Genomic DNA, 115343 nt, shown 5'->3' with positions numbered 1-115343 from the left:
GGACGAAGGCGTAGGAGGGCATCGGTACCTCTCAGAAGTTGACCGGGAAACGGCGGGGTCGGGTACCGGTCGCCCGCGCATAGGCGTTGGCGACGGCGCCCGCAGCCGCGGGGACGCCGAGTTCACCGGCCCCTCCGGGGTCACGCCGGGAGGGCATGATGTGCGCTTCGAAGTGCAGCGGCGCGTGCCGCCCGCGGGCGTAATGGAAGTCGGAGAAGCTGCTCTCGCGGACCGCGCCACGGTCGATGTGGAGGCCGGCCCGCAGAACCGTGGAGATCCCGTCGATCGCGGTGCCCATGAGTTGAGCCTCAAGGCCGCGCGGGTTGACGGCCTTTCCGACGTCGGCTGCCATCACCACCTTGGTCACCCGGGGGTTCTTCGGATCGGTGGCGTCGATCTCGACCAGGCAGGCCACGCAGGAGCCGTACTCCTCGTGGACAGCCACGCCCTGGGCCTGGCCCGCCGGCATGGTCCGGCCCCAGTCTCCGGCGGTCGCGACCTTGTCGAGTACGGCCTTGACTGCCTTGTTCCGGAGGGTGGTGCGCCGGAACGCGACCGGGTCCTTGCCCAGGCTCTTGGCGACCTCGTCGACGACGATCTCCTCGGCCGTCCTCGTCGTCCCGGAATCCACCGACCGCCACGCGCCGAGGGGAATCGTTAGCCCGACCCCGCCCGACTCCTTCGAGACGCGTCCGAAGTTGTACAGTCCATCGTCGCTGGGGAGCGGGCCCGCCGCGGGAGTGCCCCCGGTGTGTGCGGCAGCGGCGGTGGAGGTGGTGGTGGTCACACCGCCCTGCGCGGCCGTGCCCTGCTGTGCCGAGGACTCGTTCACCGAGGCCATCGAGTGGGCGAAGGCCACCACCTTTCCCCGCGCGAGGCTCGCCCGGATCCTGTGGTGGCTGGCCGGGCGCATCCTGCCGTGCCGTATGTCGTCGCCCCGGCTCCACATCAGCTTCACCGGCACGCGTGCCTTTTGGGAGATCAGTGCGGCCTCGATCGCGGCATCGAAGTTCAACCGCCGTCCGAACGAACCCCCGCCGCGCACGACATGCACCCGGACTTTGGACTTCGGCAGTCCGATCGCCTCGGCGATGCTGTCCCGCGCGTCCATCGGCGTCTGTGTGGAAAACCAGAACTCCGCGCGGTGGGCGCGCACATCCGCCACCGCGGTCAGCACCTCCATCGGGGCGTGGCTGACGAAGGCGAACTCGAACTCGGCCTCTGTCTGCGCCGATCCGCGCGGTGGGGTGCCGAGCCGTGGCACAGCGGCCCGCAGTCGGGCCCGGATGGCGGCGTCCGACAGGGGCGCGAGCGGGCCCGGGGCCCATGTGATCCGCAGCGCGTCCCTGGCCTTGAAGGCGTGGTGGAAGGTGTCCGCCACCACCGCGACGCCTCCGGGGATCCTGACGACGGCGCGGACGCCCGGCAGGGCGCGGGCCGCCCTGTCGTCGACCGAGACGACCTTTCCCATGATCGTCGGCGGCCGGGCCACCACGGTCGGTTTCGCTCCGGCCGCCGAAAGGTCTCCGGCGTACGTCGCCTTGCCCGTGACGATGTCCCGCGCGTCGATCCGGGTCGTCGGCCGTCCGATCACGCGATGCCGGGACGGGGGCTTGGGCTTGCTCGACACGGCAGGCCGATGGATCCCGGCGGCGCTCGCGGTCAGTGATCCGTAGGTGGCCGTGCGCCCGTCCGGCGCGATGACCATCGTGTCCCGGGTGCGCAGGGTCCGGGCGGGGAGGTGCCACCGTCTGGCAGCCGCGGTCAGCAGCCTGGCGCGTGCGGTGGCGGCCAGTTGGCGGGCCGGACCGTACAGTGAGCTGACCGAACTCGAGCCGCCCGTGTACTGGTTGCCCTTGTCCCGGGCGTCGGCGAGCGGGATGTCGACGTCGACGAGCCGGGCGTCCAGCTCCTCGGCGATCATCATGGCGACCGCGGTCGTGATGCCCTGGCCGACCTCGACCCGGGGCAGCCGCACGATCACCTTGTTCGTCGCCGTGACCTGGAGGACCAGCATCTCGTCGTCGGCGCCCGTCACCACGACGCCGGACGGCTTGCGCGCGGGCTCCGGGGTACCCTCGGCGCCTTCCGCCGAGGACGTGTCGCAGCCGAGCGGTGCGGCGATCGTCAGGGTGGACGCCGCCAGCGAAGAGACGACGAACCGTCGGCGGGACAGCCGGCCGGTCTCACGGGACTGCCCGGACGCTGTCGGCTGTGGCACCCCGTCCTGGGGCGTGCCGGTGCCGGCGGCGGAAGACTCGAAACCGTCCAACAGACAACCCTCCCTGTGCGTCGCCCGCTCCTCGCATCGCGCGCCGGGCCGTTCACGTCGTGCGTACTCGGGTCCGTCCCACTGGTATGAGGTGTCTTGTTTCTTTTGGGTTGCCTGCCGAAGCGGAATTGCTGCCGCGGGAGTTGATGAGGCGGAACCCCGGCCGGATCCGGGCTCAGCGCACCAGCAGCACCTTCTTGCCACGCAGCCCCACGCTCTTGCGACCCTCCGGGAGAACAATTCGAGCCTGTGTGATGGGGTTCCCCTCGGACCACCGTCCGAAGACGACAGACGACAGACGCAAGGGACACGATCGGTGACATCAGGCTCAGTGACCCGCTACGACCGGAGCGGTGCGCAGCTGCTCGCCCTGCTGCTGGCCGGGGCCGCCCCTGGCGATGCCGGGCGGATACGCCGTCGGCTGGGCGAAGCGGAGCCCCGCTACCTCACCTGGGTGCCCCTCAGCGCGGAGGCCCGGGTGAAGGCGGCAGGCGACCCCGACGCGCGGGTACGGCGAGCCCTGGCACGGGCCAAGGGGCTCGCCGTCGACGACCTGGCCGTGCTGCTCGAGCGCCCCGACCCCGTCGTCGACCAATGCGTGTACGAGCATGCCGAGGCCCGCCCCTGGATGCGCCGTCTCATCCTCACCCCCGGGCGGCACCCCGAGCCGACCGCCCTCGCCCCGCTGCTGACCCGGATCCGCGCGACGACCCAGGAAGCGCCCGCGCTCCCCCACTTCGTGGGTGCGGCCGTGGTGAGCGACACTCCCGAGCTGGTCGAGCACGCGCTGGCCACCTGTGGCCGCGCGCTGACCACCGCCGAGCAACTGCGTGCCGTACTCGGGCTGTTCTCGCGACCCGACCGGCTGCGCGTGCTGCTCGACCCCGCGACCGGCCCGGCTCTCCTGCACCCCGCCGTTGCCGACATCGCACGCGGCGCGCTCGACAGCGACAGCGAGGGCAACGGCGACTCCGGCCGCGACCGGCTGCGCGCCGCGGTGGCCGCCGCCGAGGGGCCGGAGGGCATGGTGGCGGGGCTCCGCGCGGGCGAAGCCGAACCGGCCTGGCGCCGTAGCATCGACTGGGACGCCATCGTGACGGCTCATCGGTCCGCGCCGCTGCCGGAGCCCGCCGTCCGCGTCCTCGCGGCCCGCCCCGACTGTCCCGAGCAGCTGCTCACCGACCTGTACCGCACCCATCCCACGGTGGTCGCCGAGGTCGCACCCGCCTGCCCGGCCCTGCTGCGCGTCGCCGTCCGCACACCCGGCCACCCCGAACTCCTCCGGATCGCCGCCGGTCTGGGCCCGTCCGGCGACCGCGCAGACCTCAGCGCCCTCGTTCTCGACACCGTCACCCCCGCGCGCACAGCGGCTCGGGCTCTGCTCGAACTCGGCCCCACCGCACCCCTGCGCGTTCTTCTCCACCGACAGCTCGGCGGCGATCCGCGGCGCTGGGCCACCCTGCGCACCTCCCTGTCCCGGTACAAGGGCACCCTCGCCGACCTGTTGGCCGGTATCGCCGACGGCACGGTCCCCGAGCCCGCGGCCTCGGTCACGCCACCCGCGCTGACCAAGCCGTACCGGTTCCTGCTGTACGCCGCCGAGCCCGACGAGCTGCGCGAGCTGCTCCCGCATCTGCCCGACGAGCTGCTGCACGCCCTGCTCGGCAAGGGTTCGCTGCCGTCGCACGCCCTGCCCACCGCGCTCGCGGCGTCCGCACCCCGTGTGCGGGCCGCCATCGGCGGCAACGTCGCCCTCGGCGCGGGCGATCTGCGCCGACTGACCGAGCGCGACGAGCCGACGGTCAACGCCGCCGTGTACCGCAACCAGAAGGCCACCCTGTCCCTGCGCCGCGCGATCGCCTCCGGCGTCCCCCGCACCCCGGGCCGCACCGAGCCCGTCCCCCTCGACGCCGGGCTGCGCGCCGAACTCCTCGCCGCCAGGGAACAGTTCCGGCGCAGCCCGCTGATCACGAGCGGCGACCCCGAACTGGTCCTGCACTCCTGGGCGTGGTGGACGAGCGACAGCGCACGCCACTACTCCGTGGTCCGGGTGTGGGAACGCGGCGGCCCGGACGCCGTACGCCGACTCCTCGACCTGGGCCCCGCCGACCCGCCCCCGATCCTCGTCGAGGCGGCCGCCGCGCTGGAGCACCCCGACGGCCTGGACAGGTTCCGGGAAGGGCTGGAGCCCTACGAAGACCCCGAAGCGCTGCCCCGGGTCTTCGCCGACCCGCGCGGACGCAATGCCACCCGCCGGCTGATGCAGGAGATCGTGCACGAGCCCTATGTGTACGATTTCCCGCGCCTGATCGCCGCCCACCGCGAGCACACCTTCCAGCCCGAGCCCATCGTGGAGCTCCTCCGCCACGAGGACGTCGACGAGGCGATCCGCCAGGCACTCACCACACCCGCGAGCAACCTCGACTCCAAGCCGGTCGATCATCTGCGCGCCACGTCGTACGACGCCAACCTGCACCGCTGGTTCGTCGATGCCGTCGAGCGGGACCTGCTGGAACCCGAACGGCTCGTCGACACCGCCCAGCCGGCCGCGGCGGTCCTCACCCACCTCCACCACGACGCCGTCGGCACCCGGGCCCACCGGCACGCCGTCGACCTCGTACACAAGCATCTGGCCGGCCACTCGGAAGCGTGGGTCATCGCGCTCCACCTGGTCGGAACCTTCACCGGCTCACTCGCCGAACTGATCACCGCGGCGGCGCAGGTGGCCGGCCCCCGGCCCAACGCCGACGAACTCGCCCGCCTCGACGCGAACGCCCGGACCACCGGCCCCCCGGACCCGGCCGAGGCACCCGCACCCGCCGCGCCCGCGCTCACCCACGGCGAACAGCGGAAGCGGGAACGCATCCTGGACCGGGAAGCGGCACTCGCCTCCGCACATCTGCTCCGCACGCTCGTCGCGGGCGCACCACTGCCCACCGACCCCGATGTGCTCGATGTCCTCACCGCTACGCTCCCGGCCAGTTTCCCCGGACTCGTCCATCCCGCCTGGCTCGTGGAGGCGTGTGACCGGCACGCCTCGCCCGACACACGCCGACGCCTCGCCGAGCAGACGGCCGACCGGGCCAGGAAGGACGATCTGCTCGCCTGTCGGCAGGGGATCGTCGCACCCAGCGAGATGGTCGCCCGGACGCCCGCACGTGAGATGTCCCCGCTGCCGAACGGCTGGTTCACCCGTGGTGTGCCGGCCACTGTCGCCGTGCGTGCCGCGCGCCGACTGGTCGCCGACCGGCTCGGCACCGACCTCGAGCGGTGGCTGCGCGCGCTCGCCTCGATGGACAGCGACGGGGCCGAGCGGCCTTTCGCCGAGCTGCTCGAGCACGGCAGCGCGGACACCGTCCCCACGGTACTCACCCCGGCCGCCGCCGGACTCCTGCTCCATGCGGACACCGACGCTCTCGCTGCCGTACTGCCGCGGCTGGACGCGCGGGCCACGCTCACCCTCACCGAGCGCGCATGCACGACCAGCCATGTGCCCGACGCCCTCCTGGACCATCTGTTCGCCCACGACGACCACGCCGCGCTGCTCCTGCTGGCGCGCGGCTCCCGCCACCGGGACCTGCGTCTGCGGCTCCTGGCCGTGGACGACCCCACGATCAACGCGGCGCTGTACGGGGAGGTCCACAGCGGCGGCTCGACCGTCGAGATCCGCCGGATCATCCTCTCCCGCAGGCCCCAGGGCCGCACCGCCGAAGGGCCGGACGACCTCCTCCCGCTTGCCCCGGAGCTCCGCGAACGGCTGCTCGCACGGCACCATTTCGACAAGGGGTCGGCGAAGTACCTCCGTGTTCAGGTCGAAGCGGCCGACCCCGAACTCGTGGAGCACGCGCTCGCCTCATGGGGCAAGCGTCTTCCGCTGCCGGACCACCTTCTGGCAGCGCGCAACGCCCTTCGCCACGGCGGCCCCGACTGTCTTCGCTCGCTGATCGACCGGGGTCTGCTGAGCGCGGGCGCCGCCAAGGTCGCCACGAAGGCACTGTCCGCGCCCGCCCCGGACGCTGTTCTCACCGCTCGCCTCGACAAGGAGCTGAGCACCGATCGCCTCGTCGCCAAGCTCCGCACCTGTGGGGAGTACGAACACCAGGAAGTCCTGGACCTGCCCTACACCCGCGACTGGGACGTCCTGATCCGGGCCCACGAGCAGGAGCCGTTCCGCTCGCGGGTATGGGGCGACATCGCCCGGCTGCCGGACGCTCCGGACGAGCTCGCGCCGGCGGCGTTCGAGTACTGGTCCTGCTTCATCGACCGCACCCTGACCGACCGGGGCCCCAGCTGGGCCCGTGCGGCCATCGGGAACATCCCGAACCTGTCGATCGCGCGCAAGGAGTGGGCCCCCGTCCTCGACGCTCTTCTCGAACGGGGCCTGCTCTCCGGCAAGGAGATCGTCCACGGTGGTGCCATGGCCAACCGCATGCTCCACTACCTCGCGGAAGCCTCCGTCCGCCAGGAACTCCCCACCGCGCTCCGGGCCGCCGTCCAGGAGGCCACGAACGAACTGGCCGCCCTGGCCGGAAAGCTCCTGGGCACGGACGACGAAGCCTGGCAACGCCTCTTCGCCGCCCTGACGGGCAAGGACCCCCACTGGCCCATGCCCGACTCCCACACCACCGCAGCCGCCCTCCTCAACCACGCATCCCGCACGCCCCTCGTCCCATCGGAGTATCGGCAGGACAGTGCCTAGGGCCCGTTGCCTCCGCAGACGCCCGTCTCCCACGCCCATGCGGCGATCTCGACGCGGTTGCGTGCGGCCAGCTTCCGCTGGACGTTCGCCAGGTGCGTCTTGACGGTGGACAGCGTGACGTAGAGCTCCGCGGCCAGTTCCTCGTTGGTGCGGCCGCGGGCGACGAGACGGACGACGTCCAGTTCGCGCTGGGTCAGCGGCTCGGTCGGCCGGACCGGCCCGTTACCGGTGCCACCGCGCACCGCGGGTTCGGCCGCCGGCCGGTTGCGGTGCGGGGCCATATGCGAGAGCAGCCGGACGGTGATCGACGGTGAGATCAGGGAGCTGCCCGTGGCCGCGGCTCGTACGGCCTCCGTGAGCAGCGCGGGCGCTCCGTCCTTGAGGAGGAATCCGCAGGCGCCGTTGCGCAGCGCGGTGTAGACGTACTCGTCGAGATCGAAGGTGGTGGCGATCAGCACGTTCATCGGATCCGGCACACCGGGGCCCGCGAGCTGCCGGGTGACTTCGAGACCGTCCAGCTTCGGCATCCGGATGTCGACCAGGCAGACGTCGGGTCGCAGCCGCCATGCCTCCTCGAGGGCCGCCGCCCCGTCGGCGGTCTCCGCCACCACCTCGATGTCCGGCTGGGAGTCGAGGATCATACGGAAGGCGGCACGGAGCATGGCCTGGTCGTCGGCGATGAGGACCCGAATCGTCATGGACGACATGATTCCAGGGGGACGCCGGGCGGTCCGTGCGAGGTCAGGGTGTCAGTGGCAGGACCGCGTGGACACGCCATCCGCCGCCCGGCCGCTCCCCCGCGCTGATCCGCCCGCCGATCCCCTCGACTCGCTCGGCGAGACCGACGAGACCGTATCCCCCACCGGCCGCTCGGGCGTTCGCCGCCGCGTTCTCGCCCGTGGGCCCGCCCTGGTTCCGGTGGCGGCCGTCGTCGTTCACCGACACCTCCAGACGGTCCGGCACCTCGGGGTGCGGCGCGACCCGCACCTCGACCTGCGTCACCCCCTCCGCGTGCTTCCGCGCATTGGTCAGTGACTCCTGCACGACGCTGTAGACGGTGGTGGCGACCTCCGGTGGCACCGGGCGGTCGGTCAGGCACGCGTCGACGGTCAGCGTCGCGCGCGGCCCCGCGACCGAGAACTTCTCCGTGAGCGTGCGCAGGCCGCCCAGGTCGCCCGCGGGGCGGGTCGCCGCGGGAGTCGCGGGATCCCGCAGGACGGAGACCATGGCACGCATCGATCCCAGCGCCTGGGCCGCGGCCTGCTCGATCTGGGCCAGCATCCGGTCCCGGTCCTCGGGGCTCTGGACGTGTCCGGCGTCCGCCGTGAAGCGCGCGGCCTTGGCCTGGGCGACGATCGCCGTGACGTGGTGGGCGACGAAGTCGTGCAGCTCCCGTGCGTACTCCAGGCGTTGGGTCTGGGCCGCGGCCTCGAACTCCCGGGCCCGCAGGATGTCGCGCATGCGCAGCGCCAGTCCGAAGATGGCCGCGGAGGGTACGGCGAACACGACGAGAAGGCTGATGAACAGATAGAGGTGGTCGTCCCAGTACTCCAGACGCAGGGGGAGGACCACCGCCGCGCAGGAGGCCGCCGCGGAGAGCCCGATCGCCTTCAGGGGCCGGAGGCGCCGCGCCGCGCGGGTGACCACCAGCAGCAGCACGGCCAGCTCCACCATCCCGGGCGTGTTCTCGGGGCGCTGCCCGAGCTGGGTCTCCACGACGGTCAGCGTGAGGGACGCCGTCGCGGCGGCCGAGACGCACTGCCAGAACCAACGCTCCGGTGCGAAGAGGGCGAGCAGGGACAGCGCCCCGGTGACGACCGTCGCGGCCACCACGGCGGCGTACGGCGCGTTGCGGCCCTCGAGCACCACCAGGGTGAACAGCCCGGGAACGACGAGGCAGATGAAGGCTCGCTGGAGCGGGGAGCGGGCCAGGAACGCGGCAATCATGCAGGTCACGCTACGCCAGGCGGCTCCACATGCCCCTCGGCCGTTCGGCCGAGGGAGGTGGCTCGCCGTTCGGCTTTCCGGTGGATCCGCGGGAGCGCCGCGGCCCGGCAGCATCGGAACGGCCCGGTGAGGCGGCTGCGCAGACCGCGCCGTCCCGCCGCCCGAAACCCATGGATGCCTTCGCCGCCGCGAGGCCGGCCGTTCGACCGGTCGTGCCCTTTCGGCCGCGAACCGTCCCGAGAACGTCATGCAGGAGCGATGTGCAATGAGCCAGCGATCGGACGCCCCCGCGTCCTCCCCCAGGTTCGGTGAGGTGGTCGCCGCGGGCCACCACTTGACCAAGGTCTACGGCGAGGGCGAAACCGCGGTGACGGCGCTGGCCGGTGTGTCGGCCCAGTTCGTCTCCGGGGAGTTCACCGCGATCATGGGCCCTTCGGGGTCGGGCAAGTCGACGTTCATGCACTGCCTCGCCGGTCTCGACACGCCCACGTCCGGCAGTGCGTGGATCGGCGACACCGAGCTGGGCTCGCTCGACGAGGCCCGGCTCACCAAGCTGCGGCGTGAGCGCATCGGCTTCGTCTTCCAGTCGTTCAACCTCCTCCCCACACTCACGGCGCTGGAGAACATCACCCTCCCCTGCGACCTGGCCGGGATCGCGCCCGACCCGGAGTGGCTGCGGGAGCTCGTCAGCACCCTGGGCCTGGCCGACCGGCTCGGTCACCGACCGGACCAGCTCTCCGGCGGCCAGCAGCAGCGGGTGGCCTGCGCCCGGGCGCTCGCGTCGCGCCCCGCGATCGTCTTCGCCGACGAGCCCACCGGCAATCTCGACTCCCGGGCGGGCGCGCAGGTCCTGTCGTTCCTACAGATGTCCGCGCAGATACTCGGCCAGACGGTCGTGATGGTCACCCATGACCCCGTCGCGGCCGCCTACGCCGATCGCGCGCTCTTCCTGGCCGACGGCCGCCTCGTCCACGAGATGGCGAAGCCCAGCGCCGCCGGGGTGCTGGAGCAGATGAAGACGTTCGACGCCGGGCAGCAGGCCGTCCGATGAGGGGCGTCCCGCACTCGCCCCGCAGCCGCCCCTCGCCCCGGAGGTTCGCCATGCTCCGTACCGCCCTGCGCACCCTGCGCTCGCACCGCCTCCGGTTCGCGCTGCCCGCCCTCGCCGTCGTCCTCGGCGTCGCCTTCGTGACCGGATCCCTGATCTACGGCGACTCCGTCAGCGCCGCCCTGACCAAGGCCCGCGCCAACTCCCAGCCCGATGTGTCCGTCGCGGTGCGGCCCGCGGAGTCCACGCGGTACTCCACGTCGGACTCCCCCGACGCGGCACCCCGTCTGGACCAGGCGCTGCTGAAACGCCTGCGTGCGCTGCCCGGTGCCGCGGCGGCACGCGGGACGGTCGAGGGCCCTTCGTTCCTGGCGGGCTCGGACGACGGACTCGTCGGCGATCTGTACCGGTCCGCGGGCGTCAACTACGTCCCGGGCCCCGGGGGCAAGGACCCCCGCTACCCCCTCACCGCCGGACGCGGCCCGCGCGCCTCCGGGGAGATCGCCATCGACAAGGCGGCGGCCGAGCGTTCCGGAGCACGGGTCGGCGGCACGGTCCGGATCGTCGTGAACGGCACGGCGCGCGACGCCCGCGTCGTCGGCCTCTTCACCGCGGAGGACAGCCGCCTCGCCTCCGGCGGCACGCTCACCGCGTTCGACAACACCACCGCAATGCGGCAGTTCGCCCCGGCTCAGGGCGGCTACACGACGATCACGCTGACCGCCGCCGAGGGCACGTCGCAGGCCCAACTGGCCGAGCGGGCACGGGATGTGCTGCCGCGCGGGCTCGAAGCCGTCACCTCGGACCAGTTGCGGGGCGAGGCCACGGCCGCATCGGACGACAAGCTCACCACGGTGCTGCTCGGCTTCGCCGGTGTCGCCCTGTTCGTCTCCACCTTCCTCGTCGCCAACACCTTCACGATGCTGAGCGCCGCGCGCGCCCGTGAACACGCCCTGCTCCGCGCGGTCGGAGCCACCCGGCGGTATGTGATGCGCCAGGTGCTGACCGAAGCCGGGGTCGTCGGGGCGGTCGCGTCGGTCGTCGGCTACGCGGCGGGCATCGGCGTCGCGGCACTGCTGAGCAGCCTGTTCGGGGACACGGGCGGCGTCGTCGACGTCCCGTTGCGGATCCTTGAGCCCACGCCCGTGCTGGCCGCCCTCGGCGTCGGTGTCGCGGTCACCATGCTCGCGGCCTACGTCCCGGCCCGTCGTGCGGCGTCGGTCTCCCCCGTGGCGGCACTGCGGACGAGCCGTCCGCCCACCCCCGCGTCACTGCGCCGCCGTGGTGTCGTCGGCGTGACGGTCACCGGGCTCGGGCTTCTGCTGCTCTGGGCGGCCGCCGGGGACGAGAACATGCTCTACGTCGCCGTACCCGTCCTCCTCGTCGGCCTGATCGTCCTCACCCCGCTCATCGCCCTCGGCGTCACCGGCCTGCTCCGGACGCCCCTGAGGCGGCTGGCGGGGATCCGCGGCAAGCTCGCGGTGGAGAACGCGCGCCGCAACCCGCGGCGTACGGCGGCCACCGCGGCGACCCTCATGGTCGGCCTCGCCATGGTCACCGCCGTCACGGTGGTCGTGGCGTCGCTCAGCCGGGTGGACGAGGACGAGGCCGACCGGGCCATGGCCTCCGATCTGCGCATCACAGCCGTCGACTTCGGGGAGATCGGGACCGATGTCGCCGCCCGCGTCGCACGCCTCCCGGACGCCGCGGCCGTCACCGCCGTCGTCAACACCGACATCCGCATCTCCCGCGAGGACATGCTCTTCGCGGCGGCCGTCACCCCCGGCACGGTGGAACGCCTGGCCCCCATCACCCTTCGCGAGGGGTCGCTGAAGCGTCTCGACCACGGCATCGCCCTCGAAGAAGAGACCGCCGCGGCTCGCCACTTGAAGCTCGGCAGCCGCGTCACGGGCAACGTGGCCGGTACGGAGCAGAAGACCGCACTCCCGGTCGTGGCCATCTACGAGGGGAAGGACTTCGCGTCCGCGCTCGTCTCGCGCACCCAACTGCCCCGTACCGCCCACGGCGACCAGGCGCGCGTCAAGTCGGTCCTCGCCGACGCCGACCCCGGCCGTACGGCGGCGCTCCAGCGCGACATCCGGCGTACGCTCGACAATCCCGCTCTCCTGGTGCAGGACCGTGCCGAGGTGCGGAAGGCGGCGAGCAGCAACTCGGCCGAGTTCCTGAACATCATGTACGCCCTGCTCAGCATCACTGTCCTGATCGGCATCCTGGGTGTGGTCAACACGATGGGCATGGCCGTCTCCGAACGCGTCCGCGAGATCGGCCTGTTGCGCGCTCTCGGACTCGACCGCCGACGGCTCGCCTCCGTCCTGCGCATCGAGTCGGTGACCATCTCGCTGCTCGGGGCGGCCCTCGGCCTCGTCGCGGGCAGCGCGATCGGTGTGGCAGCCGTCCTCACCCAGCCCAGTGTGCCGCTGGTCGTCCCCTGGGGCCGGGCGGCCCTGTGCTTCGCCGCCACGGCCGCGATCGGCGTCCTCGCCTCGCTGTGGCCGGGGCGGCAGGCGATGGCGGTCCCGATGCTGAAGGCGGTGGGCACGGACACGGAATAGGGACATACCCAAAAGGGGCCGGGTACGGCGCGGGCACCGCGCGCCGTACCCGGCCCCTGTTCGCAGGTCTTGCGGTCCGGCCTCGGATCCCGACAACGCGGCGAGGCGCGGTGCCAGGCGTCGCGGGCCCGCGAAGATCGGCAGGACAGGGCCTAGGCGGCGAAGCCGCCGTCGATGGTGAGGTTCGCGCCGGTGACGAACGCGGACTCCGGGCCCGCCAGATAGGCGGTGAACGCCGCGATCTCGTCGGGGGCCGCGAACCGGTCCAGTGCCATCCACCCCCGCATGCTGTCCGCCATCGGGCCGTCCGCGGGGTTGGCCTCGGTGTCGGTGGGACCGGGCTGCACGTTGTTCACGGTGATACCGCGGGGACCCAACTCGCGTGCCAGACCGCGGGTCAGCCCCGCGACCGCCGCCTTGGTCATGGCGTAGACCGAGCCACCAGGGAAGGGCATCCGGTCGGCGTTCACACTGCCGATGGTGATGACGCGCCCGCCCGGGGGCAGATGGCGAAGCGCTGCCCTGATGGTAGTGAGCACGCCGCGTATGTTGACGTCGATCATCGTGTCAACGGTTTCCTGGGGCAGTTCGTCCACGGGCCCGAAGACGCCGCCTCCCGCGTTGTTGACGAGGATGTCCAGGCGGCCCAGGCCCTCGGCCGCCTCATCGACGGCGGCGGAAATGGCGGCGGGGTCGGCGCTGTCCGCACGGATGGCCTGTGCATGGCCACCTCGTCGGCGGATGCCGTCGGCCACTTCCTCGGCGGCGTCCTTGGAGCGGGCGTAGGTGAGCGCTACGGCGGCGCCGTCGGCCGCGAGACGTTCGGCGATGGCGGCGCCGATGCCCCGCGAACCTCCTGTCACCAGGACCCCCTTGTTCTTCAGCGGGGTTCGGCCGGTGGCTGGTGTGTACGGCATGTGTCTTCTCGGTCCTTTCAATCGAGGCTGTGACGTGGCAGGAGGAGCGCGGTGACGGTGCCCAGGGCGCAGAGCCCGAGCGTCCACCAGAAGGCGGAGCCGAAGGCGTCGTCGACCGTGGGGTGCGCGGAAAGCTGTTGCTGGAGCACCACCGCGAGGAGAGCGGTGCCCACAGAACCACCCAGCTGGATGGCGGCGATCATGATGCTGCTCGCCCGGCCGACGCTCTCCGGCGCGACGGCAGCGAATCCCGTCGCGAGTGCGGGCGCGAGGGTGACACCCAGCCCCACCCCTCGGATCAGCAAAGTGACGACCAGCAGCGGCAGGTCCTCGCGGGCGTCGCACCAGGTGTAGCTGACGGTGCCGAGGCCCGCGACGGCCATGCCGCTGAGCACGACCGCCCGGGGGCCGAAGCGTGCCGTCAGCCGTCCGACGACGGGCAGGACCAGCACGGTCCCGAGGCCCTGCGGGGCAAGGAGCAGCCCGGAGGTCCAGGCGTCGAACTCGCCCACCTGCTGGAAGAAGAGCGGCAGCAGGAACATCGCGCCGTAGACGGACGCGCCGAACAAGAACGCCGCCAGCACACACGCCGGGAACCGGCCGGCGGAGAACAGCCGAAGGTCGAGCAGCGGCACCTTGCGGGTGCGGAGCGCGTGCCCGGCATACCCGGCGAGCAGCAGGACACCGCAGGCCAGCGAGAGCGGGACAACGAGGTGCGCGGCTGTGGACCCCGTCCGGCCTGCCGCGCCCTCACCCGTGCTCGCCGCCTGGGACAGGCCGAGCATGAGCGCCGCCAGACCGCCGGGCAGCAGCACGAGCCCGGCCACATCAAGGCTCCGGTCGCGGGAGGAGGCACGCGGCGCGTCCCGGGGCAACAGCCGGTGTGCCAGCACCGCACAGAGCAGGCCCGCGGGAACGTTGCACCAGAACAGCCACCGCCAGTCGAACTGGTCAAGGAGTGCGCCTCCCACCACGGGACCGAAGACCGGGGCCATGGTGATAGGGATCTGAACCAGGCTCATGACCCGGGTGACCCGGCCGGGCCCCGCGGCCCGGGCGAGCATGGCAAGCATGATCGGCTCGAACATCGCGGCGCCGATCCCCTGCACCACACGTGCCGTGATCAGCACACCGACCGTCGGAGCGAGTCCGGCGGCAACGCACCCGACGAGGTAGACGGCGAGCGACGCCTGCCACAGACTCTTCTCACCGAATCTGTCCATGGCCCAGCCGGCGACCGGGATCGTGACGGCCAGGGCCAGCAGGTAGGCGGTGCTCACCCACTGCACGGTGGGCAGTCCCGCGGAGAACTCCTGGGCGAGTACGCCCATCCCCACGGACACCAGCGTGGTGCTCAGCAGTGCGAGGACCGCGCCGAGTGACAGCGTCGAGCCGAGGGCCAAGAGACTTGTCCTCGCGCCGTGGGCCGCACACTCCTCGGAGTCACCTTCGGCAGGCGGCCGGGCGAGGATTGCCTCTTCGCTCTTGCTCACGAGTGCGGACCCTTTCCGCCAGATGTCGACTGGAATAGACATCGAGTCTCACGGCAGTCGGCCCTGACGTCTGGCGGAATGCGGACAGCGCGTTTGCACCCGGAGGGCTCCCCATCGCTCCCGGCCCGGGAACGGCGAAGGCCGCTCCCGCTGTCTGCGGAAGCGGCCTCCAGCCGGTGAAAGCGTCTGCGTATCAGCTGGTGCCGAGCTGAGCGGTGATCTCCGAGGAGAAGGTGCTGACACGGGTGTAGAGGCCGGGGTAGCCCGGCTTGCCGCAGCCGACACCCCAGGAGGTGATCCCGGCGAGGACTCCGTCGACCACCAGCGGGGTACCGCTGTCGTAGTCGCAGGTGTCGACACCGCCCTTGGCGAAGTCACCCGCGCAGGTGTACTGGTCGGAGTCGTACGCGTCGCCGTAGGAACTGGCGCTCCCGCAGGAGGAGTCGGCGATCACCGGGGCGGTTGCGGTGCGCAGGACGCCGCCGTCGAGGGCACCGGAGGAGGTGGTGCCCCAGCCGAGGATCCGAGCCTTCCGGCCAGGTTGGTAGAGGTCGTCGGCGTCCGGGCGGGCGATGGGCAGGGTCGGGGCGTCGATCGGCGACTTGAGGGTGAGGACGGCGACGTCGTTGCGGTAGCCGGTCTCGCCCTTGTAGTCGAAGGTGGCGTAGTCGGGGTGGCGCCAGACGTCGGCGACGCCCACCTTGGTGCCGTCCGAGGACAACATCTTGTCGCGTCCGGAGACCACCTGAAGAAGTCCTGGGACCTTCTGGAAGGCGTCCACACAGTGCCCTGCGGTGAGGACCTTGGTCGGGGCGATCAGCGTGCCGCCGCAGAAGGCGAACGGGAGCGCCACAGGCTTGACCGCCACGGCCCAGGGGTAGTCCGCCGCCCGCGCCGGCTGCCCGCCCTGGACTGCCGCGGCGGGACCGGCGGCACTGAACAGCGCGGCGTACACCACAGCCGTGGCGGAGAGAGCCCTGACGGCCCGCTTTCTTATGGCGGTGATCCTCACGAGTGATTCTCCTTGCGTGCGCTGAAGTTCGTCGAGTCGCTCAGCCCTTCTGCTGGGGAAGGGCTGTGCCGAGTATCACGGCGTTGGCGGGGCGACACCGTCCGCGGCGCCGGTCAACCGCCCAACTCTGGGCGTTTGTACAGTTTCCGAGCCATCGCGCAACGCTGGATCAGATCACGCCGAGGCGAGGCAGGCTCGGTCAACTGCTGGCGTCAGTACCAGAGTTCGACGGGCGCGCGCAGGACGTCGTCCGGCGTATCGCCGTCGCCACCCGCTGCCGGCTGGTCGCGGACATCCGGCAGGTCACGGTGGAGGGCGTTGGAGCGGATCCTGCCGTCGTGGGTGGTCCTGCTCTCCCAGTCCACGTCGGCGATGCCCAGGACCGGTGTGGCGGGGTCGGCATCTGTCGGCGTGCTGACCAGGTTCGGCAGGCAGGCAAGCGCACGTATCGGGTCCATGCCGCGCAGGCCGTGCGGCGCCACGGCTACGGCCGGTGCGCCGCCGTCGGCCGGTGCACCGCTCCCCGCTTGCCGAGCGGACCCCGGTTCCGGCGCCATGCGCCCCCAGGCGATGAGGGTGGCGGGCAGCCCGTGGGAGCGCCGACAGCGGGTGAGCGTCTCGGCGCAGGCGGCGTACACGATGCTCTCCCACGAGGCCGCCCGCCCGCCGGTGAGGCTGTCGAAGCCGGTGAAGACCGTGAAGGCCGTCAACGGGATGTCCAGGGTGATGTCCTGGAGGTTGTGCAGCGCGGCGATGGCGTCGTCGAGACCGGTGAGTCCCCAGCCCCCCTGATCGGTGCACCACTCCGTGTGGACGACGGCGGTCAGTGAGGCGTCGCCGTCCAGCCCCGCGAGGACCTCGGCGAGCGCCTGCCGGTCGTACGGTGCGGCAGAACGGACCTCCACCGCCGCGCCCAGTGCGGCGAGTTCCGCGGCCAGCGCGTCCGCCGCGGCCGCCTCGTACGCGGGCGCGAGGAGCAGCAAGCGCCGTGCGCCACCGCGGGCGAGGGCGAGGGCGGCGAGTCGGCCGGCAGTGCCGGTGGCGCCCGTGATCAGGACGGTTCCGGTGGGAGAAACACCGTCCGTCGGCCGCTGGGCAGGCCACGGAACGCGGACCAGACGGCGACTGTAGCGGCCCGAAGCGCGGACCGCGATCTCGTCCTCGCCTCGCGGGTCCGCCAGGAAGCGGATCAGGTGGGTGGCCCAGTCTCCTGGTGCGGCGTCGGCTGCCGGTCCCGCGTCCTGCTCGACGGCCTGGTCGAACGCGGCGGGCAGGTCGATGAGCCCGCCCCAGGTGCCGGGCGCGTGTGCCGAGACCGTGCGGCCCAGGCCCCACATGTGCCCCTGAGTGACATCGTGTGCCCCTTCATCCGGCCCGATGGCCACGGCCCCGCGGGTCAGGCACCAGAGTGGCAGGCGTACACCGATGCCCTCCAGCGCCTCGACCAGCTGCGCGGTCAAGGCGAATCCCAACGAGATGGCGGGGTGTTCGGGGTGCGCGCCCCTGACGAACACGAGCGAGGACAGCACGCCGACAGGAGCGCCGGGGGGCTGCGCCGCCAGGGCCGACTTGATCAGCTCGGCCATACGGTCCGCCGTATCGTCGGCCCGCACCGGGACGCTCACGACGCTCAACCCGACGGTGGTCAGGGCTCGTTCGACGGCTGACCTTTCGGCGGGCTCTCCGTCAGCGGACCGGTACGGCTCCACCAGGAGCCAGGTCCCGCTGTGAGCGGCGGCCGCGGCGTGCAGACCGGTACGGGTCTCGGGCAGCCGTTTCCACTCGAAGCCGTAGGACCAGCCCCGCAGCTTGTCGCCGTGCCCCAGGGCGGCCCGGAAGTCCTGGTCGTCGACGATGGATCCGACCGGTACCGCCGCCCGGTCGGGCACCCCCGCGGCACCGGTGTTGTACAGCCAGTACCTTCGGTGCTGGAAGGCGTACGGCGGAAGCGGGACGCGCCGTGCGCCGGACCCGGCGAGCAGCGCCCTCCAGTCCACGCCCCGGCCGTGCGTCCATGCCTCGGCCAGGGCCCGCAGCGGCATGCGGCACTCGGGCCGTTCGCGGCGGAGCGTGGGCGTGAGCAGCAGCGGTTCCTCGGTGAGGCAGTCACGGGCCATGGAGGTGAGGACGGCGTCCGGACCGATCTCGACGAAGAGCCGCACGCCCTGCTCCTCCATGGTGCGTACGCCGTCGTCGAACCGCCCGGCCTCGGAGAGGTGCTGGATCCAGTAGTCGGGCGACATCAGGTCGGCGGGGGCGGAGAGGCGCCCGGTCACCTGCGACACGACGTTGATGACCGGCTCGGAGTACGTCACCTTGGCCGCAGCGGCGCGCAGTTCAGTGACCGCATGCTCCCTGTGCGGGGAGTGGACGGCAAGGCTGCCCCGCGGCGGCTTCGGCTCGGCCTGCATGCACCTGCCTCGCGCGGCGACCAGCGCGACGGCGTCATCGAGCCCGAAGACGCCCGCGGCATGGGCGGCGGCGAGTTCTCCGATGGAGTGCCCCATGACCACGTCGGGCCGGATCCCCATACGGTCCATGAGCCGGAAGAGGGCGATCTCCAGGGCGAACAGCGCACAGTGCGTATACAGCGCCTCGTCCAGGAGCCTGGCCTCGGCGGAGCCTGACGGCGCCATGACGACGTCGTGCAGCGGGTGTTCCAGATACGCGTCGAAGCGCCCGCACAGGTGGGTGAAGGTCTCCGCGAACAGCGGGAAGACCTCGCTCAGCCCACGCCCCATTCCCGGCCGTTGGCTGCCCTGCCCGGTGAACAGAAAGCCGAGCCGCCCACCGTCCGGGCCTCCGCTGACGACCGCGCCCGCACCGCTCTCACCGCGGGCCAGAGCGGCGAGGCCCCGTTCAAGGCTCTCCCGCCCCTCGGCGATGACGACCGCCCGGTGGTCGAAGGGGGTTCGCAGCGTCAGTGAGTGGGCGATATCGACGAGCTCGGGGGCCCGGCCCTCGCCGCCGGTGTCCCGCAGGTGGTCCAGGAGCTTGCGCGCCTGGGAGCGGAGGGCCGCCCGGCCGCGCCCGGAGAGCACCAAGGGCACGGCGGGCAACGTGACAGCCGTGGTGCCCTGTTCCCCCTCCCCCGCATGCACGCCGCCCTCCGCTGCGGCTTGCTCCTCCGGGGCTTGTTCGAGGATGACGTGGGCGTTGACGCCGCTGATACCGAAGGAGGAGACAGCTGAGCGGCGCGGCCGGTCCAGCTCCGGCCACGGCATGGCCTCCGTCAGCAGTGACACGGCGCCGGAGGACCAGTCCACATGCGGGCTGGGTTCATCGACGTGCAGCGTCCTGGGCAGCACACCGTGCCGCATCGCCTGCACCATCTTGATCACGCCCGCGACACCGGCCGCGGCCTGGGTGTGCCCGATGTTGGACGTCAACGAGCCCAGCCACAACGGCCGGGCCGGGTCCCGCTCCTGGCCGTATGTCGCCAGCAGCGCCTGCGCCTCGATCGGATCACCCTGCGTGGTACCCGTTCCATGGGCCTCCACCACATCCACGTCCGTGGCGGTCAGGCCCGCGCCCGCGAGAGCCTGCCGGATGACGCGTTCCTGCGCGGGACCGTTCGGGGCGGTGCGGCCGTTGCTCGCGCCGTCCTGGTCGACGGCCGAGCCGCGTACGACCGCCAGCACGGGATGGCCGTTGCGGCGAGCGTCGGAGAGCCGCTCCAGGACGAGTACACCAACGCCCTCGCCGCATCCGGTGCCGTCGGCCGCCGCGGCGAATGGTTTGCACCGTCCGTCGGCGGCCAGTCCGCGCTGTCGGCTGAACTCAACGAACACATCTGGCGTCGACAGCACCGTCACGCCCCCCGCCAGCGCCATCGCGCACTCCCGACCGCGCAGCGACCGCACCGCCAGATGCAGCGCCACCAGCGACGACGAGCACGCCGTGTCGATGGAGACGGCGGGGCCGCGCAGCCCGAACGCGTACGCGACCCGACCCGAGGCGGCACTCGCCGCGCTGCCGTCGCCCAGAAACGGCCCGTACTCCTCCGGTGGGCAGTGCGGTCGCGCCGCGTCGTCGCTGTGCCTGATCCCGGCGAAGACCCCGGTCTCGCTGCCACGCAGTTCCGCCGGGTCGAGGAACGCCTCCTCGAGGGCCTCCCAGGATGCCTCCAGCAGCAGCCGGTGCTGCGGGTCCATGGCAGTCGCCGCACGCGGGCTGATCCCGAAGAACGGGGCGTCGAACTGGTCCGCGTCATACAGGAAGCCGCCGTGCCGGGTGGAGAAGGTGCCGGCCCCTTCCGGGGCCTCGCTGTACAGCTGGTCCGGATCCCAGCCGCGGCCGTCCGGAAAATCACCGATCCCGTCCGCGCCGGAGCGCACCAGCCTCCACAGGTCGCCGGGGGTGCGCACCCCGCCGGGGTAACGGCAGCTCATGCCGATGATGGCGATGGACTCACGGTCGTCGACCTCGGCCTCGGCCAGGCGTCGGCGCGTCTTGTGCGGGTCAGCGCCCGCCGACATGAGGTGATCGGTGGGCTCCTCTTCGGTCGACATCCTGTTCTCTCTATCCGGCGGCCGAACGTCGCCCCAGCGTGCCGCAATGTGGTTGGTACGTCATTAGCGCTGGGTACACAGCGCGTTGGCAATGAATTCACTTGTGGCCGCGGCGTGGTGCACAACGCACCACCGCTAGCCACGTAGAGCGGAGGCGAAGATGCCAGGTAGTGCCGCCCAGCGTGGGCGGGCGGCGAATGCGGTCAGCCGTCGGCCGGTGGTGGCCGCGGTGCGGTTCGTGACGAACCACGGCGGGCGCGGTGAGAGGCTGAACTCGCCGGTCATGATCGAGCGTGGCAGTGGCCGGAAGGGCCCGTACACGACGGTGCGTTCCGGGCGGTGCAGCAGCAGCGCGTTGTGCACCACGCCGCGGCCGCTGCCGATGTTGTCCAGCGGGTGCCCCGGGAAGGCGCCCCATGTTGCGTGCGCGGTGAGGTAGCCGACGCCCGTCCAGGCGTTGACGCCGACGGTGCCGTAGCGCAGTTCGGCGATCGCGTTGGTGAGACTCGCGCCCGACCGCCGCCGGGTGGCGGTGTCGATGATGATGTTGGCGCCCAGCGTGCCGTGCAGCCGCTCGTTGGCAAAGGCCACCGCTGCGTCGAGGAAGCCCTGACCGGTGCCGGGCAGTTCGGCGACGCCGAGGACCGGTGCGAAGTACTCGGTGTGGAAGGCCGTCTCGCCGCTGTCGTGCGGGTCGAGGTCCCACAGCAGGGTGCGTTCGGCGGTGCCGCCGGTGGTCTCGAACCGCGGGTGCTGTTCGCGCGCGGTGGCGACGCGGGTGTCGCAGCCGGGATACCAGGCCGGTCGGCTGTGCGCGGCGGCGAGTGCCTCGCGGAGCGCGGTGCGGAACTGCTGCTTCTGGGGCCAGTCGCTGCTGATGACGACGATCTGCGAGGCGATGCAGTTGTGCCCGCCGTTGTGCAGTTTCTGGGTGGCGATGTGCTCGGCCTGGAATGCGATGTCCGCGCTCGACCAGCGGCCGGGCACGACGATGGTGGGTGCGACGCCGCCGAGTTCGCTGGTGACGGGCTTGTCGAGCCGCGGGGTGCCCGCGGCCACCGCCGCTGCGCCGGCGGGGCCGGTGCCCCAGACGATGGCGTCGTGGGTGGCCTGGCTGCCGGTGAGGTGTACGGCGTCGACGCCGGGGTGGGTGACCAGGTACTCGCCGACGTCGGCGCCGCCGGTGACGATGCGCACGTAGCCTCGCTCGATGTACGGGGCGAACACCGCGCGCAGCACCGGGGCCAGCGCGTCCGTGAGCGGATTGAGCTTGAGCAGCACCACCCTGTTGTGGGCGTAGAGCTGGTAGAGCACGTCCAGGGGCGCGATCGAGGTGATGTTGCCCGCGCCCATGACCACGGCGACGCCGTCGGTCTGCTCGGGTGTGCGCTGGCCGAGACCGGCGTGCCGGCGGGTGTCTGCTTCGCCGACCCCGGGCTCCATCCACACCTGGGCTGTGAACCCGCTGAGCAACAGGCGGTCGAAGGTGTGGTGGGGCAGCACGTCGACGGTGAGACGGCCGCCGGGTGCGGTGCCGGTCCGGAATCCGTCGAGCGGGTCACGGCCGTCGATGAGCCGGGTCAGCGTTTCGGCGAGCGCGGCGGTATAGCCGAGTACGGACCAGGGGCCGCTGATCCATTCCTCGCCCAGCAGCGGTGAATCCTGCGTGAGTTGCTTGATGCCGGCGGCGACGCGTACCCACTCCTGGGCGTGGGTGGCGGTGTTGGCATGCAGTCGGCGCAGCAGGTCCCGGCGGGTGGTCAGGGGTTCACGGGCCCAGGCACGTTCGCCGTCGCGTACGGCGGCGATGGTCCGGTCGAGCGGTGTGCTGAGGGCGGCGTCGAGGCTCATCAGTGGGCGTCCCTGTCGGTGTCGGTGGTGGTCACGGCTTCAGCGAGGGCGAGGTCGTGTTCGTAGTGGCGTGAGGCGCGCCAGAACATGAAGGCGGCCGCGGCGCAGAAGACGGGGATGACGGCAAGGGCGGACTTGAGGCCGTAGGCGTCGGAGAGGACGCCGAGGACCAGCGGGCCCACGGCGAACCCCAGCAGGTTCTGTACCAGGGCGGCCATGGACATCGCGGTGGCGCGCAGCGACGGGTGTACGACATCGACGGGGACCGAGCCGGTGACGCCGAACGTGGCGGTGATGGTGAACCCGGCGATGACGATGACGGCCAGCTGCGCGCTGCCCGGCGCCATCGCGGCGAACGCGGTCACCAGCAGGACGAGGCTGATCAGGCACAGGGACGCGGGCACCAGCAGGCGCAGGCGAGGGTCGCGTCGGGCGAACCTGTCGGCGGCGGCCGATGTGACGATCCCGCCGAGGAAGCCGGCCAGCACGAAGATGCCCGCTCTGGCGGCCGCCTGGTCGGTGGGCAGGCCGAGATAGCGGTGGAAGTAGCTGGGCAGCCACGCGTTCAGGGCCGACACGACCACGGTCTGGGTGGCGCCGCCGAGGTAGACCGCCACCGCGGTGCGGGGGCGCAGCAGCTCGCCCAGCAGGGCCCGCGGACCCGGCTTGGACGCGGTGCCGTGCCGGCGCGGCAACTCGACCGTGCGGTAGTCGCGTACCAGCAGGAACGCCAGGGCCAGCAGCAGACCGGGGACGCCGACGATGCCGAACGCCGCGCGCCAGCCCCAGTGCTCGGCGATGACACCGCCGAGCACGACGCCGAGTACCGACCCCAGTGAGGCGGCCGACAGGAAGGCGCCGAAGACGGTGGCGCGCAGCCGCTGCGGGAACATGCGGCTCAGCAGTGCGCCGGCGGCCGGGGCGTATCCGGCCTCGCCCAGGCCGACGGCGGTGCGGGCGGCGAGCAACTGCCCGTAGTTGCGGGTGAACGCGGCCCCGATGGTGGCCAGGCTCCAGACGCTGCCCATCAGCGCGATGCTCTTCACCCGGCTCCACCGATCGACCAGCAGCGCGAGGGGGAACGTGCCCAGCGCGACGGTCACCGCGACGGCGGAGACGAGGCTGCCCAACTGCGCGTCGCTCAGGCCCCATTCCCGCTCGAGGTGGGGGAACATCGACACGATCAGCTGCCGGTCGAGATAGTCGAAGGCCATGAGTGCGAAGGCCATCGCGAAGACGCCCCAGGCGTAGCGGCGGCTGACGGGCGGGGTGTCGGGGCTGTCGCCGTCCGGCCGCCCGGCAGGGGGCGGTGCGGCCGCGGTGGACGCTTCATGCATAGGAGGTCGTCTCCTGGATCGCAGTGCGGGGCAGGGCCGGCCGCGGTGGCAGGTTCTTGGCGGACGGGACGGGGAGGGGCCGCCTGCCGCTTCTCCCCGCGGCAGGCGACAGGCGAGAGGCGGCAGACGGCAGGGCCCCGACGGCCGCGGTCAGTCGGCGGCGGGCAGCAGCTCGGCAGGCGGCTGGACCTCGCGGCGCAGGATCTTGCCCGTGGAGGTCTTGGGCAGCTCGTCGACAATCCACACGTGGCGCGGGTACTTGTACGCCGCCGCCTGCGCCTTGACGTGCTCGCGCAGGTCGTCCGGGGCCGCGGTGGCGCCGTCCTTGAGCGCGACCGCGGCGCAGATCTCCTCGCCGAACTCCGGGTGCGGGATGCCGACGACCGCGGCCTCGCGTACGGCCGGGTGTTCGTACAGCAGCTCCTCGATCTCGCGCGGGTACACGTTGTACCCACCGCGGATGATCAGGTCCTTCTTGCGGTCGACGATGAAGAAGTAACCGTCGGCGTCGACGCGCGCGAGGTCACCGGAGCGGAACCAGCCGTCGGCGTCGATGGCCTCGGCGGTGGCGTCCGGGCGGCGCCAGTAGCCCTTCATGACGTTGTCGCCTCGGATGACGATCTCGCCGACGCCGTCGGTGACATCGCGCAGCGCCATCTCCACCCCGGCGATGGGCGTGCCGATCGACCCGGGCTTGCGCTCGCGGCCGGGGTGGTTGAACGAGGCCACCGGAGAGGTCTCCGACAGCCCGTAGCCCTCCAGGACGACGCAGCCGAACGCGGCCTCGAACCCGCGCAGCACCTCCACGGGCAGCGCGGCGCCACCCGAGGCGCACACCCGCAGGCTGCCGACGTCGAACGTGTCCCGCTCCGGATGCGTGAGCAGGGCGACGTACATCGTGGGCACGCCCTGGAAGACGGTGACCTGGTGCGCGGCGATGGTGCCGAGCACCGCGTCGGCGTCGAACCGGGGCACCATCGCCAGGCACGCGCCGGCGGCCACGGCCGCGTTCAGGCCGCAGGTCTGCCCGAATGAGTGGAACAGCGGCAGCGCCCCCAGCACGACCTCGCCTGCACGCAGGTGGAACAGGTCGATGCTGATCCGCGCGTTGTGGGTCAGGTTGGCGTGGGTGAGCTCGGCGCCCTTGGGGGTACCGGTGGTGCCGGAGGTGTAGAGGATGACGGCGGTGTCGGTGTCGGCGCGGTCGACGATCTCCTGAGGTGTGGTGTCGTCGAGCAGGTTCTCGAACTCGCCCGGGGTGACCAGCAGGCATGCGGCGTCGGCAGCCGCCGCGCCCGCGGTGGCGTCCTCGGCGAAGCCGTGCCACGCCAGCACGAGCCTGGCTTCGGAGTCCCCGAGGTAGAACGCGACCTCGCGGGACTTGAGCAGCACGTTCATCGGCACGACGACGGCGCCGGCGCGCAGGATGCCGTAGTAAGCGGCCGCGAACTGCAACACGTTGGGCAGCATCAGGCCGACCCGGTCGCCGGGCCGCACACCCCGATCCGTCAGCAGCCGCGCCACCCGCGCCGCGGCGTCGTCGAGCTGCGCGAAGGTGAGGACGGCGTCACCCAGGCGCAGCGCGGGCGCGTTCCCGTCGCGGGCGGCCGAGACCGCCAGGTTCCGGGCGAGGTTGGTCATGACGATCTTCTCTCTGTGGTGTCGGACGGGCTCAGCGGGTGCCGGTGACGAACCGCACCGGGTCGCGGGCCACCGGCCGGCCCGGCCCTGGCCGTCCGGCACGCTGCCGCGCGGGATTTCCTCAGATCGTTTCCGATGCGGTCGCGGCGGCGCCCGTCGCGGCGACCGTGCGCAGCTTGTAGGGGGCCGGGTCGAAACGGCGCAGGGCGCGGCGGTAATCCATGGTCGGGCCGGGCCAGTTCACGGTGGCCTGGCCGGTGGCGTCCTGGTAGAAGCTCTTGCAGCCGCCGACCGACCAGACCTTGCCGGACAGCCGTTCCGTATAGCCGGCGATGTAGTCGGCCTGCGCGTCGGCGCGGACCTCGACGCTGGTGATGCCGCGCGAGCGCATCAGGCGCAGGGCGTCCATGGTGTAGCCGACCTGGCATTCCTCCTGGAACACATGGGAGTTGTGTCCGGTGGCGCTGCCCGGACCGCCCAGGCGGAACAGGTTCGGGAAGTTGGTGACGGTGACGCCGAGGTAGGTGTGCGGGGAGCCGTTCCAGCACTCGGCCAGGGTGCGGCCGTCACGGCCGCGCAGCTGCTCGGCGACCGGCGGCTCCGTGACGTGGAACCCGGTACCGAAGATGATCACGTCGGCGGGGTGCTCGCGGCCGTCGGTGGTGACGATCGACCGGTCCCGCACCTCGGCCACGCCGTCGGCGATCTCGACGTTGGGTGCCACCAGGGCCGGATACCAGGTGTCGGAGATGAGGATGCGTTTGCAGCCGATCTCCCAGTCCGGGGTGAGCCGGCGGCGCAGCTCCGGGTCGGTGATCTGCCGGTGCATATGGTGCAGTGCGATCTTGGTGGCCACCCGGCGCGCCCGTGACGACGCCATGACGCGCCAGAGCAGCAGGTCGCGCAGCAGGTACTGGCGGCCGCGGACCAGGCGTTGCGTCCACGGCAGGTACCGGTAGAGGGCACGTTCGAAGCCGGTGGTGGTGCGGTCGCCGCGCGGGATGACCCAGGGGGCGGTGCGCTGCACCACCGTCATCCTGCCGACGGTCGGCTGGATGACGGGAACGAACTGGATCGCCGACGCTCCGGTGCCGATGACCACGACGTTGCGGCCGGTCAGGTCGATGTCGTCGCGCCAGCGGGCGGAGTGGAACACCTCGCCGGTGAACCCGGACAGGCCCGGCAGCTCCGGCGTGGACGGTTCGGCGATCGGCCCGCTGGCGTCGATGAGCACATCGGCGCTGAGCGGTCCGGCGCTGGTCTCGATGCGCCACCGCTGGGCGTCCTCGTCCCAAGCCGCCTTCAACAGTGCGGTGTTGAACCGGATGTGCGGCAGCAGCCCGTGGTCATGTGCGGTCCGGCGCAGATAGTCGTGGATCTCCGGCTGCTTGGAGAACGACTGTGTCCAGTCGGGGTTGGGCGCGAACGACAGCGAATACAGATGCGACGGGATGTCGCAGGCGCAGCCGGGATAGGTGTTGTCGCGCCACACCCCGCCGACCTCGGCCGCCCGCTCCAGGACGGTGAACTGCTCGCCCTGGCGCCGCAGCGCGTGCGCGGCGGCCAGCCCGCCGAACCCGGCACCGACGACCACAACCCGCAGGTGTTCGACCCGCTCTATCTCGGCCATGTATGCGAACTCCCTAGAAAGCTAACGCGAGTCGCGTTACAGTCGCACCCGTGTCAGCAGCCGTCAAGACTCCGAATCAAGAACCGCCCGAGCGTCGTGACCAGGACCGGCGCCGACGTCAGCCGGTGCAGGCGCGCAGCCGCGAGACCGTGGAGAAGATCCTGGATGCCGCGGCCGCCCTGATCGACGAAGGCGGCGTCGACGCGGTCACCACCAGGGCCGTCGCCCAGCGCGCCGGGATCACCGCGCCCTCGCTGTACCGGTTCTTCGCCGACCGGGAGCAGATCATCGACGAACTCGTCCGGCGCCACCTCGTCCGGCTCCAGGAGTTCGTCGCCGTGGCCGAGCAGGACTGGACCCCGTCGTCGCTGCACGACTTCGTCGAGCACGAACTCGACATCCACGTCCGCTACTTCCTGGCCCACCCCAACGCCGGCAAGCTGTGGCTCGGCGGACGGGTGTCGCCGACGGTGCGCGACGAAGTGCTACGCCAGCACCATCGCACCGCCGCCCGTATCCAGGCACTGGCCACCGCGGCCGGGCTCAGCGGCCCCGACACCGATCCGCTGGTCTTCCTGATGATGGTCGAACTGAGCGACCGGGTGATCGAATTCGCCTTCCGTGACGGCGACGAGCCCGACCCGCAGAGGGTCAGCCACGGCATCACGGCATTGACCGCCTATCTGACGGCCGCACTGCGGCCCTGACCCACCCCCCGCGACGGCGTCGGCAGCCCCGCACCGGGAGTCGGCGCCGTCGTCATCCCCGAGAGCAGGAGAACCGTGCCGGACCAGCTGCCACGCACCGTGCTGCCCCTACCCGACCGGCCCGACACCGGGTCGATCGCCTACGACGTGCACGACCCGGACCACCGCCAGACTTCGATCACGCCGCTGCGCCCGCCCGCGGGCGCGCCCAATGTGGTCATCGTGCTGCTCGACGACGTCGGCTTCGGCGCCAGCAGTGTCTTCGGCGGCCCCGTGGACACCCCCGTCGCGCAGCGGCTGGCCGACGGCGGCCTGCGCTACAACCGCTTCCACACCACCGCCCTGTGCTCACCGACCCGGCAGGCGCTGCTGACCGGCCGCAACCACCATTCGGTGGGCATGGGCGCGATCACCGAGCTGGCCACCGCGGCGCCCGGCTACCACACGGTGCGGCCCAACACCAAGGCAACGCTGGCCGAGACGCTGCGCCTCAACGGGTACGCCACCGCGCAGCTGGGCAAGTGCCACGAGGTCCCGGTGTGGGAGACCAGCCCGGCCGGGCCGTTCGACCGCTGGCCCACCGGCAGCGGCTTCGAGTACTTCTACGGCTTCATCGGCGGCGAGACCAGCCAGTACTACCCCACCCTGTACGAGGGCACCACCCCGGTGGAGCCCCCGGGCACCCCCGAGCAGGGCTACCACCTCACCGAGGACCTCGCCGACCGCGCGGTGGACTGGATCCGCCGCCAGCACGCCCTTCAGCCGGACCGGCCGTTCTTCATGTACTTCGCCCCGGGCGCCACCCATGCTCCGCACCATGCCCCCCGGGAGTGGGCCGACCAGTACGCCGGGCGCTTCGACGCCGGCTGGGACGCGCTGCGCGAGGAGGTCTTCGAGCGGCAGAAGGCGCTGGGCGTCATACCCGCCGACGCGGAGCTGACCGCCTTCAACCCCGAGGTGCCGCACTGGGACGACATGCCCGACGACCTCAAGCCCGTGCTGGCACGACAGATGGAGGTCTATGCCGGGTTCCTGGCCCACACCGACCACCACATCGGCCGGATCGTGCAGACCCTGGACGACCTGGAACAGCTCGACAACACGCTGATCTTCTACATCGTCGGCGACAACGGCGCCTCGGCCGAGGGCACCGCGCAGGGCAGCTTCAACGAGATGATCAACTTCAATGGGCTCGGCGCCGTGGAGACCGCCGAGTTCCTGCGCTCCACGGTCGACGACCTCGGCACCCCCAGTGCCTACAACCACTACGCCGTCGGCTGGGCGCACGCGCTGAGCACGCCGTACCAATGGACCAAGCAGGTCGCCTCCCACTGGGGCGGCACCCGCAACCCGGCCGTTGTGCACTGGCCCGCCCGGATCACCGCCGCCGGTGGCCTGCGCCAGCAGTTCGCCCACGTCATCGATGTCGCGCCGACCATCCTCGAAGCGGCCGGCCTGCCGGAGCCGGTGACCGTCCACGGCGTCACCCAGGCCCCGATCGAGGGCGTAAGCCTCGGCTACACCTTCGCCGACGCCGAAGCCCTGGACCGCCACCAGACCCAGTACTTCGAGATCACCGGCAACCGCGGCATCTACCACCACGGCTGGACGGCGGTCACCAAGCACCGCACGCCCTGGCAGCTGGTCGGCGCCCAAACCGTCGCCTTCGACGACGATGTGTGGGAGCTGTACGCCCCCGACGACTGGACCCAGTCCCGCGACCTGGCCGCCACCCAGCCGCAGATGCTGCACCGGCTCCAGCGGCTGTGGCTGATCGAGGCAACCCGACACGGAGTGCTGCCGCTGGACGACCGGGCCCTCGAACGCGCCGACGCCACCCTGGCCGGCCGCCCGCAGCTGATCAAGGGCAGCACCCAGGTGCTGTTCCCGGGTATGGGGCACCTCAACGAGAACTCGGTCATCAACATCAAGAACCGCAGTCACGCCGTCACCGCGCAGCTCGTCGTCCCCGACAAGGGCGCGGACGGCGTCATCGTCTCGCAGGGCGGCATGGCCGGCGGCTGGAGCCTGTACGCCCACGAGGGCCGACTGCGCTACTGCTACAACCTGGTCGGCCTGCAACGCTTCTACGTCGCCGGGGACACCGAACTGCCGCCCGGGGAGCACCAGGTGCGCATGGAGTTCGCCTACGACGGGCCGGGCCTGGCCAAGGGCGGCACCGTCACGCTGCACCTGGACGGGGCCGAGGTCGGCCGCGGCACCGTCCCGGCCACCCAGCCGGTGCTGTTCTCCGCCGACGAGGCGACCTGCGTCGGCCGCGAGACCGGCTCCCCGGTCACACCGGAGTACGCCGTACGCGACAACGACTTCACCGGGTCCATCCGCTGGGTGCAGATCGATGTCGATGCCGCCGCCGACAACCCCGAGCACCTGATCCCGATCGAGGAACGCTGGCGCATCGCCATGGCCCGGCAGTAAGCCCGGGACCGGGTACGCCGCCGGGCTCGCCCCGGCGGCGTACACGGAACCGCGCTAGCTCGACGTCGAGGGCGTCGCAGCTGCCGTCCGGACAACGCAACGGAAGCCGACGTGGCCGGTCGTCGTGTCGACCGGTTGGGCGAGCCTGGCCGCGGGCCGGTAACGGCGGCAGTAGCTCGGCGCGCACAGGTACGACCCGCCCTTGAGCACCCTGCGGGGTATGCGCGCGTGCGGTGGCAGCGCCGCATCGACCGACAACTCCCGGCTCCCGCCGGTCGGGTTGGCCCGCTCCGCCGCACCGGCGCAGCACGCCGGCGCGGGTGCGGGCTGATGAGCCGACCACCAGTCGGCGGTCCACTCCCACACGTTGCCGATCATGTCGTGCAACCCGAAGCCATTGGCTGGGAACGCACCGACCGGCGAGGTCAAGTACCAGCCATCGGCGCGGTCGTTGACGTGCGGGAAGTCACCCTGCCACACGTTGGCCATATGCCGCCCGCCCGGCGTCAGCTCCGTGCCCCAGGCGTACTCACCGCCGACGGCGCCACCGCGAGCGGCGTACTCCCACTCGGCCTCCGTGGGCAGCGCCTTGCCGGCCCAACGGGCATAGGCCTGGGCGTCGGCGTAGCCGACATGGACCACCGGATGCCCGCCCAGGTCGTCGATCGAGCTGCCGGGCCCCTGCGGGTGACGCCAGTCGGCGCCGGGAACGAGGGACCACCACTGGTAGGCATCACGCAGGTCCACCTGGTGCGCCGGCGGCGTGAACACCGCGGAGGCTGCCACCAGCAGCGATGCGTCGGCACCGGGGTAGTCGGCCGGATCGGGCACACGCTCGGCGAGGGTCACATAGCCGGTCTCCGCCACGAACGCGGCGAACTGCTCGTTGGTCACCGGATTCCGGTCGATGGAAAAACTGTCCACCGTCACCGGGTGGGCCGGCGCCTCCTCGGGATAGTGGTCATCGGACCCCATCGTGAACCGGCCGGCGGGCACCCGGACCATGTCCGCGGTCACCTCGGACGCGGCACTGCCGGTGATCATGTCGGTCATCGTCTTCCTCGCTGACATGCTGGTTCCCTCTGATTCTCGCCGACGTTACGGGACCGCGACCGGCGAAGTCCGGCCCGTCCGGCCTCGACATGGCTGTCCCAGAACCCTGTCCCGGAACCCGGGCAGGCCGCGGCCGGGCTCACCCAGCGCGCTTTCAGGAATCCTTGTCGCCTCGGTCTTGAGGGGACCGCTGGTCGAGAACTCCGACGAAGGCCGAGGCAACGAGGGCGACAGCGCGGTCCTCGTCGTGGGCCAGTTGGCGCAGGACCTCCCGCGCGGTGGTCCCCGACAGCTCGACCAGCGCCTGGGTCAGGCGTATCCGCATCGCCGAGTCCGCGGTGGGCGCGGCGAGTTCGTCGACCAGTGCGGTCATGATCCGTTCCGCGCACCCGGGGTCCTGGGACAGCGTTCCCAGGACCTCTGCCGCGTCGACGTCGTTGGCGCCCTCGACCACCATGCCGACGAGTGTCGGCACGGCCGCGGTCACGCCACGCCTGCCCAACGCCAGAGCGGCGTGTCCGCGCACCGTCGTGTCCGGGTCCCCGATCGCGTCCGCGAGCACCGCGGCCGCACCCGGGGCCTCGGACATCTCGGCGATCGCCAGCACCGCACGCCGTCGGATGTCGACGTCCTCCGAGTACGCGCCGGCGGCCAGCGCCGCCACGCCGTCGCCGCCCGATCGGGCGAGCGCCCAGCGCAGGGCGCCCGCGACGTTGGGGTCGGCTTCGGCCAAGACCGCCCCGGCCAGCAGCTCGGCGGGAACCGAGACGCCCTCCGGCCGGGCCAGGACGGCCTGCTGCCTGCGCGCGGCGCTGGTCGAGTTGAGCCCCTGCATGAGTTCGACGATGCGCAGGACGTCCTGCCAGTCGGTGGGCGCCGACGCGTCGATCGCGCGGAGCCGCTCGAGCAGCTCCTGTTCCCGCTCCAAGCGGTCTTCCGTCCATCGGACGAGGTCGCCGACCAGGGCGGACGGCGTGAAGGCCGGGTCCTCCAGCGCGCGCCCAACCTGCTTGAGCGAGAGCCCGAGGGACCGCAGGCTCTCCACGTGGAAGATCCTGCGGAGGTCCTCGGTGGAGTACTCGCGGTAGCCGCCGACGGTGCGACCGGTCGGTCGCACCAGCCCGAGGGCGTCGTAGTGCCGGAGCATCCGGGTGCTCACCCCCGAGTGACGGGCCACATCGCCGATCAACAATCCGCGGTCTCCGCAGCCTTCGTGGCCTTGGCAGCTCCTGGCGCAACCGCGGCGTCGGCAGCAGCGGCAGCGGCTCGTTCCGGGCCGAGTGTGACGACTCGCTTCGCCTCGTCGATGGCGGCGTCGAAACCGGTCTCCGGGTTCTGCCGGAGCAGCTCGGTGGCGCGGGCGTGGGTGGCCACCGCCAGGTCGGGGTTCGCCGCGGCCTTTTCCAAGGCGGGCGTGGTCACGTCACCGAGGTCGACAAGGGCCCGGCTCAGGCTCAGCCGCACATTGCGGTCGCCGCGGCCGAGCTGCATGACCAGTTCGTCGACCAGGTCCCTCTTCTCGTCCTCGGGCACGAGGACGACCGCGACGCGCCACGCGGTCCGCGCGACCTCGTCGTCGGCGTCGCGCAGCATGTCGCACGTGATCCAGGCCCACGCGCTCTTGTCGCCGACCTTGGAGAGCGTGTGCAACGCCTGGCTGCGGGCCTGAGCGCGCGCAGAGTCGAGTTCCTGGCGGATCCGGGGCAGGGTGATCTCCGGCGAGAGGCGGGTCAGCGCCCAGGACAGCATGTCTCGCACGAAGAAGTCCGGCTCGACCGCGCATCGCTCGACGAGCGTCTCCAGGAAGCCGGGGTCGGGGTTCGAGCCGACCGCCAGGGCCGCCTGAAGCCGGACCGACGAGTCCTCGGCCCCCAGGGCGTTGGCCACGCGGGTGTTCTGCGCGGTTCCGTTTGTCGCGTTGATCGGGACCACCTCCTGCACCCAGGGGACTCCTTATCACTGTGTCAAGGTCAAGCCCGTGTCCGGCGGATCAGAAGATCCTGTGCCGCTCGAACAGACATCGTTGCATTGCGCGAGCTCAGGCGGGCAGCTTCGTGTCGACAACGAAGCTGATCTCGATGACCTGGCCGGGGAAGGTCAGTTCAGTGACGCCCAAGACCGTGCTGGCCGGGCGGTGGTGGCCGAAATACGCCAGGTTGCCCTTCGCCGTCACCGCGGCGTTCTGCTGCAATTCCACTACGTACAGGGTCTGCGAGACCACCTGGTTCCGGGTGACTCCGTAGTGGTCCAGGACCTTGTCCATGTTGAGGTAAGTCTGCTGGAGCTGGGCGGCGAAGTCGTCCGCGTAGACGAACTCGCCCGCCTCGTCGAGCGAGAGCTGGCCGGAGACGTGGATCAGCTCGCCAGACTTGATCGCCTGCGAGTAGCCGAAGTCGCCCTCGGCCTGCACGTTGTGGTTGAAGACATCGATGGTGGCCATGGTGCTCGCCCTCCTGAGTTGCTCTCTTGTGGTTACTCAAAAACTGTAGGAGAGTGACAGCCGACCTGGAAGAACGCACTTTTCGGTGACTGAGGAACCTGATGGTGACCAAGCATCTGCTCAAGGGCCTGCCCGAGGACGCCGACCTGAGGCGTGCGGACTCTCTGGCGCGGGAGATCTTCTCGGACGTCGCCAACAAGTGGGCCCTACTGATCATCGAGGCGCTCGGCGAGCGCACCCTGCGCTTCAGCGAGCTTCGGAACGAGGTCGCGGGTGTCAGTCACAAGATGCTCACCCAGAACCTGCGCATGCTGGAGCGCAACGGCTTGGTCGACCGCAAGGTGCACCCCACCGTGCCGCCGCGGGTCGAGTACACCCTCACCGAGCCGGGCCGAGCCCTGCGCACCGCGGTCGACGCCATCTGCGGCTGGACCCACCAGTACCTCGGTCATATCGAGGACGCGCGCCGTCACTTCGACGCCTGACGGGCGCGCAGCACCACGCCTCCGCTGCCCTGCGCAGGCCGACCACTGCTGCTTTGCATGACGTACGGACGTACGGATAGCGTGATCAACTCCTTGATGCTCGCTCCAGAGCGTCAGACCTTGCCATCGACCTTTACGGGGATCACGCATGCGCATGCGCACATTGGCGGCGGCCGGTATCACCGGAGCCGCTCTGGTCACCACCCTGACCGGTGGAGTCGCCACAGCCGGAACTCCCAGCTCTGCGCAGAAAGCTGACATCAGCTCAGTGTCCGCTTCCTGCTACAAGCTGACTGCCAGGGAGACGGTCAACATCCGGGCGCACAGGAAGCTGAACGCCACCGTCAACGGCACGCTTCCCAAGGGCAGGTCGGGGTGCGGGGACGACGACACCGGAACCGGATTGGAAGGCCAGTCCTACCACCTCTGCGGCAAGTCGAGTAATTCCTGGGTCCACCTGACCTACGGGCGAGTCAGCGGCTGGGTACCCGCGTACTGCACCACGCAGTGGAACCCGCGGTAACACCTGACCCCCTTCACGTCCCAACACCTCGGTGCGCCACGAGCTTCCATCCGGCCCGTGGCGCACCGTCGTATCCGGCCCCACGGCCCGGCTGGACCAGCCCCTCTCGAACTGCCCGAGCGGGGACGCTCGTTCGCCGTGAACACCGCCATGATCGAGGCGCAGTCGGCGCGCACTGGCGTCCTTCTCCACAGGTCAGTGGGCCGCTGTCGGCAGAGTGAGCCTTCCGTCGTGGACTTCGGCGATCTGATCGACGGCGGTGAGGTGGGTGCGGTCGTGGGTGACCAGGACGGTGGCGGTGGCCTGCTGGTGGGTGAGCTGGGTGATCAGGTCGATGACAGCGGCGCCGCGTTCGTGGTCGAGGGCGCTGGTGGGTTCGTCGACCAGGAGGACGGTGGGGTCGTTCATCAGGGCGCGGGCGATGTTGATGCGCTGGCGCTGGCCGCCGGAGAGCTGGTGGGGACGGCGGCCGGTCTGGTCGGCCAGGCCGACCGCGGCGAGGAGTTCCATGGCCCGGTCTCGGGCGGTGCGGGGCCTGCGGCCGTCGATCTGGGCCATGACCTGGAGCTGTTCGGCGGCGGTGAGGGAGGGCAGCAGGTTGGGCTGCTGGAAGACGATGCCGATCTTGTGGCGGCGCAGCTCGGCCAGCTCGCCTTGGCTCAGGCCGGTGGTGGAGGTGCCGTCGATGGTGACGGTGCCGACGTCGGGCGTGATGAGGGTGGCGGCGACGGCCAGGAGACTGGACTTCCCGGAGCCGGAGGGACCGACCACGGCAGTCAGGCTGCCCTGGGGAACCTCCAGGTTGACGCTGTCGAGGGCGGTCAGGCGGGTGTCACCGTCGGGGTAGATGAGGGTGATGTCGTTCAGCTCGAGGCTCATCGGGCGCTCCCCAGGGCGGTCAGCGGGTCGACGGAGGTGATACGGCGGATGGACAGAGCGGCTCCGAGGGCACCGAGGGCGATCATCACCGCGGCCGGGATCAGGACGGTGCCGGGGGTGAGGACGAACGGCACGGCACTGCCGGCAACGAGGGCTCCCAGGCCGACGGCGATGCCGGTGCCGGTCAACGTGCCGCCGGCGAGCAGGACCACGGCCTGGCCGAGGGCGTCCTTGAGCAGGGTGGCAGTGGAGGCGCCCAGGGCCTTCAGGACGGCGACGTCGCCGCTGCGCTGGATGGTCCAGACGGTGAAGAAGGCGCCGATGACCAGGGCGGAGATGGCGAAAAGGAAGCCGCGCATCAGCTGTAGGGAGCCGTTCTCGGAGGTGTAGGAGCCGATCGCGGACAGCGAGTCGTCGGTGGAGACGGTCTTGGTACCGGCCTGCTGGTCGGTGGCCGCCACATCGGCCTTGGAGGTGGTGTTCAGGGCGATGACAGTGGCGGTCGGACCGTCACCGCCGCCGGTGGGCGGCGCGCTCTGCTGCCAGACATCGAGGCTGGTCCAGATGACCGGGGTGTGGCTGAAGTAGGCGTCGCCCCGCACCGCGGCCACCTTCAGCCGCTGCCCGGCCAGGGTGAGGGAGTCGCCCGCCTTCACCCCGAGGTCGTCGGCGGCCGCGCCGGACAGCACCACCGACTGGTCGTCGATCTTGCTGCTGGCCGGGGCGAGACGGGAGCCGGCCTGGACGCCGAAGGCGGAGACGGCGGTGCGGTTGTCCCCGGCGGTGGCACTGGTGGTGGTGATTCCCAGCGGTTCGGCGCTTTCGACGCCGGGGGCCTTGGACCACTGCTGCCACTGCTTCTGGGTGACGGTGGAGTTGGCATACGACAGATCCTGACCGCCGGCGGGATCCTGGAAGGCGATCTTGTCGGCGGGCAATCCCGTGATCGCCGAGATGTTCTGCCGGCCCAGTCCGGCCGTCAGCCCGGACAGCAGCCCGACCAGCAGGGTAATCAGCACGATGACGGTTCCCATCAGGGCGAAGCGCCCCTTGGCGAACGTCAGATCTCTCCAGGCGACGAACACAGCCTTGCCTGTCCTCTCCGGCGGTGGAAGCGGTATGCCTTCACCGTCGCCGCCGGCCCCCTGTGTGCGCGTCCGGCGCAGGACGGCACTTCACCGGCCGGAAGACAGCACGCGGGTTCCACCTTTCGATGGAGGCCCCGAGCACCATGCTTTCGTAGCCTGGGAGGCACTGTGAACGCCGCTGCCCCCACCCTGACCCCGACCACCCGGGCCCTGGCCTGGTGTCTGCACCTGCTCGTCATCGGCCTGCTGGCCCTGGCCGCCGGGCGGGCCGTGGCCGACGGCGCGCCGCATGCCGGGTTGAACGTCGCCTCCGGGGTGGCGTGCGCCGCGGTGTACGCGGCCGGGCCGCTCCTGCCCAGCGTCCGCCGTTCCCGGCGGGCCGCCGCGCTGTGGCTGGCCGCTGTGGGAGTCGTGTGGCTGGTGCTGCTGACCCTGTCCCCCGACGCCGTATGGATGGCGTTCCCGCTGTACTTCCTCCAGCTCCACCTGCTGCCGCGCCGCGCCGGGCTTATCGCCGTGGTTGCCACCGCGGCGGCGGCCATCACCGGCTTCGCCGCCCACCAACGCACCTTCAGCGCGGCCATGGCGATCGGCCCCGCGCTCGGCGCCGCCGTCGCCGTCGCGGTGGTGTGGGGGTACCAGGCCCTGTACCGCGAGAGTGAACAGCGCAGGCGCCTGATCGAGGAGCTCACCGCCACCCGCGCCGATCTGGCCGAGGTCCAGCACACTGCCGGGGTGCTGGCCGAACGCGAACGCCTGGCCCGCGAGATCCACGACACCCTCGCCCAGGGCCTGTCCAGCATCCAGCTGCTGCTGCGCGCCGCCGAACGCGCCCTGCCCGACCGGCCCGATGCCACCGCCCGCCACGTGGAGGCGGCCCGGCAGGCCGCGGTGGACAACCTCGCTGAAGCCCGCCGCTTCGTCGCCGCGCTCACCCCGCCCGCCCTGGAAGGCACCACCCTGGCCGACGCCTTGGCACGCCTGTGCACCACGACCAGCACCCGCCACCGGATCACCGCACGCTTCCACCTCACAGGCGACCCTGTCCCGCTGGCCACCGCGCACGAAGTCGCCCTGCTGCGCATCGCTCAGTCCGCCCTCGCCAACACCATCCGCCACGCCCACGCCGCTACCGCCGAGATCACCCTCAGCTACCTCGGCGACCACATCGCTCTCGACGTCGTCGACGACGGCACCGGCTTCGATCCCGGCCGACTGCCCGCCCCCGACCCGGAAATCGGCGGTTTCGGCCTGGCGGCCATGCACGCCCGCATGCACGCCCTCGGCGGCACCCTGACCATCGAATCCACCCCCGGCCACGGCACCGCCCTGGCCGCCCAACTCCCCCTTACCCCGCCCGCCGACACCGCGCCCGAGGCCCGCCCGTGACCGAAGACACCTACATCCGCCTCCTCCTGGCCGACGACCACCCCGTGGTCCGGGCCGGACTGCGCGCCGTGCTGGAAACCGAGCCCGGCCTCGTCGTCGTGGCCGAGGCCGCCACCGCCGAGCACGCCGTCGCCCGCGCCACCGAGGGCGACATCGACGTCGTACTCATGGACCTACAGTTCGGCAAGGGCATGGGTGGCGCCGAGGCCACCGCCCAGATCACCGCCCGACCGGGCGCCCCCCGCGTTGTGGTCATCACCACCTACGACTCCGATGCCGACACCCTGACCGCCATCGAAGCCGGCGCCACCGGCTACCTCCTCAAGGACGCCCCGCCCGAAGACCTGGCCGCCGCCGTACGCACCGCCGCAGCAGGCCGCACCACCCTGGCCCCCACGGTCGCCGAGAGGCTCATGAACCGGCTGCGCACGCCCGGCACCGCCCTGACGCGACGCGAGACCGAAGTCCTCGCCCTGGTCGCCGACGGCCTGTCCAACCAGGCCATCGGCCACCGCCTCCACCTCACCGAGGGCACCGTCAAATCCCACCTCGCGCGCATCTACACCAAGCTCGGCGTCGGCTCACGTACCGCCGCCGTCGCCACCGCCACCGACCTCGGCCTCATCCGCCGCTGACCCGGTCTCGGGCGATCCGGTCAGTCCCAGAGGGAGATCGCCAGGACCAGGGCGGCGACCGGGATCAGCAGCCACGGCTCGGCCAGGACCATGAGCCCGGTGAAGATCAGGGCGAGGTACGCCAGTGCCTTGGCGGCGCGCCGCCGGGCCTTGTTCTTCTTCGTGCCCTTGTTCTTCTTCGAGCCGTTGTCATGAGGCGCCGCGGCGCCGGGGGCAGCCTCCTGGATGCCGGTTTCGGTGTCGATCGCGGTCGCGGCCGCGGTCTCGGTTGCAGTTGCAGTTGCAGTTGCAGTTGCGGGGTTCATGTCGGTGTTCGTCATGGCACTCAGCTTCGTCGTGAGAGCACCGCCCTCGCGTCGGCGAAGCCCGCCTATCTAGGTGATGACCACCGACGCGTACGTAGTGCCGACGCGGTGAACGTTGGTCCATGAACACCGTTATGGATCGCACGGAGATCGTTTTGTGGGTACGGCATGCGAACGGCCGGTGGTCGGCCAGGACGGTCTGGGTGGTGGTGCTCGACGGGGAGGCGTATGTCCGCTCGGCTTTCGGACGGCGCAGTGCCTGGTACCGCCGGGTCCTGCGGCACGCGGACACGGAGGTGGAGATGGCCGGGGTCCGGCTGTCCGTCACCCTCCAGCCGGTGGACGACCCCGAGTTCGTCCAGTGCGTCTCCGGTGCCTACCGGGCCAAGTACGGGCTGAGTTGGCCCGGCCCCGTGGAGTCGATGAACGGGCCCGAGGCCGCGGCCGCCACCATGCGGCTAACGGATGTCGGGCAGGTCGCGCAGTTGCCTGCGTGAGGTGAGGCCGAGCTTGCGGAAGATGTTGCGCAGGTGCGCGTCGACCGTCCGCGGGCTGAGGAACAGCTTCGCCGCCACCTCCTTGGAGGTGGCGCCGCCGGCGACCAGGCGTGCGATGTGCACCTCCTGCATCGTCAACTGGTCCGATGCCTTTGACGTGCGGCTGCGGGCCTGCTCGCCCGTGGCGCGCAACTCGCCGGCGGCACGCTCGGCGAACGCCTCCACACCGAGGTCGGACAGCGACTCGTGCGCCGGTCGCAGCACGGACCGGGCGTCCCGCCGCCGACCCTGGCGGCGCAGCCACTCCCCGTACAGCAGATGCGCCCGAGCGCGGTAGACGACCAGTGCGCTGTCGTCGAGCAGGCTGATCGCCTCCTGGTAGGCGGACTCGTCCTCGGTCACCAGGGCCCGCGCATAGGCCTCGACGCCAAGACCCCACGCCTGCCGTCCCGCCTGGGTGCGCTCTTGGAGGGACGCGAGGGCCGCGGCGGCGATCTCGGTCTCGCCGCACCGCATGGCCGCCTCGACCAGCTCGGGCAGGGCGAGGCTCGCCGTGCCGACGGCGCCGTACTCGACCGCCTGCTTCGCCGCCTTCAGCGCGGCCGGGTAGTCGGCCAGGCCGTTGCTGAGTACGGCCGTCGCCCACTGCACGCTGAGGCTCATCCGGTGATCCACTGACGCCAACAGTTCGACGGCGTCCTTGCGCCGCCCACGCAGCGCGGCCAGGTGGAGGCGCGGGTAGACCAGCGGTGCCGCGCCGGTGGCGTCGGCGATCGCCTCCTCCTCGGAGATCAGCTCCATCGCGGCACCGAAGTCGCCCGTGAACCCGGACACGGCGGCCCGCATGGCCAGTCCGATGGGCAGCGCGTGGAAGGAGCCCGACTCGCGGCCCGCCGCGACGGCACGCGTGGCGATGCCGTACATGGCGTCGAAGTTCCACAGCTCGGTGGCCACCATGAAGCCCAGTGACGGCCGCCTGGCCCACACCTCGTCGTCGGCGTCGCCGACGACCGGCCTGAGGATCTCCCCCGCCGCCGCATGCCCGTCGGCGACCAGGCTGATCAGGCCGGTGAGCACCGCCGCCGCCGAGGAATCCGGCTCGCCCGACGGCGGCGCCTTCCTGACGGCCTCCACCACGTGGTCGAGGCCGCCGAGCAGAAGGCCCATCTCGATGGCGTCCAGATAGCACTCCCGTGACCAGGCGGGGTCGGTGGCCGCCAGCCGGGCGGCGGCACGCAGGAGGTATTCCGTGGGGCCTTCGTCCCCCCGGCGGCGGACGAACGACAGCCTGCCGCGGAGCAGGTCGGCCCTGGCAGCCTGGCTCGGATCGTCGGTCCGGACGGTGGTGAGCAGTTCGGCCGCCGTGTCGAACTCGCCCACCGAGAGCTTGGCCTGGACCGCGGCGAGGACCCGATCGGCGCGTAGGGCCGGGCCGATCGTGAGCGCGGCCGAGCGTTCGAGGAAGGCCGCCGCCGCCGCGACACCGCCACGTTCCGCGGCGCGGATGGCGGAGGCTTCGAGTTCGGCGGCGACCTGCTCGTCCGGACCGGCACTGGCCTGGGCGCGATGCCAGGCCCGCCGATCGGGGTCGGCGACCGGATCGGTCACGGCGGCCAGCGCCTCGTGCGCCCTGCGCCGCTCCTCCGGCGCCGCGGCGCGATAGGCGGCCGAGCGGGCGAGAGGGTGGCTGAACCGGATCCGGGTGCCGAAGTCGACCAGCGGGACGGACTCCGCGGCGGCGCTCGCGTCGATGCCCAGGAGTTCGGCCGCACGCCACAGCAGGCCGGGGTCGCCGATCGGATCGGCGGCGGCGACGGTCACCAACAGCCGGGCCGCCGACGGCAGAAGCTCCAGCCGGTACCGGAAGCTCTGCTCGATCACGCCGGGTACCGAGTCGGGCTGGGCGAATCCGCCCGCCATCCCGGCGAGTCCGGCAGTCCTGGGAAGCTCCACCAGCGCGAGAGGGTTGCCGCGCGCCTCGGCCAGGATGCGGTCGCGCACCCGCTCGTCCAACGGGGCGCGGATCACCGCGGCCAGCAACGCGCGGGCCTCCGATTCACCAAGGCCCTGAAGCGAATGGCCGGGCAGCTCGTCCAACTCGGGCAGGCGGCTCGGCTCGCGCACCGCGAACACGAGGGCGATCGACTCGGCCGAGATCCTGCGGGCCAGGAAGGCCAGCGCCTTGGCCGACGCCCGGTCCAGCCACTGTGCGTCGTCGACGACGCACAGGAGCGGGCGTTCCCGTACGGTCTCCACCAGCAGGCCCAGCGACGCGACGCCGACCAGGAACGGATCGGGTGTGCCGGTGTCGAGGCCGAAGGCGATCTCCAGCGCCTTGCGGTGCGGCGCGGCCAACGCCATCAGCCGGTCGGTGACGGGCGCGAGCAACTGGTGCAGCGCGGCGAACGGCAGCTCCGTCTCGAACTCCGCACCGGACGCCCGCATGACGAGGAATCCGGTCGCGGCCTGGTCCAGGTGACGCAGCAGCGCACTCTTGCCCATGCCCGCCTCACCGCGCAGGACCAGGGCGCCGCCCTGGCTCTCCCGTGCCGCTTGGAGCAGCGCGTCGAGCCGCCGTATCTCGTCCTGACGGCCGACCAGCACATCCGTGTATGTCTCGGGCATGTCCGAAAACCTATGCGTTCGTGCTCCGCAAGGGAATCCGGGAAAGACTTACCTAGGGGCCGTCCCGCAGGGAGTCGTATAGGTGATGACTACCGACGCGAGCGGCGGACCCCCGCTGCGAAGGTCGAGTCATGACCCGCACCGCACCGCAACAGTCCACCACCGGCTGGATATCGCTGGCAGTTCTGGCCACGGCCCAGTTCCTGGTCGTGCTGAGCACGTCGATCGTGAATGTCGCGCTGCCCCAGATCCGGGCCGGGCTCGATCTGTCGGACACGAGCCAGGCGTGGACGGTCAACGCCTACGTACTGGTCTTCGGCGCGCTGCTGCTGCCCGGCGGGCGGGCGGGCGACGTATACGGGCTCCGCCGCGTGTTCCTGCTCGGCATCGGACTGTTCGCCCTCTCCTCCCTGGGCGCGGCACTCGCGCCCACGGCGACTGTGCTGATCGTCTTCAGGGCGGTGCAGGGAATCGGCGCCGCGCTGCTGGCGCCCACGGCGCTGGCCCTCGTGCTGACGCTCTATCCCGACGGGAAGCGGCGTGGCACCGCGCTCGGCGTGTGGGGCGCGGTCTCCGGTGCCGGCGGCGCGGCGGGCGTGCTGCTGAGCGGGCTGCTCACCAGCCTGTACGGCTGGCGTGCGGTGTTCATCGTGATGGTGCCCCTCGCCCTGGCCGTCCTGGTGACCACCTGGCGGCTGATCGCGGCCGACCGGCCACGCGGCGGAAGCCTTGACGCGCCGGGCACGGTGACGGTGACGGCGGGGCTGGTCGCGCTCACCTACGGCCTGTCGGGCCCCTGGCCCCTCGCCGTGATCGGTCTGGCGCTGATCGGCCTGTTCGTGGTGCTCCAGCGCCGCGCCGCCGACCCGCTGCTGCCGGTGCGCATGAGCGTGGTGGCGGTGCCCAATGTGCTGATGGCTCTTCTGGGCGCGGTCTGGCTCGGCCTGTTCTACTTCCTGCCCCTCTACCAGCAGCGCACCCTCGGCTATTCGCCCTTGGAGGCCGGGCTGACCCAGCTTCCCCTCGCGCTCATGATCACCCTCTCGTCGTGGGGCACCGGCAAGGTCACCGGCCGCCATGTGCTCCCTGTGGGCCTGCTGGTCCTCGCGGCCGGACTGGCCTGGCTGTCGCGGACTCCGGCCGACGGCACCTTCCTTGTGGACCTGCTCGGTCCGACGCTCCTCATCGGCGCCGGGCTGGGGGTGGCCTTCGTCCGGCTCACCGCGATGTCCTCCACGGGCGTCCCCGCCTCCGACAACGGCCTGGCCGGCGGGCTGGTGAACGCCACCCGGCAGATCGGCGGAGCCATCGGCCTGTCCTTCCTGACCCTCCTCCCCTCCTTCGGCGCGGCCTTCCTTGCCTGCGCCGCCCTGACCCTGCTCATCTCCGCTCTCGCAACGCGAAAGGCATGACCATGTCCCTCGACAAGCCGTACATCAGCGGCCACTTCACCCCCGTCGCCGACGAAATCACCGGCCACGAGCTGAAGGTGCGCGGCACCCTCCCGCCCGACCTGAACGGCCGCTACTTCCGCAACGGTCACAACCCGAAGCCGGGCATCACCCCCACCCACTGGTTCCGCGGCGAGGGCATGATCCATGGCGTCCGCCTCTCAGGCGGCCGGGCCGAGTGGTACCGCAACCGCTGGGTGCGCACCCCCTTCCTGGACGGCGTGCCGTTCACCGGAACCGAGCTCGAGGTCAGCGCCGCCGCCACCAACATCATCTTCCACGGGGGCCGTTACCTCGCCCTACAGGAAGCAAACCTGCCCTGGGAGGTCAGCGCCGACCTCGACACGATCGGCGTCCACGACTTCGGCGGCAAACTCACCAGCGCGATGACCGCCCACCCCAAAGAGGACCCGGAGACCAACGAGCTGCACTTCTTCAGCTACAGCCCCTTCCCGCCGCACCTGACCTACTACGTGGCCGACGCCTCCGGCGACATCGTCACGTCGCAGGTCGTCGACGGCGCCGGCCCATCGCTCATGCACGACTTCGCCATCACCCGCGAGTATGTCGTCTTCATCGACTCGCCGGTGGTCTTCGACCACGCCGAGCAGTCCGGTATCCCCTACCGCTGGCACGACGACGTCCCGTTGCGTATCGGTGTGATGCCGCGCGCCGGGGGCAAGACCACTTGGTTCGAGGTGCCCGACCAGGCCGCGCTGCTGCACGTCGCCAACGCCTACACCGACGCGCAGGGCCGGATCGTCCTCGAAGCGCCCCGCTTCGACCGTTCCGCCTGGGAGAGCTCCTGGAAGTGGTGGGTCGGCGCTCCCGGCTACGGCACCAGCCCCGCCACCGGCTCGACCTTCTACCGGTGGATCATCGACCCGGCCACCGGCAAGGTCACCGCCGAATCCCTCAACGACCTGGTCACCGAGTTCCCGTCGATCAACGACGCGGTCACCGGTTCGGACTACCGCTACAGCTACGCCATCGCCTTCCCCGGCGCGGGCCTGTCGGGCTACCACACCGTCAAGTTGGACACACGTACCGGCCAGGAGAAGCTGCACGCGCACGGCGAGGGCCGGATGCCCGGTGAGGCTGTCTTCGCGCCCGCCGAGGGCGGGAGTGCCGAGGACGACGGCTACCTGCTCACCATCGTCAGCGACCTCAAGGCCGACGCCTCGGAGCTGCTCGTCCTGGACGCGAGCGACCTGAGCACCGTGGCCGCCGTCGAACTCCCCCGCAGGGTGCCCGCCGGCATCCACGGCCACTGGATCCCCGACTCCGAACTGCCCGCCTGACCCGCCAAAGCCGCCCGGTCCGCCGTCTCCCCCCACGGCGGCCCGGGCTTCCCCATCGCCCCCGGCACCACCTTCCACTGGGCGACCGCGGGCCTGTCCATCGACACCACCATCTACGCCGCCGCGCTGGACGACTCGCTCAGCATGACCACCCGACGGTCGACCAGAGCAACAGACGCGCCGATCCCAGCCACGCCGCACGTCTCAGTACCGTCGGCGGAATTCCCGCGGCGTCAATCCGTACGTTCTGCGGAAGAGCCGGCTGAAGTCGCCGCCGCAAGGGAAGCCGCAGCGCGCCGCGAGGGCGTAGATCGGGGTGTCGTTCAAGGCCGGGTCAGCGAGGTATCGGCGCACGCGTTCCAGGCGTCGACGGCGGATCCAGGCGGTGAGTGTCTCCTCCTCCTGCTGGAAGACGCGGTGCACATAGCTGAGGGAGATGTGGTGCGCTTCGGCGATGGATCGCGGTGTGAGCTCGGGATCATCCAGGTTTTCCTCGACGAAGGCCCGGATCCGCAAGCTCAGAGTCCGGTGGCGAGTCTCCGGCGGCAGGGAGGTTTCCCGGTCCAGGACATGGGCCAACAGAGATGACAGCAGGTCAACGATGATCGAACCCAGCCGGGGGCCGTCCGCGGGGCCGTATGGTCCCGCGTCCTTCGCCAACTGGCCCAGCAGCTGCGCCAGTAGGCTTCCGTAGCCTTCGTCTCCCGGCAATCGCCGGGTGAGCAGCAGGTCGGCCTTCTCCTTGCGCAAGGGCACCAGTTTCCTCGGCACCTCCAGGCCCACCCCGTGCATGCGGCTTGTGACGCAGTGGAACGGCTGCGAGGTATCCACCACATACATCTCACCGGGCCCGTGGACGGCCTCCCGGCCCGCCTGGGTGATGCCGACCGAACCGGTGATCGGGAAGGTGAGGTGGTAGTACTCCGGGTCGGAGTGCCGGATAAGGCGGGGCGTTCTCCGCCAGCTCATGGGCTCCACGATCGTCGGCCACACGCTGACGGGATCGAGTTCCAACACCCGTGTCTCCGCCTGGAATTGCTCCGCGCGTTCGCTGTCAAGGTCCATGGGGCACAGGGTTTTCGACATCAGATCCCGCCAGCAGTCCAACCTGTCAGCCGGGTCCACCTCGCCGGTCCGGAACACCGTCGCTCCCTGCACCAGCCCCTCCTCGCCATGCCCCGTTCCGGCTATTGTCGCCCAGAAGGCTGACACGGCCGCCTCTACGGTTCACAGCGGTTCGCCTCCCCGCCCGCCGGATGACCGGAACTCACCCCCAGCCATGGCGAATGGGTCGGCGCCGTACAGAGCCTAGGACGAGACGGCCGCGCAGACCGGCCCGTCGGCCGCGCGCGGCACCGGCACGGTCGGCTCGTCCGACGGCAGGAGTGTGGTGAACGGCGGCATCTCCTCGGCGGGGATGCGGAGTTCGAGGACGCCGGGAAGGTCCGGGTGCCGCTCGTGGTAGTCGGCGAGGTGGGCGCGCAGCTCCGCGGCCGTGCCCGCGCTGCCGACCCACAGCCGGTGGGACGGGCCCAGACCGCGGGCCACCTGGGCGATGTCCACCGGTGCGTACTGGACGCACTCGATCCGCGCCTCGAAGAACGTCTGCTGGCGGGTGGCGCACATGCCGTGCATGTTGTTGTTGAAGATGACGAAGAGCACCGGGAGCCGCAGATCGACGGCCGTGTGCAGTTCGAGCCCGTTCATCAGGAAGGCACCGTCACCGCACAGCACAGTGGTGCGGGTGCCGGACGGCGAGCCCAGCTGGGCGCCGACCGCGGCGGCCAGGCTGTAACCCATCCCGCCCATGCCGAGCGCGATCGTCGAGGTACTGCCGACCGGCACATGGGAGAAGTGGATCGCCGCCGACGCGCAGTTGCCGGCGTCGAGCACCACATGGCCGTCACGGGGGAGGTACGCCGTCAGCAGCGAGATCGCCTCGCTCTGCCGCAGATCGTCGCCGTCGGCGCCGTGCCCACTCGGCCGGGACGGGACCGGGGGCGCGAGCCGGGGCAGGAACCGGCGCAGCTCGTACGCGCCCGGCTCCGGCACCTCGAAGGGCTCGGCGTCCCACAGCCGCAGCAGATGCTCGAAGGTGACGCCGGCCTCACCCCGTACGACGATCCGCGGGGCAACGGCCCGGATGGCCTCCCCGGGGTCGGGGTTGACCACCGCCACCGCCGCGCCGTTCAACTCCGGCACCGGGCCGCGGGTCATCATGTTCAGCCCGGTGCCTACGGCGACCACCAGGTCCGCGTCGAGCACGGCGTCGACCACGGAGCTGTGGCCGGCCACACCGAGCACACCGAGGTAGCGCGGATCGTCATTGGGGAACTCGGCCCGCGCGGACATCGTGGTCGCCACGCGAAGCCCGGTGCGCCGGGCGAACCGCACCACGGCCGACGGGTTGTCGCTCCTGCGCACACCGTGCCCCAGCACGAGGACCGGCCGCTTCGCCTGGCGTATCTCGTCGAAGAGCGTGCGCGCCGCCTCGTGGTCGAACGTCGGGCGCTCCGCCACCGCCGCGAGCGTCGTGGGGAAGCCGTCGGGACGGTCCCCGACCTCCGCCTCGAACACGTCACGCGGTACCAGGACCGCCACCGGCCCGGCCCGCCCGCTGAGCGCGGTCCGTACGGCATCGAGCACATCGCGCCAGAAGGTCTCCGGTGGGCCCAGCTTGACGACCTTCTTGGTGATCGCGCCCAGCATCGCCTCCGCATCGACCGTCCGGCCGACGCCCGACGAGTCCTGGAAGGCGCCCCGGCCCTCCAGGGCGGTGGGCGGCTGGCCGATCAGGGCCAGCACAGGAACGGACTCGGCATACGACTCGGCGAGCCCGACGGCGAGGTTCATCATCGCCCCGCCCGACGTCGCACAGCAGACCCCGAGGGTGCGGTGCACCCTCGCCCGGGCATCGGCCATGAACGCCGCACCGTCTTCCCGGCGGGCCATCACCGACCGGAGACTCCCGTTTCCGAGCCGGTGGATCGCATCATGAAGATGTTCAATGTTCGCTCCGCTGACTCCGAACACATACTTCGTGTCCCAGTCGCGCAAGAGCATGACGAGCGCATCGGAAACGCGCATTGCTCTGATCCCCCGTATGTGCTTGCTGCGCCCGCTCAGTCCGCGGGCGTGATCTGGGTCCCGGCGCCGAAGCGGGTCTCAAGAATGGTCTTGAGATTCCGGGTCTCGATCTTGTGGATCGCATCGAATTGCGGCCAGATGTCGCCGACCCAGTAGCGGTCGGTCCTGGCCCGGCCCGCGCGGATGTACTCGGGGACATCCGTGACGGCGCGGTCGTAGTACGGGTGCTTGCAGTTGGTCCACAGGACCACCGTCCCGGGCCGGTTGAGCGTACGCGTGGCGTCGATGACGGTGAAGTAGTAGCGCATCCACAGTTCGTGGCCCTGGTCCCAGGCGCACGGGTAGTTGATGACACCATGCTCGGGGCCCTTGAGCGGGTCCGCGCGGACGAAGATCTCGGTGTTCGGCTGGATCGCCTCCCGACCGCGGTACAAACCGCCGCCGACATACGACAGATCACGGATGCTGAATGTCCACTCCTCAAGGGAGTGCACATTCGCGCAATACTCGAAGACCACGTCGTACGGCACCTCGATGTACTCGGCGAGCGAGCAGTACTGGCCGAATATCTCGTCGTGCGAGTAGCTCTCCTTCGTCATGTCGCGCATCAGCTTTTCGATGTCGCCGCTGCTGGTGTTCTCACAGCGCACCAGATCCAGAGCGGGCAGGTCCGCGCCGTCCAGTCGACGGTTGTGGGACGGTGCTGTCACGAGGTCGCTCTCCCGTTATTCGTCATTCGCCATTCATCATTCGCTATTCATTATTCGAGTCCGCGGATTACCGTTCCATCGCACGGTCATCGCACTCACCATGTCGCCCCCGTTGGAGAACGTGCCGAATGCGAGCAGATCGCCCTGCCGGACAAGGCCCTGGTCCAAGGCGTCCGCGAGGGTCACCGGAAGCGACCCGTGAAAGAGGTTGCCGTACTTGGCGAGAGTGTCGTGAGCACGCGGCCTGTCGATACCGCACCGTCGGCGCCACTCCGCGATGTACTCGTCATTGGGCTGGTGGGTGATGAGCAGCGATACGTCCTCGGCCGTCACCCCGGCCTGCTTCAGGGCATGTGCCACGGCCTCCGGCACCAGCGTCAGTGCGTTCTCCCGCAGCGACTCCAGCCGCTCACGGGTGAAATTGACCGTGATGGGACCGCAGCCTCGCTCCCAGTAGTTCCGGAACACGCCATCCACGAAATCGGGTTCAAAGCGGAGCAGCCCGTAGTGCGCGCCGTGCGAGCGCTCGTAGCCGGAGAGAATGGACGGGTCCCCGGGCGTCAGCAGGGTCGCCGTGGCTCCGTCGCCGAGCACCCGCGAGCGCGTGGAGCGCTGGAACTCGGGAAGCCGCGAGACGAAGTTGGTCACCGTCAGCACCACGATGTTCCGGTGCTGCCCGGACTCGATGAACGCCTGCGCCGTACGCAGTCCGGAAAGCCACGAACAGCAGCTCGTGTCGACCTGAAGAATCGTCGCCCCGTCCGCACCGACCCTGCCCTGGACGTCCGACCCGATACCTGGCCAGAACGTGTCATTGAACTGGCAGCTGTAGATGATGAGATCCAGCTCGCCCGCAGCCATTCCGGTCCGGTCGAGCAATTTCTGTACGGCGCGCACCCCGAGATCCGCCGAGGAGTACTCCGGCGAGGCGAAGCGACGCTCCGCAACCCCCCGGAAAAAGGCGTGCTCCGCCAATTCGTCGTCGTCGTGCGAGTGCTCGCCATTCGAGACCACTCGATCCGGCATAAAGCTGACGACATCGACTATCCGTGCGGACAGCGACATCTCACCCCCAGGTCAAGAAAGTGTGCTTTTGCTGATGGCTCCCCCGGCAGCCCGGCACCAGGGCCACCTGCCGGCTCGGCAGCGCCGGCGGCACCAGACAGACGGCGTCCGCGCCGGTCAGGGCGGACTGCCAGGTGAATCGTCCAGCCAGTCGAAAGAGGTCTCGGTCGAACGCCAAACGGGCCGGACGGTGTGCCCTCCGGCGCGGAGCTTGCTGACCACGCGGCGCCCGGTTTCGCCAGTCCCCCCGAGGACGGTCACGGTGTGGGTCATGGCTGGAATCCAACCGGACGCCGGGCCCGCGATGGCATGGCTGAGCGTCCACCGCGCATGTCCGTTCGTCCACGATGCGCACGTCAGTTCGTCTACGGTGAACCTGTGGATCTGCTCGCGGACTTACTCCGGCATTCCAGGGCGCGTGGTGCCGCCGTCGCACGGTCGATCGTTCACCCACCGTGGTCTGTCCGCTACGTGGACGCGGCGCCGGTGTCGATACAGGCCGTCGTACGCGGTAGCGCCTGGCTGCTCATGGACGGCGAGCAGCCGAGGCGACTGCACGCCGGCGATATCGCCATCGTCCGGGGTCCGCGGCCGCACACCCTCGCCGACGACCCCGCCACCCCGGCGCGCGTCGTCGTCCACGGTCCGAACCGGTACGCGCTGGTCGGCGAAGCCCCCGACAGGGCGGGCGACCGCCGGCGGATCTCGGCGGGCTACACCTACGGCGAGCGGCGCCACGGGGACAGCGAGGGGGACCACCGGGGGGATCGCGACGGGGATACGGCCCTCATCCGGGGCGCCTACCAATTCGCCGACGATGTCTCACCGTGGCTGCTGGAGTCGCTGCCTCCGGTCCTGGTGCTGTCCGGCGCGACCGGTGCCGAAGGGATCCTCGAACTCGTCGGCACCGAGGTCGACCGCCCCGAACCCGCCCAGTCCGTGGTCCTGGACCGGCTGCTCGACCTCCTGTTCATGGTCTCGCTGCGCACGTGGTCGGAGCGGCAGGACGACGACCCGCCGCGTTGGCGCCGGGCCATGGCCGACCCCGCCATCGGTCACGCGCTGCAACTGCTGCACCAGCACCCGGCCCGCCCCTGGACCGTCGGCAAACTGGCCGACACCGTCGGACTCTCCCGCTCCGGATTCGCCCGCCGCTTCCACGCCCTGGTCGGCCGGCCCCCGATCAGCTACCTGTCCCAGTTGCGCATCACCCTCGCCGCCGGCCTGCTGGCCGAGCCGGGCCAGACCCTGGACAGCATCGCCCGCACCGTCGGCTACGCGGACGCGTTCTCGCTCAGCAGCACCTTCAAGCGGGTGCGGGGGGTCAGCCCCAACGAGTACCGGGACGAGTTGGGCGGTATTCGGCGGGCTGTCGTGAAGGAGCCGCCCGCATGCGACCACACCCCCGAGAATATGGACGCATGGGAAGCGGGGCGATGAGTTCCTCGGCGTTGCGATGACGTTGGTCAGGCGGTACGCCGCAGGTTGCGCGTCTCGACCTCCCGGATCTTGTCGACCTTGCGGGTGGAGCCGCCGCCGGCGAAGTCGGAGACGAGCCAGTGGTCGAGGCAGACGAGGGCCGCCTCGATGCCCATGGTGCGGGCCCCGAAGCAGGCGATCTGGGCGTCGTTGGACTTGCGGGCCCGCTCGGCGCTGTAGCTGTCCGGGATCTGCGCGGCCCGGATGCCGGGCACCTTGTTCGCGGCGATGGCCATACCAATGCCGGTGCCGCAGATGAGGACGCCGCGGACGTGATCGCCGCGCGCGACGCTGTGCGCGACGCGCTCGGCGACGTCCGGGTAGTCCTCCTCGGCGGCGGCGCTCAGATCGGTGACGCGAAGGCCGCGCTCGGTGAGGTGGTGGATCATCGCGTCCTTCATGGCGAGGCCGGCATCGTCGCATCCGATGGCGATGCTGAGAGGCTGCCGCATGGTCGTCTCCTCGGATTCTGTGGGGTACTTCTCGGGGCGCTTCGGTGGTGCTGAGGTCGCGTCAGGAGGCGATCGTCGCCTTGGGCCGGCATCCTGCGACTTCGTCCAGGATCTTGCGCAGGTTGGCAGGGTCGTGCGCGAGCCGGCCGAGGAACAGGCCGTCGAGGCCGGTCCAGCCGCCGCCGTCGGTCAACTCGGTGAAGGTTCCGGGACCGGCCGTGCCGCCGTAGATGATCCGGCCCTGGACGTCGTATGCGCGCAAGGTCTCGCCCATGGCCTCGACGACGGCGCGGACATGCGGGGCGGGCGCCGGGGTGTCGGCGCCGATCGCCCAGACCGGTTCGTAGGCGATCACCACGTCGCTGCCCGGCTCTGCCCCGCGCAGCGCACTGTCCACCTGCACGAGGGTCTCCTCGACCGCACGGCCGAGGTCTTCGCCGTGCTGCTCGCCTACGCAGATGACGGGGGTGAGGCCGGCGCGGGTGGCAGCGCGGGCCTTGGCGGCGACCGTGGCGTTGTCCTCGCCGAAATGGAGGCGGCGTTCAGCGTGGCCGATCTCCGCGTAGTGGGCTCCGACCTCGACGAGCATCGATGCCGAGACCTCGCCGGTCCACGCGCCCTTTCCGGCCCAGTGCACGTCCTGGGCACCGAAGGTGATGCCGCTCCCGGCGAGCAGGGAGCGGGCTTCGGTCAGCGCGAGGAAGGACGGGAGGACGGCCACGTCGACCGGGCGGGGCAGGTCGGTCAGGTGGTCGGCCAGCGCGGCAACGTCGGCGAGCCAGCGCCGGGTCTCCGCCAGACCGAAGTAGAGCTTCAGGGAGACTCCGACGAAGGGCGTCCGGAGGGCCGGAGCAGGCCGCGGCTCCTCGTGCATCACATGCGCCATGACATTCTTCCAACAGGGTTTCTGTGAATTCCCCGGTGCAAGCCGTGAATCCTGGTGGATCGGGAACGTGTCCAGCGGTCGCCGCAGCCCGGGGGCGGTCGGGGTGTGGCCCCCGGGGCTGCGGGACCCCGTGACGGCTCGTGGGATTCCGCCGCACGGAGACAGGGCGGAGGCAGGGCCGGGGACGGTCAGATGCGAGCGCTGTCGGCGGGCCCGGGGACCTCGGCCTCCTCCGGGGGCGCCGGCACAGCCGGGGAGGACTCCTCCGGAAGCTTGAGGAAGAGGGTCAACAGGGCGGCGACCACGTACAGCCCGGCGAAAATGACGACCACGCCGCCCGGGCCGAGCGGGCCGAGGAAGACGCTGACGATGGCGGGGCCGATGAACGCGGCGCCGCCCGCACCCAGGTTGAGCAAGGCCATCGCGCCGCCCTTGTTCTCCGGGGCGAGCGAGGGTATGAGTGCGGAGATGGGGACGAACCCGGCCAGGGTGATGCCGTAGAGCATGCCGACGACGACCGCGACCCAGTAGTGGTCGCCGACGGCCACCGGCACGAAGTACAGCAGCAGGGTGGTCACGGCGCAGCCGAGGCCGCCGAAGACCGCGATCGTCTTCCGCCAGCCGATGGAGTCGCCGAGGGCGCCGAAGACGACGTTGAACATCACGTTGGTGCCGTAAATGATCGCAACCAGCGTCAGCCAGCCGCCCTCGCCGAAGCCGATCCGGTCGGCGAAGACCGTGGGCAGGAAGACCAGGAAGCCGAACTCCGGCGCGGTGTTGATGATCCTCACCACGCATCCCACGCCGACTTTGGGGTTCCGCCAGGCGATCGACAGGCTGGACAGCAGGCTCTGCACCGGCTTGACCTCCGGCGACGCCAGGCGTGCGTATCCGGTGCGCTCACTCACCCCGAGCAGGCAGAACGCGCCGCCGAGCAGGATGACAGCGAGGGCGATCCACAGGGTCCCGAAGTGGCCGAAGAACGGGTTGGTCCAACTGGCCAGGAGCGAGCCGAGGGTGGGCAGGCCGCCGGTGAAGGCCACGTAGAACCAGCCCACGGCGGTGCCGAGCCGGGCGAACGGGGCGGTCGCGGTGATCCAGACCAGGAAGCCGAAGGCGAACAGGGGGTACCCGAAGCCACGGAGCCCGTAGAAGACGAGCATGAGCCAATAGTTGCCCGGGGCCAGAGCCAGGGTCAGGAAGAGCACGTCGAAGACGGCCCAGATGGCCAGCCCGAGCTGCATCACGCGACGCGGGCTCCACAGCTGGGACAGCGCGCCGGACAGCCAGGAGGCGAGCATCACCGTCACGCCGTACGCGGTGATGACGTACGAGGCGCGGATCTCGGTGCCGGCGCCGTGATGCGCCATGTACGGCGCGATGAACCCCGACTCGACGCCGTCGCCGACCATGAACAGCAACAGTCCGATGTAGCCGAACACGAGGGGTCTGGGGATTCCCATGCGGTCGAGGAGTGACCGACGGGTGCCTTCAGGTGCCTGGATACGGGCCATGGCGGCCTCCAGTGGTGCGGTGAGCGGAGGGAACGTCAGCATCATGTTGGATGTGAAATCCACACGCAAGATGTGATTCACAGATTCCTCAGCCGGACCCATCCGTCGCCCGTGAATCGACCGACCCACACCCTTGCACGTACAAATACGCAGTTCAGGTGCGCCATGTGTCACTTTTCCGAGCCCGCGGAAGCCGACCCCGGCGTCGTCAAATTCGCAACAGGGGAGTGACAGGTTCCACATCCAGATGTTAAATCAAACAGGGACGACGCCTAGGAGTGAGACCCGATGATCAATTTGTCCACCGGCCCCACCCACTGCGCCTCCACCTTCCGTGAGGACTGGATCGAAGGCTTGGCCACCGCGTATGCGCGCACGGTGCGCAGGGTCCCCGGGGCCTTCGGGGTCGTCCGCCGGCACACTCCCCGCCCCGGCAAGGTGGCCGTGGTCATCGGCGGCGGCTCCGGGCACTACCCCGCCTTCGCCGGCCTGGTAGGACCAGGTCTGGCCGACGCGGCCGCGATCGGTGACGTGTTCGCCAGCCCGAGCGCCGAGCAGGTCTACCGCACCGCCCGAGCCGCCGACAGCGGCGCCGGGGTGCTGTTCAGCTACGGCAACTACGCAGGCGACGTCATGCACTTCGGCCTCGCCGCCCGCCGCCTGGCCGCCGAGGGCGTCGAGACGCGCACCGTCATCGTCACCGACGACGTGGCCAGCGGGCCCGCCCCGGTGGAGGGTGCGCGCGTCGACCCCTCCCGCGACCGCCGGGGGGTGGCCGGTGACTTCTTCGTGTTCAAGGTCGCGGGCGCGGCCGCCGAGCGGGGCGACGACCTCGAAGGCGTCACTCGCGCCGCGCGGCACGCCAACGCCATGACTCGCACCTTCGGCGCGGCCTTCGCCGGCTGCACCCTCCCCGGCGCGAGCGAGCCGCTGTTCACGGTCGACGAGGGCACGATGGAGCTCGGCATGGGCATCCACGGCGAGCCCGGCCTGCGGACGACGAAGCGTCTGAACGCCGTGGAGCTGGCCGACGAGCTGGTGGACAACCTGCTACCGGAACTCCCACAGACAGCGGACGGTCGTGTTGCCGTCCTGCTCAACGGCCTCGGCCGGACCAAGTACGAGGAGCTGTTCGCCTGTTACCGGCATGTGCACCGGCGGCTGCTGGACGCGGGGCTCCGGCCGCACCTACCGGAGGTCGGCGAGTTCGTCACCTCCTTCGACATGGCCGGCCTGTCCCTGTCCGTGATGGTCCTCGACGACGAACTGGCCGAGCTGTACGACGCCCCCTGTGACACCCCGGCCTTCCGCAGCCTGCCCGCCCCGAGCACCGATGCCGTCGCCCACGACGTCCGGCCGGCAATCGACGAGCACGCCGCTGAACAGCCTGACAGCGCCCGGCCCTCGGACGAGGACCTCCCGGTCACCGCCGCCCTCCAGGTCGCCTTGGAGCTGGTCACCGCCAACGAGGAAGAGCTCGGCAGGCTCGACGCCGTCGCCGGTGACGGCGACCACGGCATCGGCATCGTCCGCGGCCTGCGCGCTGCCGTCGCCACTGCCCGCTCCACCGAGCCCGGTCATGCGAAGCCGGGCAGTCCGTCCGCCGTGGGCAGCACCCTGCTGTCAGCCGGTCTGGCCCTCGCCGACTCCTCCGGCGGCGCCTCCGGAGCGCTCTACGGCGCCCTGTTGACGGAAAGCGGCGCCGGACTCATCAGGGCCGCCCGCACCGGACAGCAGCAGGTGACCCCGCTCCTGCTCGCCGACGCCGTCGACGGCGCCTTCGACGCGATCGTCGAGCTTGGCGGCGCCCGCGTCGGGGAGAAGACCCTGCTCGACGCCCTCGACCCGTTCCGCAAGGAGCTCCACCACCAGGCCGACACCGGCACCGACCTCGTCACCGCCTGGTCGGCCGCCGCCAGTGTCGCCACCCGGGCAGCCTCGGACACCGCCGGGCTCACCCCCGCCCGCGGCCGCGCCGCCCGGATGGGAGACCTCGGCTACGGCCACCCCGACGCCGGCGCCACTTCCCTCGCCCTCATCCTCACGGCGGTCGGCGAGTCGCTGACCGCCTGCCGATGACCACATTCCCCCGGCCCTCCCCCTTCCGAAAGGCAGGCACACGCCATGCGAGCCGTCGTCATCGAAGCCCCCGGCAAGCTGAACGTGACCACCCTTCCCTACCCGAACCCCGGCCCCGACGAGGTCGTCGTGCGCGTCGCCGCCGTGGGCCTGTGCGGCACGGATGTGCACATGCTGGCCGGTGAGTTCGGCCCGACCCGCTATCCGGTCGTACCCGGCCACGAGTTCTCCGGCGAGATCGTCGAGCTCGGCTCCAACGTCACCGGCCTGGCCACCGGCGAACTCGTCGGTGCCGACCCGGCCATCTACTGCGAGTCCTGCCACTACTGCGCCATGGGCCGCGGCAACCTCTGCGAGAACTGGCGCACCATCGGCATCACCGAGAACGGCGCCTGCGCCGAGTACGTCAAGGTCCCCGCCAAGAACCTCTACCGGCTGCCGGCCGGCCTGGAACCCCGGCACGGCACTCTGATCGAGCCGCTGTCGACCATCGTCCACGGCCTCGACATCGTCCGTCCCCGCCTCGGCGACAACTTCCTCATCTACGGAGCCGGCACCATGGGTCTGCTCTACCTGCAAACCGCCAAGCGGGCGGGCGCCGCGTCCGTGGAGGTCGTCGACCTCAACGAGGGCCGGCTCGCGGTCGCCGGCAAGCTTGGCGCGGACAACGTCGCCACCAGCGCCGACGACCTGCATCGGGCCCGGCGCGGCGGCTGGGAAGTGGTCGTGGACTGCACGGGTGCGGTCCACGCGATCGAGGACGGTCTGGGGCGTGTACGCCGCGGCGGCACCTTCCAGCAGTTCGGCTGCGCCCCCGATCAGGACAAGGCTTCCTTCTCCCCGTTCCGGATCTACAACGACGAGATCACCATCGTCGGCAGCATGGCCATCCTCCAGAGCTACGGGCGGGCCGTGGAACTACTGGGCCACGGCGTCATCGACTGCGACACCATGATCACGCACGGTTTCTCCCTGGACGAGTACGAGCAGGCCCTGGAGACCTTCCGCAAGGGCACAGGACGCAAGATCCAGATCCTGCCCGGCGGCGCCGGCTGAACCACCGTCCCGCCCGCCCTCGGCTGACCGGGCGGGCGGGACGACACGCCGCCGTAGACTCGGCATGTCGTCCCCGACCAGAGAAGGAAGACAAGGTGACGGACACCAGCGGAGCGCCGGACCGCCGGGGCGACGGCGACCGGGCACCGTCGAAGCTCAGCCCCAAGGGCCGCCGTGAGAAGATCGCGGACCAGGTGTTCCAGCAGGGCCAAGTCTCGATCGAGGACCTGGTACAGGAACTCGCGGTGAGTCAGATGACCGTCTACCGCGACCTGGACATCCTGGAGCGGCAGGGGTTCCTCCGCAAGGTCCGCGGCGGCGCCACGGCCGCGCCCAGCGCCCTGTTCGAGAGCAACCTGCGCTGGCGCAGCAGCACCATGCTCGAGGAGAAGCAGGCCATCTGCGAGGCGGCGCTGGAGGAGGTCGAACCCGGCCAGGCGATCATCGTCGACGACTCGAGCACCGTGCTGCCGTTCATCACCGAACTCCCCTCACGCGGCGCGTTCACCGTGATCAGCAACTCCCTCCAGGTCATCAACAAGCTCGCCGACGAGCCAGAGGTCCAGGTGATCGCCCTGGGCGGGGTCTACCAGGCATCCTTCAACGCCTTCGTCGGGATGTTCACCGCCGACATGGCCCGCTCCCTGCGGGCCGACGTCGCCTACATCTCCGTCTCCGCCGTCGACAGCGGCCACTGCTACCACCAGTCCCAGGAAGAGGCCCTCGTCAAGCGCGCCCTGCTCGCAGCGGCACGCCGCAAGGTCCTCCTCGTCGACCACACCAAGTTCGGCCGCCAAGCCCTCTACCAGCTCGGCCCACTCTCCGACTTCGACCTGGTCATCTCCGACCGCAAACTCCCCAAGGACGAACAGGACACCCTGCACGCAATGGGCGTACGGCTCCAGTTGGCCCCCAAGGAATCGTCGGAGTAAGCCCGCGGAAGGACTACGAGACATGGAAGAAGTCCGCCGGCGGCGCCCTGGACCCGCAGGCCGTGGCCGAGGCGGTCGCCTACGCCTACCGGCAGCCGCAGAACGTCACCATCCGTGAGATCGTCCTCGCCGCCACCGGCCAGGAAGCCTGACCGGCCACTCGCTCCAGCACGCCGAAGTCGGCGTCGGCCGCGAACAGTTCACGCGAAACGCCCGGCTGGGTTCCCCCGCCGGGCGTTTCGCGGATTCCCTCGGAATTCACTTTCTCCCGGGCCCGCCCAGGAGAAGCGGCAAGAGTCGGTGCCGAAGCAGACGGCTACCGCTTGTGCCGGTGGGCCTCCACGACCTCCTTGATGGTGCTCTCGGCACTGGAGCCGCGCTGCAACTTCTCCGCGAAGCCGGGGAACTGCCCGGCGATGGCACTGAACGCCCTCAACTCCACCGGCGCGACATTGACTTCGCACAGATCGCGCTCGACGGCCCGAACCACCCCCGCCACCACCTGGCCCGGGGAGACCATGCGCACACCGGTCGGCGGGGTCGCGCCCGTGACGGCCCACATACCCGCGTCGCTTACGGCGCTGGGCTGGACGAGAGAGACCCCCACCCCGGTACCGTGCAGGTCCTGGCGGAAGCCGAGCGCGAAGCCGCGCACCCCGAACTTGGCCGCGCAGTAGAGCGAGGAGCACTTGGTGGCCGCCTTCCCGGAGATCGAGCCGACGAAGACCATATGGCCCCGACCCGCCTGAACCATCCGGGGCGCGAGCGCGCGGGCCAGCAAGACGGGGGCGTGCAGGTTCACGGTCAGCGCACGGTCGATCTGCTCGGGCGTGTAGTCGAGGAGATCGCCGTTGGAGGGCAGAGCGGCGTTGGCGATCAGAATGTCCGTGTCGGGGCAGGCCTCGGCGAGATGGTGGACCTGGTCCGGGTCGGCGAGATCGGCGGCGACCACCCGAGCACCGAGCTCGTCGGCGAGCGCCTCCAGGGCGTCGGCACGGCGCCCGGAGAGGACCAGCTTGGCCCCCTTGGCAGCCAGGTCGCGGGCGATGGCCTGACCGATGCCCCCCGCGGCCCCGGTCAGGAGAACGGTCGATCCTTCGATGCGCATACGACGAGCCCCTCGCATTTGTTCGTTCGAACGAACAGTACGGAGGGCGGGACGACCATGTCAAACAGCAGAAGCCCCTTCGACAGGCTGAGCGCATGGCCGCCCGATACGGCGATGGTGTCGGCCTGCCCGTACGATCTGCGCCGGTCGGAGCGGCCCCCGACCCTTCCCCTTGCCAGGAGGGCGCCGCTGGCACAATGACTGACATGACCAAGCCCCCCGGAACCCGGCAGAGCATCATCGACGCCGTCCTGCGCACCATCAGTGAGGACGGCGTCGCCGCGGTCACCAACCGGCGGATCGCCAAGGAGGCCAAGGTCTCCCTCGGCTCGGTCACCTACCACTTCGCGACCCAGCACGAGATGCTGCGTGAGAGTCTGCTGCACTTCGTCGCAGAGGAGACCAAGCGCCTCACCGAGCTCGCCGCCCAGTGCCAGACCGACGGAATGGACACCGATCGGGCCGCCACCACAGTCGGCCAGATCGCCGGGGGGACGCCGTTCGACAGCAGGCACATCGCACCCTTCGAGCTCTATATCCAGGCCGGTCGCGACGAGCGGTTGCGCACCGCGGCCGCGCAGTCCTTCGCCGCATACGACCAGTTGGCCACCCGGATCCTCACCGGTCTCGGCGTACCCGACGCCGAGCGGCTGGCGAGCAGCGCCATCGCGCTGGTCTTCGGACTGCAACTGCGCAGCCTGGCCACCGGTCTGCCCGCCGAGGAACTCGTCGACGCCATCATGCTGCTGGCACGCGGGGCGCAGCACTCCTGACCCGCGCCTCGGTCTCGGCTCCGGGCACGCCAGCCCCCTGGACAACCGCCGTCGGTCGGGCGTCGTCGCCGCGACTGAGTGCGCCCCTCCCTGTGAGCGCGGCCCCTGGGCCGCCCACCGCTGAGCCGTGGGCGGCGAGACCGGAAAGCGTTCGGCTACCCAGTGCCGCCGCCGTCCGCACGGCGTCGAAAACACAGGACAGGGTCGAAGATCATTGGTGGCGCAGCCCTGAGGCGGGCCTTAGGCTGACGGCCCCGAGCGGCTGCCGTTCCGGGGTATCTCGACGTCAAGGCGGCCCATCACTTGCTTCGGCCCCTTCGGGGACGCGGTGTATCTGTCCGTCATCCCCGTCGCTCTGGTCATCTCCGTGGTGTCCCTGGCGCTCTTCCTGCTCCTCCAGGTCCGGCTGACCCCGATGGACGGCACGGAGCCGCTGATGGACACCTCGTTGTTCTCCATCAAGTCCTTCAGCACGGGCAACATCGCGACGCTGATCATCGCGTTGGCGGAGTTCGGCATGCTCGCTGTTCTACCCCTGTGGCTTCAGTACACCTTGGGGTACTCGGTGCTCCAGACCGGGCTGATCGTCTTCATCGTCGCGGTCGGTAGTTTCTTCGCGAGCGGTGCGAGTTTCGGCATGGCCGAGAAGGTCGGTCCTATCGGACTGGTCCGGATCGGCCTGGTCCTCGAAGCCCTCGGACTGTTGATGTTCGGCCTGTTGGCCAGCAGCGATTCCTCGTGGTGGATCATCGGAATCGCCCTGTTCCTGTACGGCATGGGGGTCGGTTTCGCCACCGCGCAGGTCACCAACCTCGTCTTGGCGGACGTCCCGCCACGGCACGCCGGCCAGGGATCCGGAATCCAGAGCGCCGCGCGTCAGCTCGGTTCCGCGCTCGGCATCGCGATGCTGACGTCGACGTTCTTCACGTCACTGGCCTCCGACATGTCGGATCGGCTGGTCCAGAAGGGAACGTCCGGACCCGAGGCGGACGAGCTGTCCTCGGCGGTCTCCGACAGCGCGGGCGCGATGATCTCCGGGCTGAGTGAAGACCCGCGGACGGCATCGGCCGCCGACGCTGCCCGTGATGCCATGTCCCACGCGATTCAGATCAACGGCTACACGTGCGCGGCGCTGCTGGGGCTCGGTATGTTGGCGACCTTCCTCATCCCCCGGCCCAAGGCGGATGCCCCGCCGTGGGGAGGGGAGCACGCTCCCCGCGGGGCGCCGGATGCCGACGTCAACGCCGAGGGCTCCCCCGCCTCTTGGGGACCAGACCGCGCTGATAACCGCTGACGTCGAACAGGTCCCAAGACTGGCGGACGAAGGGGATGTCGAGGAATCGAGCGGCGATCTCCGCTCCATGTCACCGTTTCCGGCACCCACAGGGTGGGCAGATCCACATCGCGTACTTCGGCCGGTACGGCGGCCGCGACACGATCGCCGAGTGGTGGGACCTCGCCGTGGTGGGCCTGTTCAGCCTCATCGTGTACTACGCCGCCGTCCACACCGCAATGACCAACGAGGACGTGGCCGCAGTCCTCGCTGCCGAGGACGTACCGCGGACTGATCAGGAACGCTCGATCGCCGAGTCCCCCGTCACAGAGGTTCCGGTCGCACCATCTGTCGCGGCTGGGACCTCATCCCACGACCTTCCCGAACCCCTATGACACGAGGAGCACCATGGCGAGCCAGTCCGAGGCGATCAGCACCGTCGACTACCACACCGGCGGCGAACCGTTCCGCATCGTTCCCCGTCCGCCTGTCGCCATCGAAGGGGCCACCGCCGCCGGACGCCGCATGTTCGCCATCAGCAACCCCGACGTGGACGACCTGCGCAAGCTGCTGTGCTGCGAACCCCGCGGACACGCCGACATGTACGGCGGGTTCATCACCCCGCCCGACGACGAGGGCGCCCACTTCGGCGTGCTGTTCTGGCACAAGGACGGCTTCTCGACCGCCTGCGGCCACGGCTCCATCGCGCTCGCCGTCTGGGCCGTGCAGACCGGCCGCGTCGCCCGCGACCCGTCCGGCAGCACCACGGTCGTCATCGACGTCCCCTCGGGACGGGTCACCCTGCGCGTACACACGGCCGGCGAACGGATCCGCGGCGTGGACTTCATCAATGTCCCCAGCTACCGGCTCGCCGAGCGCGTCACCGTCACCACCTCGCGCGGGGACGTCGTCGTCGACATCGGCTACGGCGGCGCCATCTACGCCCACCTGAAAGCAGCAAGTGTCGAACTGGCCGTCACACCCGAGCACTACTCCGACCTCATCGTGATCGGGCGCGAGGTCAAGTGGGCGCTGAACGAAACCGAGTACGCCCGTCACCCCGTCGACGACCGCCTCAGCGGCATCTACGGCACCATCCTCTACGACGACCTGGGCACCGACGAGAACGGCAACCCGCACCAGCGCAATGTCACCGTCTTCGCCGACGGCCAGGTCGACCGCTCCCCGTGCGGCTCCGGTACCTGCTCACGCGTTGCCGTGCTCGCGGCGGCCGGTCACCTCAAGCCGGGGCAGACCCTCGTCCACGACTCGATCGTCGGCACCCGCTTCCACGCGCGGATCATCGAGGAGTTGACGGCCGACGGCTTCCCGGCCGTCGTTCCAGAGGTGACGGGAACGGCGTACCGGACCGGCGAGCACCGCTTCGAGCTCGATCCGGTGGACGACCTCGGCACCGGGTTCGTCCTGCGCTGACCGTCCTGCCGGCCCGACCACGGCCCGATCGGGCATACGTGCGCGGCGTGCGATGGCATCCACGATCTCGATCTGCTCCTCGCCGGAATGGGCCAACTCTCCCTGATCCGCGAGCTTCTGGAGGCGCGGTGGCCGAGCACATGCTGCCGCTGTTCGGTGCCACAGGAGTCAGCGTCTGGGTCTTCGAGGCCGGTCGCATCTTCTTGGTGGCGTCCCTGGGCTTACCACAGGAGCTCGTGAACCGAGTGGAGGCCATCCCTGTCGAGGGAACGCCGCCGGGTTTTCCAGGCGCTCGTCGACGGCGTTCGCGGCGCCATGACCGACCGCTGGGGAGCCCGCTACACCCCCACGGGCAAATGCATCTGGACCGAGCAGGCGCTGCCGTCCGGCCCATAGCCGTACGGCCGGAGGGCCGGAAGGCGCGCCTGCGCCGGCCGAGAATGTCATCCGTGCACCCACACCGTCCCGCGCGCCACCGTTGCGCTCACCCCTCGCCGTTCGACCAGACCTGACGGGCGCCCACCCACGTGGCGCGCACCGGAACGGCCGCCAGGGCGTCGGGGGCGGTGGCGAACAGGTCCTGGCCGAGCACGGTGAAGTCAGCCAGGTATCCGGGAGCGATGCGGCCCTTGAGGTGGGACTCGCCGGTGGCGTGCCCGGAGCCGGCGGTGTAGACGGCCAGAGCCTCACGGACCGTCAGGGCCCGGTCGGCGCCGAGGACATCGCCCTCGCTGGTGCGTCGAGTCACCATCGTCTGGAGGGCGAGCAGCGGCTCAAGGGGGCCCGCCGGGTGGTCGGAGGAGCCCGCGACGACGACGCCGGCGTCCAGAAAGGAGCGGTGGTCACTGACCCGTGCGGCGCGCGCGTCACCGTAGTAGCGGCGCAGCGTGGAGCCGTGCCCGTGGACGTATGCGCCGAACGGCACCGGGGTGACCTCTGCGGCGCGGATCCGCTGGACCAGCTTCTCGTCGACGAGGGAGCAGTGCTCGATGCGGTGGTTGATCCGCTGCTCGGGGTGAGCGGCGCGGGCCGCCTCAATGGCGTCGAGGACCTGGGAGACGGCCAGGTCGCCGTTGGCGTGCACGCCCACGCGCAGGCCCGCCGCGTGCAGGGCGAGAACCGCGTCGGCGAGCTCGTTCTCGTCCAGGAGCTGGATTCCGTTGTCGGACCCGGTCTCGGCCGGGTAGGGGTCGCGGCACAGGCAGGTGCCCCCGGCCAGCGCGCCATCCATGATGATCTTGGCGCCGACGATGCGCAGCCACTCGTCGCCGAATCCGGCGTGCAGACCCGCGTGGCGCAGGGCGTCCGCGTAGCGATGCCACAGGAGGACGCCCACCCGCATCGTCAGGCGGCCGCGCTCGCGCATGTGCTGATAGGTGCGCAGTGCGGCCGGGGTGGTCACGGCGTCGCAGACGGAGGTGACGCCGGCCGCGTGGTAGGCGGTGAAAACGTCGGCCAGCGGTTCGAGCAGGACCTCGGGCGCTGCCTGCGGTAGCAGGGCGGGTTCGCCGGAAGCACGGTAGAGCTGGTCGAACCAGGTCCGCTCGTAGAGCCAGCCGTCCAGTCGGCCCGTACTGTCGCGGCCCAGGTCGCCGCCGGTCTGGGGGCCGCTGCCGTCGTGCAGACCAGTCAGCGTCAGGGCCGCGGAACCGGCGACCGCCATGTGAAACGAGAAGTGGATCACCAGGACCGGGTGGCGGGTGGTGATCGCGTCGAGCGCGGTGCGGTCGAGGCGGCCTTCGGGGTCGGTGGCGGGGTTGTAGCCCTGGGCGACGATCCATCGGCCCGGCTCGGTGGCGGCCACTCGCGCCGCGAGCCGCTCCCGGGGGGACCCGGCGCCCGCGCCGAGATCGAGGCGGAGAGCGGCATTGGCCACCTCCATGGGGTGGCAGTGCGCATCGTGGAAACCGGGCACCAGGTGGGCGTCGTCCAGATCGACGGTCTCGGCGCCCGGCAGCGCCGTGTACGCCTCGGCTGCCTCGCCGACTGCGGCGATCCGCTCGCCGACGGTGGCGAGGACCTGGGTGTCGGCCTCGCCGTCCAGGGTGGTGATGCGGCGGGCCCGGATGATGCGAACAGGCGTGGGCGAGGCGACGGGGCCGTGCTGCCTGTCGGTCGCGGCGGTCATACGTTCGGTCTCCTTCTTGTTCCTCGTTCCCGTGCGGCTGGACATGTCGGCGAGGACGGCGGCCGGACGGGAACGAGAGGGCGGTGCGGTGGTGTGGCGACGTCCGGCGGACGGTCGCTCGTGACGATGGTCTTCGGGAAGGGACTGCGAGGTCAGCGCGCGGGTGCCGGGACCGGCGCCGAGCCCTCCCGCCCCTCCTCGGCGGCACGGCTGCTCCACAGGCGCAAGACCGCCTCGGTCACCACTGCCACCAGGACGTTGGCCGCCAGGGAGATGAGACCGCTGCTGACCGGACCGTCGTAGAAGCCGCCGAAGGTCAGCCAGATGAGGACGGCCTCACCGGTGACAATGCCCGCCCCCGCCGACAGTGCGCGGAGCAACGGACGCCTGGTCAGGGCGGCGCCCGTCGCCGGGGCCATCTGGGCGAGGCCGCTGTAGGTGAGCAGGAGCAGGTTGGCGAGAGCATCAGGCCGGGCGATACCCAGGACGAGGGCGACCCCGACGCCGGCCACCACGGTGGTGTGGTTGACGATGAGCGCGCGACGGCGGTCCTGTACGTGCAGCACATTGCGGGCCACCATGGTCGACATGCCCAGCACGATGGCGGCGGCCGGGACCATGGCAGTGGCGGCCGCCGCGACGGCCACGACGCCCAGGAGCCATGCGGGCAGTGCCTCGGAGACCAGGGTGAGCAGGACTCCGTTGTTCCCGTTCACGGGAACCGAGAGCGTGGTGATCGCGACAAAGCCGACGATGATCGGGATGGCCTGGGTGGCGCCGTAGACGGGCATCCAGATGCTGTTCTTACGCAGCGCGCGCTCGGAGTCGGCGGCCATGACCGCGGGCCAGCCGTGCGGCATCGTCATGAACAGCACGCTGAACAGACTGGTGAGCATCGAGGTGAAGAACCAGACGGTGCCGTGCGGGCCACTGTGCGGGACGCTGAGCAACTCGCTGTGGTGGTCGCGCAGTTCACCGCCGAGGTTGCCGAGGCCCCCATGAAAGTGGGCGGGGACAGCGACGAGCAGGACGATCAGGACGACCAACATCAGCGCGTCCTTGAAGTACGCGGTCCTGGCGACACCGTGGATGCCGGACCACAACACGAAGGCGACGATGAGCACCGAGGCGAGGATCATCGCGGGGGTACCGACGTTGTCCTTGCCGGTGGCGAGTTCGACGACCAGGCCGAGTCCGGTGATCTGTAGTTGCAGATAGGGCAGCAGGAAGAGCACGCCGAAGACGGCGGTAACGGTGCCGAGCAGGGGGCTGCGGTAGCGGTCGGCGAAGAAGTCACCTTGCGTGACATGGCCGCGTTCGCGCCCGATGCGCCACACGATCGGACTGATGACGTACAGGCCGACATAGGCGATGGGCAGGTACGGCAGGGCGTAGACGACCGCGACACCGGAGCTGAAGGCGAGGCCCGCGAGGCCCAGGAACGTGAAGGTCGTGTAGATCTCCCCGGCCTGTAGGAACCAGGTGGTCAGGGCTCCGAAGTTACGGCCTCCGACGCTCCACTCCTCAAGATTGGCAGCGGGCTTGCGCCGGCCCATCAAGCCGAGCAGGCCGATGACGACTATGCCGACGAGGCAGACGACGAGGACGGTGCTCATCGGCGCTCCTCCTGGAGGTTTCGGGCGCCGGCAGCGAGCGCGGTGCGGCGCCGCTCGACGAAGGCGAGGGCAGGGGTCAGGGCGAGGACCCAGACGACGGACCAGACCAGCAGGGACGGCATGCCGAACCACAGGTGCGGTCCGTTGACGAAAGGCAGCCAGACAGCTGACAGCAGGGCCGCTACAGGCACGGCGGTCAGCAACCACGGAAGGAACATGGCGAACTCCGAGACATGTCGGGGTCGGCCGCGGCGGACGGCCGGCGGGCGTTGCCAAATCACACGAGGAGCTTGAAACTCCCTGAGTGCACCCCAGGGATTTCTGCATAATTCATTCAGGAGAGATGCCACAGTGACCGATTCCGCCACCGGCTTGCTGGACGAGCTGGATCTGTGCCTGGTCAACGCGCTCCAGGCCGCGCCCCGTGCGCCCTGGGCGCGGGTGGCAAGGGCCATCGAGGTCAGCCCGGTGACGGCGGCCCGGCGCTGGGAGCGGCTGCGTGCCCAGGGCCTGGTCTGGGTGACCGCGTACGGCGGAGCCTTCGTCAACCACCACCACTGTGTCGCCATCGTCGGCGTGGACTGCGAACCCGGCCGCATCCCAGAGATCTCGGCCGCGCTTGCCGAGCAACCGCAGATCGCCAGCATCGAGCACACAGCGGGCCACCACGACATGTCCCTCAACGTCATGGTGGACTCGCTGGCCGACCTCTCCCTGCTGCACACCGAGGTCCTCGGGAGACTGCCCGGGGTGCGTGCCACGCACAGCCGGATCGTCACCCGGTTCTTCACCGAGGGCTCCCGCTGGGACATTCGCGCCATCAGCCGCGAGCAGCGCGAGGCGGTCCGCTCCGGAGCACCCCTCGCCGTGGGTGACGTCGATCCCGCACCGGCCGAGGCCGACCGGGAACTGCTGCTCGCACTCGGCGCCGACGGGCGCGCCGGATACGGCGAATTGGCCCGGCGTACGGGAATGAGCGAGTCGACGGTGCGGCGCCGGGTGGCGTGGATGATGCGCACGGGGGCCGCACTGCCGCGCTGCGAGGTGGCCCACACCTATTCGCCGTATCCGGTGTTCGCCACCTTCCACGCGAACGTGCCCTCCGACGCGCTGGCCCGGGTCGGCCCCGCACTGGCCGCGCTGCCGGAGGTGCGGATGTGCGCGGCGACCACCTCGAACCACAACCTGGTGGTCAACAGCTGGGTGCGCTCCATTGCCGACGTGCTGCGCCTGGAGTCGTACATCGCCCAGCGCTTTCCGGAGATCGCGATGGCCGACCGCTCCCTCACGCTCGGCAATCCCAAACGCATGGGCTGGATCCTCGACGAGGCGGGGCGGGCGGTGCGGCACATACCCATCGACCTGTGGCGGCGGCCGGGGGCCGACTGAGCCACCAGCGTCGGCGCCTCGCACGCCAGGATCGTGGTGAGTGAACCGGGCCGCAGCCCGAAGGACCGGACCACGATGCGGCGCCTGAGACACCGCCGAGCCGGAGCGGTCACGGATCTCGTCTGCTTCCCGGGTTGTGCGTCGATAACTCCCGGGGCGGGTGGTGCCCAGCGCGGTGTACGGGCAGGAGGGGGCCCGCCACTGCCGACGAAGGAGTGGCGAGCCCCCTGACAAAGCAGACTCTCCGTCCGAAAAGACCCTCGCCTTTGCGGACTTCCCGCAAAGGGACGGGAAGCGGGAACTCTTCCCGCGGACTCCTGCCCGCCGCTTCAGCCGGTGATCGACTCCTCGCCGTTCTCCACATGCCCCATCAGCCGACGGTGGAAGGACGCGTCCTCGGCGACCGTGAGCGCGAGGTCGTACCAGCCGTGCGCGTCGGCGGCGGCATGCGCGACGGTGCGGCTGCTGTGGGCCTTCACCTTCACCGTGCGCGGCGCGGTGTCCGCGTACGCCTGCGGCTTGAGGGTGCAGGTCAGATCGTGGCGGCCGTTGTTGACGACGGTCAGATGGAGCTCCCGGCGCCCGGCGTCGATCCGCGTGCTGATCTTGACGGCCGCAGCCGCGCCCTGTCCCGTACCGGCGAATTCCCGCCGGAAGCCGTTCGGCCCGGTGACCGTGAAGCGGTACGTACCGTCCTTCACCGGCACATCCCACTCCGCCGTGCCGAGCACATCGCGGTGCTGCGGCGCGTCGAATTCCTTCGCGTACGGATAGAGGGCGAGATGCGCGGAGGCCTTCCCGGCATTGCGGACGGCCATCCGGAAGACCGAGGCGGCGGGGTCGAAGCCGCCGTCCGCGTCCGGCTGGTACGGCAGGGCCCTGGCCGGCCGGCTGCCGCGCTCCTGCTGCGGCAGCGCCTGCCGGACCGGCGGCTCCGGCGACCACCGCCCGCTGAACGCGGGGATCTCCCCCGGCTGCCGTACCGCCGGCTGCTTGCGCCCGCGGGAGAAGTCGAAGGCGGCGGTCAGATCGCCGCACACGGTCCGCCGCCAGGCGCTGATGTTCGTCTCCTTGATCCCCGTCCAGCGCTCCAGGAACCGGTTGACCGAGGTGTGGTCGAAGACCTGCGAGCAGGCGTAGCCGCCGACCGTCCACGGCGAGATGACGATCATCGGCACCCGTATGCCCAGACCGACCGGGCGCCCGTCCCAGAACTCCCCGTCCGTCCCGGCCGGCGGCACCGGCGGCGGCACATGGTCGAAGAAGCCGTCGTTCTCGTCGTACGTCAGGAAGAGCGCGGTGTGCCGCCAGACGTCCGGGTTCTTGCCGAGCGCGTCCAGCACCTTGTAGACGAGGGTGGCGCTCTCGACCGGCGAGGAATCGCCGGGGTGCTCGGAGTCCTTGGCGGACGGCACGATGTACGACACCTCGGGCAGCTTGCCGCTCGCCACATCGGCGGCGAAGGCGGTCGCGGTGGTGTCCGGCTCGCCCCGTCGCAGCGCCCGCTCGAACAGGCTCCGCTCGGCGCTGCTCAGCCCCTTGACGCCCTCGTCCAGCAGCCCTTGGAGCTGCTTCCGGCCGGCCTCGTCGGCGCCGGCCACCTTCCCGTAGAAGGCGGTCATGGTGTGCACCCCGTCCACCTTCACCAGGGCCTTCTTCGCGACCGCCTTGAAGGTCGCGAAGAACTCCAGGTTGTTGTCGGTGAAGTTGTCCCACTCCTGGTAGACCTGCCAGCTGCGACCGGCCTCCTCCAGCCGCTCGGCGTAGGTCGTCCAGGTGTAGCCGGTGTGGGTGTCCTCGTCGTACGCGTCGTTGCCCACGGCCCGCTCGCCGTTGGGCTCGAAGCCGGTCCAACCACTGACCAGGTGGTTGCGGTTGGGGCTGGTGGAAGAGTGGATCGAGGAGTGGTACGCGTCGCAGACGGTGAAGGTGTCCGCGAGCTCGTAGTGCAGCGGAATGTCCTTACGGTCGTAGTGCGCCATCGTGGCCGCGGTCTTGGCGGTGACCCAGTTGTTCATCCAGCCGCCGTTCCACGCCCTGGACCCGCCGTCCCAACCGTGGTCCAGCGCCCCGATGTACTGCAACTCCTTCTTCTGCGCGGCGGCCGCCTCGCGTACCGAGAACGGCAGCACGGTCCCGGCGCCCCCCGGCTGCTCGAAGACGCTCCCACCGCCGGGCAGCTCGACCGCATTGCGGTCGGCGTAACCGCGTACGCCACGCAGCATCCCGAAGTAGTGGTCGAAGGAGCGGTTCTCCTGCATCAGCACGACGACGTGCTTGATGTCCTTGAGCCCGCCCTGCCCTCGCGTCGGCCGCGCCGCGTCGTCGGCTATCGCCTGCTGCAACGACGGCGGCAGCAGCGAACCGGCCATCGCCACACCCGCCGCGGCTGCGCCAACTCCCAGGACATGTCTACGAGATACCTCCGGCGCCACGCCCAACCTCCCAGTCGTGAGTCAATTGGTTTGCAAGCACCCCATTGAGATGATGCGACGGGGACGGTAGCGAACTGACGTGACGGGCGAAAGGTATCGGGGTGACATCTTTGAGAACGATTGGCTCGCCCAAGCCCCCGATGCGTCTGAAGGCCCGGTGGCCGGGGCCGACCACGCCGTCCGGCTGTGGCGCACCAGCACCCGAGGCCGGAGCAACACGGACACCGCCCTCGTCGCATGGCACCTGACCACCCCCGCCACATCTCTTGCGTGGATCGGGCAGCGCATGCTCGCCGCAGCGGAACGGGGAGGCCGTATATCGCTCCTGGGCATCAACACCCACGCCGAATCGCACTCTTGGGGTGAGGAGGAGGGGCGGCGGATCCATGGCTGAGGGTCTTGCTCGATAGCCAGCCGCTCCACTCGGAGAGGGCGAGGACAATGTGCGGTGATTCCACGGTGCGTCGGATCGCCAGCAGGTCCTGCCGGAGAATCACCACCGGGTTGCCAGTAGCCGCTCGCGGCATGGGCTGTGGCACGCCGGTACCGGTGATGAAGCGTTGCACCACTGGGTACCCGCTGTCCCGGCAGTGGATGGATGCGGACAGCACCACGGCGCGGGGAGCCGCGCGCACCAGGTTGTCCACCACGAGCCCCCGGGCGGCGGGCGTGTTTCCCACCACGATGCCCAACAGGCCCTTGGGCACTTGGCTCCTATCAATTGAGGTGGGCGACGTGACGGGGCGAGGGTGCCGCCGTGCAGTACGTGCGGAAGAGTGCCGTCGTTCCGGCATGCCGACCCGTAGCCATGCGCCGACGGAGACTTGCCGTCAGTCGGTTGCGATGGGCCCAGGGACGGGATCCCGTACGAGCGGCTACGGACGGCCGCACGCAGTCGGTCCATAACCGGTTCGTTTGCGAGGTTTGGGCAGTTGGTGCAGGCGACAAGCGCGAATGGACGATTCGGGTCGCCCGGTGTTGCGCGATTCGTCAGTGCGCCCTTCAGACCGTACGGCCGGGATGGCGCCGCCGCCCTGGACAATGACCAAGGGCCGCGGCGCCGTCCACCAGGGCGGTCCAGACATCACCAGGACGATTTGGTGACCCCGGGGAGGAATCCGGCGTGCGCCTGCTCCCGTACGCGCACACGGGACATGCCGAACTTCCGCAGATGCCCGCGGGGCCGGCCGTCCACGCTGTCCCGGTTCCGCACCCGGGTCGCACTGGCGTCGCGCGGCTGGCGCCGCAACTCGGCCTGGGCAGCGGCCCGTTCGTCCTCGGTCGACGAAGGGCCGCGGATGATCTCCTTCAGCTCGGCACGCCGGGCTGCGTACCGCTCGACGATCACCTTGCGCTGCTCGTTCTTCGCGATCTTGCTCTGCTTCGCCATCAGACCTTCACCCCTCGTGCGCGGATACGTGCCACCGCGGCCTCGATGCCGATGGCATCAATCGTCTTGATCGCTTTGGCGCTGAGGGTGAGCCGGATGTGACGCCCCTCGCTCTCCAGCCAGTAGCGCTTGCGCTGGATGTTCGGGTCGAACCGACGGGACGTCCGGCGGTGCGAGTGGGAGATCGTCTTGCCGAAGCCCGGCTTGGCGCCGGTCAGCTGACAGTGGGCGGACATGTGTTGGCTACCTCTCGTCGGAGACGTTATCTGAAATGGAAACCATTCCCATATAGTAGCGCCCATGGCACGCAACGAACTACGCCCGATCATCAAGCTCCGCTCTACAGCGGGTACCGGCTACACCTACGTCACCCGCAAGAACCGCCGGAACGACCCCGACCGCCTGGTCCTGCGCAAGTACGACCCGGTCCTCGGCCGGCACGTCGAGTTCCGAGAAGAACGCTGACGCACAGGTCGAAATCCCCGATCTCACAGACAGGAACACCGCCATGAAGCCCGGGACCCACCCCGCGTACCACCCGGTCGTCTTCCGCGACAAGGCAGCCGACTTCGCCTTCCTCACCCGGTCCACCGCAACCAGCGACAAGACCATCGAGTGGGAGGACGGCAAGACCTACCCCGTCATCGACGTGGAGATCTCGTCGCAGAGCCACCCCTTCTACACAGGCACGGCGCGTGTCCTCGACACCGCCGGACGGGTCGAGCGCTTCGAGCGGCGTTACGCCCGTCGCGGGGCACGGTGATGGAGGAGAACCGCAAGCTCCCCGTCGTCATCGTCGGCGGGCTGCACTCCGACGCCCGTGAGGAGGTCGTACGTCGGCTGCTGCACACCGTTCGCGGCAGTGTCGCGCTGCACCACGACCTGTCCACCGCGGCGGCCGGAACCGTTCGTCGCACGGTGCGGGACGCCTCGGGCGAGCTGTCCTCCGGCCAGGCACCGCTCGTCAACGACTGCGCGTGCTGCGCCCTGCGCGAAGACCTTGTCCCTGAGCTTCAGCGGCTGGCAGGCAGCGGTCTGCACCGGCTGGCGGTGGTCGAACTCTGGGACTCCGTCGAACCCAAGGCGATGGCCGAGGTCATTGCATCGCATGGCGGCGAGACACTGACTCTCTCGAATGTGGTGACCGCGGTCGATCCCTCGCTGGTGCTGCCGTATCTCTCCAACGGGGACGATCTGGCGGAGGCGGGCCTCGCGGCGGCCGCTACCGATCAGCGGACCGTCGGGGACACCTGGGCGCGCCAGCTGGAGTACGCGCCCGTGCTCGTGCTCCTCGAGGGAGAAGAGGCGGACGACGAGGACCGTGCACTCCTCGCCCAGCTGCATCCGACCGCACGCCGTGTGCCCGCGGATTCCCGACAGCTGGCCGAGATCGCGTTCGCCGGATTCGACGTCGAGGCTGCTGCCGCAGCCCAGCACCCGGCCTGCGCGCTGCTACCGCAGGAAGCGGAGGAATCAGGAGTCACCACCCTCGTGTGGCACCGCCGACGCCCCTTCCACCCGGAACGGCTCTACCAGGCGCTGGAAGACCTGGCATGTGCCGCGGCCCGCAGCCGCGGCCGCTTCTGGCTCGCCGACCGCCCCGACACCCTGCTGTCCTGGGACGCCGCAGGCGGCGCACTCTGCGTGGAGAACGCCGGCCCGTGGCTCGCCTCCCTCCCGGACGCCGCCTGGGACATGGTTCCGGCGATGCGCCGAGCGGCCGCCGCCCTCGACTGGCATTCCGAACACGGCGACCGCTGCCAGCACTTGGTCTTCATCGCACCCGGCCTCGACCGCGAAGGCCTGGAGCGGCTGCTCGACTCCTGCCTGCTGACCGACGCCGAGTTCGCCAGTGGGCGCGAGGGATGGAAGCACCTTCCAGCCTCCTTCGACGCACTCCTCGACCCCGTCTCCTGAACCCCGACCTACCACAGCCCCTCACCCGCCTGCCCGACCGACCGACCGACCGAGACAAGGATTCCCATGGCGCGCCGCCCCGATCCCCGCAAGCCCGTCAAGTCCCGCCCCAACCCGCTGGACGCGGCGGGCATCACCTACATCGACTACAAGGACACCGACCTGCTGCGGAAGTTCATCTCGGACCGCGGCAAGATCCGCAGCCGCCGGGTTTCCCGGGTCACCGCCCAGCAGCAGCGCCAGCTGGCCCGCGCGATCAAGAACGCCCGGGAGATGGCACTCCTTCCGTACACCTCCAAGTAGTTCAAGGGCTGTGACGCCACCTCTTGGTGGCCCCGGGCCCTCTTGACCGTGTCCCTGACAGACGCGGTCAAGAGGGCCCGGCTCCGTGACGGACGGTGCGCTTTGCGCGGTGGGAGAACGCAGCGGTGATCATTTGATTGTGAGGCGCATGCGCTGTGCTGGGCCTCTTACCCTGCTGAGGTGTAGGGCTGGAGGGCCGCACGAACCGGGGTGGGGATCTCCTTCTTGCTGCGGGTCGCGGGATCGACGAACACGTGTCGCACCTCGCCTTCTGCGATGAGCCGTTCACCGACCTTGAACACCGGACGCACGATCATGCTCGTTTTTCCGAGATGGGTGATGGGCATCTCGATGTCGAGCAGCTCGTCGAAGCGTGCCCCCTGGCGGTAGAGAATCCGCGCTTCTGCCACGACCAGGTCGGCTCCGCCCTCGACCGTGGACGCGTAGTCCTCGATGACTTCGCGCCACAGCTCGGTCAGCGCGACGTCGTAGTAGAAGAGGTAGTGACCGTTGAACACCACACCTTGCTGGTCACACTCGCTGTAGCGCACTCGCAATCGGTGCGAGAAAAACTTGGCCATGGCGAGATCGTAGTTGGCTCCCACACGCATGACCGAGGCGGCGGGAGAGCACGCGGCACGACACATCACGATGCCGCCTTGTGGAGGTGAAGACGCCGGGGCGAGCCCAGGCAGAGCCGAAGAGTACTGCTCAAGCCCCACCTGCATCGATGATGTATCGGCACCCGCAGTGCTGCTAGCGTGCCGGGCATGTCAGAGGCCGATCACCCGCGCCGCGCACACAGCTTGCTCACCCTCCCCGCGGCGGATGCCTTGTGGCCCGAACTGCTCTCCAACAGCACCGTCCCGGCCGCTTCCGAAGCGTTCACCGGCTCTCCTGCCGACCCGCGGTCGGGGTACATACTGCTCGGCAGCCACCTGGTGCCCACAGTGCAGGACGCCGACAGCCGGTGGCACGTTCGTGAAGCCGACGTGCACCGGGCAGCGGCGGAACTGGGGTCGGTCAAGGTGAACAGGAACGTGCTGGTCCATGTCGGTCCTTGCCGAGTGCCCGGTGCGGGACAAGAAGATGCGCGGGCACTGCGGTGGCGTCAGCGCCTGGACCGTGAATGGACCCGCGTCCGCAACCACGATGCTCGTGACGGGTCGTGGCAGCAGGCCGGCAGCGACCATCTGCGGCACTTGGCGGGGATCGACTGGCGCCGATTCCTGGTGCTGCGGCCAAGGACACGGGCGGCGCACACGTGGTGGCTGCCCAGCGCGCTGGCCCGGGTGCTGGACGCGGCCGAGCGTGTCGAGACGCAGTGGTTGCTGGCCGCGCGAACCTGTAGCAGGTGCGGGACGAGGGCAGCCAGCCGGCCCGAGACGTGGAGCGTCGAGACCGAGAGCGGCCGGCAGACCATCTGCCCCGCCTGCACCACCACAACGCTGCGCCCGTACACCGGGGAGCTGGAAGGCCACCTCTACTCGGCGCTCCGCAAGAAACGCAGCTCACTCGCAGTGTCCGGGTGGAGGTGCGCCGTCTGCCAGGAAGCCCCCGCCAGTGCGATCGACCACTGCCACGAGCACCGCTACGTCCGCGCTCCCGTCTGCCATGCCTGCAACACCCGCGAACGGCCGAACTACCTTTACAGCAACGACGTCTACGTCACCAACCGCTACGCGTCCCTCTTCCACACTCACGCCGAGGACTGGCTGCGGCACTGGCATCGCTGCCCGGGCTGCCGCGCCCGCACCACGCTCCCGCTCCCGCACCTGGCCGCACTCACCGCCCTCCTGGTCGGCGCTCCACTGCGCCCGACCCACCGCGTCCCGCACAGCTCCCGCGGGCGCACACCCTGCGGTGAACTGCGTGCTTCCTGGGTGGGCAGTCACAACCAGCCCCGCTCCTGTGTGATCACCCTGAGTGTGGACTACTGCCCCAGCGGGGAGCACCGCACCCTGGCGCAAATCCCTTACCGAGCAGCTGTGGACCGGTTCCGCACCTGGCTGGCCGAGACGGCCCCCGAGGTGGCTGCGGCTGCCGGGCCAAGCCGCCACGACACCGTCCCCGCCCAGTTCCGGCCCGTCATCCCGGACACCAGCAGCGCGGGCCTGAGCCTGTTTTGAGCGGGGGTGGCCGCGGCTCCCTCTTCCTGTCGGGGGCCGATCGGACTGGCGCCTGCCGCGTGTGCCTCGGCCAGTGTCCACCGGACCACCATGTCCGGGTCCGGCAGCACACGATCACATCAACTTCAGGAAGTAGATGTCACCTGCCGTACCCTCCACGGTTGCCGCGGGGGCCTACCGTGCTCGCCACTTACCAAGCGAGGAGTCCAGGTGGGCAGAGCACATCACCCCGAGCACCATCACCATCACCACGCCGCAGACCGGCCGCGCGACCGGATGCCGTACGCCGACTCGACTGTTGCGGACGGCGACTTGCGCCCGGTGGACCTGCGCCGCCGCCACTTCCTGCGCCGACTGGGACTGGTGGGTGCCGCAGCCGCGGGCGGTGGTGTCTTCGGTGGCTCTCTGTCAGGTCCGGCGATGGCCGCGTCGCAGCAACCGCTGTCGGGTGTCGACCCCCGGCGGTATCAGTGGCTGGCCGGCGACCACCATGTCCACACCCAGTACAGCTATGACGCGATGCACACCGTCATGCAGCAGGTGGAGGCAGGTGCGGAGCACGGGCTCGACTGGATGGTCATCACCGATCACGGCCATGCCGCCCACGAGAAGTACGCGGTCGAGCAGACCTACGCCGATGTGCTCGCCGCCCGCGACAAGCACCGCGATCTGCTGCTGTGGCAGGGTCTGGAGTGGAACGTCCCTGGCGGCGAGCACGCCACCGTCTTCTTCGAGGCGTCCAAGGACGAGCTCACCGCCCTGCGCGCCTTCGAGCGGCTCTTCGACGGCAACATCAACGGCACCAACCCCTCGTCCGCCGCGCACGAGGCCCTCGCGCTGGACGGTCTGAGGTGGATGTCGGCCCAGATCGATCAGGGGGCCATCGACTCCGCGCTGATGATCGCCAACCACCCCACGCGCAACGGCCGTTACTCACCCCATGAGTTCCGCGCCTATCGTGACACGGCCCCGCACATCGCGGTGGGCATGGAGGGCGCTCCCGGCGCACAGAACGACGGCACGCCGGTGCCGGTGGGCGGCGGTGGGCACCGCGGCGGGTACGGCAACAGCCCCGGCACGGACTCCTGGCCAGGCTGGCCGATGGAGGCATACCGCACCTGGGGCGGCTTCGACTGGATGACCGCCAAGCTCGGCGGCATGTGGGACTCGATGCTCGCTGAAGGCAAGGGCTGGTGGATCACCACCAATTCCGATATCCACCGTGCCAACGGCTCCCCCCTGGACATTCCTCCGGTGCCCGGCGACTGGTACGCCACCCACGGCAGGTACCCCGACCCGGTGGACACCGGCACGCCGCAGATCCACGCGGACTTCTGGCCCGGCCAGTTCAGCCGGACCGTGGTCGGCACGGCAGACCGCAGCTTCCGCGGCGTCATGGACGGCATCCGCAGCGGCCGGGTGTGGGTGGGCATGGGCGGCCTGATCGATGGGCTGGACCTGCGGGTCAGCAGCGACGGCCACGACCACCCGGCGACCCTCGGCGGCCGGGTATCGGTGCGTCGCGGCGGCGACGTCAAGGTCCGCACCGCGATCCAACCGGCCACCCGGCCGGGGGGACGCGGCGGGATCCCCCGGCTCGCCCGGGTGGACCTCATACGCGGCGCGGTCACCGGTGCGGTGGCCGACCCCGACACGTACACGGCGCCCGACGTGTCCGTGGTGGAGTCCTTCGAGCCGGGCCGACACCAACGCGGTGACCGACTGGTCTTCACGCACACCTTCCGCAACGTGCGCAAGCCGTTCTACGTCCGGCTGCGCGGCACCGACGGCAAGCGCCACGTGAGCGGTGGCATCGAACCGCTGATGGACGTGAACGGTGACGCCGACCCCTGGAGCGACCTGTGGTTCTACGCCAACCCGGTCTTCGTGGACGTCCGGTGACACCCCCCGCGCACGGCCCGGTCCTCGGCATCGACGGCGGTCACCGCGATCGGACAGCACTGGAGCGGTTGGTGCTGGAGGCAATGGAGGACACCGGCTGCCCTCTGGCGGTCCTGCTGTGCACGCATCCGGTTCACATCGGCCAGGCACACCATGCCGCGTCGGTCGAGCTCCCGGCGACCACCGGACCGACCGCGCTCACCGCCCTGGCGGCCCGTCTGGTGGAACTGGGTGCCGCCGTGGCGGGCCCGGACGAGGGTCCGGCCCGCGGAGCGGAGGAGTACCGCCCCGGTGCGCTTGAGGCCCGCCGGGCACTGCTGGCCAGGCAGGCGGGCCGCGCCGTCCGGTTCCCCGGCCAGGATTCACTGCGCGGGCGGTTGACGATCGCACGGGCGCTGGCGACGGGTGCGGTGGACCGGGTCGATCCGCTGGGGACCGAGGTGGATCCCGACACTGTGGTGGACACCCGGGACTTCGTCCGCCCGGTCTTCCGTGACGGCGACCTGGTACTGGAGGTCACCCCGGCGGCCGGCGGTACGGTGATCCCGCTGGAACTGCGGGACCAGCACATCTGCGGGCACTGACCGGTACCCCGGGGCCCGCGACCGTCCGCGCGGGCCCCGGGAGCCTTGCCCTCGCCCGCCTCGCCCGCCGCCGCACGGGGCGAACGACTCGTCCGCCTTCCTGCCCGGCCCCTCGGCAGCCGAGTCGAGGTGCGAGCGGCTTCGCGGCTGACGGACACCGGATGCCGCGACCGGGGCGCTGTCTTGTGGTCGCTGTCAGTAGATGATCGACACGATTTGACAGGTGGCTTCGGCCAGGTTGCGGTCACCGTCGATGCCGGCTCGGGATAGCGCTGTCTCCGGCTGGATGCCGCGGGTGCACAGGCGCCAGGCGGTCTCCGCGTCCAGGTGAACGACCGCGGTGGGACGTTCGGCGTCTGGCTCGGCGAGCGACCAGCGATCCCCGGTGGCCGTCACGGTCCAGGTGCCCCCAGCCGGGCCGTCGATCCGGACCTGGATCTGGGTGCCGACCGGCACGTCGACGTCGCGCAGGGTGTGGGGCAGGGCTCGCATGAAGGTATCCAGGACAACGGACAGGAGGCGCGGATCGGGGTCGGTCCCCCGGCCGATGGCGTGGCGGATCTGCTGGCGGTGGGTCCAGAACTCGGTCAAGTCGCGAGCGCTGTCCAGCCACATCGGCGCCGGGTCGACACCGGCCCAGGACACCCCCAGCGACGGCGAGTTGGGGGCAGTGGCCTCGAAGAACCGGGCGACCTGTCCGCCGATCAGGTCGAGGGTGTCGGTGAGCGCGACCGGGCTCACCCGGCGGTAGGCGGCGACCCATTCCTGGTTGATGCGGTGGATGAACGCCTCCAGGGTCTCGCCCGGCGCGAAGGCGGGGCCTTCCTGGTGGCCGTCGCGGTCCCGGGCGAGGCGCCCGTAGAAGTCGCCCAGGACGTGGGCGGCCAGGTCACGTACGGTCCAGCCCGGCACCGCCTCCTTGGCCCAGTCGGCGGGGGCCAGGCTGCGCAGCGTGGCCATCAGCGCGGCCTGCTCAAGGGTGAACAGGGAGCGGGTGTCGATCGGGGCGCCGAGCCAGGAATGGGGCGGCACGTCGTTGGGCTGAGAGTTCACGGTTCCAGCCTGCCAACTGAATGTCGCGATGACTATCGAATACCCCATTCAGGACGATCGGCCCGCCGGACCACGATTCATCAGACACGCCATAGCCATAGCCACAGCCACAGCCACAGCCACAGCCACAGCCACAGCCACAGCCACAGCCACAAGACGGTCCCAGCCTCGGATCTTTCGTGAGCCAGTGGCCCGGCTCGCAACGTTGACCGGGCAATCGGTCGGCGGGCAGGGCGCTTTGCTGTGAGCGGGTGGCATGCCTGTGGGTCTCCGCTTAATATCACCTGCCATGACTACTGAAGCCGAGCCCCCGGCGGAGCCCGATGTCACGCTCACCAGCCCGGCCGAGTTGTTGGCGGGCTATCTGGATTTCTACCGTGACGCCGTGCTGCGCAAGCTGGACGGCCTGACCGACGAGGAGCTGCGGGGCAGCCGGCTGCCCTCCGGCTGGGCACCGCTGGAGCTGTTGAAGCATCTGGCCTATGTGGAGCTGCGCTGGCTGGAGTGGGGCTTCGCCGGTCAGCAGGTCGAACAGCCGTGGGGCGATATGGACACCCGTGGCGGCAGATGGTGTGTCGAGCCGGATGAGACCGTCGAGGATGTGACGGCGTTCTTCCGTGCCCAGTGCGAGCGGTCCCGCGCGATCCTCGCCGACACACGGCTGGAGGACCGGATGGCCACCCTAGGGGGCCGGGTCCCGCCCGAGGAAGAGCGGCCAACGCTGATCTGGGTGCTGTTCCATCTGCTCCAGGAGTACGCCCGGCATGTCGGGCACCTCGACATCGTCCGGGAGCTTGCCGACGGCGTCACCGGCGAGTAGCCGGGGGGGTCCCACCGGCTATCGATGGGGCAGCTTCGTCAGTACTAACTGATCCCGAAGTAGCGGCAGGACATCGCGACGTTCCCGGTGACCTCTTCGACATGGCGTATCACCGCCCACGCCGCCTGACCACCAGCGACGAGTTTCCGAACAGCGCACGATTTACCGCAGGCCCAGGACGTTCCACCAGTCACCCACGATCACAGCGGCCTGGGCGATACCGCAGGCCGCATCGGCGTTGTACATGCCCATGACTCCCTAGTAGGTTCCGTTTCGGAACTCACTTGGTGGGCAGCCGACTTCGGGCGGACGCTCATGCTCGTGCACGACGAACGCAAAGCAAACGAGGGGAACAACAACAGTGGACACCGACCCGACAGCGACCCGTGAGCACGGCCCGGAACCGGCCCGCTCCGCAAGGGGCAGTGACACCGCTGCGCCCACCCGGGACCAGGTGATCGGGTATGTCGCCGACCATCTCATCGCCCGGCACCCAGGGCATCCGCTACGGGTCGCGGTTGACGGCATCACCGGCGCCGGAAAAACCACACTCGCCCGCGCCATCGCCGCCGCGGTCGAGCGGCGTGGCCGCCCGGCGATCCACCTGTCCATGGACGGCTTCCACCACCCACGCGCGCACCGGCACCGGCAAGGCCGCGACTCCGCACTCGGGTACTACCAGGACGCCTACGACTTCCCCAGCTTCGCCCGGACGGTCCTTGTCCCGCTCGGACCGGGTGGCACTCGCCGCTACCAGCGCCGCATCATCGACCTGGCCGACGACCAGCCGGTCGACGAGCCCCCGGCCACCGCCCCGGCCGACGCGGTGCTGGTCGTGGACGGCAGCTTCCTGCAACGCCCCGAATTGGCCGACCTGTGGGACGAGGTGGTGTTCACCGATACCAGCTTCCCTGTGGCCCGCCGGCGCGGCACCCACCGCGACATCGGCTTGTTCGGCGGCCTGGACCAGGCTGAGCACGCCTTCGACACCCGCTACCACGCCGCCTGCCGGCACTATCTGGCCGAGATCGACCCCGCCGCACACGCCACGATCGTGGTCGGCAACGACGTTCTGGAGCATCCCATGCTCCGCCGGATGGGACGGCCGTGATGGTGGCCAAGCTGTTCGCGACGGCCTGCCCACCCCTCTGACCGTGGCCCCTGGGTCGGCCACGGCGGTGGTGACCAATCGAACGCTGGTCGCCGACCGAGCCGACGGCCTGTGCACCGCAGTTGGCATCACCAGCGGTCGGCTGGTCTGGGGCACGTTTACCGTCTGCGGCCTGGCCGCGATCCTCGCCGACTCCACCACCGCCTGCCTCGTCGTGAGGGTTCTCGGCGCCGCGAACCTGCCGCGGCTCGGGGCACAGGCGTTGTGGCGAGGTCGACGCGTTCCCACGGTGGCAGAGGTCGTCCTCCCGCCGGAACGGATGCCCGGGGTGTCGCCGCCGCCGAAGTTGAAGGTGACCAAGGTGACCTCGGTGCGCCGAGGCACTCGAGGTACGCGGCGCCCGCGAGCCGTACGGTCATGAACGCCGCGTCCCATCGCGCCGGCGCCGCGGCGAGTCCGCAGCGCCGGACCACGTCAGGGACCCGAGCGCGGAACCGATCGGTGGCCGCCCCCACGCGGCGCCCGCCCCGCGGACCGTTACGCGGTACCAGCGGCGGATCGGGCCCGAGGACGGCCGTCACGACGAAGGCGACCAGGGTGAACCAAGGACGCTGCCGGTTATGCGAGGTCCAGTAGCTGCTCGTAGAAGCCACCGAAGCACTTCGCCCGATTGACGAAATGGAGCTCCAGGATCCAGTGGCATTGCCGTCCGGACCGGTCGGTGCGGCGCAGCGGGGTGTTGTTCTCCGGGGTGATGTAGGACTCGGCCTTCGCCCCGTCGTTGGTCTCGTGCGGGAACTCACCGACCAGGTGGCCGGCGTGCCAGATGCCGATCTCCCAGCCGGCGTCGGCGGCCAGGCGCTCGACTTCCGCGTACAACTGCCTGCCGGTGATGTCCTCGTCCGCCTGGAAGGCGGCGCGGCCGGCGGCGAAGATGCGCGGGAGATCCTCCAGGAGCCGGTGCTTGTCGGGGTCGCCGCCGAAGACGTAGGTGCGGCCGAAGTCGGCCTCGTGCTCCTCGAAGATCGGGCCGAAGTCAGCGAAGGCCACGTCGTCCTCGCCGATGATTCGGTCCGGCGGGTTATCCCGGTAGGGCAGCAGAGTGTTGGGACCGGAGCGGATGATCCGCTTGTGCCAGTGCTTGGTGGTGCCGAACATGTCGTTCGCCAGGTCACGGATGCGGTCACTCACCTCCCGCTCGCCCCGGCCGGGAGCCACCAGCCCCCGCGCCTCCACCTCGGCGAACAGCGCGATCGCCTTCTCCTGTGCGGCGATCAGCCCAGCGATGCGCCCGCTCTCCTCATCTTCCATGCCTGTCCCCCATCTTCATTACCTGTGTCGGCCGAATACACCGTCAAGATTTGCATAGGGCAAGTTGATGTGTGAACCGGGGGTTCTCGTGAGTGGCCCGCTGGTTGACTTCGTGCGGCGCCCGGCGGTCGGGCGCGTGACGCTCAGCGGCGCGGTGCGGTGATGGGCCCGCACCGCGTCGGCGGGATGTCGGCCGTCCAGCGGGACTGTCGGTGATCCATAGGCGATGTGTTGGTGGCCGCTGGAACCGTGGGTGTCGAGTTGCCAAAGGGAGCAGCTGCAACCGCCTTCAACAGCAAGGGAGTCCCGTCGCCATGTCGTCCATCCCGCCCTGGAATGTCCAACGACTGCCGGGTGCCGATGGCCGCGTCTTCCTGGTCACCGGCGGCAACGCCGGCATCGGGTACTTCGTCGCGGAGCAGTTGTCGGCAACCGGAGCCACCGTCGTACTCGGCAGCCGGAGTCCCGCCAAGGCCGAGGTCGCCACGGCCTCGATCCGTGCGCGTGTCCCCGGCGCACGAGTGCGGGCCGTACGGCTGGACCTCGCCGACCTCTCGTCGCTCGAAACAGCGGTGGAATCACTGGAGGTGGAACGCCTTGACGCGGTAGTCCACAACGCCGGTGTCGCGCTTGACGACCCGCCGCGCAAGGAGACCGGGGACGGTCACGAGCTCATGTTCGGCACGAACCACCTCGGGCACTTCGCCTTGACCCAGTGGCTGATGCCACTGCTGTCGGCTGCGCCGGCGGCCCGCGTGGTGACCATGGGCAGCTTCGCGGCGAAATCCGAGCGCCTCGACCTGGACGACCTTCAGTCCCGGAAGGACTACCAGCCCAAACGCACCTACGGACGCTCCAAGTTGGCGCAGATGTACTTCGGCGTCGAACTCGATCGCCGCCTGCGGGCTGCCGGCAGCACGGTGGCGAGCATGGTGGTCCATCCCGGCGGCGCGCTGGACTCCCTCACCCCGTCGCGGCCACCGGTCCATGTGCGAACTACCGCCGCACGGCTGAGGGCGGCGCCTGCGGTCCTCCTCGTCCAGGGCAAGCACGCCGGCGCATGGCCCGCGGTCCGTGCGGTGCTCGACCCGGCCGTGCGTGGAGGCCAGTTGTGGGGACCGCGCGTCTTCCGCCTGCGCGGTGAGCCCCGACGTGAACCGGTGTGGAACCATCTGGCCGACCCCTCCGTCGCGGCACGGCTGTGGGACGCAAGCTGTGATCTGACCGGCGCCGACCTCAGCACCATCTCCGGATAGCGCGGGCACGCGCACGGTGGCCGACAGGTTGTCGAGCAGGTCGCGGGCGGCAGCCGGGTCGCGGAGCCACTCGCGAACGCCCTCGACGCGGTCAACGCTCGGCGGGATCGGTGCGCCGTCCGGGCTCACGGGAAGGTGGAGGTAGCCACAGGCTACTGAGCGCCGCAGCCGGCCGGCCCAACTTGCCGCCCGACCGAGCGAGACTCGAGCCATCTCCTTCGGATCACCAGGTCGACGGTCCAGCAGTGCCGCTGACCGACGAGCAGCGGGTACGGGCTCGGTTCGTGGGTCAGTTGGGCTGGTTGTGGGCGCGGGCTTCGGCGGCGGACTTCAGATCGCGCAACCATGATTCAAGGCCGTCGCGGAGGATCTTGGTCGCGGTGGGAACGTCCGCTTCGACCTGGGCGCCGCTGTGGGTCTCCTCGGTGCTCACGCGGACGGCACCCTTGACCTTGGTGAAGTTCCAGACATGGACGCCGTCGATGCGCAGTCCTTCGCCGATCGCGGGACCGGTCCAGCGAATGCACGAGTTGTGCTTGATCTGCTGGACGGTCGAGGTGATCTCCAGGCTGGTGGCGGGAGTTGAGGGGTTGGGGGGTACCGGGGTCGTCCACCGGAATGCCGACCCCTTACGGAAGGGGCCGTGGTCGAGGCGTTCCACGGTCTCGACGGGCGTCTGCCAGGACGGCCAGCGCTCCACGTCGGTCTGGAGCTTCCAGATGGTGCGCAGCGGGGCGTTGATCACGATCTCGGTCCGGTGGCGGACGAGAGCGTCGGGGTCAACACCCTTCCCGCGGCAGGTGAGGGACTTGCCAGGGTGGGAGGCGTGGGAGCCGGCGGCCCCGGCGGGTGCGACAGCGGTGCCGAGGAGGCCGAGGACGAGCGGGGCGGATAACAGGACGGCGCGGACGCCTGTACCGCGAATGCCGGACACGGAGTTCTCCTTATGTCGATCGGGGCCGTGAGAGCTGTCTGTCGGGCAGGCACGCGCCAATGTCGCGCGCCCACAACGAGATAGAAGCTCACGCGTTCGTTAGAAGTTATAACGCAATGTGGGGCGGCGGATCAATGGGTGCGCACGCTCTGACATTCGCACCCCGAGCGCCTGAAGGGTGTCAATATTCCGATCAGGCTGCTGAGCTGGGCCTTTCCTGCGGATGATGAGGTGGCCGGAGCGGCGTGGTGTGGTACTCGTTGAGCAGTCCAGCCAGCACCCCCTGGCGCCTGATCGTGGCGGCGGGCAGGGGGATGACGTTCGGGTCGTCGTCTGAGGCTCGTAGGTTGAGGCTGCGGTGGGCTCGTCCGGTGTTGTAGTGCTCGGCGTACCCGCTGTCCATCGAGTTCTGGGCCCCCGACCTGACCCTGACCGCCTCCCACGGGCGGCACCTGCTCAGGGCGGATCCTGTGCGTTTCCTCGCTGCTGTTTCTCCTGGCCGAGCGCCCGCGCGACCAAGGCCGCGGTGCGCAGGTCCGGCCAGCGGGCGGGGCCGGCCAGCCCGAGGTGGTAGAGGTGCAGTTCGGTGGCGCCCGCTGCGCCGAGGGCACTGACGTAGGACCCGATGTCAGGAATCGCCTGGGCCCCGACCACGCTGACGTAAGCGCCGATCGCGACGCGTTCGGGCAGTGCGGCACGGGCGGCTGCGACGGTCTCGGCGCCGTGCTCGGGCGCCCAGCCGGAGAACACGATGGCATCGGCGTCCGCTACGGCCCCTGGGGTGAGGCCCGGCAGGGCGCCCGTGGTCCAAGGGTCGAGGGCCCCGTGCAGGACGATCCGGGTTCCCGGGGCGACGGCGGACAGGACCTCGGCGCGCAGGGCGTCGGTGGCACACTGCCGGGTGGCCAGCAGTGTCTCGCACAGCGTCGGCGGCAACCCGTCGTCGGTGAGGGCGAGTTCGCCGGTGGCGATCAACCGGCGCACCTCGGTGCGGAGCCGGTCACGGACCTCCTCCGGCGCGAGGCCGACGTCGGTCCAGCCCGAAGCGCAGGCGGTGCAGCAGCAGACCGACAGCAGGCGTGCCACCGAAGGCGCCCAGACGGCCTCGGTCTTCTCGTGCTGGTGCAGGTGCACGGCTCCGAGCGGACCGCATGCTTCCAAGATCACCGAGGAGAGATCCAGTCCGTGGACCGCCTCGGCGGTCAGTGCGGCGGCGTACTCCCGCACCGCGGGCTGCGCTGGGCACAGCGCCCACGGATAGGTCTCACCGAAGCAGTTCCGCACGGCGATATCCGGGTGTGCCAGCCCCAGCGCGGAGTTGTGGGTGAGGACGATCCAGGCGGCGGCCGGGATTCCCGCCGCGTTGAGCATCCGCACGGCATCGCCCGCACTGTCCTCCCGCGCCACCCATTCCGGTGGTGAGGGCCGTAGTGGCCTGCCCCGCCAGGCGCTCTCGCGCACGGGCCGGTACAGCGCCGCGTGGCGGGCGAGCACCGCCGTGTGCCGCGTCGACCAGGGAGTCGCCGCGCGGGTGCTGTGGTACGCCACCGCCACCGCCACCTCGTCGAGGCCCAACTCCCGTACCCGGCTGATGAATCCTTGGTCGCCAAGGAGATCCCAGGGGTAGGCGTATCCGGTCGTCTTCATCAGGTCACCACCGCGCCGTGTTGGGGGTGAAGTCCTCGACGTACTGGCGCATGTACGTCGTGTCGTCCCGCTGCGTCAGTCCGCAGCGCACGTAGTTCTCGTGCAGCCGCGCCAGGGCGTCCTGGTCAATCTCGATGCCCAGGCCGGGACCGTCCGGCACGGCGACGGCTCCCTCGCGGAATTCCAGCGCGCCCGGCACGATGACGTCCTCGGTCTTCCACGGCCAGTGCGTGTCGCAGGCGTAGGTCAGATGGGGGGTCGCCGAGGCGACGTGCACCATGGCTGCCAGGCTGATGCCGAGATGGCTGTTGGAGTGCATGGACAGCCCGACACCGAAACTCACGCAGGTGGCCGAGAGCGCCTGGGTGTCGCGCAAGCCACCCCAGAAGTGGTGGTCCGAGAGCAGCACGCCGATCGCGCGGGCCCGGAACGCCGCTTCGATGCCCCCGAGGTCGACCACGCACATGTTCGTCGCCAGCGGAATCGGTGTCTGCGCGGCGACCCGCGCCATGCCCTCGACACCGGACGTCGGGTCCTCCAAGTACTCCAGTACACCGTGGAGTTCACCCGCCACACGGACAGCGGTCTCCGGTGTCCACGCGGCGTTCGGATCGATCCGCAGAGGATGTCCGTCGAAGGCCTCGGCCAGTGCGTGGATCGCGTCGATCTCCTGGGCGGGCTCGAACACACCGCCCTTCAGCTTGAGGGAGCGGAAGCCGTATGCGTCGACCATGTGTCGTGCCGAGTCGACCAGCGCCTCCGGGGTGAGGACCGGCCCCCAGGAGTCCTCCCGAGCGCCCTTGTGAGCTCCGTACTTGTAGAACAGGTACGCGGAGAACTCGACAGCATCGCGCGCCCTGCCACCGAGCAGGTCGGCCACAGGAAGGCCGACGGCCCGGCCCTGTGCGTCCAGGCAGGCCACTTCGAACAGCGCGTAGACGCTCGCTATGGTCTTGCGTATCGAGAACCCGCCGATGAGCCCGTGCTCATCGGTCAGCACGGTGCCTGCCAGCTCCTCCACGACCAGCCGTCTGAGTCCGGGAAGGTCGAACACGTCGTGGCCGGACAGCCGGGGCAGAACCTTGCGCACCTCGTCGAGGAACGCCCGATCGCCGTAGGACTCGCCGAGGCCGACCACACCGTCCTCGCACTTCACCTGGACGACGCCGCGCAGCGCGAACGGTTCGTGCACTCCCATGACGTTGAGCAGTGGCGGATCCGCGAACGCGACGGGCGTGAGAACCACTTCACTGATCCTCATCGGCCCAGCGCCTCCAGTACGGCGTAGCCGTCCGCCACGATCTTCTCGAGGCGTCCGATCTGCTCGGCGGACGGCTCGGCCAGCGGCGGCCGGACCGGACCGACCTTGTCGCCGCGCAGCCGGGCGGCCGCCTTCACCAGGGAGACGGCGAAGCCGGGCGTCTCATCCCGCAGTGCGACCAGTGGCAGGTAGAACCCGCTCAGCAGCGCGTCCATGGCCGCGGTGTCGCCCTTCGCGAGCGCCTGGTGAAAGCGGTGCGCGAGCTCCGGAGCGAAGCAGTGCACCGCCGAGGAGTAGCGGGGCACGCCGATGGCGGCGTAGGCCCTGGCCGAGACCTCCGCGGTGGGCAACCCGTTGAAGAAGAGGAAGTCCTCGGCCCGCTCGGTGCCCACCGACCGGATACCGGTCACGATCCGGGACATCAGCTCGACATCTCCGTAGCCGTCCTTGAGACCGACGATGGAGGGGACGGCGAGGAGCGAGGCCGCGGCCGACGGAGTGAACACACCGGTGGCGCGGTGATAGACGATCACCGGCACCTGCGTGTCGCCGACGGCGTAGCGGACGAAGTCAACCAGGCCCGAGGGCGGCCCCGCCACCAGGTAGGGCGGCATCAGAAGCACACCGTCGGCACCTCCCTCCCGGGCCAGGGCGACACCGGCTCGTGCCGCGGCGGCACCGCCACCGGCGCCCACCCAGGCGGGGACGCGGCCACCGGCCACCTCGCGGGTTCTGGCGAGCACCGCGGCGTGCTCGTCCGGGGAGAGCGAGCTGAACTCTCCTGTGCCACAGGCGACGAACAGCGCACCGGCGCCCGCTTCGATGTGCCGTTCCACGGTGTCCGCCAGCGCGTCGAGGTCGACTTCAAGGCTCTTGGTGAACGGGGTCAGGGGGAATGCGAGGAGACCGTCGAGGGTGCTCTTCGTCGGGTGTGCCATGGACCCTTCTTTCCTGTCCGGGATGTGCTTCTGCCGTTGGCGGGGACGGAGGGGCGGGTCATACGCGCGCTGTCGCGTCATCACCCGGACCTGTGGGCATGGGCTTGTCCCCCTCCCTCTCCGGGTCCGCCGGGTCCGTCGTTCCGTTGGCTGCCGTCGGGGTCTTCGCCTCCTTCACATCAGCCTCGTCGATGGCGGCGAGGAGGTCGTCGACGGCGTCGGTGCGTTCGGAGGCGAGGAGTCCGAGCCCCGTGTAGAGGGTGAGGGAGACGAGGACCGGTGTGGCGATCAGCCAGGTCTGGTTGACCTCCCACACGTAGTAGACGAGCGCGTACGCGATCAGTCCACCCGCCCACGAGGTCAGCGCCGCGCGAGCGCCGCAGCGGCGGAACCAGGGCAACATGCCGAGCAGCAGCGGGATGGAGATCGGGCCCATCAGCGCCGCGACCCAGTTGACCACGATTTTCAGGACACCGCCGAGGTTCTCCGCCTGCGTCGCCACCGCCATGGTCAGCAGCACGAAGACCACGGTGGTGACACGGGCCGCCCGCAGGCCCTGGGAATCGGTCCACTCGCGGGCCCTGCGGCTCATCACCGGGATCATGTCGCGTGTGATGACGGCGGAGATGGCGTTGGCGTCGGAGGACACCATCGCCATGGTGTGCGAGAAGATCCCGGCGAGGACGAGGCCGACCAGACCGGGCGGCAGGAACTCCTCCGTCATCACGGCGTAGACGTTCTCTGGCCTGTCGAGGTCCGGTATCAGCAGCGGAGCCGCGAACATCGGGAACATCAGAACCATCGGCCAGAACAGGTAGAGCAGCGAGGAGAGCACCGCACCCCGCTTCGCCTCGTGGGTGCTGGGGGCGGCCATGTATCGCTGCGCCAGGTTCCACATCCCGCCGTTGTATTCGAGCGTCTTGACCAGAACGTAGACGAGCAGGAAGACCGTCGTGTACGTGGGCGTCGTCGGATGGCGGTGGCCGGCGGGCAGGTCGCCCCACACGGTCCACAGTCCTTCGACGCCGCCGAGTTTGCCGAGGACGACGACGATCATCACGATCGCCGCGACGGCCTGGATGACGAACTGGCCCAGTTCGGTGAGGGCATCGGCCCACAGTCCGCCGACCGTGCAGTAGAACAGGGTCACCAGGCCGGTGATGAGGATGCCGAGGTTGTAGTCGACCCCGGCGAACACGTGCAGCAGGGTGGCCACGGCGAACCACTTCGCCGCGATGTCGAAGGTCTTCAGCGCGGTGCCGCTCCAAGCCATCGCCTGCTGAGTGGGCACGCTGTAGCGCCTGGCCAGGTATTCGAGCGGCGAGGCGACGCCGATCCGGGACCGCAGCCGGTTCCAGCGGGGCGCGAACACCAGGCTGCCGATCCCCACTCCGATGCCGATGGTGGCGAAGCCCCAGAAGTAGACCGTGATCCCGGCGGTGTACGCGACGGAGGCGTACGCCACGAAGAGCACCGCGCTGTAGCCGGACATGTGATGGGAGATCCCCGTCAGCACCAGGGCATCCGGCCTCCGGCGGTGAAGAAGTCCTTCACATCACCGACGCGCTGATGCGACCACCAGCCGATCAGCACCATCACTGCGAAGTACGCGGCCATCACTGTCCAGTCGAGTCCGTGCACCACTGACTCCCTCTTCTTGCCGAAGCCGCCCTAAGCCGTGTCGTTCAGCCACCTCCTTGTTCACATATGAGGAAGCAGCCCGTAGAGTGAATGGATTCGTGTATGAGAACTGCGTTCACGGACGCTAGTCTTGCCTGTTGTCGACAGTCAACGGCCGGGAACGAACTGAGGGTTGATATGCCGAGCAAGGCCGAGGAGACCGCGAACTCGCGTGTGGTGAAGGCTGGGCGAGGGGAGACGCGTGACACAGGCGCTGCGGTGTCGGCGGCAGACGCCGCTCCGGGCGGGGTCAAGTCGGCTCGGCGGACGATAGAGCTCATCGAGGCGTTCGCCCGCACCCATGGCTGGTTGTCACCCGCCGACCTACACCTGGACATGGGGTTTCCGCGGTCCAGCCTGCACGCGCTGCTGCACACGCTGCTCGAGGCCGGCTGGCTCGAACTGGACCCGGCGTCGGGCCGGTACCGGCTCGGCGTACGAGCGCTGATCTGCGGTACGGCGTATCTGGACCGCGACCCGGTGGTCCCGTACGCCACCGAGGAGTTGGAGAAGATCCGCGGCGAGACCGGCTGGACCACCCACTTCGCCCGTCGCAACGGCGCGGAGGTGGTCTATCTGGAGACCCGTGAGGCCAAGCGCTCCACACATCTGATCTCGCGCGTCGGCCGCACCCTTCCGGCGCATGCCACCGCACTGGGCAAGGCACTGCTCGCCGAGCTGACCCAGGAGGAGATCGCGCGATTGCTGCCCCCCGAGCTGCCGGCCCTCACCGCACACACGATCACCAACCCCGAAGAGTTGTACGAGGCATGCGCACTGACCCGGGAACGCGGGTACGCGGCCGAAGTGGAAGAGGGCACCGAGGGAGTCCGATGTGTCGCCGCGGTGATCCCGTACCGCATCCCCGGCACCGACGCGATCAGCTGCTCCATGCCCACCGAGCAGGCCACCGATGCCGACGCCGCCCACGTCGGCGAACTCCTCGCGGAAACCGCCGACGCCCTCGGCCGGAAGCTGCGCCGGGCCGGTATCCGGTGACCTCGAAGGTCCGATCCGTCATCCGCGGTCCTCTCGGACCGCCTCACATTCTTGGGGACCACCATGACGCATCAGCGTGTGCTCATCACCGGATCGGCAGGAGGCATCGGCACCCTGATGCGCCCCAGGCTGCGGCGCCCCGGACGGGTGTTGCGGCTGCTCGACATCGATGCGCAGCAGCCGCCCGGGGCGGACGAGGCCGTGGAACTGGTGACGGCCTCCATCACCGATCGCACGGCGATGGAGCGGGCCTGCGCGGGGGTCGACGCCCTGATCCACCTGGGCGGACACAGTCGGGAGAACTCCTGGGAGGCAACCGTCGACGTGAACATCAAGGGCACCCACACCGTTCTTGAAGCGGCACGGGCCGCCGGCGTCGGCCGGGTGATCCTGTCCTCCAGCAACCACGCCGTCGGCTTCCGCCGCAACGACGAGCGCGGGGAGGGCGCCGGTCTGCCCGCCGACTCCAGCCCTCGCCCCGACACGTACTACGGGGTGAGCAAGGCGGCGATCGAGGCGCTGGGCAGTCTGTACCACTCGCGGTTCGGGATGGACGTCATAGTGATCCGGATCGGCTCCTGCTTCCCGACACCGATACCGCTGGGCCCACGCGGTCTGGCCACCTGGCTGTCGCCCGACGACTGCGCCCGGCTGCTCGAAGCCTGTCTGAGCGCACCGTCGCCCGGCTACCGGCTGATCTGGGGTGTCTCCGACAACACGCGGCGGATCTACTCCCTCGCCGAGGCCGAGGCGCTCGGCTACCAGGCCGCCGACAACGCCGAGAGCTACGTTGAGCACATGGCCGCGGCACCGGCTCCGACCGGCCCCGCGGCCGAGTACGTCGGCGGACCCTTCTGCACCGCCCCTCTCGGTGTCCCCAACCCGCTCTGACGCCGTTACGAAGACACGCTCCCCCTCCTCAGCGCCCTTCCCGAGCAGAAGTGCCATAACCCCCCATGCCCCAAGGACCGCGGGCCCGCTGCACCAGGGCCCCCCGCGTACCGGCCGGATCCGCGTGGTCGTGGTCGCGGCAGCAACCGGGTCCACTTCGCCGCGCTGTCGCCGCTCACCGACGCGACTGCGCGCGAGCGGGCCCTGGACCTGGCCCAGGCCCGCGGCGCGCGGCAAGAGGCCTTCGTGGAACGGCTGCTCGCGAACCCGCCCGCGGTGCGGGCGCGAGAGTGCTCTGCGTCGTGAGATCCGGGAAGCGTAGAACTACGCGCATTTGTGCGGTACTTGCGCAGACCGGCAATCGGCGTTCCACGGGAGGGCGGCCGAGATGACGCCGACGATGCGCGCGGGGCAGCACTGTCGGGACAGGGCGCGGGGCTGAGCAAGGACGGGCAGGGGTTTCACCGCGATCGCGGTGCCCAGGAGGGCGCCCCGGCGGGACCCGGTGGTGGCGGTGCCGAGGGCGAGGACGGTGAACAGGACGCCAAGGGTGTCAAGGTGGGCGTTGTTGACGGCTTCGAAGGGGACGGCGGGCTCGGTCGTTGCGGTGCGGATGCGGTGGGGAGTTGGGGCAGGGTGACGTGGATCTCCAGGCCGCCGCCGCTGGGGTTGGGGCGTGCGGTGACCGTTCCGGCGTGGGCTTGGACGATGGAGTGGACGATGGACAGGCCGAGACCGGCGCCTTCGGCGGAGCCGATGCGTTCGGTTCCCATCCGCCGGAACGGCTCGAACAGGTTCGGTATCGCCTCTGCCGGCACCAGTGGTCCGGTGTTGCGGATGACCAGTCCGGCGCGTGCGGAGGTGTGCACGTGTATGTCGCCGCCGGGGCGGTTGTGTCGGCCGGCGTTCTGGATGAGGTTGGTCAGGAGCTGGGTGAGGAGTACGGGGTCGCCCAGGACGGTGACCGGGTGCAGGTCCAGGTGGAGCGTGATGTCGGCGGCTTGGGCGTCGGCCGCGTGCTGGTTGGCCACCGCCTCCGCCATCTCCCGCAGCGCCACCGGTTCGCGATGGAAAAGACCCCGGTCGCTCTGTGCGAGCAGCAGGAGCCCGTCGATGAGCCGCTCGGCGCGGCGGTTGGCGTCGAGGAGTTGTTGGCGGACCGTGGCGAGTTTCTCGGGGGAGGTGGTGGCACCGCCCAGTCCGATCTGAAGGGTGGCGCGTTGGATGGTCAGGGGGGTGCGCAGCTCGTGGGAGGCGTTGGCGATGAATCGGCGTTGGCTGTCGAAGGCGCGTTCCAGCCGGGCGAGCAGGGCGTCGAAGGTGTCGGCGAGTTCCTTGAACTCGCCGCGGGGGCCGGGCAGCGCGATCCGTTCGTGCAGGTTCTCCCAGGAGAGCCGCTGGGCGGTGGTGGTGATGCGGTGTACCGGGCGCAGGACGTGGCCTGAGAGCCACCAGCCCACCAGGACCGCGGTCAGGGCCAGGACGACCACTGCGATGATGGAGATGGTGAGCAGCTCTGTCAGCATGGCGTCCTGAGCCCGGGAGATGGCCTTCTCCACCTCGGGCGGCAGTTGGTCGGTCACCCCTGTGCTGGGTGGCCAGGTGCCGGCGGGGGGCTGGGGGCCGGGCGGCAGTATCTGGTCGCCACCGGTGACGGCGATGGGTCGGCCCATGCTCTGCCGGGTCCACAGGTAGGTGACGGTGAGCAGGATCGTGCCGGAGAGCAGAAGCAGCCCGCCGTAGAGAGCGGTCAGCCGGACCCGCACGGTGGGCGGCAGGCGGCGGGGCGGTCGGCGAGAGCGTGGGCTGGCGGGGTGCATGGATGGGCGCTCCTGGTCAGATGCGGTAGCCGGCGCCGGGCAAGGTTTCGATCACCGCAGGCCGGCCGAGTTTGGCGCGCAACCGGGAGATGGTGATGCGGACCACGTTGGAGAACGGATCCGCGTTCTCGTCCCAGGCACGTTCCAGCAGTTCCTCGGCGCTGACCACGGCGCCGCGGGCGCTCATGAGGACGTGCAGGACGGCGAATTCCTTGCGAGACAGCAACAGGTACCGTCCATTGCGGTATGCCTGCCGCTTGGGGAGGTCGATCACGATGCCGTTGCTTTCCAGGACCGGCGGCAGGGCCGGGTGGGCACGGCGGGCGAGTGCCTGGATACGTGCGACGAGTTCGTCGTACTCGAACGGCTTGGGCAAGTAGTCGTCGGCGCCGAGGTGCAGACCCTCGACCCGGTCGGTCAACGAGGCGGCGGCGGTGAGCATGAGGATGCGGGTACGCGCTCCGGCCTCGGCGAGTTCCCGGCAGATCTGGTCGCCGTGAATGCCAGGCAGATCCCGGTCCAGCACCAGGACGTCGTAGTCATTGACCGCCAGGCGCTGCTGTGCGGCGGGGCCGTCGTAGGCGACGTCGACCGCCATCGCGTGGTCGCGCAGGCCGACGGCGACCAGATCGGCGAGGACCCGTTCGTCCTCGGCCACCAGTACGCGCATCCTGGCTCCTCATTTCGTGCCCGGCGATTTTTTCGTGCCCGGCGATCCCCGATCGTTCCAGGAGTACCTGAGAGGTGCTTTCACGGGCGTAACAGCATTCTGTGACGCCCGTGAAAGGCCGGGCCGCGTACTTCTGGATGCCTGGCGGCCGACACCGGTCGCCAGGCGAGAAGGGTACGAAACTGTGAAGAACGATGCATTCAGTCGCCTCAGCCGCCCAACACCACGCATCCGGCGGCCAGTCCTGGCCGGTGCGGGGGCGGCCGTGGCGATCGCCGTGCTGGCCGCCTGCGGCGGGGCGGAGTCCACGAGCTCGACGAGCGCGAAGTCCGCGGACCCCGATGATCAGCGCCTCCAGTTCACCCGCTGCATGCGTGAACATGGCGTAGACATGCCTGACGAGGGCCCGGCCAATCAAGGCTCGGCGAGCACGCTGAGCGGAGACAAGGACACGATCGAGGCGGCCTTCACGGCATGCAAGAAGTACGCGCAGCCGTCCGGCATCGACCCCAACGATCCGAAGCTCAAGGACGAGCAGCTCAAGTTGGCCCGTTGCATGCGTGAGCATGGCGTGGACATGCCGGACTCGGGCTCTGACGGCGGGGTGCGCTTCAAGGAAACCGACAAGGAGAAGTTCGACGCGGCGCTGAAGGCATGCAACAAGCCGATCAAGGTCGGCAAGAGCGGCAAGAGCGGCCAGGGTGCCGGATGAACAGGGGACCTGCAACGGACAGCACACAAGAGGTCCCCGACGAGCTTGGGGGTGCCCGGGCCGCGGACGATCTCCCGGCCGGCAGCCGGGGCCCGCGCGACGAGACGTCCGGAGCCGGTGCGGCATCCCGGGCGCCGGCGCGTTCGCGGCGACGGGTCCGGGGCTGGCTGATCGGCGGTACTGCCCTGGTCGTCACCGGAGGCTGCACGGTGGCGCTGCTCACCTTTGCGCGCCAGGAGCCCGAACACGCCGTCGAGACCACCGGCAGGGCGACCGCTCCGGTCACCCGGACCGACCTGGTGGAGCAGGAGAAGGCCGATGGAAAGCTCGGCTTCGCCGGCTCCCACACCATCACCGCCGGCCCCTCGTCGTCCGGCTCCTCCTCGTCCAGCGCCTCCAGCCGGACCAGCCAGGCGGGATCCCAGGCCACACCGAGTGGTACGGCCGACACCGGGAAGGACAACGCCTCCCAGGGGGGCGCCAACATCCTCACCTGGCTGCCGTCGGACGGGCAGACGATCAGGCGTGGCAAGCAGGTCTACGGCCGTGACGGCCGGCCCGTCCCGCTGTTCTACGGCTCCACCCCGTTCTGGCGCGAGCTGAAGAGCGGCATGACCGACGGAGTCGACGTGCAGCAACTGGAGAAGAACCTTCAGGCCCTCGGGTACGGCACCGGCCTCACGGTTGACAAGCACTTCAGCGATGCCACATCCCAGGCCGTCAAACGCTGGCAGAAGGCGCAGGGCCTGGCCAGAACCGGGGTGGTCGCCCCGGGTGACGTGGTGGTCCAGCCCTCCGCCATCCGGATCACCAAGGTCGAGGCCGCCCTCGGCGCGACCGCGGAGGGCAACATCCTGCAAGCCACCGGCACCGGTCGGTTGGTCACCGTCGAACTGACGGCGAACCAGGCGACGCTGGCCAAGCGGGGCGCGTCGGTCGAGGTGCAACTGCCGGGCGGGAAGACCACCTCCGGCCACGTGAGCCATGTCGGCACCGTCGCCAAGGCGGACAGCGACACCGGTGGCCAATCCGGCAACGATCCCGGTGCCACGATGGACAAAGCCACCATCACTGTGGAGGTGACCCTCGACGCACCGCGGGAGGCAGGCAAGCTCGACGGGGCACCGGTCACCGTTCTGTTCACCAGCGCCGAGCACAAGGGGGTGCTGGCCGTGCCCATCACCGCGCTGCTCGCCACACCCCAGGGCCCCTACGCCGTCCAGGTCGTGCGCGAAGACGACACCACTCGTATGGTCACCGTCGAGCTCGGCGCCTTCGCCAACGGCAAGGTGGCCGTCTCCAGCCCCCACCTGCGCGAAGGCATGAAGGTGCAGGTGCCCTCGTCATGACACCCGTCATCGAGATGGACGGCGTCGGCAAGTCCTACCCGGGAGGCGTTCACGCGCTGAGGGAGGTCTCACTGCGGGTGTGGCCCGGAGAACTGCTGGCCGTGGTCGGCCCCTCCGGATCCGGCAAGTCCACGATGTTGCAGCTGATGGGCACGTTGGACCGGCCCTCCACCGGGACCGTCCGGCTACGCGGCCACGACATCGCCCAGCTGGCCGACCGCGACCTGTCAGCCATACGCAGTCGGTGGATCGGCTTCGTCTTCCAGCAGTTCTTCCTCACCAGGCACCTGTCGGCGCTGGAGAACGTCGCCACCGGTCTGCTCTACCACGGTGTGCCCCTGCGGCAACGCCGACAGCTCGCCGCGGAGGCACTGAACCGTGTCGGACTGGGCCACCGGCTCACCCACCGGCCACACCAACTCTCCGGCGGCGAACGCCAACGGGTGGCCATCGCCCGCGCTCTGGTGGCGAAGCCGGCGATCGTGCTCGCCGACGAGCCCACCGGCGCGCTGGACTCCCACTCCGGCGCCGGGGTGATGCGACTCCTGCGTGAACTCAACGCCGAGGGCACCACGATCGCCGTCATCACCCACGACCACGCCATCGCCCGCTCGCTCCCGCGCCGGGTGGAGATCCTCGACGGCCGTATTCAGTACGACACCGGACCGGTCGCCCAGGGGCCCGCCGACGCTCCGCGGCTGCCGGTCGGAGCCGGAGCTGAGGAGGGACCGTGACCATCACCAGCAATGCCCCCACCCGAACACCGGCCCGGCTGCCGCGGCCGACCCGCCTGACCCCCGGCGACGTGATGCGGGTCGGCCTGGTCGGCGTACGCGGCCGGCCCCTTCGGGCCTGCCTGTCGGCCCTGGGCATCGCCATCGGGATCGCCGCCATGGTCGCCATCTTCGGCATCGCCGCCGGCAGCAAGGCAGAGGTAAGAGCCCAACTGGCAAAGGTCGGCACCAACCTGCTCACCGTCAGCGCCGGACAGAGCCTGTTCGGGAACCAGTCCCAACTGCCCACCGAATCCGTGGAGATGGTGCGCCGGGTTGCGCAGGTGCAGTCCGTCTCCGCCGTCGGCAGCGTCTCCGGAGCCACCGTGCACCGCACCGACAAAACCGACCAGCGTGACACCGGCGGCATCACGGTCCAGGCGACCCGGCTCGACCTGCCCACCACGATCGGCGCCACCGTCGGCAAGGGCACCTGGCTGAACAAAGCCACCGCGAAATATCCAGCGGTCGTCCTCGGAAGCGTCGCGGCCGACCGGCTGGGCATCGACACCCCCCGCACCCCGGTCTACCTCGGCGGACAGTGGTTCACCGTGGTCGGCATCCTCCACCCCGTCCCCCTGGCACCGGAGATCGACCGCTCGGCCCTGGTGGGCTGGGAAGCGGCCGCCACCCGGCTCCGCTTCGACCGCCACCCGACCACGATCTACACCCGGTCGGCCGATGAGGCGGTCACCGATGTCCGCGCCCTCCTGGGCCGTACAGCCAACCCCGCCCACCCGGAGGAAGTACAGGTCAGCCGTCCCTCCGAGACACTGAATCTCAAACAGGAGATCGACTCCACCCTGGAGAACCTGCTCCTCGGCCTGGGAGGGGTGGCCCTGTTGGTCGGCGGCGTCGGCGTCGCCAACACCATGGTGATCTCCGTACTGGAGCGACGATCGGAGATCGGGCTGCGCCGTGCCCTGGGGGCCGGCAGCGGCCAGATCCGACTGCAGTTCCTCACCGAATCGGTCGTGCTGTCCGGCCTCGGCGGGCTGACCGGGGTGGCACTCGGCCTGACCGTCAGCGTCGGCTGGGCATTGGACCGGAACTGGCCGGTCACGCTCCCGGCCCAGGCCGTCCTCGCAGGCGTCGCCGCAGCAGCAGTGACAGGCGCATGCGCCGGCCTGTATCCAGCGGCCCGAGCCGCGCGCACCCCACCGGCCGAAGCCCTCGCATCCGCCTGACACACCACCCACCACCGAACACCGATCAAAGGTCCCGCTGTGCGGACCGACCGAGGCCAAGCGGCACCTGATCCACAACGTCGACACTGCCGCTTGTGCCCAAACGTGAGGGAGCAAGCCCAAGCGGCCCTCAGCTGACGTCTCCGGATCGCCGGACGGAGTCCACGGGTGAACCAGGCCGTCAGGCACGACCCCGGCCGGCGGCCTCGGAGATCGTCGGCCTGTGGCCCCTCGCTGAGCGGGGCCACGCGGTCTTGCTCGTGCCCCATCGCCTGGCTGCGACGACGAAGGCGGACCGGATCCACGTCCTGGCACAGGGGCGCGTCGCCGAAGAGGGCGCGCACGACGACCTCATGGCGCACCAGTCGCTCCTTCTCCGCGATCCCGCTGATCCACTCTTCTATGTGTTCCGGCAGCTTGAAGGTGAGGCGGTAGGCGTCCTCGTCTTCCTGGGAAGACAGCGCCCACTCGGCGGTCGCTGCCTGCCCTGAGCGCCGCAGTCGCACAGCGTGGTCCGGGGACTGCTCGGCATAGGCCAGGAACCGATCTTGATCCTCGGCCGCCAACGGCAGGATGAACGGAGCCGCGGGGAATCCCAGCAGGAGCTCGCCCGCCTTCTCCCTCCCTGTCCGGTTGTTCCTCGAGGCCAAGCATGACCGGGAGCCATGCCGACTGGAGGTCCGGGTCCTGCGGAACGCCCACGCAGGCGCAGGCGGCGGTGTTGAGGAGGCTGGTGCCCAGCAGGGTCACGGTATGGAGAGCGGTGTTGCGATGGCGAGCAGTCGTCGTCAGGCCCGCGGTGCGTAGAACGGTTGCGTGCTGGCTCGCCCTGGCCGGGGAGACAACGCCTGCGCAAGCCGGCGTGTCGCAGCCGCTGGTCTGTCCCCATGAGTAGGGGCTCATGCCACGGACCTGGCAGACAGTCGCCTCCCCAACACGGCGGACACGGGCAAACCGCCGAGGAGACCGGGCGTCGTCTGGCCGGTATCGCCGTGAGTGGTCCGGGATCTGGCCGCTTTGCCCGTGGTCTCCGTTCGGGGCCGTCGGCCGGCGGTCCGGTGCGATCGGGTTGTGCTGTCAGCCGGTGATGCTCTGGGCGAAGTGGAAGAAGTTCTCCGGGTCGTACCTCCGCTTGACCTCTGCGAGCCGTGGGTAGTCGGCGCCGTAGTAGGCCCGTCTCCAGTCGTGCAGGTCGGGGTCGATGAAGTTCTGGTACGCCTGGCCGTTGCCGTACGTGTCCAGAGTGCGGCTCAGCTCCCGGAGCCAGCGGAGGTTCGCCGTGACGAGCGCGGCGTCGTCCTGCACGGCCCAGGTGGTCTCGGAGGCCAGCAGGAAGCAAGCGGTGCGGTGGATGAACGCGGTCTCCCGCTGCCCGACTTCGGCGATCGCGCCGCCCCATGCGAACAGGGCGATGCCCGCGCCGTCCGGGTTGGAGCTGCCGGGCCAGGCGTCGATCGCCTCCATGAACGCCGCTACCCCGCGTTCGGGCAGGGGGCGGTCCAGGTAGCTGGAGGTCACGGCATACCGGTCGCTGGGGACGCTGTGGTAGAGGAAGTCCTTGGCCTGCCAGAACGTCTGGTTCTCGATGAGCACCCGCTCCGGCCGCGCGGCCCGCAGGACGGGAGCGAGCAGGTCCCGCAGATCGTCCGCCGTCCCGAAGAACTGCCCGATGGCCGAGACCTTCCGCGCCCCATCGATCTCCGCACGGGTCCGGCCGGCGCTGCCCCCGCCGATGCGGCAGGAGAACGCGCTCGGCGCCTGTGTGACCAGGGCCTGGACTGCTGCGAACGCCGCGGGTGTGTCCTGCCAGTCCCAGTCGAGCTGGTAGACCGCCACCGTGTCCACGGGTGTGGTGCGGAAGGTGAACTCGGTGTTGATGCCGAAATTGCCTCCGCCGCCGCCCCGGCAGGCCCAGAACAGGTCAGGGTGCTGTCTGTCGTCGCACACCAGGGAGTTGCCCGCGGCCGTCACCACCGTGGTGCGCTCCAGAGCGTCGGCGGTCAGGCCCAGCTTCCGCGAGCTGAAGCCGAATCCGCCGCCCAGGGTCAGTCCGCTGATGCCGACCGTGGGGCAGCGCCCTGCGGAGATGGCCAGGTTGTGAGGCTGGAGGGCGGTGTAGATGCCGCTGTTCCGTGCGCCCGCGCCCACGGTGACGGTGCCCGCCTCGCGGTCCGGCCGCACCTCGTTCAGCTGGCCCAGATCCACCAGCAGTCCCCGGGTGGCGGAGTATCCGCCGTAGCTGTGCCCGCCGGACCGGGCGACCAGATGGATGCCGGTCCGCTGCGCGAAGAGGATCGCGGTCCGCACATCGCGGGCGGTGTGGCAGACGACGACTCCCGAAGGGCGTCTGGCGTCGTACCGGAGGTTCTGCGGGTGGCCCCACTCGCGGTAGCCGTCGTCCTCGGGCCGGATCAATGTGCCGTCGAGGCTGCGGGCGAGTTCGTTCCACGCGAGATCGGGAAGCGTGCCGCGCGGCGCGGCGTGGACCAGACCGCCGAAACCGGCGAAGGCTCCTCCGGCGACTGTTGTGGCGGCGACCGCACCTCCTTGGAGTACCCGTCGTCTGCTGACCGTCATGGCGCACCCACCTCACCGGCGAAAAGATCCATGGCGGTGAGTCTCGCGTCCGGCTTGTGCGAACGGGCGGTAAGGCACGTCGAGCCGTACGCGTGTCACCCCTTGGAGGCGGCCGTGCCTCTGAGCGGTGCAACGTGCCGCTGATGATCGGATCGTCGGCCGCGCGGCTTGACGAGGCGGATGCCCGCATCGTCGCGGCGGACACCCTCTGTACCCTCACCTTCCTGGAGGAAGCCTGTGCCTGTCTCGGGCTGGTGTGGGTGCCGCGCTAGGTGACGCCCGGCGAACGTCCGGTCATGGAGATGGTCGCCGACCGGTCACACTGCCGTGGGCGGAAGGCGCTGGACCCGCTCACCGGGCGGGCGCCAGGCCGCGCAGCGTGGGAAGCAGCGCCAACGCCACTGAAGGTCAAAGGTGTCGCTGTCAATTCCGCGACCGAGGACGCGCCTTGCCTGCTGGACCCGGTGGGTGACCGTGTTGGGGTGGATCGCCGCTCGACCTGCCGGCGATCCACAGTGGCCTCATGACGAAGCGCAACTCCAGGTCAACCACGGTACGGCAATAAAGACACCCTCCACGAGTTGGACTGAGCGGGGCGGGTAGCGGCCGATCTTCTTCGGCGGTAGGAAACTTTCCTAACAATAATGCGGGCGAATCCTTGACGCGTACATGGAGGCACAGCCAGGATGCCTCGGGAACGGCCCCCACGCCGACCGAGGAGACGACGCAGATGACGTCCACCCCCCGCGCCAAGAAGCCCGTGCTGCCTCCGAAGCCACTGCGGCCCCTGGTCAAGAACCCCCGCTTAGGAATATCCGTCGCCGCCGGCACAGCGCTCGCGCTGGTCGGTGGCGTGGCGCTGTGGTCGCCCGCAGGAATCGCGGCCGCCGCCCCCGACCGCACACCGCGCGCCGCCGCCGGGTTCACGGCCGTTGCCGCCGGTGATATCGCCGAGCAGTGCACGGCGAGCGACAGCGACTGCGAACATCCCAAGACCGCCGCGCTGGTGAAGGAGATCGACCCGGCGTTCGTGATGACCATGGGCGACAACCAGTACGACGACGCCCGGCTCAAGGACTTCAAGAAGTACTACGACAAGACGTGGGGCGCCTTCAAGAGCAAGACGCACCCCGTCGCCGGCAATCACGAGACCTACGACCCGGACGGCGAACTGGCCGGGTACAAGGACTATTTCGGGTCCGTCGCCTACCCGCAGGGCAAGAGCTACTACAGCTACGACCAGGACAACTGGCACTTCATCGCGCTGGACTCCAACAACCTGGACCGCGCGCAGACCAACTGGCTCAAGGCCGACCTCGCCCGCAACTCCAAGAAGTGTGTGGCCGCTTACTGGCACCACCCGCTCTTCTCCTCCGGCGAGCACGGCAACGACCCGGTCAGCCGACCGGTCTGGAAGCTGCTCTACGACGCCAAGGCCGAACTGGTCCTCAACGGCCACGATCACCACTACGAGCGCTTCGCACCGCAGGACCCGAACGGCAAGGCCGACAATAACGGGATCGTCGAACTCCTCGGCGGAATGGGCGGGGCCAACCCGTACAAGATCGAAGAGGTCCAGCCGAACAGCGAGAAGCGGCTCACCAAGGCCTTCGGCGTGGTGAAGCTGAACTTCACCGACACCGGCTTCTCATGGAAGCTGGTGGGCACGGACGGGCAGACGAAGGACAGCAGCCCGACCTACCAGTGCCACTGACCGCCGTTCGGCAACCGCACCCACGGACGGTCTGATTGATGTATCTCGCGACCACGGACGCGGCCGCGACGGCGACCAAGGTGACGCGTGGCCGCGTCGGCGGGCCGGTCCTGGCCCTCGGCGCGGTCAGCCTGGTCACCGATATCTCCTCCGAGATGGTCACCGCCGTGCTGCCGTACTACTTCGTACTCCAACTGGGGCTCTCGCCCCTTCAGTTCGGCTTCCTCGACGGCCTCTACAACGGTGTGACCGCGCTGGTGCGACTGTGGGGCGGGCATGCGGCGGACCGCGGCGGACGGCACAAGCTCGTCGCCGGGTGCGGCTATGCGCTCTCCGCGCTGTCCCGGCTCGGACTGCTGATCGCCGGGGGCGGCACACTCGGCATCGGCGCCTCCCTCGCCGCCGACCGGATCGGCAAAGGCGTACGCACCGCTCCGCGCGACGCTCTGATCTCGCTCAGCGCCCCGCCGGACGCGCTCGGCCGGGCCTTCGGCGTGCACCGGGCGATGGACACCACCGGCGCCCTGCTGGGGCCACTCGCGGCGTTCGCGCTGCTGTGGGCCACCGCCGATGCGTATGACGCGGTGTTCGTCGTGAGCGCTTGCGTCGGGGTGGTGGGCGTGCTGCTGCTGGTGGCCTTCGTGCCGGGGCAGGCCAAGCTGCCCCGGCACGAAGGCCACCGACCGGGATCCACCGCCCCCCTCCCCCGCGCACGGTTCCTGTTGCCGCTCCGCGACCCCGCCTTCCGGCGCATCTTCGTCGCGGCGGCGCTGCTCGGCGCGGCGACCATCGGTGACTCGTTCCTCTATCTGCTGTTGCAGCGTCGGCTGGACTTCGCGGTGAGCTGGTTTCCGCTGCTGCCGCTGGGCGCGGCGGCGGTCTATCTGCTGCTCGCGGTGCCGGCCGGGCGGCTCGGCGACCGCATCGGCCGGCGGGTGCCGTTCCTCTGCGGGCATACGGCGCTGCTCGCCGGCTATCTCCTGCTGCTGACGTCCGGTGCCGGACCGGTGCTGCTGGTCGGCGTGCTGCTGTTGCTCGGGGTGTTCTACGCCGCCACCGACGGGGTGCTGATGGCGCTCGCCGGCCCGGTGCTGCCGGCCGCCCGGCGTGCCAGCGGGATGGCGCTGCTTCAGACGGGGCAGGCGCTCTGCCGACTGTCGGCGGCCGCCGGGTTCGGCGCGGCCTGGACGCTCTGGGGCACCCGCCCCGCGCTGATCGCCGCCATCCTCGCGCTGGCCACGGCGCTGGCCGCGGCCGCCGTTCTGCTCCCCCGTCCGGAGCCTCCGGCACGGCCGGATCACCCGGACTCCACCGGTCCCATGGCCTCGCCAGGTTCCCCTGCTCCCCTGGCCTCCCCGAACCGCCCGGACCGCACGGACCGCCCGGGCACCCCGGATCGCCCCGACTTCCCGGACCCACCGGAAAGGCAACCGTCCCGCACATGATTCCACCCCCCACCTCCTTCTCCTCCCCCACCTCCCGCTTCTCCTCCCGGCTCGCCTCGCTCTCCCTCCGGGCTCGGGTCATCGCGGTCGTGACCGCCACCGCGCTGCTGGCCACCGTCGCCGTCGTCTACACGCTCGGAGCTACCCGGCAGGCCCAACCCACCGACACCACCTCGGCGTTCGGCCTCGACCACGGCCGGCTGTACTTCCGCAGCTCCGGCGCCGGAACCGGCCGGGTGGCCCACCTCCCCGCACCGGCCGCCCGACCGGGCACCGCCGCCCCGGCCTCGGATCGCCACCCCGACCGCCGCACCACCGGCGGCCCGGCCTGCGACCGCTTCTACGCGGCAGCGGGCACGGGGCTGTGCCTCCAGCGTCGCCCCGGCATCCCGCCCAGGTCGTACGCCGTGGTCCTGGACCGGCGGCTGCGTGAGAAGCGGCGGATCGCGCTCACCGGCATCCCCAACCGGGCCCGGGTGTCCGCCTCCGGGCGGATGCTGTCCTGGACAATGTTCGCCACCGGTGACTCCTACGCCACCACCGCGTTCTCCACCCGCACCTCGATCCTGGACACCCGCACCGGCTACCTCATCAAGAACATGGAGGAGATCCCGCTCACCATCGACGGCCGCCGCTACCACTCCCCCGACGTGAATTACTGGGGTGTCACCTTCGCCCGCGACGACAACCGCTTCTACGCCACCGTCTCGACCCGGGGGAAGACCTACCTCGTCCAGGGCGATATGCGCAAATGGGCGGCGCACACGATCCGCGAGAACGTGGAGTGCCCCTCGCTCTCCCCGGACAACACCCGCCTCGCCTTCAAGAAGCGGGTACGCGAGGGCGCCACCGACCCCTGGCGGCTGTACGTCCTCGATCTGCGGACCCTGCGCGAACACCCGCTCGCCGAGACCCGCAGCGTCGACGACCAGGCAGCCTGGCTGGACGACCACACCCTCGCCTACGCGCTCCCGGGGCGCGACGGCCGGACCTCCGACGTCTGGACGGTCCCGGCGGACGGCTCCGGCACCCCGTCCCTGCGGGTGCCGGACGCATCCTCACCCGTCCGCATCCCCTAAAACCTCTAGGTCGTGCTCGAAAGTCCCGCCTGCCCCGCGACGCCTGCCATTGGTCGAACCAGCCCGGCAGGGGCTGGAACTCGTCCGCGTAACTCCGGCCGACGGGCGGTTTGTCGAGCAGCGCGACTCCGTAGATGCAGTCGAAGCCTTCAGGCCGGGGCGGCTCCTCGCTTTGGAGGCCCTTGCGGACGGTGCCCCCAGCGCCTGCCCCGACCCGCTTTTCGGCCTCGTTGCGGGTCATTCCGACGGTGACGGCCTCGAAGTCCCGCTGGTGGATCCCGGCGTGCTTGACTTCGGAGTACATCCAGAACCCGCCCGCGGTGGCGAGGCCCGCGAACGCGATGACGCTGATGAGGCACCCAACGGCAATCTTCCGTCCGCTTCTCACGGCGACGCGCTCCTTCTCAGCGCAGGGGCCGGCATGGAAGCCGCCCCGCTCAGACAGGCGGCGCCGGCTCCCCACCATGATCGCGTTGAAGTGGCGTCGGCGCGGTTCCTTGATCAGGGACATCAGCAGGCAGTAGCTGAGGCCGACGGTCACCGGCGACACAGGGTTCATGACGGGATGACCTCTTCCGTCTGGGCGCGGGCCGCATCGACGCGGGCGAGCTGTCGCAGCGCGAGCAGCCCGCCGATGCCCGGAACGACGGCCAGGACCTTGGCTGCGGCCGGGACTTGCTTGAGGCGCCAGGTCGCGATCACGACGAACAGGTAGCCGCAGCCGTGGGTGGGGCCCATCAAGGATGAGATGGGCTTGAGGTGGACGGTGAACAGGTTGGCCAGCATCACGATCAGCGAGATCAGCTCGGCGTGAGCCGCGATGCGCAGATGGCGCGGAGACCGCAGGTGCACGGTCACACTCCCGTGGTGGAGCCGGGACGGATGATCATCAGTACGGTGACGGTGGCCCAGAGCAGGTTGAAGATGCCGGTGAGCATGGCGAGACGACCTGGTGTCAACGGGGTTGGCGCGGGCGACGGTGAGGCGGAACTCGTCGTCTCGGCCAGAGCATGGTCCTGTGCCGGCAGGATCAGCAGGGCCAGTACGCCGACGGCCGCCGCGGTCAGCAGGATCGAGGTGATCAGCCAGGCGTCGCCGAGGACACCGAGGCTGCTGGCCGTGGCGAAGCCGAAGAGGGGAACCGCGATGCCGATGCCCGCGTAGACCCGGCAGATGCGATGCAGCGTCCGCAGGGTCGTCTGGGCGTCGCCGTCGCCGGGGTCGCCGAGGGCGCGGCGCAGCGCCGCGGGGAACATGCTCGCGGCGACGGTGACCGGGCCGACGGCGAGGATGGCGGCCAGGACGTGCAGCGACAGGAGGAGCTTGGTCACGCCTGGTGCTCCGGGGCGGTCCGGCGCTCGCCGGTGACCTTCGAGGACGGAAGGCGGCCTGCCTTGGAGGTGCCCCGGAGCGTGTCGCCGTCGACCATCACGTCGAACGCCAGGTTCAGTCGCATGGGCTTGGTGACGGCCTGCTTCCAGGTGAGCCGGTCGCCGTCGAGGGCGACGTCGTTCAGCGGTACTTCCTCGTCGGCTCCGTGGGCGACGCCGGTCAGGACGCCGTCCTGCTCACGGAGTTCGACCACGGCCTTCATCTTGCCGATGGGGGTGGAGATGGACAGGTTCCAGGTGCCTTCGACGGGCATGCTGATGGTTTTCCTGACTGTGCAAGGGGGTTGGTGAGCGACTTGCCCGCGAAGGGGCGCGGGTCGAGTGTTCAGAGGGTGGCGGGCAGCGGACCCTGGGCGCGCCAGACGGTGCCGCGCCGCTCGTGGGAGAAGAGCTCTTCGACGGCGTGCGCGATGCGGGGGCCCACCTCGCGCTCCAGCAGGTACAGGCCCAGATCGAGCCCGGAGGTGACACCGGCGCCGGTGATCAGGTCGCCGTCGTCCACGACGCGGGCGCGGACCGGGTGGGCGCCGGTGGCATCCAGCATGTCGAGGCCCATGTGGTGGGTGGTGGCGTGGCGTCCCTCCAGAAGACCGGCCATGGCCAGGACGAGCGAGCCGCCGCAGACGGTGGCGACCGTGATGTCCGGGTCGTCCATTGCCTGCTTGAGGAGTGCGGGCAGTTCGGTGGTCAGCGTGCGGCCCAGCAGCACCGGGATGAACTCGTCCTGCTTCCACTCGCCGGCGCCCACCTCTTCTTCCGGAACCTCGCCGGGTTCGCCGACTCGGCCGGCGGCGCCTGGTACCAGGAGCATGTCCGCGCGCTCCAGGTCGAGGGCGCCGGCGGCACGCAGTGTCAGCCCTCCAATGCCGCTGATCACCTCGCGCGGGCCCTCCGCGGAGACCAGCTCGACGGTCACCGCACCGTCCGACGCCGAGCCACCGGCGTACAGGACCTCATATGGGGCGATGACATCGAGCGGATCGAAGCCGTCGAACAGGACAACCTGGATGTGCATCGGTGTTCCTTCGGGTGTCTATGTCTCTCGGACGTTCCGAAGTCAACCGGCTGTCGCCGTGATCGCCCAGTGGCACCAGTGACAGGTTTCAACGGGATAATGCCAAGAACTTCCGGAGGGCTCAGAACTGCGGTGACATGGAGCTGCCCGGATATCGGTCCGGAGCCGTCATGCCGATGAGGAGAGAGGTTCCGGTCATGCATACCGTTGCCGTTCTCGCGTTGGATCAGGTGATCCCGTTCGATCTGTCCATCCCGATCGAGGTCTTCTCCCGGACCCGTCTGCCAGACGGGCGGCCCGGCTACCAGATCCGGGTGTGCGCCGAGCGCGACGAGATCGACGCCGGAGCCTTCACCCTGCGCCCCCTGGGGCCGGGAGGGCCTCCAGGACGCGGACACAATCATCGTGCCGGGCGTCGCCGATCCCACAGCCCCACTCCCCTCCCGCGTGCGCGACGCGCTGCGGTCGGCCGCTGCCGACGGCACGCGGATCGCCTCCATCTGCGTAGGCACTTTCCCGCTGGCCGCCACCGGGCTCCTTGACGGGCTGCGCGTCACGACCCACTGGCATGCGGCCGGGCTTCTGGCCGCCGCCCACCCGGACATCGACGTCGACCCGGACGTCCTCTACGTCGACAACGGCCAGTTCCTCACCTCGGCCGGCGCGGTCGCGGGCATGGACCTGTGCCTGCACATGATCCGCCGTGACTACGGCTCGGCTGTCGCCACCGACGCCGCCCGGCTGTCGGTGATGCCTCTCGAACAGGAGGGCGGACAGGCGCAGTTCATCGTCTACGACCACGCGCCCGCACCGCAGGGCTCCGAGCTGGAGGCGTTGCTCACGTGGCTGCGGGAAAACCTGGCCCGCGACCTCATCCTCGCCGACATCGCTGAGCGGGCCGGGACGAGCACCCGGACCCTGATCCGGCGGTTCCGCGACCAGACCGGCTCCACCCCGCTCCAATGGCTTCACCGAGCCCGCATCCGCCAGGCACAGCACCTGCTCGAAACCACGGAGCACTCCGTGGAACGCATCGGCAGCCAGGTCGGCTTCGGCTCCCCCACCACCTTCCGCGACCGCTTCAAACGCACGACCGGCGTCAGCCCGCAGACCTACCGACGCACGTTCAGCTGAGCTCACCGCCACCCTCCCTGTCAGTCTGCGGTGAGACACCCGGTATGCAGCCCATGGCGTGGAGCGCGGCGACCAACGGTGTTCCTCGGCGGCGCGATCGAGAAGTTCGATGGCGCGTTGCCACGTCGCTTGCCGGTTGGTCTCCGCGGCGTCGGCGCAGTAAGCGGCGTATTCGTCAGGACCGAAGAGGCCCATGTGGAAGGGCTCCGTCCTTGCCGGCTTGATGTTCCTACCGGGCCTCGTAGAGGGCGTCGCCGAGGTGCTGCTCAGCCCACGGGGTGAGCGGGAGGACAATCTGTCCATTCCTGTCCCGGCGCCGCAGCGCGGTGGCGGGACGCGCCCTCGGCCTGGACAGCAAGGTGCGTCAGCAGGCACACAGCGGCGGCTGCCCACGGCTCGTAGCGCGGCTCAACGCCGGCTTCCTCGGGGGCGTAGAGCACCGTGCTGTCCGAGGCGAGCACGGCCACGAGGTCCACATCGCCGGCCTCGGGATCTTCGATCCAGCAGGAAGGATCGACGACGATCCACAGAGCCATCGGGTGTCGGGCGATGACCGTCGAAAAGGGCGCCGCGCGCAACCCGTGAACCACCATCGGTCTCATCATCGACACGGCGACGACCGACCGGCCGACGCCCTCCGACAGGGCCCCGACCGGCCTTGATCGCTCAGGCGGGCGGCCAGTTCCGCAGGGCCGCGTCAGCGACCTGCTGAAGGTCGTCGCGCGTGATGCCGCTGGCGGCTTGGACGGCGATGCCGTTCGCCACGGTCATGATGTAGCGGGCGAGCACTCCAGGATCGGAGTCCGGGGGCAGGTCGTCTTCGTCGACGGCTTGCCGGAACCGGTCGCGGAGGCGGACGGTGCCCTCGTTGCGCCAGGCGACGAGGGACCGGCACGAAAGCAGGCCGTCTCCCGTCGTCCTGAGCAACCGGCTTCACTGTCGGCCCCTCACCCGGGTCTCACGCCAACGGCTCCCATGGCTTGCGTCCACCTGTCGTACGCCAACGCCGAGTGGTGCTGGACCACGTCGAGCAGGGCGCCCCGGTGACCGTCCCCGGCTCGCCGCGCGGCAAGGCCGCCGGTGCGTAGACCGCCTCATGGGAGCTACGGAGCCGGGGTGTCTTCTGTGACCGACGGGCCGGCGATCGCTCGTTCGACGGTCCGTGCACCACTCGCTCGACAGCGGATCGGGGGCGAGCTCGGTCCCGCTCCGCTGCCGGACGGCAGCACGGTGCCGCCACGGGGAGTTGGTGGCTTCGGCAGTCCCCCCGCGCCGCCGGGCGCGGGGGCCGCCGGGCGAGGCTTGATCGTTGAGTAGAGGCAACCGTCCGCAGACCCTTGGGACCCCTGCGGACCACGAGGACGCGATTACGGTCGCGGCGGTGGATCACCGCCGGCCCGCACCCTGACTGTCGGGAAAAGGTCTCCGGCACACCGAACCTCCCCCGGGCGTTGCACATCTTCAGGTGCGTAGGCGCGCGCTGACCTCGCGCGCCGATTCACCTTCGAGGGGAACCCGACATGAAGAGCAAGCTGACCGCCGTGGCCCTTGCGGCCGTCGTCGTCGCCGGCACTGCCGCTACCGCCATCCCGGCCTCGGCCGCCCCCACCAAAGCCGAGCCGACCCGCTGCCACACCGCCGATCTGAAGGCCGGCTTCGCCATGGGGGAGGACGCGAGGCCGGAGATGGAGCAGACCGAGAAGCAGACCCAGGCGTACATCTGGTTCACCAACCAGAGCAAGCGCACCTGCACCCTGTCCGGCTTCGCCGGTGTCGACATGATCGGCGCTCAGGAGACGGACGGCAGCTGGTCGCTGGCGCGCTCCTCCAAGAAGCCCGAAAAGATGATCCTGGAGCAGGGGGACACGGTGGACTTCAGCATCACCCTGCTCCCGGTGGCCAAGTCCACGCCGCAGAAGGAGAAGTTCGTTCCGGCGAAGTTCCTGGTCACCCCGCCGAACGAGACGGAGCACTTCACCCTGAAGTGGCCGTTCGGCGGCCAGATCCTCAAGCAGGACGGCGCCACCCACCCGGCCACCTACCTCAATCCGGTCGGGCGGTAACCGACTGGACAGCCTCTGGGCTTCCCTTCAGCGTCGCTGGTGGCCACCACAGGACTCTCCTCGCTCAACGGCTGCGCGCCGCTCGCCAACTTCTGGGCGGCACACGGATTCGTCGTCGTCCCAGCCCACCCACCTCACCTCCAGGACACTGAGCCACCTGCGTCGCCGCGGCAGCTTCTGCTGCTGGTCCGCCCCAACACGGTCTCGTGAACAGCTCAGGCGGCGCCACGCCGCGACCTGCGTACCCAAGCGACGTGGACGTCCACGCACCCTCCGATCGATCCGCGCCCTGGTCCTGCGCCTCCGGCTCAAGGCGTTGCCCGACGGCTTCCAGACCGAGCTCATCGAGACGGCAGAACGTGGTCAGACAGGGCGCGGCGAAGATAGCGTGGAGCGAGGTCTTTCGGATGGGCAGTGTGCACTCAACGCGACAGATGTGTCGCAGGCGTGGGGCCCACTCGGATGTACCGAGGTAACGATCACTCCGCTGATGTGGGGTTTTTGCGCTGGTTGGCATTGAAGCGCGCCTTCTTCTGACGGTTCCCACACGTGTTCATGTCACACCATTTGCGAGTGCGACTTTGGCTGGTGTCGAAGAAGGCGGCTTGGCAGGTTGGTGATGCGCACAAGGCCAATTTTCCGTCTCGCTCGCCTGCGATGACGCTGATCGCGTCGGCGGCGATCACGCTGAGGGCATCTTCCACGCAGGAAGCCGAGCTGAGCCGCCATCGCCGCTTACCCTCGGGCGTCAGGATCGCCGCGGCCCGACCCTGAGCGCTGCAGGCATTGATGACTTGGACAGCGGACGCAGGAAGAGCGTCCTGGAGCGCGGCCGCTGTCGCGGCGGCGTGAATCGACTCCCTCAGTTCCCGAGCGAGGTCGAGCTGGGCCGTGGTGCAGGAGTCCACGGCGAGGCCGTTCACTGCCAGCCAGTCGATGAGTCGGTGCGGCGTGGGAATGCGCTCCACAGGGTCGCCATAACGCTCCGACAGAGTCCCCGTGAAGCTGGTCGCCAGCACCTTACCGAGGCGGAAGTCAGGGAACGCAGCACGCATGGAACCACCTTAGCCGGTTGCAGCGTGACTCGGAGAACTGTTAGAACCGTCTTAGCCGGTTCGCGATAGGTCGTAGCCGGTTCCACGACAGTCAGGAGGTCTCATGCCCCGTCCAACCAGCGACGTGCAAGCATTTGAAGCCCACGCAACTGACGCTGACCTCGACGATCTGCGCGCGCGACTGGCCGCGGCGCGACTACCGGAAGCCGAGACGGTCTATCGCGCCGCCCCCGACCCTCGCCGTTGGGAACAGGGCGTTCCTCTCGCCGACCTCGTCGATGTCGTGAACTACTGGCGCACCGGGTACAACTGGCGGTCGTTCGAAGAGCGCCTTAACCGGATCGGCCAGTTCCGCACGACCATAGATGATCTGGGAATCCACTTCCTGCACCGCCGATCCGCGCGCGCAGATGCCACGCCTCTGATCTTGACGCACGGCTGGCCAGACAGCATTGCTCGGTTCATCGATGTAGTAGACGAGCTGGCAGATCCGAAAGATGCAGACGCGCCGGCGTTCCACGTCGTGGTCCCGTCGCTCCCAGGCTTTGGTTACAGCGACAAGCCGACCACCACCGGGTGGGGAACCGAAAAGATCGCGGTCGCATGGGTGGAACTGATGGGAAGGCTCGGCTACAGCAAGTTCGCAGCCCACGGAGGCGACTGGGGAGGCAACATCACCACGGTTCTCGGCGGCAGGTTCCCGGCGCACGTTCTCGGCATCCACACAACGTTCGCGGAGGGACCGCCCGGGTTGACAACGGACGGGCTGACGGCGGTCGAGCGCGAGTGGACCGAGGAAACCCGCGATTTCTGGCGCCACCGCGCGGCGTACGCGAAGCAGCAAGCGACCCGACCGCAGACCATCGGCTACTCGCTCGTCGACTCACCGGTCGGGCTTCTTGCCTGGATCCTTGACAAGTTCGCCGAGTGGTCAGACACCGAAGACAGCCCGTTCGAGACGATTTCCAGGGACCGCGTTCTTGACGACGTCACCCTGTATTGGCTGACGCGGACCGGCGCATCGGCGGCCCGCATTTACTACGAAAGCCACAACTCGCTGGACCCCGAACTTCGGGTCGACGTCCCGTCAGCAATCACCATGTATCCCCGCGACGTCGAGAAGTGTCCGCACCCCTGGGCACAGGAGCGGTACCGACAAATCGTCCGATGGAGGTCGCCCGAAATCGGGGGACATTTCCCGTCGCTGGAGGTTCCCGAGTATTTCGTCAAAGATCTTCAAGAGGGCCTCGCGGCCGTGCTGGCCGCGCATCGGTGAACGCGGCTCGGCGACCCGGCACTCGATCACCGCCTGATCCGGCTCAAGGCGTTGCCCGACGGCTTCCAGACTGAGCTCATCGAGACGGCAGAACGTGGTCGGGCAGGGCGCGGCGAAGATAGCGTGGAGCATGTCGAGGTCTTTCGGATGGGCAGTGCAGGAACTTCCATCCTGGAAGACCTCGACGCCTACCCGCCAACACCCCCGACTACACCCTCAACTGCGAAGAGCCGCTTTCGGACATGCGAGCTTGACAGTTGATGAATTTTTCAGCCGAATTTCCCCTCTGGCCTCCGGCTGGCCGGTCGCTACCAGCGAGACCTGGTCCTCACTGCCATCGAAGATCATATCTTGGCTTGTGGCTGCCCAAGGAGAAAACCGGATCCGCTCCTGACGCGTCTCGGCGGTGAGCTTCGCATGAAAAGGCTCATCCGAGAACCCTCTGACTTTCGAGAAGGGTCCGTGGAATTACCCTTGAGGACCAGTGGCCGGCCTCTGAGGACCGTGTCGATGATGGCTTGGAGTTCGGTGGGCGGGGGTGTATCGGACCATGCCCGCCAGCGTCGCGTGGTGAGCCGGGGCGGGGCCGAGGACGAGTAGTTCTATAACGAGCGCCGCCCGCACAGGGCCCTGGAGCAAGCCGCCCCATGCCGCCGGCTACCCGCGCCCCTCCCCCAACAAGCCCAGCTCGCCAACCTGAAAATCAACCGACGAGACCGGCTGGGCGGAACCCTCCACGAGTACCATCACGCGGCCTGAGCTACGCAGATGATCTATCGGTATCCGCAGGGTCGGCGGCGACATCGTCCTCGGCCCGCTCCCCGGCCGCGGCCTCCGTGGCCGCCTCCTGCCAGCACGCCTCCCACTCCGTCCGGTCCCCGCCGCAGACCTCGGCGTACGCCAGCGCCACCGGCAGCGAGGGCAACCGCTCGCCGACCGCCTGGGACAGGGTCGTGACCGAGTACCGCGCCCGCTGCGCCATCGCCCGGCAGGTCGGCCCTCCGGCCTCCTGACGCAGCTTGCGCAGCTCGTGGGCGAAGCGCTGAACCGGACCCGCGCTCGGGTCCACCGGCCTCTCATGCCGGCCCACCCGTTCTCCCTCCCCTGGTCCCCATTTTGTCGTCCCGCTCCCCGTTGCGCCCCAACTACCTGCGCTTTTGTGATTGTTCGGTGCTTCGGAAGGGGGCTGCCGAACAACCGAACAGCCGCTGGAATGGCGAAGCGGTCGCGCCGCGCCCCATGTGTGAAGGGGGCACATAGGCCGTCCGCTTACGGAGGCGATCCTCCGCACCCGCACATTCCCTACAGGAGTTGACCGATGCACGACCGCACGCCCACTGCCCCACCCGACCGCCCGTCACTCCGCGCCGATCGGCGGGTGCTCCGATGACCCTCCTGCTCGGGCGACCGCACACAACACTCCCTGCCACGGCCGGTGGTGACCGGCTGCCGTCCCTGACGGGAATGCGGTGGGCCGCCGCCTTCCTCGTCTTCATCTTCCATGTGAGTCGCTTCGACTACTTCGGCGGCGGCTTCGGACTCGTACTCAGCGGGATACTCGGCGGCGGTGGCGTCGGAGTCTCATTCTTCTTCATCCTCTCCGGCTTCGTCCTGGCCTGGTCGTTCCGCGAGGACGAACGCGCGCTGACGTTCTGGCGCAGAAGGATCGCCCGTGTCTACCCCGTCCACCTGGCGACCGCGGCAATGGCCCTGGCGCTGGCCTTCACCCTGGTGCCCGGACTGCGGCCCAGTGGCATATCGGAGGCGGTGGCAAATCTGCTGCTGGTCAGCTC

General features: G+C 70.1%; 96 protein-coding genes and 7 pseudogenes (2 of these 103 only partly in view). 49 read left to right on the top strand and 54 right to left on the bottom strand.

Going from position 1 to position 115343, the window contains the following annotated elements; genetic code table 11:
* Both AC4BEG_RS31395 and AC4BEG_RS31390 read right to left on the bottom strand, forming a co-directional pair.
* Positions 1-22, bottom strand: partial view of a (2Fe-2S)-binding protein gene (locus AC4BEG_RS31395; RefSeq protein WP_490703039.1) — the beginning only. Its footprint begins 449 nt before the window's first position; only the first 22 of its 471 coding nucleotides appear in the window; its start codon is at positions 20-22; its stop codon lies off the left edge, out of view.
* A 9-nt stretch (positions 23-31) separates the two neighbouring features.
* Positions 32-2176: a xanthine dehydrogenase family protein molybdopterin-binding subunit gene (locus AC4BEG_RS31390; protein WP_490707267.1), complete on the bottom strand. Its 2145-nt coding sequence runs from the start codon at positions 2174-2176 to the stop codon at positions 32-34.
* A 412-nt stretch (positions 2177-2588) separates the two neighbouring features.
* Between AC4BEG_RS31390 and AC4BEG_RS31385 the strand changes: the two genes are divergently transcribed.
* Positions 2589-6971 (top strand): hypothetical protein, encoded by a 4383-nt coding sequence (locus AC4BEG_RS31385; protein WP_490703038.1) that lies wholly within the window; start codon positions 2589-2591, stop codon positions 6969-6971.
* Here AC4BEG_RS31385 and AC4BEG_RS31380 read toward each other — a convergent pair.
* Complete coding sequence (locus AC4BEG_RS31380) at positions 6968-7678, bottom strand: response regulator (protein WP_490703037.1); 711 nt, start codon at positions 7676-7678, stop codon at positions 6968-6970. The two genes, AC4BEG_RS31385 and AC4BEG_RS31380, sit on opposite strands and share 4 nt — an antisense overlap.
* A 34-nt stretch (positions 7679-7712) precedes the next feature.
* On the bottom strand, positions 7713-8918 hold the full coding sequence (locus tag AC4BEG_RS31375) for a sensor histidine kinase (protein ID WP_490703036.1): 1206 nt from the start codon (positions 8916-8918) through the stop codon (positions 7713-7715).
* A gap of 265 nt (positions 8919-9183) precedes the next feature.
* Between AC4BEG_RS31375 and AC4BEG_RS31370 the strand changes: the two genes are divergently transcribed.
* Both AC4BEG_RS31370 and AC4BEG_RS31365 read left to right on the top strand, forming a co-directional pair.
* Entirely contained in the window at positions 9184-9969 is a 786-nt protein-coding gene (locus tag AC4BEG_RS31370; protein WP_490703035.1) for an ABC transporter ATP-binding protein, read from the top strand.
* Positions 9970-10019: 50 nt separating this feature from the next.
* Entirely contained in the window at positions 10020-12539 is a 2520-nt protein-coding gene (locus tag AC4BEG_RS31365) for an ABC transporter permease (protein WP_490703034.1), read from the top strand.
* A gap of 152 nt (positions 12540-12691) precedes the next feature.
* Here AC4BEG_RS31365 and AC4BEG_RS31360 read toward each other — a convergent pair whose 3' ends face one another.
* The 8 genes and pseudogenes from AC4BEG_RS31360 to AC4BEG_RS31325 form a co-directional block, all read right to left on the bottom strand.
* Positions 12692-13456: an SDR family oxidoreductase gene (locus AC4BEG_RS31360; RefSeq protein ID WP_490703033.1), complete on the bottom strand. Its 765-nt coding sequence runs from the start codon at positions 13454-13456 to the stop codon at positions 12692-12694.
* Positions 13457-13473: 17 nt separating this feature from the next.
* Positions 13474-14949, bottom strand: coding sequence for a DHA2 family efflux MFS transporter permease subunit (locus tag AC4BEG_RS31355; protein ID WP_490703032.1), 1476 nt, complete (start codon positions 14947-14949; stop codon positions 13474-13476).
* A gap of 193 nt (positions 14950-15142) precedes the next feature.
* On the bottom strand, positions 15143-15817 hold the full coding sequence (locus tag AC4BEG_RS31350; RefSeq protein ID WP_490703031.1) for a S1 family peptidase: 675 nt from the start codon (positions 15815-15817) through the stop codon (positions 15143-15145).
* 356 nt (positions 15818-16173) lie between these two features.
* A pseudogene (locus tag AC4BEG_RS31345) lies at positions 16174-20463 on the bottom strand (type I polyketide synthase); the annotation flags it as partial.
* 144 nt (positions 20464-20607) lie between these two features.
* Positions 20608-22323: an aldehyde dehydrogenase family protein gene (locus AC4BEG_RS31340; RefSeq protein WP_490703030.1), complete on the bottom strand. Its 1716-nt coding sequence runs from the start codon at positions 22321-22323 to the stop codon at positions 20608-20610.
* Positions 22323-23660 (bottom strand): MFS transporter, encoded by a 1338-nt coding sequence (locus tag AC4BEG_RS31335; protein ID WP_490703029.1) that lies wholly within the window; start codon positions 23658-23660, stop codon positions 22323-22325. The genes AC4BEG_RS31340 and AC4BEG_RS31335 overlap by 1 nt, the downstream gene beginning before the upstream one ends.
* Before the next feature lie 150 nt (positions 23661-23810).
* The gene (locus AC4BEG_RS31330) at positions 23811-25301 is read right to left on the bottom strand and encodes a long-chain-fatty-acid--CoA ligase (protein ID WP_490703028.1); all 1491 of its coding nucleotides are present in this window, start codon (positions 25299-25301) and stop codon (positions 23811-23813) included.
* Positions 25302-25422: 121 nt separating this feature from the next.
* Positions 25423-26931: a flavin-containing monooxygenase gene (locus AC4BEG_RS31325; RefSeq protein WP_490703027.1), complete on the bottom strand. Its 1509-nt coding sequence runs from the start codon at positions 26929-26931 to the stop codon at positions 25423-25425.
* A 50-nt stretch (positions 26932-26981) separates the two neighbouring features.
* On the opposite strand from AC4BEG_RS31325, the gene AC4BEG_RS31320 reads away from it, so the two are divergent.
* Together AC4BEG_RS31320 and AC4BEG_RS31315 are read left to right on the top strand one after the other, a co-directional pair.
* On the top strand, positions 26982-27638 hold the full coding sequence (locus tag AC4BEG_RS31320) for a TetR/AcrR family transcriptional regulator (protein WP_490703026.1): 657 nt from the start codon (positions 26982-26984) through the stop codon (positions 27636-27638).
* A 75-nt stretch (positions 27639-27713) separates the two neighbouring features.
* Positions 27714-30077, top strand: coding sequence for an arylsulfatase (locus AC4BEG_RS31315; protein ID WP_490703025.1), 2364 nt, complete (start codon positions 27714-27716; stop codon positions 30075-30077).
* Between the two features lie 54 nt (positions 30078-30131).
* Here AC4BEG_RS31315 and AC4BEG_RS31310 read toward each other — a convergent pair whose 3' ends face one another.
* The 4 genes from AC4BEG_RS31310 to AC4BEG_RS31295 form a co-directional block, all read right to left on the bottom strand.
* Positions 30132-31130 (bottom strand): formylglycine-generating enzyme family protein, encoded by a 999-nt coding sequence (locus AC4BEG_RS31310; protein ID WP_490703024.1) that lies wholly within the window; start codon positions 31128-31130, stop codon positions 30132-30134.
* Between the two features lie 154 nt (positions 31131-31284).
* Positions 31285-32322: a MerR family transcriptional regulator gene (locus tag AC4BEG_RS31305; RefSeq protein WP_490703023.1), complete on the bottom strand. Its 1038-nt coding sequence runs from the start codon at positions 32320-32322 to the stop codon at positions 31285-31287.
* A complete protein-coding gene (locus AC4BEG_RS31300) occupies positions 32316-33071 on the bottom strand; it encodes a HEAT repeat domain-containing protein (RefSeq protein WP_490703022.1) in 756 nt (251 codons plus the stop codon). The genes AC4BEG_RS31305 and AC4BEG_RS31300 overlap by 7 nt, the downstream gene beginning before the upstream one ends.
* A 97-nt stretch (positions 33072-33168) precedes the next feature.
* A complete protein-coding gene (locus AC4BEG_RS31295; RefSeq protein ID WP_490703021.1) occupies positions 33169-33570 on the bottom strand; it encodes a RidA family protein in 402 nt (133 codons plus the stop codon).
* Between the two features lie 101 nt (positions 33571-33671).
* On the opposite strand from AC4BEG_RS31295, the gene AC4BEG_RS31290 reads away from it, so the two are divergent.
* Together AC4BEG_RS31290 and AC4BEG_RS31285 are read left to right on the top strand one after the other, a co-directional pair.
* Positions 33672-34055: a winged helix-turn-helix transcriptional regulator gene (locus AC4BEG_RS31290; RefSeq protein WP_490703020.1), complete on the top strand. Its 384-nt coding sequence runs from the start codon at positions 33672-33674 to the stop codon at positions 34053-34055.
* A 148-nt stretch (positions 34056-34203) separates the two neighbouring features.
* Complete coding sequence (locus tag AC4BEG_RS31285; RefSeq protein ID WP_490703019.1) at positions 34204-34578, top strand: hypothetical protein; 375 nt, start codon at positions 34204-34206, stop codon at positions 34576-34578.
* A gap of 195 nt (positions 34579-34773) precedes the next feature.
* On the opposite strand, the gene AC4BEG_RS31280 is transcribed toward AC4BEG_RS31285, so the two are convergent.
* Both AC4BEG_RS31280 and AC4BEG_RS31275 read right to left on the bottom strand, forming a co-directional pair.
* On the bottom strand, positions 34774-35457 hold the full coding sequence (locus AC4BEG_RS31280; RefSeq protein WP_490703018.1) for an ABC transporter ATP-binding protein: 684 nt from the start codon (positions 35455-35457) through the stop codon (positions 34774-34776).
* A complete protein-coding gene (locus AC4BEG_RS31275; RefSeq protein ID WP_490703017.1) occupies positions 35454-36542 on the bottom strand; it encodes an ABC transporter permease in 1089 nt (362 codons plus the stop codon). The genes AC4BEG_RS31280 and AC4BEG_RS31275 overlap by 4 nt, the downstream gene beginning before the upstream one ends.
* A 171-nt stretch (positions 36543-36713) precedes the next feature.
* Here AC4BEG_RS31275 and AC4BEG_RS31270 point away from each other — a divergent pair, with 171 nt between their 5' ends.
* Positions 36714-37934 (top strand): sensor histidine kinase, encoded by a 1221-nt coding sequence (locus AC4BEG_RS31270; RefSeq protein WP_490703016.1) that lies wholly within the window; start codon positions 36714-36716, stop codon positions 37932-37934.
* A complete protein-coding gene (locus AC4BEG_RS31265) occupies positions 37931-38569 on the top strand; it encodes a response regulator (protein ID WP_490703015.1) in 639 nt (212 codons plus the stop codon). The genes AC4BEG_RS31270 and AC4BEG_RS31265 overlap by 4 nt, the downstream gene beginning before the upstream one ends.
* A 20-nt stretch (positions 38570-38589) precedes the next feature.
* On the opposite strand, the gene AC4BEG_RS31260 is transcribed toward AC4BEG_RS31265, so the two are convergent.
* The gene (locus AC4BEG_RS31260; RefSeq protein ID WP_490703014.1) at positions 38590-38889 is read right to left on the bottom strand and encodes a hypothetical protein; all 300 of its coding nucleotides are present in this window, start codon (positions 38887-38889) and stop codon (positions 38590-38592) included.
* A gap of 119 nt (positions 38890-39008) precedes the next feature.
* Here AC4BEG_RS31260 and AC4BEG_RS31255 point away from each other — a divergent pair, with 119 nt between their 5' ends.
* Complete coding sequence (locus AC4BEG_RS31255; protein ID WP_490703013.1) at positions 39009-39371, top strand: DUF2255 family protein; 363 nt, start codon at positions 39009-39011, stop codon at positions 39369-39371.
* Here the strand turns inward: AC4BEG_RS31255 and AC4BEG_RS31250 are convergent.
* Positions 39333-41996 carry a helix-turn-helix transcriptional regulator gene (locus AC4BEG_RS31250; protein ID WP_490703012.1) on the bottom strand — a complete coding sequence of 888 codons (2664 nt, stop codon included), beginning with the start codon at positions 41994-41996 and terminating at the stop codon, positions 39333-39335. The two genes, AC4BEG_RS31255 and AC4BEG_RS31250, sit on opposite strands and share 39 nt — an antisense overlap.
* Before the next feature lie 131 nt (positions 41997-42127).
* Between AC4BEG_RS31250 and AC4BEG_RS31245 the strand changes: the two genes are divergently transcribed.
* Together AC4BEG_RS31245 and AC4BEG_RS31240 are read left to right on the top strand one after the other, a co-directional pair.
* Positions 42128-43408 (top strand): MFS transporter, encoded by a 1281-nt coding sequence (locus tag AC4BEG_RS31245; RefSeq protein WP_490703011.1) that lies wholly within the window; start codon positions 42128-42130, stop codon positions 43406-43408.
* Complete coding sequence (locus tag AC4BEG_RS31240) at positions 43405-44748, top strand: carotenoid oxygenase family protein (protein ID WP_490703010.1); 1344 nt, start codon at positions 43405-43407, stop codon at positions 44746-44748. Before AC4BEG_RS31245 ends, AC4BEG_RS31240 begins: the two co-directional genes overlap by 4 nt.
* Before the next feature lie 204 nt (positions 44749-44952).
* Here the strand turns inward: AC4BEG_RS31240 and AC4BEG_RS31235 are convergent, their stop codons facing one another.
* The 4 genes from AC4BEG_RS31235 to AC4BEG_RS31220 form a co-directional block, all read right to left on the bottom strand.
* Positions 44953-45906: an AraC-like ligand-binding domain-containing protein gene (locus AC4BEG_RS31235; protein ID WP_490707266.1), complete on the bottom strand. Its 954-nt coding sequence runs from the start codon at positions 45904-45906 to the stop codon at positions 44953-44955.
* 150 nt (positions 45907-46056) lie between these two features.
* Entirely contained in the window at positions 46057-47835 is a 1779-nt protein-coding gene (locus AC4BEG_RS31230; protein WP_490703009.1) for a thiamine pyrophosphate-binding protein, read from the bottom strand.
* Between the two features lie 35 nt (positions 47836-47870).
* A complete protein-coding gene (locus AC4BEG_RS31225; RefSeq protein ID WP_490703008.1) occupies positions 47871-48545 on the bottom strand; it encodes a hypothetical protein in 675 nt (224 codons plus the stop codon).
* Positions 48546-48581: 36 nt separating this feature from the next.
* Positions 48582-49610, bottom strand: coding sequence for a 3-oxoacyl-ACP synthase III family protein (locus AC4BEG_RS31220; RefSeq protein WP_490703007.1), 1029 nt, complete (start codon positions 49608-49610; stop codon positions 48582-48584).
* Between the two features lie 309 nt (positions 49611-49919).
* Between AC4BEG_RS31220 and AC4BEG_RS31215 the strand changes: the two genes are divergently transcribed.
* Positions 49920-51050, top strand: coding sequence for a cupin domain-containing protein (locus tag AC4BEG_RS31215; protein WP_490703006.1), 1131 nt, complete (start codon positions 49920-49922; stop codon positions 51048-51050).
* A gap of 26 nt (positions 51051-51076) precedes the next feature.
* Here AC4BEG_RS31215 and AC4BEG_RS31210 read toward each other — a convergent pair whose 3' ends face one another.
* From AC4BEG_RS31210 to AC4BEG_RS31200, 3 genes are all read right to left on the bottom strand, one after another.
* Positions 51077-51541 (bottom strand): RpiB/LacA/LacB family sugar-phosphate isomerase, encoded by a 465-nt coding sequence (locus tag AC4BEG_RS31210; protein ID WP_490703005.1) that lies wholly within the window; start codon positions 51539-51541, stop codon positions 51077-51079.
* Between the two features lie 61 nt (positions 51542-51602).
* Entirely contained in the window at positions 51603-52427 is an 825-nt protein-coding gene (locus tag AC4BEG_RS31205) for a triose-phosphate isomerase family protein (protein WP_490703004.1), read from the bottom strand.
* Between the two features lie 188 nt (positions 52428-52615).
* Entirely contained in the window at positions 52616-53941 is a 1326-nt protein-coding gene (locus AC4BEG_RS31200) for an MFS transporter (RefSeq protein WP_490707265.1), read from the bottom strand.
* Positions 53942-54229: 288 nt separating this feature from the next.
* On the opposite strand from AC4BEG_RS31200, the gene AC4BEG_RS31195 reads away from it, so the two are divergent.
* The 3 genes from AC4BEG_RS31195 to AC4BEG_RS31185 all read left to right on the top strand — a co-directional run bounded on the left by AC4BEG_RS31195 (position 54230) and on the right by AC4BEG_RS31185 (position 58008).
* Positions 54230-56020 carry a dihydroxyacetone kinase family protein gene (locus tag AC4BEG_RS31195; RefSeq protein ID WP_490703003.1) on the top strand — a complete coding sequence of 597 codons (1791 nt, stop codon included), beginning with the start codon at positions 54230-54232 and terminating at the stop codon, positions 56018-56020.
* A gap of 45 nt (positions 56021-56065) precedes the next feature.
* Positions 56066-57076 carry a zinc-dependent alcohol dehydrogenase family protein gene (locus AC4BEG_RS31190; protein ID WP_490703002.1) on the top strand — a complete coding sequence of 337 codons (1011 nt, stop codon included), beginning with the start codon at positions 56066-56068 and terminating at the stop codon, positions 57074-57076.
* 95 nt (positions 57077-57171) lie between these two features.
* Positions 57172-58008, top strand: coding sequence for a DeoR/GlpR family DNA-binding transcription regulator (locus tag AC4BEG_RS31185; RefSeq protein WP_490703001.1), 837 nt, complete (start codon positions 57172-57174; stop codon positions 58006-58008).
* Between the two features lie 316 nt (positions 58009-58324).
* Here the strand turns inward: AC4BEG_RS31185 and AC4BEG_RS31180 are convergent, their stop codons facing one another.
* The gene (locus tag AC4BEG_RS31180) at positions 58325-59116 is read right to left on the bottom strand and encodes an SDR family NAD(P)-dependent oxidoreductase (RefSeq protein ID WP_490703000.1); all 792 of its coding nucleotides are present in this window, start codon (positions 59114-59116) and stop codon (positions 58325-58327) included.
* Positions 59117-59322: 206 nt separating this feature from the next.
* Between AC4BEG_RS31180 and AC4BEG_RS31175 the strand changes: the two genes are divergently transcribed.
* From AC4BEG_RS31175 to AC4BEG_RS31160, 4 genes are all read left to right on the top strand, one after another.
* Positions 59323-59889: a TetR/AcrR family transcriptional regulator gene (locus AC4BEG_RS31175; protein WP_490702999.1), complete on the top strand. Its 567-nt coding sequence runs from the start codon at positions 59323-59325 to the stop codon at positions 59887-59889.
* Between the two features lie 328 nt (positions 59890-60217).
* A complete protein-coding gene (locus tag AC4BEG_RS31170) occupies positions 60218-61183 on the top strand; it encodes an MFS transporter (protein WP_490702998.1) in 966 nt (321 codons plus the stop codon).
* Between the two features lie 35 nt (positions 61184-61218).
* Positions 61219-61557 carry a hypothetical protein gene (locus AC4BEG_RS31165; protein WP_490702997.1) on the top strand — a complete coding sequence of 113 codons (339 nt, stop codon included), beginning with the start codon at positions 61219-61221 and terminating at the stop codon, positions 61555-61557.
* A gap of 13 nt (positions 61558-61570) precedes the next feature.
* On the top strand, positions 61571-62596 hold the full coding sequence (locus tag AC4BEG_RS31160) for a proline racemase family protein (protein WP_490702996.1): 1026 nt from the start codon (positions 61571-61573) through the stop codon (positions 62594-62596).
* Positions 62597-63080: 484 nt separating this feature from the next.
* Here AC4BEG_RS31160 and AC4BEG_RS31155 read toward each other — a convergent pair whose 3' ends face one another.
* The 3 genes from AC4BEG_RS31155 to AC4BEG_RS31145 form a co-directional block, all read right to left on the bottom strand.
* Positions 63081-64724, bottom strand: coding sequence for an amidohydrolase (locus AC4BEG_RS31155; protein WP_490702995.1), 1644 nt, complete (start codon positions 64722-64724; stop codon positions 63081-63083).
* 152 nt (positions 64725-64876) lie between these two features.
* Positions 64877-66340: a sodium:solute symporter family protein gene (locus AC4BEG_RS31150; protein ID WP_490702994.1), complete on the bottom strand. Its 1464-nt coding sequence runs from the start codon at positions 66338-66340 to the stop codon at positions 64877-64879.
* On the bottom strand, positions 66337-66558 hold the full coding sequence (locus AC4BEG_RS31145; protein ID WP_490702993.1) for a hypothetical protein: 222 nt from the start codon (positions 66556-66558) through the stop codon (positions 66337-66339). Before AC4BEG_RS31145 ends, AC4BEG_RS31150 begins: the two co-directional genes overlap by 4 nt.
* A gap of 133 nt (positions 66559-66691) precedes the next feature.
* On the opposite strand from AC4BEG_RS31145, the gene AC4BEG_RS31140 reads away from it, so the two are divergent.
* Positions 66692-67729 (top strand): Lrp/AsnC family transcriptional regulator, encoded by a 1038-nt coding sequence (locus AC4BEG_RS31140; RefSeq protein WP_490702992.1) that lies wholly within the window; start codon positions 66692-66694, stop codon positions 67727-67729.
* A 329-nt stretch (positions 67730-68058) separates the two neighbouring features.
* Here the strand turns inward: AC4BEG_RS31140 and AC4BEG_RS31135 are convergent, their stop codons facing one another.
* The 4 genes from AC4BEG_RS31135 to rpmB form a co-directional block, all read right to left on the bottom strand.
* Complete coding sequence (locus tag AC4BEG_RS31135; RefSeq protein WP_490702991.1) at positions 68059-70164, bottom strand: phosphocholine-specific phospholipase C; 2106 nt, start codon at positions 70162-70164, stop codon at positions 68059-68061.
* A gap of 332 nt (positions 70165-70496) precedes the next feature.
* Positions 70497-70871: a hypothetical protein gene (locus tag AC4BEG_RS31130; RefSeq protein ID WP_490702990.1), complete on the bottom strand. Its 375-nt coding sequence runs from the start codon at positions 70869-70871 to the stop codon at positions 70497-70499.
* Between the two features lie 377 nt (positions 70872-71248).
* Positions 71249-71554, bottom strand: coding sequence for a 30S ribosomal protein S14 (gene rpsN / locus AC4BEG_RS31125; protein ID WP_490702989.1), 306 nt, complete (start codon positions 71552-71554; stop codon positions 71249-71251).
* Positions 71554-71790 carry a 50S ribosomal protein L28 gene (rpmB, locus tag AC4BEG_RS31120; RefSeq protein ID WP_388261983.1) on the bottom strand — a complete coding sequence of 79 codons (237 nt, stop codon included), beginning with the start codon at positions 71788-71790 and terminating at the stop codon, positions 71554-71556. The genes rpsN and rpmB overlap by 1 nt, the downstream gene beginning before the upstream one ends.
* A gap of 64 nt (positions 71791-71854) precedes the next feature.
* Here rpmB and rpmG point away from each other — a divergent pair, with 64 nt between their 5' ends.
* From rpmG to rpsR, 4 genes are all read left to right on the top strand, one after another.
* Positions 71855-72019 (top strand): 50S ribosomal protein L33, encoded by a 165-nt coding sequence (gene rpmG / locus AC4BEG_RS31115; protein ID WP_490702988.1) that lies wholly within the window; start codon positions 71855-71857, stop codon positions 72017-72019.
* Positions 72020-72062: 43 nt separating this feature from the next.
* Positions 72063-72317: a type B 50S ribosomal protein L31 gene (locus AC4BEG_RS31110; RefSeq protein WP_490702987.1), complete on the top strand. Its 255-nt coding sequence runs from the start codon at positions 72063-72065 to the stop codon at positions 72315-72317.
* The gene (locus AC4BEG_RS31105; protein ID WP_490702986.1) at positions 72317-73471 is read left to right on the top strand and encodes a CobW family GTP-binding protein; all 1155 of its coding nucleotides are present in this window, start codon (positions 72317-72319) and stop codon (positions 73469-73471) included. Before AC4BEG_RS31110 ends, AC4BEG_RS31105 begins: the two co-directional genes overlap by 1 nt.
* Positions 73472-73537: 66 nt before the next feature.
* A complete protein-coding gene (rpsR, locus tag AC4BEG_RS31100; protein ID WP_490702985.1) occupies positions 73538-73774 on the top strand; it encodes a 30S ribosomal protein S18 in 237 nt (78 codons plus the stop codon).
* Positions 73775-73941: 167 nt separating this feature from the next.
* Here the strand turns inward: rpsR and AC4BEG_RS31095 are convergent, their stop codons facing one another.
* A complete protein-coding gene (locus tag AC4BEG_RS31095; RefSeq protein WP_490702984.1) occupies positions 73942-74355 on the bottom strand; it encodes an acyl-CoA thioesterase in 414 nt (137 codons plus the stop codon).
* A 189-nt stretch (positions 74356-74544) separates the two neighbouring features.
* Between AC4BEG_RS31095 and AC4BEG_RS31090 the strand changes: the two genes are divergently transcribed.
* The 3 genes from AC4BEG_RS31090 (at position 74545) to AC4BEG_RS31080 (ending at position 78389) form a co-directional block, all read left to right on the top strand.
* Positions 74545-75903: an endonuclease domain-containing protein gene (locus AC4BEG_RS31090; RefSeq protein ID WP_490702983.1), complete on the top strand. Its 1359-nt coding sequence runs from the start codon at positions 74545-74547 to the stop codon at positions 75901-75903.
* Positions 75904-76113: 210 nt separating this feature from the next.
* On the top strand, positions 76114-77805 hold the full coding sequence (locus AC4BEG_RS31085) for a PHP domain-containing protein (RefSeq protein WP_490702982.1): 1692 nt from the start codon (positions 76114-76116) through the stop codon (positions 77803-77805).
* Positions 77802-78389: a hypothetical protein gene (locus tag AC4BEG_RS31080; protein ID WP_490702981.1), complete on the top strand. Its 588-nt coding sequence runs from the start codon at positions 77802-77804 to the stop codon at positions 78387-78389. Before AC4BEG_RS31085 ends, AC4BEG_RS31080 begins: the two co-directional genes overlap by 4 nt.
* A 195-nt stretch (positions 78390-78584) precedes the next feature.
* Here AC4BEG_RS31080 and AC4BEG_RS31075 read toward each other — a convergent pair whose 3' ends face one another.
* Entirely contained in the window at positions 78585-79442 is an 858-nt protein-coding gene (locus AC4BEG_RS31075) for a maleylpyruvate isomerase family mycothiol-dependent enzyme (protein WP_490702980.1), read from the bottom strand.
* A gap of 289 nt (positions 79443-79731) precedes the next feature.
* On the opposite strand from AC4BEG_RS31075, the gene AC4BEG_RS31070 reads away from it, so the two are divergent.
* From AC4BEG_RS31070 to AC4BEG_RS31060, 3 genes are all read left to right on the top strand, one after another.
* Positions 79732-80262 carry a DinB family protein gene (locus AC4BEG_RS31070; RefSeq protein WP_490702979.1) on the top strand — a complete coding sequence of 177 codons (531 nt, stop codon included), beginning with the start codon at positions 79732-79734 and terminating at the stop codon, positions 80260-80262.
* A 361-nt stretch (positions 80263-80623) separates the two neighbouring features.
* A complete protein-coding gene (locus AC4BEG_RS31065; RefSeq protein ID WP_490702978.1) occupies positions 80624-81373 on the top strand; it encodes a nucleoside/nucleotide kinase family protein in 750 nt (249 codons plus the stop codon).
* A 43-nt stretch (positions 81374-81416) separates the two neighbouring features.
* On the top strand, positions 81417-81794 hold the full coding sequence (locus tag AC4BEG_RS31060) for a LysE family transporter (RefSeq protein ID WP_490702977.1): 378 nt from the start codon (positions 81417-81419) through the stop codon (positions 81792-81794).
* 197 nt (positions 81795-81991) lie between these two features.
* Here the strand turns inward: AC4BEG_RS31060 and AC4BEG_RS31055 are convergent, their stop codons facing one another.
* Entirely contained in the window at positions 81992-82684 is a 693-nt protein-coding gene (locus tag AC4BEG_RS31055; protein ID WP_490702976.1) for a M24 family metallopeptidase, read from the bottom strand.
* A 314-nt stretch (positions 82685-82998) separates the two neighbouring features.
* Here AC4BEG_RS31055 and AC4BEG_RS31050 point away from each other — a divergent pair, with 314 nt between their 5' ends.
* Complete coding sequence (locus tag AC4BEG_RS31050; protein WP_490702975.1) at positions 82999-83940, top strand: SDR family NAD(P)-dependent oxidoreductase; 942 nt, start codon at positions 82999-83001, stop codon at positions 83938-83940.
* Between the two features lie 289 nt (positions 83941-84229).
* Here the strand turns inward: AC4BEG_RS31050 and AC4BEG_RS31045 are convergent, their stop codons facing one another.
* The 5 genes and pseudogenes from AC4BEG_RS31045 to AC4BEG_RS31025 all read right to left on the bottom strand — a co-directional run bounded on the left by AC4BEG_RS31045 (position 84230) and on the right by AC4BEG_RS31025 (position 90361).
* The gene (locus tag AC4BEG_RS31045) at positions 84230-84874 is read right to left on the bottom strand and encodes an SRPBCC family protein (protein ID WP_490702974.1); all 645 of its coding nucleotides are present in this window, start codon (positions 84872-84874) and stop codon (positions 84230-84232) included.
* 456 nt (positions 84875-85330) lie between these two features.
* Positions 85331-86521 carry a hypothetical protein gene (locus tag AC4BEG_RS31040; RefSeq protein ID WP_490702973.1) on the bottom strand — a complete coding sequence of 397 codons (1191 nt, stop codon included), beginning with the start codon at positions 86519-86521 and terminating at the stop codon, positions 85331-85333.
* Positions 86522-86525: 4 nt separating this feature from the next.
* The gene (locus AC4BEG_RS31035) at positions 86526-87782 is read right to left on the bottom strand and encodes a glucarate dehydratase family protein (RefSeq protein WP_490702972.1); all 1257 of its coding nucleotides are present in this window, start codon (positions 87780-87782) and stop codon (positions 86526-86528) included.
* The gene (locus tag AC4BEG_RS31030) at positions 87779-88720 is read right to left on the bottom strand and encodes a 5-dehydro-4-deoxyglucarate dehydratase (protein WP_490702971.1); all 942 of its coding nucleotides are present in this window, start codon (positions 88718-88720) and stop codon (positions 87779-87781) included. The genes AC4BEG_RS31035 and AC4BEG_RS31030 overlap by 4 nt, the downstream gene beginning before the upstream one ends.
* A gap of 58 nt (positions 88721-88778) precedes the next feature.
* Positions 88779-90361, bottom strand: a pseudogene (locus AC4BEG_RS31025) (sodium:solute symporter family protein).
* A 258-nt stretch (positions 90362-90619) separates the two neighbouring features.
* Between AC4BEG_RS31025 and AC4BEG_RS31020 the strand changes: the two are divergent.
* The 3 genes and pseudogenes from AC4BEG_RS31020 to AC4BEG_RS31010 form a co-directional block, all read left to right on the top strand.
* Positions 90620-91399, top strand: coding sequence for an IclR family transcriptional regulator (locus AC4BEG_RS31020; RefSeq protein ID WP_490702970.1), 780 nt, complete (start codon positions 90620-90622; stop codon positions 91397-91399).
* A 63-nt stretch (positions 91400-91462) separates the two neighbouring features.
* Complete coding sequence (locus AC4BEG_RS31015; protein ID WP_490702969.1) at positions 91463-92290, top strand: NAD-dependent epimerase/dehydratase family protein; 828 nt, start codon at positions 91463-91465, stop codon at positions 92288-92290.
* Positions 92291-92428: 138 nt separating this feature from the next.
* Positions 92429-92578: pseudogene (locus AC4BEG_RS31010) on the top strand (DUF5937 family protein); the annotation flags it as partial.
* 173 nt (positions 92579-92751) lie between these two features.
* Here AC4BEG_RS31010 and AC4BEG_RS31005 read toward each other — a convergent pair.
* Entirely contained in the window at positions 92752-94110 is a 1359-nt protein-coding gene (locus tag AC4BEG_RS31005; protein ID WP_490702968.1) for a sensor histidine kinase, read from the bottom strand.
* A gap of 16 nt (positions 94111-94126) precedes the next feature.
* Entirely contained in the window at positions 94127-94780 is a 654-nt protein-coding gene (locus AC4BEG_RS31000; protein WP_490702967.1) for a response regulator transcription factor, read from the bottom strand.
* Between the two features lie 265 nt (positions 94781-95045).
* Here AC4BEG_RS31000 and AC4BEG_RS30995 point away from each other — a divergent pair, with 265 nt between their 5' ends.
* The 4 genes from AC4BEG_RS30995 to AC4BEG_RS30980 are packed head-to-tail and all read left to right on the top strand — an operon-like array spanning position 95046 to position 98801.
* Positions 95046-95492 (top strand): hypothetical protein, encoded by a 447-nt coding sequence (locus AC4BEG_RS30995; protein WP_490702966.1) that lies wholly within the window; start codon positions 95046-95048, stop codon positions 95490-95492.
* Positions 95489-96841 carry a peptidoglycan-binding protein gene (locus AC4BEG_RS30990; RefSeq protein WP_490702965.1) on the top strand — a complete coding sequence of 451 codons (1353 nt, stop codon included), beginning with the start codon at positions 95489-95491 and terminating at the stop codon, positions 96839-96841. Before AC4BEG_RS30995 ends, AC4BEG_RS30990 begins: the two co-directional genes overlap by 4 nt.
* Positions 96838-97575, top strand: a complete 738-nt coding sequence (locus AC4BEG_RS30985; protein WP_490702964.1) for an ABC transporter ATP-binding protein — start codon at positions 96838-96840, stop codon at positions 97573-97575. Before AC4BEG_RS30990 ends, AC4BEG_RS30985 begins: the two co-directional genes overlap by 4 nt.
* 2 nt (positions 97576-97577) lie before the next feature.
* Positions 97578-98801: an ABC transporter permease gene (locus AC4BEG_RS30980; RefSeq protein ID WP_490707264.1), complete on the top strand. Its 1224-nt coding sequence runs from the start codon at positions 97578-97580 to the stop codon at positions 98799-98801.
* Positions 98802-99878: 1077 nt separating this feature from the next.
* On the opposite strand, the gene AC4BEG_RS30975 is transcribed toward AC4BEG_RS30980, so the two are convergent.
* On the bottom strand, positions 99879-101378 hold the full coding sequence (locus AC4BEG_RS30975) for an FAD-binding oxidoreductase (RefSeq protein WP_490702963.1): 1500 nt from the start codon (positions 101376-101378) through the stop codon (positions 99879-99881).
* 143 nt (positions 101379-101521) lie between these two features.
* Here AC4BEG_RS30975 and AC4BEG_RS30970 point away from each other — a divergent pair, with 143 nt between their 5' ends.
* The 4 genes from AC4BEG_RS30970 (at position 101522) to AC4BEG_RS30955 (ending at position 105616) form a co-directional block, all read left to right on the top strand.
* A complete protein-coding gene (locus AC4BEG_RS30970; protein WP_490702962.1) occupies positions 101522-101650 on the top strand; it encodes a hypothetical protein in 129 nt (42 codons plus the stop codon).
* A 458-nt stretch (positions 101651-102108) separates the two neighbouring features.
* Positions 102109-103092, top strand: a complete 984-nt coding sequence (locus AC4BEG_RS30965; protein ID WP_490702961.1) for a metallophosphoesterase family protein — start codon at positions 102109-102111, stop codon at positions 103090-103092.
* A 38-nt stretch (positions 103093-103130) separates the two neighbouring features.
* Complete coding sequence (locus tag AC4BEG_RS30960; RefSeq protein ID WP_490702960.1) at positions 103131-104537, top strand: MFS transporter; 1407 nt, start codon at positions 103131-103133, stop codon at positions 104535-104537.
* A complete protein-coding gene (locus AC4BEG_RS30955; RefSeq protein ID WP_490702959.1) occupies positions 104534-105616 on the top strand; it encodes a TolB-like translocation protein in 1083 nt (360 codons plus the stop codon). Before AC4BEG_RS30960 ends, AC4BEG_RS30955 begins: the two co-directional genes overlap by 4 nt.
* A gap of 555 nt (positions 105617-106171) precedes the next feature.
* On the opposite strand, the gene AC4BEG_RS30950 is transcribed toward AC4BEG_RS30955, so the two are convergent.
* The 4 genes from AC4BEG_RS30950 to AC4BEG_RS30935 all read right to left on the bottom strand — a co-directional run bounded on the left by AC4BEG_RS30950 (position 106172) and on the right by AC4BEG_RS30935 (position 108022).
* Positions 106172-106474 carry a DUF3817 domain-containing protein gene (locus AC4BEG_RS30950; RefSeq protein WP_490702958.1) on the bottom strand — a complete coding sequence of 101 codons (303 nt, stop codon included), beginning with the start codon at positions 106472-106474 and terminating at the stop codon, positions 106172-106174.
* Complete coding sequence (locus AC4BEG_RS30945; protein WP_490702957.1) at positions 106471-106947, bottom strand: DUF2269 family protein; 477 nt, start codon at positions 106945-106947, stop codon at positions 106471-106473. The genes AC4BEG_RS30950 and AC4BEG_RS30945 overlap by 4 nt, the downstream gene beginning before the upstream one ends.
* Positions 106944-107261, bottom strand: coding sequence for a hypothetical protein (locus AC4BEG_RS30940; protein WP_490702956.1), 318 nt, complete (start codon positions 107259-107261; stop codon positions 106944-106946). Before AC4BEG_RS30940 ends, AC4BEG_RS30945 begins: the two co-directional genes overlap by 4 nt.
* A gap of 71 nt (positions 107262-107332) precedes the next feature.
* Complete coding sequence (locus AC4BEG_RS30935) at positions 107333-108022, bottom strand: DJ-1/PfpI family protein (protein WP_490702955.1); 690 nt, start codon at positions 108020-108022, stop codon at positions 107333-107335.
* Between the two features lie 197 nt (positions 108023-108219).
* Between AC4BEG_RS30935 and AC4BEG_RS30930 the strand changes: the two are divergent.
* Positions 108220-109156 (top strand): annotated as a pseudogene (locus AC4BEG_RS30930) (GlxA family transcriptional regulator).
* A 266-nt stretch (positions 109157-109422) separates the two neighbouring features.
* On the opposite strand, the gene AC4BEG_RS30925 reads toward AC4BEG_RS30930, so the two are convergent.
* Positions 109423-109749, bottom strand: a complete 327-nt coding sequence (locus AC4BEG_RS30925) for a hypothetical protein (RefSeq protein WP_490702954.1) — start codon at positions 109747-109749, stop codon at positions 109423-109425.
* A 73-nt stretch (positions 109750-109822) separates the two neighbouring features.
* Positions 109823-110044 (bottom strand): annotated as a pseudogene (locus AC4BEG_RS30920) (TetR/AcrR family transcriptional regulator); the annotation flags it as partial.
* 632 nt (positions 110045-110676) lie between these two features.
* On the opposite strand from AC4BEG_RS30920, the gene AC4BEG_RS30915 reads away from it, so the two are divergent.
* The 3 genes and pseudogenes from AC4BEG_RS30915 to AC4BEG_RS30905 all read left to right on the top strand — a co-directional run.
* Complete coding sequence (locus AC4BEG_RS30915; RefSeq protein WP_490702953.1) at positions 110677-111219, top strand: DUF4232 domain-containing protein; 543 nt, start codon at positions 110677-110679, stop codon at positions 111217-111219.
* Positions 111220-111270: 51 nt separating this feature from the next.
* Positions 111271-111379: pseudogene (locus AC4BEG_RS30910) on the top strand (chlorophyllase); the annotation flags it as partial.
* 17 nt (positions 111380-111396) lie between these two features.
* A pseudogene (locus tag AC4BEG_RS30905) lies at positions 111397-111523 on the top strand (integrase); the annotation flags it as partial.
* Between the two features lie 175 nt (positions 111524-111698).
* Here AC4BEG_RS30905 and AC4BEG_RS30900 read toward each other — a convergent pair.
* Positions 111699-112274 (bottom strand): CGNR zinc finger domain-containing protein, encoded by a 576-nt coding sequence (locus AC4BEG_RS30900; RefSeq protein WP_490702952.1) that lies wholly within the window; start codon positions 112272-112274, stop codon positions 111699-111701.
* 103 nt (positions 112275-112377) lie between these two features.
* Between AC4BEG_RS30900 and AC4BEG_RS30895 the strand changes: the two genes are divergently transcribed.
* Positions 112378-113550 carry an epoxide hydrolase family protein gene (locus AC4BEG_RS30895; protein ID WP_490702951.1) on the top strand — a complete coding sequence of 391 codons (1173 nt, stop codon included), beginning with the start codon at positions 112378-112380 and terminating at the stop codon, positions 113548-113550.
* Positions 113551-114310: 760 nt separating this feature from the next.
* Here AC4BEG_RS30895 and AC4BEG_RS30890 read toward each other — a convergent pair.
* Positions 114311-114640, bottom strand: a complete 330-nt coding sequence (locus AC4BEG_RS30890; protein ID WP_490702950.1) for a helix-turn-helix domain-containing protein — start codon at positions 114638-114640, stop codon at positions 114311-114313.
* Positions 114641-114936: 296 nt separating this feature from the next.
* Here AC4BEG_RS30890 and AC4BEG_RS30885 point away from each other — a divergent pair, with 296 nt between their 5' ends.
* Positions 114937-115343, top strand: the beginning of a protein-coding gene (locus tag AC4BEG_RS30885) for an acyltransferase family protein (RefSeq protein ID WP_490702949.1). 715 nt of this gene lie beyond the right edge of the window; only the first 407 of its 1122 coding nucleotides appear in the window; its start codon is at positions 114937-114939; its stop codon lies beyond the right edge, outside the window.

The organism is Streptomyces sp. JLBJ103, from assembly GCF_058215575.1.
This window is presented reverse-complemented; position numbering and strand designations above follow the sequence as displayed.

Excerpts from the sequence above, each read along its gene's own strand:
- AC4BEG_RS31380 (WP_490703037.1), bottom strand. The coding sequence starts at position 7,678 with ATGTCGTCCATGACGATTCGGGTCCTCATCGCCGACGACCAGGCCATG.
- AC4BEG_RS31375 (WP_490703036.1), bottom strand. The coding sequence starts at position 8,918 with ATGATTGCCGCGTTCCTGGCCCGCTCCCCGCTCCAGCGAGCCTTCATC.
- AC4BEG_RS31370 (WP_490703035.1), top strand. The coding sequence starts at position 9,184 with ATGAGCCAGCGATCGGACGCCCCCGCGTCCTCCCCCAGGTTCGGTGAG.
- AC4BEG_RS31365 (WP_490703034.1), top strand. The coding sequence starts at position 10,020 with ATGCTCCGTACCGCCCTGCGCACCCTGCGCTCGCACCGCCTCCGGTTC.
- AC4BEG_RS31360 (WP_490703033.1), bottom strand. The coding sequence starts at position 13,456 with ATGCCGTACACACCAGCCACCGGCCGAACCCCGCTGAAGAACAAGGGG.
- AC4BEG_RS31340 (WP_490703030.1), bottom strand. The coding sequence starts at position 22,323 with ATGAGCCTCGACGCCGCCCTCAGCACACCGCTCGACCGGACCATCGCC.
- AC4BEG_RS31335 (WP_490703029.1), bottom strand. The coding sequence starts at position 23,660 with ATGCATGAAGCGTCCACCGCGGCCGCACCGCCCCCTGCCGGGCGGCCG.
- AC4BEG_RS31330 (WP_490703028.1), bottom strand. The coding sequence starts at position 25,301 with ATGACCAACCTCGCCCGGAACCTGGCGGTCTCGGCCGCCCGCGACGGG.
- AC4BEG_RS31325 (WP_490703027.1), bottom strand. The coding sequence starts at position 26,931 with ATGGCCGAGATAGAGCGGGTCGAACACCTGCGGGTTGTGGTCGTCGGT.
- AC4BEG_RS31310 (WP_490703024.1), bottom strand. The coding sequence starts at position 31,130 with ATGACCGACATGATCACCGGCAGTGCCGCGTCCGAGGTGACCGCGGAC.
- AC4BEG_RS31295 (WP_490703021.1), bottom strand. The coding sequence starts at position 33,570 with ATGGCCACCATCGATGTCTTCAACCACAACGTGCAGGCCGAGGGCGAC.
- AC4BEG_RS31290 (WP_490703020.1), top strand. The coding sequence starts at position 33,672 with ATGGTGACCAAGCATCTGCTCAAGGGCCTGCCCGAGGACGCCGACCTG.
- AC4BEG_RS31285 (WP_490703019.1), top strand. The coding sequence starts at position 34,204 with ATGCGCATGCGCACATTGGCGGCGGCCGGTATCACCGGAGCCGCTCTG.
- AC4BEG_RS31280 (WP_490703018.1), bottom strand. The coding sequence starts at position 35,457 with ATGAGCCTCGAGCTGAACGACATCACCCTCATCTACCCCGACGGTGAC.
- AC4BEG_RS31260 (WP_490703014.1), bottom strand. The coding sequence starts at position 38,889 with ATGACGAACACCGACATGAACCCCGCAACTGCAACTGCAACTGCAACT.
- AC4BEG_RS31255 (WP_490703013.1), top strand. The coding sequence starts at position 39,009 with ATGGATCGCACGGAGATCGTTTTGTGGGTACGGCATGCGAACGGCCGG.
- AC4BEG_RS31250 (WP_490703012.1), bottom strand. The coding sequence starts at position 41,996 with ATGCCCGAGACATACACGGATGTGCTGGTCGGCCGTCAGGACGAGATA.
- AC4BEG_RS31245 (WP_490703011.1), top strand. The coding sequence starts at position 42,128 with ATGACCCGCACCGCACCGCAACAGTCCACCACCGGCTGGATATCGCTG.
- AC4BEG_RS31240 (WP_490703010.1), top strand. The coding sequence starts at position 43,405 with ATGACCATGTCCCTCGACAAGCCGTACATCAGCGGCCACTTCACCCCC.
- AC4BEG_RS31230 (WP_490703009.1), bottom strand. The coding sequence starts at position 47,835 with ATGCGCGTTTCCGATGCGCTCGTCATGCTCTTGCGCGACTGGGACACG.
- AC4BEG_RS31220 (WP_490703007.1), bottom strand. The coding sequence starts at position 49,610 with ATGTCGCTGTCCGCACGGATAGTCGATGTCGTCAGCTTTATGCCGGAT.
- AC4BEG_RS31215 (WP_490703006.1), top strand. The coding sequence starts at position 49,920 with ATGGCTGAGCGTCCACCGCGCATGTCCGTTCGTCCACGATGCGCACGT.
- AC4BEG_RS31210 (WP_490703005.1), bottom strand. The coding sequence starts at position 51,541 with ATGCGGCAGCCTCTCAGCATCGCCATCGGATGCGACGATGCCGGCCTC.
- AC4BEG_RS31205 (WP_490703004.1), bottom strand. The coding sequence starts at position 52,427 with ATGGCGCATGTGATGCACGAGGAGCCGCGGCCTGCTCCGGCCCTCCGG.
- AC4BEG_RS31200 (WP_490707265.1), bottom strand. The coding sequence starts at position 53,941 with ATGGCCCGTATCCAGGCACCTGAAGGCACCCGTCGGTCACTCCTCGAC.
- AC4BEG_RS31195 (WP_490703003.1), top strand. The coding sequence starts at position 54,230 with ATGATCAATTTGTCCACCGGCCCCACCCACTGCGCCTCCACCTTCCGT.
- AC4BEG_RS31190 (WP_490703002.1), top strand. The coding sequence starts at position 56,066 with ATGCGAGCCGTCGTCATCGAAGCCCCCGGCAAGCTGAACGTGACCACC.
- AC4BEG_RS31180 (WP_490703000.1), bottom strand. The coding sequence starts at position 59,116 with ATGCGCATCGAAGGATCGACCGTTCTCCTGACCGGGGCCGCGGGGGGC.
- AC4BEG_RS31175 (WP_490702999.1), top strand. The coding sequence starts at position 59,323 with ATGACCAAGCCCCCCGGAACCCGGCAGAGCATCATCGACGCCGTCCTG.
- AC4BEG_RS31165 (WP_490702997.1), top strand. The coding sequence starts at position 61,219 with ATGTCGAGGAATCGAGCGGCGATCTCCGCTCCATGTCACCGTTTCCGG.
- AC4BEG_RS31160 (WP_490702996.1), top strand. The coding sequence starts at position 61,571 with ATGGCGAGCCAGTCCGAGGCGATCAGCACCGTCGACTACCACACCGGC.
- AC4BEG_RS31155 (WP_490702995.1), bottom strand. The coding sequence starts at position 64,724 with ATGACCGCCGCGACCGACAGGCAGCACGGCCCCGTCGCCTCGCCCACG.
- AC4BEG_RS31150 (WP_490702994.1), bottom strand. The coding sequence starts at position 66,340 with ATGAGCACCGTCCTCGTCGTCTGCCTCGTCGGCATAGTCGTCATCGGC.
- AC4BEG_RS31145 (WP_490702993.1), bottom strand. The coding sequence starts at position 66,558 with ATGTTCCTTCCGTGGTTGCTGACCGCCGTGCCTGTAGCGGCCCTGCTG.
- rpsN (WP_490702989.1), bottom strand. The coding sequence starts at position 71,554 with ATGGCGAAGCAGAGCAAGATCGCGAAGAACGAGCAGCGCAAGGTGATC.
- rpmB (WP_388261983.1), bottom strand. The coding sequence starts at position 71,790 with ATGTCCGCCCACTGTCAGCTGACCGGCGCCAAGCCGGGCTTCGGCAAG.
- rpmG (WP_490702988.1), top strand. The coding sequence starts at position 71,855 with ATGGCACGCAACGAACTACGCCCGATCATCAAGCTCCGCTCTACAGCG.
- AC4BEG_RS31110 (WP_490702987.1), top strand. The coding sequence starts at position 72,063 with ATGAAGCCCGGGACCCACCCCGCGTACCACCCGGTCGTCTTCCGCGAC.
- AC4BEG_RS31105 (WP_490702986.1), top strand. The coding sequence starts at position 72,317 with ATGGAGGAGAACCGCAAGCTCCCCGTCGTCATCGTCGGCGGGCTGCAC.
- rpsR (WP_490702985.1), top strand. The coding sequence starts at position 73,538 with ATGGCGCGCCGCCCCGATCCCCGCAAGCCCGTCAAGTCCCGCCCCAAC.
- AC4BEG_RS31095 (WP_490702984.1), bottom strand. The coding sequence starts at position 74,355 with ATGGCCAAGTTTTTCTCGCACCGATTGCGAGTGCGCTACAGCGAGTGT.
- AC4BEG_RS31090 (WP_490702983.1), top strand. The coding sequence starts at position 74,545 with ATGTCAGAGGCCGATCACCCGCGCCGCGCACACAGCTTGCTCACCCTC.
- AC4BEG_RS31070 (WP_490702979.1), top strand. The coding sequence starts at position 79,732 with ATGACTACTGAAGCCGAGCCCCCGGCGGAGCCCGATGTCACGCTCACC.
- AC4BEG_RS31055 (WP_490702976.1), bottom strand. The coding sequence starts at position 82,684 with ATGGAAGATGAGGAGAGCGGGCGCATCGCTGGGCTGATCGCCGCACAG.
- AC4BEG_RS31050 (WP_490702975.1), top strand. The coding sequence starts at position 82,999 with ATGTCGTCCATCCCGCCCTGGAATGTCCAACGACTGCCGGGTGCCGAT.
- AC4BEG_RS31040 (WP_490702973.1), bottom strand. The coding sequence starts at position 86,521 with ATGAAGACGACCGGATACGCCTACCCCTGGGATCTCCTTGGCGACCAA.
- AC4BEG_RS31035 (WP_490702972.1), bottom strand. The coding sequence starts at position 87,782 with ATGAGGATCAGTGAAGTGGTTCTCACGCCCGTCGCGTTCGCGGATCCG.
- AC4BEG_RS31030 (WP_490702971.1), bottom strand. The coding sequence starts at position 88,720 with ATGGCACACCCGACGAAGAGCACCCTCGACGGTCTCCTCGCATTCCCC.
- AC4BEG_RS31015 (WP_490702969.1), top strand. The coding sequence starts at position 91,463 with ATGACGCATCAGCGTGTGCTCATCACCGGATCGGCAGGAGGCATCGGC.
- AC4BEG_RS31005 (WP_490702968.1), bottom strand. The coding sequence starts at position 94,110 with ATGCACCCCGCCAGCCCACGCTCTCGCCGACCGCCCCGCCGCCTGCCG.
- AC4BEG_RS31000 (WP_490702967.1), bottom strand. The coding sequence starts at position 94,780 with ATGCGCGTACTGGTGGCCGAGGACGAACGGGTCCTCGCCGATCTGGTC.
- AC4BEG_RS30990 (WP_490702965.1), top strand. The coding sequence starts at position 95,489 with ATGAACAGGGGACCTGCAACGGACAGCACACAAGAGGTCCCCGACGAG.
- AC4BEG_RS30985 (WP_490702964.1), top strand. The coding sequence starts at position 96,838 with ATGACACCCGTCATCGAGATGGACGGCGTCGGCAAGTCCTACCCGGGA.
- AC4BEG_RS30975 (WP_490702963.1), bottom strand. The coding sequence starts at position 101,378 with ATGACGGTCAGCAGACGACGGGTACTCCAAGGAGGTGCGGTCGCCGCC.
- AC4BEG_RS30970 (WP_490702962.1), top strand. The coding sequence starts at position 101,522 with ATGATCGGATCGTCGGCCGCGCGGCTTGACGAGGCGGATGCCCGCATC.
- AC4BEG_RS30965 (WP_490702961.1), top strand. The coding sequence starts at position 102,109 with ATGACGTCCACCCCCCGCGCCAAGAAGCCCGTGCTGCCTCCGAAGCCA.
- AC4BEG_RS30960 (WP_490702960.1), top strand. The coding sequence starts at position 103,131 with ATGTATCTCGCGACCACGGACGCGGCCGCGACGGCGACCAAGGTGACG.
- AC4BEG_RS30955 (WP_490702959.1), top strand. The coding sequence starts at position 104,534 with ATGATTCCACCCCCCACCTCCTTCTCCTCCCCCACCTCCCGCTTCTCC.
- AC4BEG_RS30940 (WP_490702956.1), bottom strand. The coding sequence starts at position 107,261 with ATGCCCGTCGAAGGCACCTGGAACCTGTCCATCTCCACCCCCATCGGC.
- AC4BEG_RS30935 (WP_490702955.1), bottom strand. The coding sequence starts at position 108,022 with ATGCACATCCAGGTTGTCCTGTTCGACGGCTTCGATCCGCTCGATGTC.
- AC4BEG_RS30925 (WP_490702954.1), bottom strand. The coding sequence starts at position 109,749 with ATGGTGGTTCACGGGTTGCGCGCGGCGCCCTTTTCGACGGTCATCGCC.
- AC4BEG_RS30915 (WP_490702953.1), top strand. The coding sequence starts at position 110,677 with ATGAAGAGCAAGCTGACCGCCGTGGCCCTTGCGGCCGTCGTCGTCGCC.
- AC4BEG_RS30900 (WP_490702952.1), bottom strand. The coding sequence starts at position 112,274 with ATGCGTGCTGCGTTCCCTGACTTCCGCCTCGGTAAGGTGCTGGCGACC.
- AC4BEG_RS30895 (WP_490702951.1), top strand. The coding sequence starts at position 112,378 with ATGCCCCGTCCAACCAGCGACGTGCAAGCATTTGAAGCCCACGCAACT.